Annotated in this window: 131 protein-coding genes, 5 tRNA genes and 1 riboswitch (1 of these 137 only partly in view); of the genes, 115 read left to right on the top strand and 21 right to left on the bottom strand. The window is 44.1% G+C overall.

Annotated elements, in window-relative coordinates; translation table 11 throughout:
* The first annotated feature begins 346 nt into the window (after positions 1-346).
* From rpsJ to CST_RS12165, 44 genes are all read left to right on the top strand, one after another.
* Positions 347-658 carry a 30S ribosomal protein S10 gene (rpsJ, locus tag CST_RS12380; protein ID WP_015360272.1) on the top strand — a complete coding sequence of 104 codons (312 nt, stop codon included), beginning with the start codon at positions 347-349 and terminating at the stop codon, positions 656-658.
* 58 nt (positions 659-716) lie between these two features.
* Positions 717-1,349, top strand: coding sequence for a 50S ribosomal protein L3 (gene rplC / locus CST_RS12375; RefSeq protein ID WP_015360271.1), 633 nt, complete (start codon positions 717-719; stop codon positions 1,347-1,349).
* A 30-nt stretch (positions 1,350-1,379) separates the two neighbouring features.
* Positions 1,380-2,006 carry a 50S ribosomal protein L4 gene (gene rplD / locus CST_RS12370; RefSeq protein ID WP_015360270.1) on the top strand — a complete coding sequence of 209 codons (627 nt, stop codon included), beginning with the start codon at positions 1,380-1,382 and terminating at the stop codon, positions 2,004-2,006.
* Positions 2,006-2,359 carry a 50S ribosomal protein L23 gene (rplW, locus tag CST_RS12365; protein WP_015360269.1) on the top strand — a complete coding sequence of 118 codons (354 nt, stop codon included), beginning with the start codon at positions 2,006-2,008 and terminating at the stop codon, positions 2,357-2,359. Before rplD ends, rplW begins: the two co-directional genes overlap by 1 nt.
* 121 nt (positions 2,360-2,480) lie before the next feature.
* Positions 2,481-3,314, top strand: a complete 834-nt coding sequence (gene rplB / locus CST_RS12360) for a 50S ribosomal protein L2 (RefSeq protein ID WP_015360268.1) — start codon at positions 2,481-2,483, stop codon at positions 3,312-3,314.
* 23 nt (positions 3,315-3,337) lie between these two features.
* Positions 3,338-3,619 (top strand): 30S ribosomal protein S19, encoded by a 282-nt coding sequence (gene rpsS / locus CST_RS12355; RefSeq protein ID WP_015360267.1) that lies wholly within the window; start codon positions 3,338-3,340, stop codon positions 3,617-3,619.
* A gap of 101 nt (positions 3,620-3,720) precedes the next feature.
* Complete coding sequence (gene rplV / locus CST_RS12350) at positions 3,721-4,197, top strand: 50S ribosomal protein L22 (RefSeq protein ID WP_015485168.1); 477 nt, start codon at positions 3,721-3,723, stop codon at positions 4,195-4,197.
* A gap of 16 nt (positions 4,198-4,213) precedes the next feature.
* Positions 4,214-4,876 (top strand): 30S ribosomal protein S3, encoded by a 663-nt coding sequence (gene rpsC / locus CST_RS12345; RefSeq protein WP_015360265.1) that lies wholly within the window; start codon positions 4,214-4,216, stop codon positions 4,874-4,876.
* Positions 4,876-5,310 (top strand): 50S ribosomal protein L16, encoded by a 435-nt coding sequence (rplP, locus tag CST_RS12340; RefSeq protein ID WP_015360264.1) that lies wholly within the window; start codon positions 4,876-4,878, stop codon positions 5,308-5,310. Before rpsC ends, rplP begins: the two co-directional genes overlap by 1 nt.
* Entirely contained in the window at positions 5,297-5,497 is a 201-nt protein-coding gene (gene rpmC, locus CST_RS12335; protein WP_015360263.1) for a 50S ribosomal protein L29, read from the top strand. Before rplP ends, rpmC begins: the two co-directional genes overlap by 14 nt.
* Positions 5,498-5,521: 24 nt before the next feature.
* A complete protein-coding gene (rpsQ, locus tag CST_RS12330; protein ID WP_015360262.1) occupies positions 5,522-5,779 on the top strand; it encodes a 30S ribosomal protein S17 in 258 nt (85 codons plus the stop codon).
* Positions 5,780-5,872: 93 nt separating this feature from the next.
* Positions 5,873-6,241 (top strand): 50S ribosomal protein L14, encoded by a 369-nt coding sequence (gene rplN, locus CST_RS12325; protein ID WP_015360261.1) that lies wholly within the window; start codon positions 5,873-5,875, stop codon positions 6,239-6,241.
* Positions 6,242-6,338: 97 nt separating this feature from the next.
* Positions 6,339-6,683 (top strand): 50S ribosomal protein L24, encoded by a 345-nt coding sequence (gene rplX, locus CST_RS12320; RefSeq protein ID WP_015485167.1) that lies wholly within the window; start codon positions 6,339-6,341, stop codon positions 6,681-6,683.
* A 22-nt stretch (positions 6,684-6,705) separates the two neighbouring features.
* On the top strand, positions 6,706-7,245 hold the full coding sequence (rplE, locus tag CST_RS12315) for a 50S ribosomal protein L5 (RefSeq protein WP_015360259.1): 540 nt from the start codon (positions 6,706-6,708) through the stop codon (positions 7,243-7,245).
* 14 nt (positions 7,246-7,259) lie between these two features.
* The gene (locus CST_RS12310; RefSeq protein ID WP_015360258.1) at positions 7,260-7,445 is read left to right on the top strand and encodes a type Z 30S ribosomal protein S14; all 186 of its coding nucleotides are present in this window, start codon (positions 7,260-7,262) and stop codon (positions 7,443-7,445) included.
* A 30-nt stretch (positions 7,446-7,475) separates the two neighbouring features.
* A complete protein-coding gene (gene rpsH, locus CST_RS12305; protein ID WP_015360257.1) occupies positions 7,476-7,874 on the top strand; it encodes a 30S ribosomal protein S8 in 399 nt (132 codons plus the stop codon).
* Positions 7,875-7,989: 115 nt separating this feature from the next.
* Entirely contained in the window at positions 7,990-8,532 is a 543-nt protein-coding gene (gene rplF / locus CST_RS12300) for a 50S ribosomal protein L6 (protein WP_015360256.1), read from the top strand.
* 20 nt (positions 8,533-8,552) lie between these two features.
* Positions 8,553-8,921 (top strand): 50S ribosomal protein L18, encoded by a 369-nt coding sequence (rplR, locus tag CST_RS12295; RefSeq protein ID WP_015360255.1) that lies wholly within the window; start codon positions 8,553-8,555, stop codon positions 8,919-8,921.
* 25 nt (positions 8,922-8,946) lie between these two features.
* Entirely contained in the window at positions 8,947-9,447 is a 501-nt protein-coding gene (gene rpsE / locus CST_RS12290) for a 30S ribosomal protein S5 (RefSeq protein ID WP_015360254.1), read from the top strand.
* A gap of 11 nt (positions 9,448-9,458) precedes the next feature.
* The gene (rpmD, locus tag CST_RS12285) at positions 9,459-9,638 is read left to right on the top strand and encodes a 50S ribosomal protein L30 (RefSeq protein WP_015360253.1); all 180 of its coding nucleotides are present in this window, start codon (positions 9,459-9,461) and stop codon (positions 9,636-9,638) included.
* Positions 9,639-9,652: 14 nt separating this feature from the next.
* Positions 9,653-10,090: a 50S ribosomal protein L15 gene (rplO, locus tag CST_RS12280; RefSeq protein ID WP_015360252.1), complete on the top strand. Its 438-nt coding sequence runs from the start codon at positions 9,653-9,655 to the stop codon at positions 10,088-10,090.
* 1 nt (position 10,091) lies between these two features.
* Positions 10,092-11,387, top strand: a complete 1,296-nt coding sequence (secY, locus tag CST_RS12275) for a preprotein translocase subunit SecY (protein WP_015360251.1) — start codon at positions 10,092-10,094, stop codon at positions 11,385-11,387.
* A gap of 70 nt (positions 11,388-11,457) precedes the next feature.
* The gene (locus CST_RS12270; protein WP_015360250.1) at positions 11,458-12,105 is read left to right on the top strand and encodes an adenylate kinase; all 648 of its coding nucleotides are present in this window, start codon (positions 11,458-11,460) and stop codon (positions 12,103-12,105) included.
* Positions 12,106-12,114: 9 nt separating this feature from the next.
* The gene (gene map, locus CST_RS12265) at positions 12,115-12,876 is read left to right on the top strand and encodes a type I methionyl aminopeptidase (RefSeq protein ID WP_015485166.1); all 762 of its coding nucleotides are present in this window, start codon (positions 12,115-12,117) and stop codon (positions 12,874-12,876) included.
* 77 nt (positions 12,877-12,953) lie between these two features.
* Positions 12,954-13,244: a KOW domain-containing RNA-binding protein gene (locus CST_RS12260; RefSeq protein WP_015360248.1), complete on the top strand. Its 291-nt coding sequence runs from the start codon at positions 12,954-12,956 to the stop codon at positions 13,242-13,244.
* 13 nt (positions 13,245-13,257) lie between these two features.
* A complete protein-coding gene (gene infA, locus CST_RS12255; RefSeq protein ID WP_015360247.1) occupies positions 13,258-13,476 on the top strand; it encodes a translation initiation factor IF-1 in 219 nt (72 codons plus the stop codon).
* A gap of 33 nt (positions 13,477-13,509) precedes the next feature.
* Positions 13,510-13,623: a 50S ribosomal protein L36 gene (gene rpmJ, locus CST_RS12250; protein ID WP_015360246.1), complete on the top strand. Its 114-nt coding sequence runs from the start codon at positions 13,510-13,512 to the stop codon at positions 13,621-13,623.
* Positions 13,624-13,881: 258 nt separating this feature from the next.
* Positions 13,882-14,250: a 30S ribosomal protein S13 gene (rpsM, locus tag CST_RS12245; RefSeq protein ID WP_015360244.1), complete on the top strand. Its 369-nt coding sequence runs from the start codon at positions 13,882-13,884 to the stop codon at positions 14,248-14,250.
* 18 nt (positions 14,251-14,268) lie between these two features.
* The gene (rpsK, locus tag CST_RS12240; protein WP_015360243.1) at positions 14,269-14,664 is read left to right on the top strand and encodes a 30S ribosomal protein S11; all 396 of its coding nucleotides are present in this window, start codon (positions 14,269-14,271) and stop codon (positions 14,662-14,664) included.
* Between the two features lie 144 nt (positions 14,665-14,808).
* Positions 14,809-15,435 (top strand): 30S ribosomal protein S4, encoded by a 627-nt coding sequence (gene rpsD, locus CST_RS12235; RefSeq protein ID WP_015360242.1) that lies wholly within the window; start codon positions 14,809-14,811, stop codon positions 15,433-15,435.
* 110 nt (positions 15,436-15,545) lie between these two features.
* A complete protein-coding gene (locus CST_RS12230; RefSeq protein ID WP_015360241.1) occupies positions 15,546-16,496 on the top strand; it encodes a DNA-directed RNA polymerase subunit alpha in 951 nt (316 codons plus the stop codon).
* 27 nt (positions 16,497-16,523) lie between these two features.
* On the top strand, positions 16,524-17,054 hold the full coding sequence (locus CST_RS12225; protein WP_015360240.1) for a bL17 family ribosomal protein: 531 nt from the start codon (positions 16,524-16,526) through the stop codon (positions 17,052-17,054).
* Positions 17,055-17,182: 128 nt separating this feature from the next.
* The gene (locus tag CST_RS12220) at positions 17,183-18,931 is read left to right on the top strand and encodes an energy-coupling factor transporter ATPase (RefSeq protein WP_015360239.1); all 1,749 of its coding nucleotides are present in this window, start codon (positions 17,183-17,185) and stop codon (positions 18,929-18,931) included.
* Between the two features lie 60 nt (positions 18,932-18,991).
* On the top strand, positions 18,992-19,795 hold the full coding sequence (locus CST_RS12215) for an energy-coupling factor transporter transmembrane component T family protein (RefSeq protein ID WP_015360238.1): 804 nt from the start codon (positions 18,992-18,994) through the stop codon (positions 19,793-19,795).
* A gap of 41 nt (positions 19,796-19,836) precedes the next feature.
* Positions 19,837-20,775, top strand: coding sequence for a tetratricopeptide repeat protein (locus CST_RS12210; RefSeq protein ID WP_242823561.1), 939 nt, complete (start codon positions 19,837-19,839; stop codon positions 20,773-20,775).
* Positions 20,768-21,364 carry a class I SAM-dependent methyltransferase gene (locus tag CST_RS12205; protein ID WP_015360236.1) on the top strand — a complete coding sequence of 199 codons (597 nt, stop codon included), beginning with the start codon at positions 20,768-20,770 and terminating at the stop codon, positions 21,362-21,364. Before CST_RS12210 ends, CST_RS12205 begins: the two co-directional genes overlap by 8 nt.
* 219 nt (positions 21,365-21,583) lie before the next feature.
* Positions 21,584-22,120, top strand: a complete 537-nt coding sequence (locus tag CST_RS12200) for an RNA polymerase sigma factor (protein ID WP_242823560.1) — start codon at positions 21,584-21,586, stop codon at positions 22,118-22,120.
* On the top strand, positions 22,101-22,835 hold the full coding sequence (locus CST_RS12195) for a DUF4367 domain-containing protein (protein WP_015360234.1): 735 nt from the start codon (positions 22,101-22,103) through the stop codon (positions 22,833-22,835). Before CST_RS12200 ends, CST_RS12195 begins: the two co-directional genes overlap by 20 nt.
* A 69-nt stretch (positions 22,836-22,904) precedes the next feature.
* On the top strand, positions 22,905-23,342 hold the full coding sequence (locus CST_RS12190; RefSeq protein ID WP_015360233.1) for a hypothetical protein: 438 nt from the start codon (positions 22,905-22,907) through the stop codon (positions 23,340-23,342).
* 342 nt (positions 23,343-23,684) lie between these two features.
* On the top strand, positions 23,685-24,704 hold the full coding sequence (locus CST_RS12185) for a metal ABC transporter substrate-binding protein (RefSeq protein WP_015360232.1): 1,020 nt from the start codon (positions 23,685-23,687) through the stop codon (positions 24,702-24,704).
* Positions 24,705-24,713: 9 nt separating this feature from the next.
* A complete protein-coding gene (locus CST_RS12180; RefSeq protein ID WP_015360231.1) occupies positions 24,714-25,490 on the top strand; it encodes a metal ABC transporter ATP-binding protein in 777 nt (258 codons plus the stop codon).
* Positions 25,490-26,323, top strand: a complete 834-nt coding sequence (locus tag CST_RS12175; RefSeq protein ID WP_015360230.1) for a metal ABC transporter permease — start codon at positions 25,490-25,492, stop codon at positions 26,321-26,323. Before CST_RS12180 ends, CST_RS12175 begins: the two co-directional genes overlap by 1 nt.
* Position 26,324: 1 nt before the next feature.
* Entirely contained in the window at positions 26,325-26,747 is a 423-nt protein-coding gene (locus CST_RS12170) for a Fur family transcriptional regulator (RefSeq protein ID WP_015360229.1), read from the top strand.
* Between the two features lie 90 nt (positions 26,748-26,837).
* Complete coding sequence (locus CST_RS12165; protein ID WP_015360228.1) at positions 26,838-27,326, top strand: VanZ family protein; 489 nt, start codon at positions 26,838-26,840, stop codon at positions 27,324-27,326.
* Between the two features lie 90 nt (positions 27,327-27,416).
* Here the strand turns inward: CST_RS12165 and CST_RS12160 are convergent, their stop codons facing one another.
* Complete coding sequence (locus CST_RS12160) at positions 27,417-29,198, bottom strand: FAD-dependent oxidoreductase (protein WP_015360227.1); 1,782 nt, start codon at positions 29,196-29,198, stop codon at positions 27,417-27,419.
* A gap of 285 nt (positions 29,199-29,483) precedes the next feature.
* Between CST_RS12160 and CST_RS12155 the strand changes: the two genes are divergently transcribed.
* Both CST_RS12155 and CST_RS12150 read left to right on the top strand, forming a co-directional pair.
* Entirely contained in the window at positions 29,484-29,879 is a 396-nt protein-coding gene (locus tag CST_RS12155) for an FMN-binding protein (protein WP_015360226.1), read from the top strand.
* A 170-nt stretch (positions 29,880-30,049) separates the two neighbouring features.
* Positions 30,050-30,943 (top strand): polyprenyl synthetase family protein, encoded by an 894-nt coding sequence (locus tag CST_RS12150; RefSeq protein ID WP_015360225.1) that lies wholly within the window; start codon positions 30,050-30,052, stop codon positions 30,941-30,943.
* A gap of 66 nt (positions 30,944-31,009) precedes the next feature.
* Here the strand turns inward: CST_RS12150 and CST_RS12145 are convergent, their stop codons facing one another.
* Both CST_RS12145 and CST_RS12140 read right to left on the bottom strand, forming a co-directional pair.
* A complete protein-coding gene (locus CST_RS12145) occupies positions 31,010-31,273 on the bottom strand; it encodes a hypothetical protein (RefSeq protein ID WP_015360224.1) in 264 nt (87 codons plus the stop codon).
* Positions 31,274-31,487: 214 nt separating this feature from the next.
* Positions 31,488-32,627 carry a SpoIIE family protein phosphatase gene (locus CST_RS12140; RefSeq protein ID WP_015360223.1) on the bottom strand — a complete coding sequence of 380 codons (1,140 nt, stop codon included), beginning with the start codon at positions 32,625-32,627 and terminating at the stop codon, positions 31,488-31,490.
* Between the two features lie 336 nt (positions 32,628-32,963).
* Here CST_RS12140 and yyaC point away from each other — a divergent pair, with 336 nt between their 5' ends.
* The 3 genes from yyaC to metK all read left to right on the top strand — a co-directional run bounded on the left by yyaC (position 32,964) and on the right by metK (position 35,366).
* Positions 32,964-33,536, top strand: coding sequence for a spore protease YyaC (gene yyaC, locus CST_RS12135; RefSeq protein ID WP_015360221.1), 573 nt, complete (start codon positions 32,964-32,966; stop codon positions 33,534-33,536).
* A gap of 94 nt (positions 33,537-33,630) precedes the next feature.
* Complete coding sequence (gene rd, locus CST_RS12130; RefSeq protein ID WP_034837621.1) at positions 33,631-33,789, top strand: rubredoxin; 159 nt, start codon at positions 33,631-33,633, stop codon at positions 33,787-33,789.
* 164 nt (positions 33,790-33,953) lie between these two features.
* A riboswitch (SAM riboswitch) is annotated at positions 33,954-34,053 on the top strand.
* A 125-nt stretch (positions 34,054-34,178) separates the two neighbouring features.
* On the top strand, positions 34,179-35,366 hold the full coding sequence (gene metK / locus CST_RS12125; protein ID WP_015360219.1) for a methionine adenosyltransferase: 1,188 nt from the start codon (positions 34,179-34,181) through the stop codon (positions 35,364-35,366).
* Here metK and CST_RS12120 read toward each other — a convergent pair.
* Positions 35,363-36,415 carry an HD-GYP domain-containing protein gene (locus CST_RS12120; protein ID WP_015360218.1) on the bottom strand — a complete coding sequence of 351 codons (1,053 nt, stop codon included), beginning with the start codon at positions 36,413-36,415 and terminating at the stop codon, positions 35,363-35,365. The two genes, metK and CST_RS12120, sit on opposite strands and share 4 nt — an antisense overlap.
* Before the next feature lie 139 nt (positions 36,416-36,554).
* On the opposite strand from CST_RS12120, the gene CST_RS12115 reads away from it, so the two are divergent.
* The 17 genes from CST_RS12115 to CST_RS12035 all read left to right on the top strand — a co-directional run bounded on the left by CST_RS12115 (position 36,555) and on the right by CST_RS12035 (position 52,909).
* Positions 36,555-36,917 carry a hypothetical protein gene (locus CST_RS12115; RefSeq protein WP_015360217.1) on the top strand — a complete coding sequence of 121 codons (363 nt, stop codon included), beginning with the start codon at positions 36,555-36,557 and terminating at the stop codon, positions 36,915-36,917.
* Positions 36,918-36,943: 26 nt separating this feature from the next.
* A complete protein-coding gene (recD2, locus tag CST_RS12110) occupies positions 36,944-39,157 on the top strand; it encodes an SF1B family DNA helicase RecD2 (RefSeq protein ID WP_015360216.1) in 2,214 nt (737 codons plus the stop codon).
* A gap of 11 nt (positions 39,158-39,168) precedes the next feature.
* Entirely contained in the window at positions 39,169-39,918 is a 750-nt protein-coding gene (locus CST_RS12105; RefSeq protein ID WP_242823559.1) for a ComF family protein, read from the top strand.
* 66 nt (positions 39,919-39,984) lie between these two features.
* Entirely contained in the window at positions 39,985-40,410 is a 426-nt protein-coding gene (locus tag CST_RS12100; RefSeq protein ID WP_015360214.1) for a flagellar operon protein YvyF, read from the top strand.
* A 125-nt stretch (positions 40,411-40,535) separates the two neighbouring features.
* Positions 40,536-40,823, top strand: a complete 288-nt coding sequence (flgM, locus tag CST_RS12095; protein WP_015360213.1) for a flagellar biosynthesis anti-sigma factor FlgM — start codon at positions 40,536-40,538, stop codon at positions 40,821-40,823.
* A gap of 180 nt (positions 40,824-41,003) precedes the next feature.
* Positions 41,004-41,507 carry a flagellar protein FlgN gene (locus tag CST_RS12090; RefSeq protein WP_015360212.1) on the top strand — a complete coding sequence of 168 codons (504 nt, stop codon included), beginning with the start codon at positions 41,004-41,006 and terminating at the stop codon, positions 41,505-41,507.
* 112 nt (positions 41,508-41,619) lie between these two features.
* Positions 41,620-43,623 carry a flagellar hook-associated protein FlgK gene (gene flgK / locus CST_RS12085; RefSeq protein WP_015360211.1) on the top strand — a complete coding sequence of 668 codons (2,004 nt, stop codon included), beginning with the start codon at positions 41,620-41,622 and terminating at the stop codon, positions 43,621-43,623.
* 31 nt (positions 43,624-43,654) lie between these two features.
* Positions 43,655-45,259, top strand: coding sequence for a flagellar hook-associated protein FlgK (gene flgK / locus CST_RS12080; protein WP_015360210.1), 1,605 nt, complete (start codon positions 43,655-43,657; stop codon positions 45,257-45,259).
* Between the two features lie 42 nt (positions 45,260-45,301).
* The gene (flgL, locus tag CST_RS12075) at positions 45,302-46,213 is read left to right on the top strand and encodes a flagellar hook-associated protein FlgL (RefSeq protein ID WP_015360209.1); all 912 of its coding nucleotides are present in this window, start codon (positions 45,302-45,304) and stop codon (positions 46,211-46,213) included.
* A 54-nt stretch (positions 46,214-46,267) separates the two neighbouring features.
* Positions 46,268-46,714: a flagellar assembly protein FliW gene (gene fliW, locus CST_RS12070; RefSeq protein WP_015360208.1), complete on the top strand. Its 447-nt coding sequence runs from the start codon at positions 46,268-46,270 to the stop codon at positions 46,712-46,714.
* Positions 46,715-46,726: 12 nt separating this feature from the next.
* On the top strand, positions 46,727-46,993 hold the full coding sequence (csrA, locus tag CST_RS12065) for a carbon storage regulator CsrA (protein ID WP_015360207.1): 267 nt from the start codon (positions 46,727-46,729) through the stop codon (positions 46,991-46,993).
* Positions 46,994-47,127: 134 nt separating this feature from the next.
* Positions 47,128-48,372 (top strand): flagellin N-terminal helical domain-containing protein, encoded by a 1,245-nt coding sequence (locus tag CST_RS12060; RefSeq protein WP_015360206.1) that lies wholly within the window; start codon positions 47,128-47,130, stop codon positions 48,370-48,372.
* 415 nt (positions 48,373-48,787) lie between these two features.
* On the top strand, positions 48,788-49,120 hold the full coding sequence (locus tag CST_RS12055) for a flagellar protein FlaG (RefSeq protein ID WP_015485164.1): 333 nt from the start codon (positions 48,788-48,790) through the stop codon (positions 49,118-49,120).
* A gap of 4 nt (positions 49,121-49,124) precedes the next feature.
* Complete coding sequence (gene fliD, locus CST_RS12050) at positions 49,125-51,092, top strand: flagellar filament capping protein FliD (RefSeq protein WP_015360204.1); 1,968 nt, start codon at positions 49,125-49,127, stop codon at positions 51,090-51,092.
* Between the two features lie 35 nt (positions 51,093-51,127).
* Entirely contained in the window at positions 51,128-51,532 is a 405-nt protein-coding gene (fliS, locus tag CST_RS12045; RefSeq protein ID WP_015360203.1) for a flagellar export chaperone FliS, read from the top strand.
* A 20-nt stretch (positions 51,533-51,552) separates the two neighbouring features.
* The gene (gene flgN / locus CST_RS12040; RefSeq protein ID WP_015485163.1) at positions 51,553-52,032 is read left to right on the top strand and encodes a flagellar export chaperone FlgN; all 480 of its coding nucleotides are present in this window, start codon (positions 51,553-51,555) and stop codon (positions 52,030-52,032) included.
* Positions 52,033-52,306: 274 nt separating this feature from the next.
* Positions 52,307-52,909 carry a ZIP family metal transporter gene (locus CST_RS12035; protein ID WP_242823558.1) on the top strand — a complete coding sequence of 201 codons (603 nt, stop codon included), beginning with the start codon at positions 52,307-52,309 and terminating at the stop codon, positions 52,907-52,909.
* Positions 52,910-52,964: 55 nt separating this feature from the next.
* Here the strand turns inward: CST_RS12035 and CST_RS12030 are convergent, their stop codons facing one another.
* From CST_RS12030 to chvE, 5 genes are all read right to left on the bottom strand, one after another.
* Complete coding sequence (locus CST_RS12030; protein WP_015360200.1) at positions 52,965-53,240, bottom strand: HU family DNA-binding protein; 276 nt, start codon at positions 53,238-53,240, stop codon at positions 52,965-52,967.
* 216 nt (positions 53,241-53,456) lie between these two features.
* The gene (gene proB, locus CST_RS12025; protein WP_015360199.1) at positions 53,457-54,314 is read right to left on the bottom strand and encodes a glutamate 5-kinase; all 858 of its coding nucleotides are present in this window, start codon (positions 54,312-54,314) and stop codon (positions 53,457-53,459) included.
* A 255-nt stretch (positions 54,315-54,569) separates the two neighbouring features.
* On the bottom strand, positions 54,570-55,742 hold the full coding sequence (mmsB, locus tag CST_RS12020) for a multiple monosaccharide ABC transporter permease (protein WP_015360198.1): 1,173 nt from the start codon (positions 55,740-55,742) through the stop codon (positions 54,570-54,572).
* Entirely contained in the window at positions 55,742-57,283 is a 1,542-nt protein-coding gene (gene mmsA / locus CST_RS12015) for a multiple monosaccharide ABC transporter ATP-binding protein (RefSeq protein ID WP_015360197.1), read from the bottom strand. Before mmsA ends, mmsB begins: the two co-directional genes overlap by 1 nt.
* Positions 57,284-57,392: 109 nt before the next feature.
* Entirely contained in the window at positions 57,393-58,484 is a 1,092-nt protein-coding gene (gene chvE / locus CST_RS12010) for a multiple monosaccharide ABC transporter substrate-binding protein (RefSeq protein ID WP_015360196.1), read from the bottom strand.
* Positions 58,485-58,752: 268 nt separating this feature from the next.
* Here chvE and CST_RS13140 point away from each other — a divergent pair, with 268 nt between their 5' ends.
* The 10 genes from CST_RS13140 to wecB all read left to right on the top strand — a co-directional run bounded on the left by CST_RS13140 (position 58,753) and on the right by wecB (position 67,069).
* A complete protein-coding gene (locus CST_RS13140; RefSeq protein WP_052327937.1) occupies positions 58,753-59,034 on the top strand; it encodes a DeoR family transcriptional regulator in 282 nt (93 codons plus the stop codon).
* Positions 59,013-59,522 (top strand): DeoR/GlpR family DNA-binding transcription regulator, encoded by a 510-nt coding sequence (locus CST_RS12005; RefSeq protein WP_052327936.1) that lies wholly within the window; start codon positions 59,013-59,015, stop codon positions 59,520-59,522. Before CST_RS13140 ends, CST_RS12005 begins: the two co-directional genes overlap by 22 nt.
* 30 nt (positions 59,523-59,552) lie before the next feature.
* Positions 59,553-61,043: a sugar ABC transporter ATP-binding protein gene (locus CST_RS12000; protein ID WP_015360195.1), complete on the top strand. Its 1,491-nt coding sequence runs from the start codon at positions 59,553-59,555 to the stop codon at positions 61,041-61,043.
* Between the two features lie 104 nt (positions 61,044-61,147).
* Positions 61,148-62,197: an L-threonylcarbamoyladenylate synthase gene (locus tag CST_RS11995; protein WP_015360194.1), complete on the top strand. Its 1,050-nt coding sequence runs from the start codon at positions 61,148-61,150 to the stop codon at positions 62,195-62,197.
* Positions 62,198-62,211: 14 nt separating this feature from the next.
* On the top strand, positions 62,212-62,706 hold the full coding sequence (locus CST_RS11990; RefSeq protein WP_015360193.1) for a low molecular weight protein arginine phosphatase: 495 nt from the start codon (positions 62,212-62,214) through the stop codon (positions 62,704-62,706).
* 137 nt (positions 62,707-62,843) lie between these two features.
* Positions 62,844-63,293, top strand: a complete 450-nt coding sequence (gene rpiB, locus CST_RS11985; protein WP_015360192.1) for a ribose 5-phosphate isomerase B — start codon at positions 62,844-62,846, stop codon at positions 63,291-63,293.
* A gap of 94 nt (positions 63,294-63,387) precedes the next feature.
* On the top strand, positions 63,388-64,017 hold the full coding sequence (gene upp, locus CST_RS11980) for a uracil phosphoribosyltransferase (RefSeq protein WP_034837616.1): 630 nt from the start codon (positions 63,388-63,390) through the stop codon (positions 64,015-64,017).
* 45 nt (positions 64,018-64,062) lie between these two features.
* A complete protein-coding gene (locus CST_RS11975; protein ID WP_015360190.1) occupies positions 64,063-64,533 on the top strand; it encodes a deoxycytidylate deaminase in 471 nt (156 codons plus the stop codon).
* Between the two features lie 187 nt (positions 64,534-64,720).
* Positions 64,721-65,905 (top strand): MraY family glycosyltransferase, encoded by a 1,185-nt coding sequence (locus CST_RS13770; RefSeq protein ID WP_015360189.1) that lies wholly within the window; start codon positions 64,721-64,723, stop codon positions 65,903-65,905.
* Positions 65,906-65,917: 12 nt separating this feature from the next.
* A complete protein-coding gene (wecB, locus tag CST_RS13765) occupies positions 65,918-67,069 on the top strand; it encodes a non-hydrolyzing UDP-N-acetylglucosamine 2-epimerase (RefSeq protein WP_015360188.1) in 1,152 nt (383 codons plus the stop codon).
* Here wecB and CST_RS11960 read toward each other — a convergent pair.
* Positions 67,062-67,490 (bottom strand): Hsp20/alpha crystallin family protein, encoded by a 429-nt coding sequence (locus CST_RS11960; RefSeq protein WP_015485158.1) that lies wholly within the window; start codon positions 67,488-67,490, stop codon positions 67,062-67,064. The genes wecB and CST_RS11960 overlap by 8 nt on opposite strands.
* A gap of 165 nt (positions 67,491-67,655) precedes the next feature.
* Here CST_RS11960 and CST_RS11955 point away from each other — a divergent pair, with 165 nt between their 5' ends.
* The 7 genes from CST_RS11955 to CST_RS11925 all read left to right on the top strand — a co-directional run bounded on the left by CST_RS11955 (position 67,656) and on the right by CST_RS11925 (position 70,905).
* A complete protein-coding gene (locus tag CST_RS11955; protein ID WP_041746610.1) occupies positions 67,656-68,894 on the top strand; it encodes a putative DNA modification/repair radical SAM protein in 1,239 nt (412 codons plus the stop codon).
* Positions 68,895-69,042: 148 nt separating this feature from the next.
* Entirely contained in the window at positions 69,043-70,113 is a 1,071-nt protein-coding gene (locus CST_RS11950) for an IS30-like element ISCth3 family transposase (protein WP_015357916.1), read from the top strand.
* Positions 70,114-70,419: 306 nt separating this feature from the next.
* Positions 70,420-70,495: transfer RNA gene (locus CST_RS11945), tRNA-Val, on the top strand.
* 23 nt (positions 70,496-70,518) lie between these two features.
* Positions 70,519-70,595: transfer RNA gene (locus tag CST_RS11940), tRNA-Asp, on the top strand.
* 3 nt (positions 70,596-70,598) lie between these two features.
* Positions 70,599-70,674 (top strand) — tRNA-Phe (locus CST_RS11935).
* A gap of 28 nt (positions 70,675-70,702) precedes the next feature.
* Positions 70,703-70,777: transfer RNA gene (locus CST_RS11930), tRNA-Gly, on the top strand.
* A gap of 53 nt (positions 70,778-70,830) precedes the next feature.
* Positions 70,831-70,905, top strand: a tRNA-Cys gene (locus tag CST_RS11925).
* 161 nt (positions 70,906-71,066) lie between these two features.
* Here CST_RS11925 and CST_RS11920 read toward each other — a convergent pair.
* The gene (locus tag CST_RS11920) at positions 71,067-72,599 is read right to left on the bottom strand and encodes a glycoside hydrolase family 43 protein (protein ID WP_015360186.1); all 1,533 of its coding nucleotides are present in this window, start codon (positions 72,597-72,599) and stop codon (positions 71,067-71,069) included.
* A 254-nt stretch (positions 72,600-72,853) separates the two neighbouring features.
* On the opposite strand from CST_RS11920, the gene CST_RS11915 reads away from it, so the two are divergent.
* Positions 72,854-73,126: a hypothetical protein gene (locus CST_RS11915; protein ID WP_015360185.1), complete on the top strand. Its 273-nt coding sequence runs from the start codon at positions 72,854-72,856 to the stop codon at positions 73,124-73,126.
* Positions 73,127-73,152: 26 nt separating this feature from the next.
* On the opposite strand, the gene splB is transcribed toward CST_RS11915, so the two are convergent.
* Positions 73,153-74,187, bottom strand: coding sequence for a spore photoproduct lyase (gene splB / locus CST_RS11910; protein ID WP_242823557.1), 1,035 nt, complete (start codon positions 74,185-74,187; stop codon positions 73,153-73,155).
* 249 nt (positions 74,188-74,436) lie between these two features.
* Here splB and mgrA point away from each other — a divergent pair, with 249 nt between their 5' ends.
* Positions 74,437-75,429, top strand: coding sequence for an L-glyceraldehyde 3-phosphate reductase (gene mgrA / locus CST_RS11905; RefSeq protein WP_015360183.1), 993 nt, complete (start codon positions 74,437-74,439; stop codon positions 75,427-75,429).
* 110 nt (positions 75,430-75,539) lie between these two features.
* Here mgrA and CST_RS11900 read toward each other — a convergent pair whose 3' ends face one another.
* Positions 75,540-76,409, bottom strand: coding sequence for an alpha/beta hydrolase (locus CST_RS11900; RefSeq protein WP_015360182.1), 870 nt, complete (start codon positions 76,407-76,409; stop codon positions 75,540-75,542).
* A gap of 228 nt (positions 76,410-76,637) precedes the next feature.
* Between CST_RS11900 and CST_RS11895 the strand changes: the two genes are divergently transcribed.
* Together CST_RS11895 and CST_RS11890 are read left to right on the top strand one after the other, a co-directional pair.
* Complete coding sequence (locus tag CST_RS11895; RefSeq protein WP_015360181.1) at positions 76,638-78,101, top strand: nicotinate phosphoribosyltransferase; 1,464 nt, start codon at positions 76,638-76,640, stop codon at positions 78,099-78,101.
* 154 nt (positions 78,102-78,255) lie between these two features.
* Positions 78,256-78,756, top strand: coding sequence for a ribonuclease H-like YkuK family protein (locus CST_RS11890; RefSeq protein WP_242823556.1), 501 nt, complete (start codon positions 78,256-78,258; stop codon positions 78,754-78,756).
* Positions 78,757-78,822: 66 nt separating this feature from the next.
* On the opposite strand, the gene CST_RS11885 is transcribed toward CST_RS11890, so the two are convergent.
* Positions 78,823-79,197, bottom strand: coding sequence for a hypothetical protein (locus CST_RS11885; protein WP_015485155.1), 375 nt, complete (start codon positions 79,195-79,197; stop codon positions 78,823-78,825).
* Positions 79,198-79,718: 521 nt separating this feature from the next.
* Between CST_RS11885 and CST_RS11880 the strand changes: the two genes are divergently transcribed.
* Together CST_RS11880 and cwlD are read left to right on the top strand one after the other, a co-directional pair.
* On the top strand, positions 79,719-80,297 hold the full coding sequence (locus tag CST_RS11880) for a hypothetical protein (RefSeq protein WP_015360176.1): 579 nt from the start codon (positions 79,719-79,721) through the stop codon (positions 80,295-80,297).
* A 77-nt stretch (positions 80,298-80,374) separates the two neighbouring features.
* The gene (gene cwlD, locus CST_RS11875; RefSeq protein WP_015360175.1) at positions 80,375-81,115 is read left to right on the top strand and encodes an N-acetylmuramoyl-L-alanine amidase CwlD; all 741 of its coding nucleotides are present in this window, start codon (positions 80,375-80,377) and stop codon (positions 81,113-81,115) included.
* Positions 81,116-81,198: 83 nt separating this feature from the next.
* Here the strand turns inward: cwlD and sleB are convergent, their stop codons facing one another.
* The 4 genes from sleB to CST_RS11855 form a co-directional block, all read right to left on the bottom strand.
* The gene (gene sleB, locus CST_RS11870) at positions 81,199-81,885 is read right to left on the bottom strand and encodes a spore cortex-lytic enzyme (protein WP_015360174.1); all 687 of its coding nucleotides are present in this window, start codon (positions 81,883-81,885) and stop codon (positions 81,199-81,201) included.
* A 196-nt stretch (positions 81,886-82,081) separates the two neighbouring features.
* The gene (locus tag CST_RS11865; RefSeq protein WP_015360173.1) at positions 82,082-82,345 is read right to left on the bottom strand and encodes a hypothetical protein; all 264 of its coding nucleotides are present in this window, start codon (positions 82,343-82,345) and stop codon (positions 82,082-82,084) included.
* On the bottom strand, positions 82,345-82,734 hold the full coding sequence (locus CST_RS11860) for a hypothetical protein (RefSeq protein WP_015485154.1): 390 nt from the start codon (positions 82,732-82,734) through the stop codon (positions 82,345-82,347). Before CST_RS11860 ends, CST_RS11865 begins: the two co-directional genes overlap by 1 nt.
* A 42-nt stretch (positions 82,735-82,776) precedes the next feature.
* Positions 82,777-83,073, bottom strand: a complete 297-nt coding sequence (locus CST_RS11855; RefSeq protein ID WP_015360171.1) for a hypothetical protein — start codon at positions 83,071-83,073, stop codon at positions 82,777-82,779.
* Between the two features lie 98 nt (positions 83,074-83,171).
* On the opposite strand from CST_RS11855, the gene CST_RS11850 reads away from it, so the two are divergent.
* The 18 genes from CST_RS11850 to CST_RS11765 all read left to right on the top strand — a co-directional run bounded on the left by CST_RS11850 (position 83,172) and on the right by CST_RS11765 (position 103,520).
* A complete protein-coding gene (locus tag CST_RS11850) occupies positions 83,172-84,050 on the top strand; it encodes an NAD(P)/FAD-dependent oxidoreductase (RefSeq protein ID WP_015360170.1) in 879 nt (292 codons plus the stop codon).
* Positions 84,051-84,178: 128 nt separating this feature from the next.
* Complete coding sequence (locus CST_RS11845) at positions 84,179-84,874, top strand: GerMN domain-containing protein (protein WP_015360169.1); 696 nt, start codon at positions 84,179-84,181, stop codon at positions 84,872-84,874.
* Positions 84,875-85,086: 212 nt separating this feature from the next.
* The gene (locus tag CST_RS11840) at positions 85,087-86,193 is read left to right on the top strand and encodes a D-alanine--D-alanine ligase family protein (protein WP_015360168.1); all 1,107 of its coding nucleotides are present in this window, start codon (positions 85,087-85,089) and stop codon (positions 86,191-86,193) included.
* Positions 86,193-86,996, top strand: coding sequence for a glutamate racemase (gene murI, locus CST_RS11835; RefSeq protein WP_015360167.1), 804 nt, complete (start codon positions 86,193-86,195; stop codon positions 86,994-86,996). The genes CST_RS11840 and murI overlap by 1 nt, the downstream gene beginning before the upstream one ends.
* Positions 86,997-87,071: 75 nt before the next feature.
* On the top strand, positions 87,072-87,488 hold the full coding sequence (locus tag CST_RS11830; RefSeq protein WP_015360166.1) for a YwiB family protein: 417 nt from the start codon (positions 87,072-87,074) through the stop codon (positions 87,486-87,488).
* Positions 87,489-87,509: 21 nt separating this feature from the next.
* Entirely contained in the window at positions 87,510-89,201 is a 1,692-nt protein-coding gene (gene argS, locus CST_RS11825; RefSeq protein ID WP_015360165.1) for an arginine--tRNA ligase, read from the top strand.
* A 59-nt stretch (positions 89,202-89,260) separates the two neighbouring features.
* Positions 89,261-89,767 carry an SEC-C metal-binding domain-containing protein gene (locus CST_RS11820; protein ID WP_015360164.1) on the top strand — a complete coding sequence of 169 codons (507 nt, stop codon included), beginning with the start codon at positions 89,261-89,263 and terminating at the stop codon, positions 89,765-89,767.
* 157 nt (positions 89,768-89,924) lie between these two features.
* The gene (locus CST_RS11815) at positions 89,925-90,635 is read left to right on the top strand and encodes an ABC transporter ATP-binding protein (RefSeq protein ID WP_015360163.1); all 711 of its coding nucleotides are present in this window, start codon (positions 89,925-89,927) and stop codon (positions 90,633-90,635) included.
* The gene (locus CST_RS11810) at positions 90,632-92,191 is read left to right on the top strand and encodes a putative ABC exporter domain-containing protein (RefSeq protein WP_015360162.1); all 1,560 of its coding nucleotides are present in this window, start codon (positions 90,632-90,634) and stop codon (positions 92,189-92,191) included. The genes CST_RS11815 and CST_RS11810 overlap by 4 nt, the downstream gene beginning before the upstream one ends.
* A gap of 131 nt (positions 92,192-92,322) precedes the next feature.
* Complete coding sequence (locus CST_RS11805) at positions 92,323-93,396, top strand: sugar kinase (RefSeq protein WP_015360161.1); 1,074 nt, start codon at positions 92,323-92,325, stop codon at positions 93,394-93,396.
* A gap of 27 nt (positions 93,397-93,423) precedes the next feature.
* Positions 93,424-94,875 carry a decarboxylating NADP(+)-dependent phosphogluconate dehydrogenase gene (gnd, locus tag CST_RS11800; protein ID WP_015360160.1) on the top strand — a complete coding sequence of 484 codons (1,452 nt, stop codon included), beginning with the start codon at positions 93,424-93,426 and terminating at the stop codon, positions 94,873-94,875.
* A gap of 41 nt (positions 94,876-94,916) precedes the next feature.
* Positions 94,917-96,245 (top strand): nickel-dependent putative hexonate epimerase, encoded by a 1,329-nt coding sequence (locus tag CST_RS11795; RefSeq protein ID WP_015360159.1) that lies wholly within the window; start codon positions 94,917-94,919, stop codon positions 96,243-96,245.
* A 116-nt stretch (positions 96,246-96,361) separates the two neighbouring features.
* Positions 96,362-97,174, top strand: coding sequence for a type 2 periplasmic-binding domain-containing protein (locus tag CST_RS11790; RefSeq protein ID WP_015360158.1), 813 nt, complete (start codon positions 96,362-96,364; stop codon positions 97,172-97,174).
* 381 nt (positions 97,175-97,555) lie between these two features.
* Positions 97,556-98,473, top strand: coding sequence for an ABC transporter permease (locus CST_RS11785; protein WP_015360156.1), 918 nt, complete (start codon positions 97,556-97,558; stop codon positions 98,471-98,473).
* A gap of 15 nt (positions 98,474-98,488) precedes the next feature.
* Positions 98,489-99,547, top strand: a complete 1,059-nt coding sequence (locus tag CST_RS11780; protein WP_015360155.1) for an ABC transporter permease — start codon at positions 98,489-98,491, stop codon at positions 99,545-99,547.
* 1 nt (position 99,548) lies between these two features.
* A complete protein-coding gene (locus CST_RS11775) occupies positions 99,549-100,577 on the top strand; it encodes an ABC transporter ATP-binding protein (protein WP_015360154.1) in 1,029 nt (342 codons plus the stop codon).
* Positions 100,549-101,544, top strand: coding sequence for an ABC transporter ATP-binding protein (locus CST_RS11770; protein WP_015360153.1), 996 nt, complete (start codon positions 100,549-100,551; stop codon positions 101,542-101,544). Before CST_RS11775 ends, CST_RS11770 begins: the two co-directional genes overlap by 29 nt.
* Positions 101,545-101,897: 353 nt before the next feature.
* On the top strand, positions 101,898-103,520 hold the full coding sequence (locus CST_RS11765; RefSeq protein WP_015360151.1) for a peptide ABC transporter substrate-binding protein: 1,623 nt from the start codon (positions 101,898-101,900) through the stop codon (positions 103,518-103,520).
* A gap of 144 nt (positions 103,521-103,664) precedes the next feature.
* Here CST_RS11765 and CST_RS11760 read toward each other — a convergent pair whose 3' ends face one another.
* Positions 103,665-104,000 (bottom strand): rubredoxin-like domain-containing protein, encoded by a 336-nt coding sequence (locus CST_RS11760; RefSeq protein ID WP_015360149.1) that lies wholly within the window; start codon positions 103,998-104,000, stop codon positions 103,665-103,667.
* A 204-nt stretch (positions 104,001-104,204) separates the two neighbouring features.
* Here CST_RS11760 and CST_RS11755 point away from each other — a divergent pair, with 204 nt between their 5' ends.
* The 5 genes from CST_RS11755 (at position 104,205) to CST_RS11735 (ending at position 110,177) form a co-directional block, all read left to right on the top strand.
* Entirely contained in the window at positions 104,205-105,794 is a 1,590-nt protein-coding gene (locus tag CST_RS11755) for an NAD(P)H-hydrate dehydratase (RefSeq protein WP_015360148.1), read from the top strand.
* The gene (gene alr / locus CST_RS11750; RefSeq protein ID WP_015360147.1) at positions 105,785-106,996 is read left to right on the top strand and encodes an alanine racemase; all 1,212 of its coding nucleotides are present in this window, start codon (positions 105,785-105,787) and stop codon (positions 106,994-106,996) included. The genes CST_RS11755 and alr overlap by 10 nt, the downstream gene beginning before the upstream one ends.
* Positions 106,997-107,200: 204 nt before the next feature.
* Positions 107,201-107,560 (top strand): type II toxin-antitoxin system PemK/MazF family toxin, encoded by a 360-nt coding sequence (locus CST_RS11745; RefSeq protein ID WP_015360146.1) that lies wholly within the window; start codon positions 107,201-107,203, stop codon positions 107,558-107,560.
* Positions 107,561-107,698: 138 nt separating this feature from the next.
* Positions 107,699-108,307: a hypothetical protein gene (locus CST_RS11740; protein WP_015360145.1), complete on the top strand. Its 609-nt coding sequence runs from the start codon at positions 107,699-107,701 to the stop codon at positions 108,305-108,307.
* A gap of 31 nt (positions 108,308-108,338) precedes the next feature.
* On the top strand, positions 108,339-110,177 hold the full coding sequence (locus tag CST_RS11735; RefSeq protein WP_015360144.1) for an FAD-dependent oxidoreductase: 1,839 nt from the start codon (positions 108,339-108,341) through the stop codon (positions 110,175-110,177).
* A gap of 17 nt (positions 110,178-110,194) precedes the next feature.
* On the opposite strand, the gene CST_RS11730 is transcribed toward CST_RS11735, so the two are convergent.
* Both CST_RS11730 and CST_RS11725 read right to left on the bottom strand, forming a co-directional pair.
* Entirely contained in the window at positions 110,195-111,295 is a 1,101-nt protein-coding gene (locus CST_RS11730) for a DUF3810 domain-containing protein (RefSeq protein WP_169316004.1), read from the bottom strand.
* Positions 111,296-111,326: 31 nt separating this feature from the next.
* Complete coding sequence (locus CST_RS11725; RefSeq protein WP_015360142.1) at positions 111,327-112,067, bottom strand: WecB/TagA/CpsF family glycosyltransferase; 741 nt, start codon at positions 112,065-112,067, stop codon at positions 111,327-111,329.
* A gap of 237 nt (positions 112,068-112,304) precedes the next feature.
* Here CST_RS11725 and pcrA point away from each other — a divergent pair, with 237 nt between their 5' ends.
* The 3 genes from pcrA to CST_RS11710 form a co-directional block, all read left to right on the top strand.
* Positions 112,305-114,503: a DNA helicase PcrA gene (gene pcrA, locus CST_RS11720; RefSeq protein WP_015360141.1), complete on the top strand. Its 2,199-nt coding sequence runs from the start codon at positions 112,305-112,307 to the stop codon at positions 114,501-114,503.
* Between the two features lie 83 nt (positions 114,504-114,586).
* Positions 114,587-114,805 carry a hypothetical protein gene (locus CST_RS11715; RefSeq protein ID WP_015485151.1) on the top strand — a complete coding sequence of 73 codons (219 nt, stop codon included), beginning with the start codon at positions 114,587-114,589 and terminating at the stop codon, positions 114,803-114,805.
* 108 nt (positions 114,806-114,913) lie between these two features.
* Positions 114,914-115,343: the start of a SpoIIE family protein phosphatase gene (locus tag CST_RS11710; RefSeq protein WP_015360139.1), read on the top strand. The gene runs 1,940 nt beyond the window's last position; 430 of the gene's 2,370 nt are visible here — the first part of the coding sequence; its start codon is at positions 114,914-114,916; the stop codon falls past the right edge of the window.

Below are 115,343 nucleotides of genomic sequence, written 5' to 3'. Positions count from 1 at the left end.
GCCCAAAAAACTATAGTATAATGTTGCCTGTTGTGACATGGCATACGATGAAGTTGGAGATTGCCGGAATTCCGGGGAACTTCAACGGAGAATGTCCGATTCGTAGAAACCGGGCGACAAGTCACTGTACATCTTGCGTTCATGCATGTATTCATGTACATGCGTGAAGTATGTTTGTTACTGAGCCTAGGTTTACAAGTTGGGGTCAACTTGTCATGTCCTGGGTTTTATATATTTAAGGATGCGACACACCCGGCAGAGTGTACAGCGAAAAACTTGTTGCGATACCACAAAAGGAGCTGTTTTACAAAACCTTTGTTTAAAGCAAGGATTAGGAGGCATATGTATGGCGAGCAATCAGAAAATTCGTATTAGGTTAAAGGCTTTTGATCATCAATTGCTTGATCAATCGGCTGAAAAAATAGTTGAAACAGCAAAGAGGACTGGTGCAAAAGTTTCGGGTCCTGTGCCGCTGCCAACTAAGAGAGAAGTTATTACAATTTTGCGCGCTCCTCACAAGTATAAGGATTCGCGTGAGCAGTTCGAAATAAGAACTCATAAGAGACTGATAGACATCCTTGTTCCCACACCGAAGACCGTTGATGCGTTAATGAGGTTGGATTTACCGGCAGGGGTGGATATTGAGATCAAGCTGTAAATCGACAGTAATGTTATGTTCGATTTATTCGAACCAATGACAGGAGGGAAATGTAAAAATGAAGAAATGTATGCTGGGTAAAAAGATTGGTATGACTCAAATCTTCGCCGAAGATGGGACATTGATTCCCGTAACGGTTATAAAGGCAGGACCCGTAACGGTGATTCAGAAGAAAACTGTGGAAACTGACGGGTATAATGCGCTGAAGGTAGGATTTGAGGATGTAAGCGAAAAGAAGGTAAATAAACCGACAAAGGGCCAGTTTGACAAGGCCGGAGTGAGCCCGAAAAAGTATTTGAGAGAGTTCCGCATTGAGAATGTTGATAACTATGAAGTCGGACAGGAAATAAAAGTACAGGATATGTTCAGTGAAGGCGACAGAGTGGATGTAACCGGTATTTCGAAAGGTAAAGGTTTCCAGGGTACGATTAAGCGCTTTGGAGCGAGCCGCGGACCCATGTCACACGGTTCGGGTTATCACAGAGGCGTTGGTTCGATGGGTGCTAATACCGATCCCGCACGTGTTTTCAAGGGCAAAAAGATGCCGGGGCATATGGGAAATGAAAAAGTTACTGTACAGAACCTGACTGTTGTCCGTGTTGATGCTGAAAGAGGCCTGCTGCTCGTTAAGGGAGCGGTACCCGGTGTTAAAGGCGGGCTCTTAATGATCAAGGATTCGGTCAAGGTGTAAAGCACTTACGAGATGGAAGGAGGACCTGAAATGCCAAAAGTGGATGTATACAATATCAAAGGCGAAGTCGTAGGGGATATATACCTCAGCGATGATATATTTGGTGTAGAAGTAAACACGGATGCCATGCATACCGCGGTAGTCAACCATCTGGCCAACACACGTCAGGGAACGCAATCAGCCAAGACCAGAAGTGAAGTACGGGGCGGTGGCAGAAAGCCGTGGAGGCAGAAAGGTACAGGTCGTGCCCGTCAGGGTAGTATCCGTGCCGTTCAGTGGAAAGGCGGCGGTGTGGCTTTTGCTCCGAAACCGAGAAGTTATCGTTACACAATTCCCAAGAAACTGAAGAGGCTTGCACTGAAAAGTGCACTGACCACAAAGGTACTGGACAACAACATTATAGTTCTTGATGAACTGGTAATGGATGAAATCAAGACAAAGGAATTTGTAAAAATTTTGAAGAATCTGAAAGTTGCCGATGAATCAGCATTGGTGGTGCTCCCTGAAGTTGATGAAAAGGTCATCAAATCAGCCAGGAACATACCCGATGTAAAGACAGCTCTTGTAAATACAATTAACACCTACGATATACTGAAATACAAGAAGTTCATTATCACCAAGGCAGCTGTTGCCAAGGTTGAGGAGGTGTACGCATAATGAAGCTTGCTGAGGATATTATTATCCGTCCGTATATAACCGAAAAGAGCTATGAAAACATGGCCCAGGGCAAATACACCTTTATTGTGGATCCGAAAGCAACAAAAACAGAAATCAAGCATGCTGTTGAAAAGCTTTTCAATGTCAAGGTTTTATCGGTGAATACCGTTAACTATAAAGGAAAAGAAAAAAGACTGGGTGTGCATGTGGGAAGAACATCCAAATGGAAAAAAGCCATTGTTAAAATCGATACCAATCCTCAACCTGTAACTTATCTTGACAAGGAAGGCAAACCTGTAACGGTGGCTAAGAAATATAAGACCGAAATTGAGGAATTCGGTGGAGCGCAATAATACTAAATTCATAACGGGCAATCGCGGTAAAGAAGGCAGATTGCTGCAGCTATTCGGTTGAATAGGTTATACAGTCGGCCTGCTAACGGATAGATGCAATTAACGTAAAGGAGTGAATGTAATGCCAATAAAAAAATACAGACCAACTTCTCCTGGAAGAAGAAATATGACTGTGTCTACCTTTGAGGAAATTACAAAGCATGAACCGGAAAAATCCTTGCTGGTTCCTGTTAAGAAAACCGGCGGACGAAATTCCTACGGAAAAATAACCGTAAGGTTCCGTGGCGGCGGAGCGAAAAGACATTACAGACTTATAGATTTCAAGAGGGATAAGGACAATATACCGGCAAAGGTTGCAGCCATTGAATACGATCCTAACCGTTCGGCGCATATAGCTCTTCTGCACTATGCAGACGGAGAAAAGCGGTACATTCTTGCCCCGCTTGGTCTTAAAGTCGGTGATACCGTTATGTCGGGAGAAAATGTCGACATACGCGTAGGAAACGCACTCCCGCTGAGAAATATTCCGATAGGTTCGATTATTCACAATATAGAACTGAAACCCGGAAAAGGCGGGCAGCTTGTTCGTGCGGCCGGCAATATGGCCCAGCTGATGGCAAAAGAGGGAAACTATGCTCAGGTAAGGCTTCCTTCCGGTGAAGTTCGCATGATTAGCTTGAATTGCAAGGCAACCATTGGACAGGTTGGAAATGTGGATCATGAAAACGTAAGCATAGGTAAAGCGGGAAGAAGCCGCTGGTTGGGCAGAAGACCGCATGTCCGCGGTTCTGCTATGAACCCGAATGACCATCCTCATGGCGGTGGAGAAGGAAAATCTCCCATTGGTATGCCAAGTCCTGTTACTCCTTGGGGTAAGCCTACATTGGGTTACAAGACAAGGAAGAAGAGAAAACTGAGTGACAAGTTCATTATTAAGAGACGTAATGCCATTTAAGGTATCGGGAGGAGGTTTGTTCTGTGGGTAGATCATTAAAAAAAGGACCTTTTGTTAGCGAAAGTCTGCTGAAGAAGATTGAGGAAATGAATGCGAAAGGTGAGAAGAAGGTTATAAAAACCTGGTCAAGAGCGTCTACCATATTCCCTCAGATGGTTGGGCACACCATTGCCGTTCATGATGGAAGGAAACATGTTCCCATATATATAACTGAAGATATGGTTGGCCATAAATTAGGCGAGTTTGCACCCACCCGTACCTTCAGGGGTCACGGTAAGGACGAAAAAAGCAGCAAACTGAAATAAATTTTGAAGTCAAACTGACAGCAACAAATGCAGAAGCCTAAGCGGGGTTCTGGTTTGAAGCCACGTAAAATATCGGTACAAAGCCAAAAGGAGGAATCGACGTGGGTAGAAAGGTTATGTCCAGGGACGAACTTCTGGAAAAAAAGGACGAAATATTGGCTCAATACCGGCAGGCACGCAGAAAATCTGAAAAGCTTCCAATACTCACGAAAAAAGAGAAGAAAATTCTGGGCATTGGAAAGGATGAAGGCAGAGCCGTATTGAGAAATGTCAGGGTGTCGTCCAGAAAAGCAAAATTGGTTATTGATTTGATACGTAACAAGAAACTTGATGAGGCTTATGCCATTTTAAGATATACACCGAAGAGAGCGGCAGGAATCCTGGAAAAACTGCTGAAATCTGCAGAAGCTAATGCCGTGAACAACAACGGTCTGAACCGCGACAATTTATATGTGGCCGAAATTTATGCAACCCAGGGACCGACTATGAAGAGAATCAGACCGAGGGCACACGGGCGTGCTTACAGGATAAACAAAAGAACCAGCCATATTACTGTGGTGTTGAGAGAAATGGCATAAATAAGGAGGTTTTCTAATGGGCCAGAAAGTTAATCCGCACGGACTTAGAATCGGAATTATTAAAGACTGGGACACGAAATGGTACGCGGAGAAAAAGGATTTTGCCAATTTTCTGATCGAAGACTACAACATCAGAAAGTATATAAAGAAGAAGCTGTATATTGCAGGTATTGCAAGGATTGAAATTGAGCGTGCCGCAAATAAAATAAAACTGAACATTCATACCGCAAAACCCGGTCTTGTGATTGGAAAAGGCGGTACGGGAATTGAGCAGCTCCGGAAGGAAATAGAAAAACTCACAGGAAAGAGTGTGTTGATTAACATTACAGAAATAAAGGTTCCGGAACTGAATGCCCAGTTAGTTGCGGAAACCATTGCCAGCCAGCTTGAACGCAGAATTTCATTCCGCCGTGCAATGAAACAGGCAATGTCGAGAGCCATGAAAGCCGGAGCGAAAGGAATAAAGACTGCGGTATCAGGGCGTATTGCAGGTGCGGAAATAGCAAGAACAGAACATTATCATGAAGGGACAATTCCTCTTCAGACACTGAGAGCCGATATAGATTACGGTTTTGCAGAAGCAGATACCACATATGGCAAGCTCGGTGTTAAGGTTTGGATATACAAAGGTGAAGTGCTTCCCGCTAAAAAGGACAAAAAGGAAGGGGGAGACAGATAATGTTAATGCCGAAAAGAGTTAAATACAGACGTGTACAGAGGGGAAGAATGAAGGGAAAGGCAACACGTGGTAACGTGATTGCATACGGTGAATATGGACTTCAGGCTTTGGAACCCGGCTGGGTTACCAGCAACCAGATTGAGGCAGCGCGTATCGCAATTTCCCGTTTTGTAAGAAGAGGCGGAAAGATTTGGATTAAAATTTTCCCTGATAAGCCTGTAACCAAAAAACCGGCTGAAACCCGTATGGGTAGCGGTAAAGGTGCACCGGAATACTGGGTGGCGGTTGTAAAGCCGGGACGCATTATGTTTGAAATAGCAGGAATTCCGGAAGAAGAAGCCAGAGAAGCATTGCGTCTTGCATCACATAAATTGCCGATCAAATGCAAGGTAGTAGCACGGGAAGAGGTAGGTGGAGCAAATGAAAGCAAGTGAACTGAGAGAAAAAAGTATTGCTGAATTACAGCAGGAATTACAGGAATTAAAGAATGAACTGTTTAAATTGCGCTTTCAGCATGCAACAAATCAATTGGATAACCCGATGAAACTGAAAAGCGTTAAAAGGGACATAGCCCGTGTGAAGACCGTTATACGGGAAAAGGAACTGGGAATTAAGCGTTAATGACCGGAAGGAGGTTTGTTCCGCATGGCTCAGAGAAATTTGAGAAAGACCCGCGTTGGCAGAGTGGTCAGCGATAAAATGGATAAAACCATTGTTGTTGCCGTAGAAAACATCGTAAGACACCCACTTTACAAAAAGACGATGAAGAGAACTCTTAAGCTGAAAGCTCATGATGAGAATAATATCTGCAGGGTTGGCGATATAGTGCGCGTTATGGAAACCAGACCGTTGTCAAAGGAAAAAAGATGGCGCCTGGTTGAAATAATTGAAAGAGCAAAATAAGTGTATTGTTGATGAGTATCGGAAATTTTGTTCGAATTCAGATTGACTGTGCAGCAAAAGGAAGCTGAATATCGGTTTAGGGAGGTGCCTGAAATGATTCAGATGCAGACAATACTTAGGGCAGCCGATAATACGGGAGCAAAAGAACTTATGTGTATAAAGGTACTCGGTGGCTCTAAGAGAAAATATGCAAATATAGGGGATGTAATTGTTTGTTCTGTTAAAGATGCAACGCCCGGCGGTGTTGTAAAGAAAGGTGAAGTTGTTAGGGCTGTTGTGGTCCGTTCTGTAAAGGGAGTAAGACGCAGCGACGGTTCATATATCAGATTTGACGAAAATGCCGCAGTTATTCTCAGGGATGACGGAAGTCCGAGAGGAACACGTATTTTCGGACCTGTTGCCAGAGAACTGAGGGAAAAGGATTTCATGAAAATTATTTCTTTAGCGCCCGAAGTTATATAAGCAAACAAAAAGAAAACGGTTTTTGTGATGTTTTACCGTAATGGGCAAACAGGAACAGGTTAAAGTGCAAAAACCGGAGAGAGGGGAGGCACGTGAATTGAAAAACAAAGTTCATGTAAAAAAAGGTGATACCGTTTATATACTTAACGGAAAAGACAGGGGCAAAAAGGGAAAGGTATTGAGAGTACTGCCATCCAAGCAGATGGTTATTGTGGAAGGAGTTAACATGGTGGCAAAACATGTTAAGCCGAGAAGCGAACTCCAGCAGGGTGGCATTATTCACAGAGAAGCACCGATATACGCGGCTAAGGTAATGCTGGTTTGCAGCAAATGCGGTGCTCCCACAAAGGTAGGAAAGAAGATTCTGGAAGACGGTTCGAAAGCCCGTGTTTGCAAGAAATGCGGTGAGATTATCGATATTCTGAAGAAAAGCGGGGACTAATTTGAAGGGAGGTTAACCGATAATGCCAAGATTACTGGACAAATACAGGGAAGAGGTTGCTCCGGCACTGAAAGAGAAGTTTAATTATAAAAATCCGATGCAGATACCAAAGCTTGTGAAAATAGTTATCAATATGGGTGTTGGCGATGGAAAAGACAATCCCAAGGCTCTGGAATCTGCTGTTAACGAACTTGCGTTAATATCAGGGCAAAAGCCTGTGGTGACCAAGGCAAAGAAGTCCATTTCAAACTTTAAAATCCGTCAGGGGATGAACATCGGCTGCAAAGTTACACTCAGAGGAAACAGAATGTATGAATTTGCTGACAAGCTGTTCAATATAGCCCTCCCGAGAGTTCGTGACTTCCGGGGAATAAATCCCAATTCATTTGATGGACGCGGCAATTTCTCGCTGGGCGTAAAGGAACAGCTGATTTTTCCTGAAATAGACATTGACAAAGTTGAAAAAATACGCGGAATGGATATTACTTTTGTTACTACAGCCAAAACTGACGAAGAGGCGAAAGAACTGCTGGCACTCTTAGGAATGCCATTCAGCCGTTAAGGGAGGTATATGGTTTGGCAAAGAAATCATTAATTCACAAACAAAAATTAAAGCCCAAATTTTCAACCCGTTATTATAACAGGTGCAAAATTTGCGGAAGACCTCATGCGTATATGAGGAAATTCGGGGTATGCCGTCTGTGTTTCAGGGACCTGGCTTATAAAGGTCAGATACCCGGCGTGAGAAAAGCCAGTTGGTAACAGTTCAGTACCGGAAGGAGGTCGTAACCAATGAATGCAACCGACGTAATTGCTGATATGCTGACAAGAATAAGGAATGCAGCGAATTCGAAGCATGAAACGGTAGATATTCCTGCGTCGAATTTGAAAAAGAGAATAGCGGAAATCCTTCTGGAGGAAGGATACATTAAGGGATTCACCGTAATAGACGACAAAAAACAGGGTATCATTCGCATAACGTTGAAATATACAGAAAACAAGAAAAGTGTCATTTCAGGAATTAAGAGAATTTCAAAACCCGGGCTCAGGGTTTATGCCGGAAAGGACGAGCTTCCAAAAGTGCTTGGAGGCCTGGGAATTGCTATTATATCCACATCAAAAGGCGTAATGACCGATAAAGCTGCGAGAAAAGCAGGTGTCGGAGGAGAAGTGCTTGCCTTTGTATGGTAAGCAGTAACCGATAACAGGTCGGTGAACATAAAAGAACATATGAACTGAAAAGTTCTGAAAAGGATGGAATTAATGGAGATTCCATCTTCAATGTAAGGACGGAGGTGTAAAATTAATGTCCCGTGTAGGAAAAATGCCGGTAGTTATACCAGCAGGCGTAGATGTAAAAGTTAACGGACATGAAGTTACTGTTAAAGGTCCGAAAGGAACACTCACTCAGGTTTTTCACCCTGACATGACAATAGAAAAGGAAGGTAACCAGGTAATTGTTAAAAGACCTTCTGACCTGAAAAAGCATAAAGCTTTGCATGGCCTTACCCGTACACTGATAAACAATATGATAATTGGCGTAACTCAGGGTTATGAAAAGCGGCTTGAAATCAACGGTGTTGGTTACAGGGCCCAGAAGCAGGGTAAAAAGCTCATTTTAAACTTAGGTTTTTCACACCCTGTTGAAATCGAAGAACCTGCAGGAATTACCATCGATGTACCGGATCAGAACCAGATAATTGTCAAGGGAATAGACAAACAGCTGGTGGGGCAGGTTGCCGCGGTAATTCGCAGCAAGAGACCGCCTGAACCATACAAGGGTAAGGGTATCAAGTACGTCGATGAAGTAATTATCAGAAAAGAAGGTAAAACAGGGGCTAAGAAATAGCAGAAAGGAGTGAGTGGCATATGATTAAGTTTCAGGATAAGAACGAAGTCCGGAAGAAGAAACATTTAAGGATACGCAAAAAAATAAAGGGAACGGCAGAAAAGCCGAGACTGTGTGTTTACAGGAGCTTAAAGCATATCTATGCGCAGATTATTGATGATGAATCCGGACGTACGCTTGTTGCCGCATCCACGCTGGATGAAGCTCTCAGAGGAAAGCTTGAGCATACCGGAAACAAGGCTGCGGCTCGTGAAGTTGGAAAATTAATTGGCCAGAGGGCCATTGAAAAGGGAATAAAGAAAGTTGTTTTTGACAGAGGCGGATACCTCTATCACGGAAGAGTACAGGAACTGGCGGACGGAGCAAGAGAAGCCGGCCTGGAATTTTAGTTCTTGAACAAAGGAGGGGAGTCACTTGCAGAGAATTGATCCTAGCACATTAGACTTAAAAGAAAAGGTTGTAAATATCAGACGTGTAGCCAAGGTTGTTAAGGGCGGCCGCAATTTCCGTTTCAGTGCCCTGGTTGTGATTGGTGATGAAAACGGACATGTAGGCGTGGGAACAGGAAAAGCTGCCGAAATACCCGATGCAATCCGTAAGGGTATTGAAGATGCGAAAAAACACCTGATAAGAGTTCCGTTGTCGGGAACAACAATTCCGCATGAGTCACTGGGCGAATACGGAGCAGGAAAAGTATTGCTGAAACCGGCCGAGGAAGGAACGGGTGTTATCGCCGGGGGACCTGTACGTGCAGTTCTTGAACTGGCAGGTATTCGCGACATTCGTACGAAGTCACTTGGGTCCAACAATCCCACCAATATGGTTCGTGCCACCATTGAAGCACTTTCCCAGTTGCGTACCGCAGAGGAGTATGCAAGGTTAAGAGGAAAAACGGTTGAGGAAATCTTGGGATAGGAGGCTTTTCCATGGGTGATTTGAAAATAACGCTTGTTAAGAGTACCATCGAATCTAAGAAAGATCAGAAGGCTACCGTTGAAGCTCTTGGCCTTCATAAAGTAGGAAGCTCCGTAATAAAAAAGGACAATCCGGCAATACGCGGAATGATAAAGAAAGTGGAACACCTGGTTGAAGTGGAAGAAATATAGGGAGGTGAAAACCTATGACATTGGCTGATTTAAGACCTGCTGTACCCAAAAAACGGGGGAAAAGGGTAGGAAGAGGCATAGGCTCAGGAAGAGGTAAAACTTCCGGAAGAGGTCATAAGGGACAAAACGCCCGTTCAGGCGGTGGCGTAAGGCTCGGTTTTGAAGGAGGACAGATGCCTCTTTACAGAAGGATTCCCAAGAGAGGATTCAATAACATATTTGGGAAAAAATACACCGAGGTTAAGCTCTCCGACCTGGAAAGATTTGAAGACGGAACTGTGGTTAATGCAGAGCTGTTGCTGAAAGAAAAAGTAATCAAGGAAAAAAACGACGGTATTGTAGTGTTGGGATCCGGAGAAATAACCAGGAAACTGACGGTACAGGCCGCAAGATTTACAAAATCTGCTCAGCAGAAGATTGAAGCTGCAGGAGGAAAGGTAGAGGTGGTATAATATGGCGAATAACATGGTGGCATCCATCAGGAATGCCTGGAAAGTCCCTGAACTTCGCAAGAGGATGCTGATGACAGTACTGATGCTGTTGATTTTCCGGCTTGGTACTCACATTCCGGTACCAGGCTTAAGTGCGGCAGCATTATCGCAGTTGGCTCAGACTGGAAGCTCTTTGTTTGGTTTTATTAATATAATATCGGGTGGCGCTTTCAGTAATGCCAGTATATTCTCCATGTCTATTTCACCATATATTACTGCCTCTATTATAATTCAGTTACTGACCATTGCCATTCCAAAACTTGAACAGCTCTCAAAGGAAGGAGAGCATGGAAGAAAGATCCTGGCCCAGTGGACACGTTACAGTACTGTGATACTTGGATTTATACAGGCATCGGCCATGTATGCAGGTATCAGAGATGCGGTCGTAAGAAGGAATTTCTGGTCCTATCTGACAATAACGCTGACCTTTACCGCAGGTACGGCGTTTCTGATGTGGCTGGGAGAACAGATTACCGAATACGGTATAGGGAACGGAATTTCACTGCTGATTTTCACCGGAATATTGAGCAGAGGTCCTTCTCTTGCAGCCATACTGTATGAATACCTCAGGGCTGAAATTCTCGGCCCGGGGGTTGTGGGATACATTGTGCTGGTTGTTATAATCCTTGTCATGATTGCAATGATCGCACTTGTTGTTTATGTGCAGGAGGCCGAAAGAAGAATCCCCGTTCAGTATGCAAAGCGAGTGGTAGGACGCAAAATGTACGGCGGGCAGAGTACGCATATACCCATCAAGGTAAACTCCGCCGGAGTAATGCCGATAATCTTTGCAATGTCGATAATGACATTCCCGCCCACGATAATAAACCTGATATGGGGTTCGAAGGAAACAGGGCCGGTATTGACTTACCTTAAAAATATCAACGACAAATGGTGGTTCACTATAGCATATGCTCTGCTGGTTATGTTCTTTACATTCTTCTATACAATGATTGCGTTTAACCCGATAGAGCTTGCAAATAACATCAAGAAAAACGGAGGATTTGTACCAGGTATAAGGCCGGGGAAACCTACAGCCGACTATATTACAAAAGTACTTAACCGCGTAACATGGTTCGGGGCGTTTTTCCTCGCGCTGGTTACAGTGTTGCCAAGCTTGCTTCAGGCATTTACTAAGATATCCAACGTATGGCTGGGCGGGACATCGCTGCTGATTTTGGTCAGTGTGGCCATAGAGACGGTAAGACAGATAGAATCGCAGCTTATGCTGAGACATTACAAAGGATTCCTGGATTAAAGAATAATCGGCAGGAGGGGGCTTTGTCCTTGCTCCTGCCAAAACCTGAATTCGTAGAAGGTGTTTGGCAATGAGACTGATTTTGTTAGGAGCTCCCGGTGCGGGGAAAGGTACACAGGCTGTTAATCTGTCGCAAAGGCTTAATATTCCCCATATTTCAACGGGAGACATTTTCAGGGCCAATATTAAAGAGGGAACCGAACTGGGAAAGAAAGCAAAGGAGTATATAGATCAGGGGCTTCTGGTACCCGACGATCTGACGGTCAGCATTGTGAAGGACAGGATACAGAAGCCTGACTGCAGCAACGGGTTTTTGCTTGACGGTTTTCCTCGTACAATACCACAGGCTGAGCAGCTTGACGAAGTTTTAAAAGGTATGGGACTGAAACTGGACGCTGTAATCAACCTTGAAGTCCCCGATGAAGTTATCGTGAAGAGAATGGCAGGCAGAAGGGTATGCAGAAGATGTGGCATGGCTTATCATGTTGTCACGAATCCTCCCAGGGTTGAAGGCAAGTGCGATTCATGCGGCGATGAACTGATAATTCGCGACGACGATAAGGAAGAAACCGTCATCGAAAGACTGAAAACCTATCATGAAAAAACTGAACCGCTGATAGGTTATTATAAGGAAAAAGGTTTGCTTCTTCAGTTTGATGGTACGAAAGCCATTCTGGAAACCACCAGCGAAATAATGGAAGCGTTGTTGAAAAAGTAGGCGATAGTGATGATAACAATAAAATCGCAGCGGGAAATAGACCTGATGCGAAAGGCCGGATATATAGTGGCGATGGCACATCGCAGGATAGAGGAACTGATAGCGCCGGGGATAACAACCAGGGAACTTGACAGAGCTGCGGAGGAAGTCATCCGGAAATTGGGTGGTATTCCTTCTTTTAAAGGTGTACCAAATCCGTACGGAGGGATTGACTTCCCGGCCAGTATCTGTGCCTCGGTAAACCACGAAGTCATTCATGGTATACCAAATGATATACCTCTGAAAGAAGGAGACATTGTCAGCATCGACATAGGTGCGATATATGAAGGTTACCATGGAGATGCGGCAAGGACTTACGAAGTGGGAAAAGTATCTCCGGAAGCAAAAAGGCTGATTGCAGTTACAAGGGAAAGTTTTTACAAGGGCATTGAAATGGCCAGGGAAGGCATGAGAATCCGGGACATATCGCGGGCGATTCAGCAGTACGTTGAACAGAACGGCTATTCGGTAGTCCGTGATTTTGTTGGGCATGGCATCGGAAGAGAGATGCATGAGGAACCACAGATACCGAATTTTGTCACACTGGAACGCGGCCCGCGGTTGCGTAAAGGCATGACTTTGGCAATCGAACCCATGGTTAACGAAGGACGCTGGGAAGTGGATATACTGAGCAATAAGTGGACGGTGGTTACGAAAGACGGAAAGCTGTCTGCCCATTATGAAAACACCATTGTTGTGACCGAAAACGAGCCCGAAATACTGACAGAATGAAAATTTTATTAATAGCTTGAAAAACCATTGAAATTACTTTAAAATATAGTAGTTAAGCCCTAAAAAGGATGATTTGAATGGACTGGTCAAATCCTGTGATTGGCAGGGTTGCGTACTCCAAGGCAGGCAGGGATAAAGGTAAACTGTTCATAGTTATCGGTATAGTGGATGAAGATTTTGTGCTGGTTTGCGACGGGGATTTAAGACCCGTTGAGAAACCTAAAAAGAAAAGGATTAAGCACTTAAAATATACGGATTTGGTGGCTGAAAATATTGCTGAGATTTTAAAAAGCGGCAGAATGCCGCTGAACGCTGACATTCGGAAGGCAATAAAGGAAATGAAAAAAATTCTGGAGGAGGAAAGTTAAGGAGGGTGTCGATTTGTCAAAGGAAGATGTAATCGAGGTTGAAGGTAGGGTTATTGAAGCAATGCCTAATGCAATGTTCAGGGTTGAGCTTGAAAATGGCCATAAAATCCTTGCTCATATTTCAGGTAAACTGAGAATGCATTATATCAGGATTTTACCCGGTGATAAGGTCACAGTGGAAATGTCGCCATACGACCTTACCCGAGGACGTATAACCTGGAGAGGAAAATAACAAAACGCACATTTATGACGGGAGGGTCGGATTATGAAAGTTAAACCTTCAGTAAAAAAAATATGCGAAAAATGCAAGATTATTCGCAGGAAAGGCAGAGTAATGGTAATCTGTGAAAACCCTAAGCATAAACAGCGCCAGGGATAACGGAAAGTTGCTTTTTGGGTGAAGGAAAATATAAAAAAGCTGAATATGGTTCCGGATTTTTCGGAACCCGAACGAAAATAAGGGTTCAAAAACCGCGGCTGCAACAAAATTTGTTTGTTGCTTTTGAACCTTTTATATAGATATGTTGAAGTTGGGTATAATTGCAGGAATAATATAATCACTGACGGCATTGCCAGGCAGAAGTATTATTCGGTAAAAGGTCATATAAAATGCGAATGCTTTCGGAGGTGTAAAAAATTGGCTCGTATTGCAGGTGTTGATCTGCCAAGAGATAAAAGGGTTGAAATAGGGTTGACCTATATATTTGGAATAGGAAGGACCCGGTCTAAGCAGATATTGGAGAAAACAGGCATTAATCCCGATACCCGGGTAAAAGACCTTACGGACGATGAAATCAACAGGCTCAGAGAGACCATCGAAAAGGAATATGTTGTTGAAGGTGATCTCAGAAGAGAAATTGCGATGAATATCAAAAGGCTGATAGATATCGGATGCTACCGGGGAAGAAGACACAGAATGGGATTGCCTGTGCGTGGTCAGAGGACAAGAACCAACGCAAGAACAAGAAAAGGCCCGAAGAAAACGGTGGCCAACAAGAAGAAATAACGGGAGGTTGGTTATTAAATGGCAGCTAAAGTTGCTCGTAGAACAAGAAAAAAAAGAGAGAAAAAGAATGTTGAGCGTGGATGTGCGCACATTCATTCCTCTTTCAATAATACAATCGTAACAATCACTGATGTCCAGGGAAATACAATTGCATGGGCAAGTGCAGGAGCGCTGGGCTTTAAGGGCTCGAAGAAGAGTACTCCTTTTGCGGCACAGCAGGCAGCGGAGGCAGCAGCAAAAGCAGCTATGGATCATGGAATGAAATCGGTGGCTGTATATGTTAAAGGTCCCGGTGCAGGACGTGAAGCGGCAATACGCGCGCTGCAGGCTGCAGGACTTGAGGTAACAATGATAAAGGATGTTACGCCCATTCCCCATAACGGTTGCAGGCCTCCAAAGAGAAGAAGAGTATAAACAAATTGATTGGAAATAACGTATGTTGTCGATAATTTATAAGAGTAGATGGTCCGTAAACATTATGCAAAATAACGGTTAAGGGTTGTTTGTTAATGCAGGACCTGATAAAACTTGTGAATTTAGTCGGAGGTGTAAATATAAATGGCAAGATATACAGGTGCATCTTGTAGATTGTGCCGCAGGGAAGGTCAAAAGCTTTTCCTGAAGGGTGAAAGATGCTATTCGAATAAATGTGCTATCGAGAGAAGGTCTTATGCACCGGGTATGCACGGCCAGCAGAGGAAGAAGCTGTCCGAATACGGCATACAGCTTCGTGAAAAGCAGAAGGCGAAACGCTTTTACGGAGTTCTTGAAAGCCAGTTCAGAAAATATTATGAAATGGCTATCCGCAGAAAGGGAATTACCGGTGAAATCCTGCTTCAAATTCTTGAAAGCCGCCTGGACAATGTAGTATACAGAATGGGTTTCGGTACATCAAGAGCAGAAGCACGTCAGCTGATTACCCACGGCCACTTCCTTGTAAACGGAAAAAGAGTGAATATTCCTTCCTACCTGGTTAGGGAAGGTGATGTGGTTGAAGTGGCTGAAAAGAGCAGGAAACTGGAGCGTTTCAAGGAAATCCTCGAAGTTACTGGAGGCAGGACTGTACCGAAATGGCTTGAAGTCGATCATGAGAATATGAAAGGCCGGGTTGTTACATTGCCTGCAAGAGAAGATATCGATCTGCCGATTGAAGAGCATCTTATTGTTGAGTTGTACTCGAAGTAACCGATATAGCCTCTGCAATAAGCAACTGCTTTTATGGTTGCCCTCGTTTAAGCGGATTGCGCCTGTTAAGCATTCCGCGTTGTAATTAAGTGTAACAGGGAGGGTCTTTGATGATAGAAATTGAAAAGCCGAAAATTGAATGTGTGGAAATGGCCGAGGACTTCACCTACGGGAAGTTTGTAGTTGAGCCGCTCGAAAGAGGATATGGGATTACTTTGGGAAATTCTCTGAGGCGTGTATTGCTTTCTTCACTTCCGGGGGCTGCGGTGACTTCAATAAAGATAGACGGCGTGCTGCATGAATTTTCAACCATTCCGGGCGTTGTGGAAGATGTAACCGAAATCATACTGAACATTAAGGAACTTTCGCTGAGACTTCATTCAGACGGTCCAAAGGTAATTTATATTGATTATGAAGGCGACGGTGAAATAAAAGCAGGCGATATTAAGACAGACGCGGACGTGGAGATTCTGAATCCCGATCTGCATATAGCAACTATCAGCGGAAATCATCGGCTGTATATGGAAATGATAGTGGACAGGGGCCGCGGATATGTACCTGCTGAGAAAAACAAAAAGCCTAACCAGCCTATTGGTATAATTCCCGTCGATTCAATTTATACACCGGTTAAAAAAGTAAACTACACAGTGGAAGATACCCGTGTAGGTCAGGTAACCGATTATGACAAGCTTACGATAGAAGTCTGGACGAACGGCAGCATCCATCCCGACGAGGCGATAAGTCTTGCTGCAAAAATACTGAGTGAGCACCTGAACCTGTTCATAAATCTGACCGAGCACGCAAAAGATGCGGAAATCATGGTGGAAAAGGAAGAGACGAAGAAGGAAAAGGTGCTCGAAATGACGATTGAGGAACTGGATCTTTCGGTACGTTCCTACAATTGTCTGAAACGAGCCGGCATAAACACCGTTGAGGAGCTTATCAGCAAGACGCCTGAAGAGATGATGAAAGTGAGGAACCTGGGGCGTAAGTCTCTTGAAGAAGTAATACAGAAACTGGAGGCCCTGGGGTTGTCTTTGGCCCCGTCTGAAGACAGCTGATAAAAAACTATAAGGAGGGAACTTACAATGCCTTGGCAAAGGAAACTGGGAAGACCGACAGATCAGAGAAAGGCTATGCTGAGAAGTCTGGTAACTTCACTTATTATGTATGGAAGAATTGAAACAACCGAAGCAAGGGCCAAAGAGGTTGCGCCTATTGCAGACAGGTTGATTGCTATGGCTGTTAAGGAGTGCGATAACTTTACAACCAAACAGGTTAAAATAAGTGCGCCCGTTCTTGACAGCAAGGGAAATAAAATGACCAAGTCCAAGAAATCAAAGAACGACAGAAGCTATGAAGTTGTTGAAAGGGAAGTAAAGACCGAAATGAAGCCTGTTGACAGCCCTTCAAGACTTCATGCAAGAAGAATGATGATTTCATGGCTTTACAGAGTCAAGGACAAGAACGGCAAGAACATAAACCTTGCAAACAAACTGCTGGATGAGATTGCCCCGCGTTATAAGGAACAAAACAGGACAAGCGGTTTTACAAGAATGTATAAGATAGGGCCGCGAAGAGGAGACGGGGCAAACATGGTAATACTTGAGCTTGTGTAATAAATAACGGCACTTCATGAGGGGAGAGCGGAAATTTTCGTTCTCCTTTGTTTTAATAATAAAATTTTGTTCGGATTGGTTGAAATTGCAGTGCAATTTCATCAATTTTTTTATATTGGAGTATCAGCATGGAAGCAATAGTTGCAAAAGATTTGGAACATGTTTATTTAAGCCGTGGAGGAAACGAGCCTGCCAGGGCTTTGAATAATATATCCTTTTCAATAAATGAAGGTGAGTTTGTCGCGATAGTCGGAAGAAACGGTTCGGGCAAATCAACCCTCGCAAAGCACCTGAATGCGCTTTTGCTTCCGACAGGGGGCACTGTATGCGTATTCGGCAAATACACCAATGCCGAAGACCTTATCTGGGAAATAAGAAGTCAGGTGGGAATGGTTTTCCAAAATCCGGACAACCAGATTGTTGCCACGACGGTTGAGGAAGATGTGGCTTTTGGTCCTGAAAATCTCGGCGTTGCCCCTGAAGAGATACGGAAGAGAGTTAATGAATCGCTGGAAAAGGTGAATATGCTTAAATACATACATCATTCACCCCATATGCTTTCAGGAGGTCAGAAGCAAAGAGTCGCGATTGCAGGTGTGCTTGCGATGAATCCGAAGTGCCTTGTGCTGGATGAAGCCACATCAATGCTTGATCCGACAGGCCGCAGGGATGTTATAAGGATACTTCAGAAACTGAACAAGGAGGACGGAATCACCGTCATACTGATAACCCATCATATGGATGAAGCCGCCCATGCCGACAGGGTTATGGTTATAAACAGGGGGAGTCTTGTGCTGGAAGGCACGCCGAGAGAGGTTTTCGCCAATTCTGAAATACTGAAAAAGGCGGGCCTGGACATACCGGAGGTGACTTCACTGTATATCAGGGCGGTTAACGAAGGTATTGTCAAAGGCGGGGAAATACCCGTTTTAATGGATGAGCTGGAGAAAGTGCTGCTGAAACTTGATTTTGTTGACAGCAGGAAGCAGGAAAGGACTCATGAAAGCCCGGACGGGATTACCGAATCCAGGGAAAAGATTATAGAAATAAAAAACCTTTCATATGTCTACATGCCCGGCACGCCATATGAAAGAAAAGCCCTTGACAATGTCTCGCTGGACGTATACAGGGGAGAAATCCTTGGAATAATAGGGCAGACAGGTTCGGGCAAGTCAACCCTCATTCAGCATTTAAACGGCCTTCTTACTCCCACCGAGGGAAGCATAAACGTAGCGGGTATAGTTCCAAAGGGGAAGGCTTTGAAAGAATTGCGCAGGAGAGTGGGGTTGATTTTTCAGAATCCTGAAGATCAGTTGTTTGAGGAAACGGTTGAAAAAGACATAGCATTTGGGCTTAAGAAAATGGGACTGCCCGATGAGGAAATTGAAAAACGGGTTATCGAGGCTGCCGAAATTACCGGTTTGCCAAAAGAGGTTCTGGGCAGATCGCCGTTTGAACTGTCGGGGGGTCAGAAACGAAGGGTTGCCATCGCAGGGGTTATTGCAATGAATCCGGAAATTCTTGTGCTGGATGAACCCACGGCAGGCCTTGATCCGGCCGGCAGTACCGAAATGTATCAATTTCTGCTGAAACTGAGGAAGGAAAAAAATACTACAATTATTGTGGTTTCACATACAATGGAGCATGTTGCGTATTATTGTGACAGAGTGGCGGTTATGAATCACGGAAAACTGGTTTTGGCGGGAAAAACCCGTGAAGTATTCTCAAAACGGGAATTCCTTGCTGAAATGGGGTTGGACGTGCCCCAGATAACCGAGATTTTTTATCGCCTTAATAAAAAATTTCCGTTTGTAAGAAAAGATATATTGACGGTGGAAGAAGGAATTGAGGAACTGAAAAGAGTATTAAAAAAATGAGGTAATGGATTTGGGGAATTGTTAAAGTTATAAAAGGTTATAGTCGTCAGAGGGATCATTATGATAAAAAACATAACGATGGGTCAGTATATTCCGGGAAATTCAATATTGCACAGGGCAGACCCGAGAACCAAAATAATATGGACCTTTCTGCTGCTGATTGCGCTTTTCACCGCGAATAACATATACGGTTATGTTATGATGCTTGCGCTTGTCGGCATAATCCTCGTAGTCAGTGAAATCCCGGTGAAATATACACTGAGGGGTATAAAACCGCTGTTAATAATCCTTATATTGACCGCCGTGATAAACATTTTTGCATACCAGGGAAACACCGTGCTTGTTTCGGTAGGATCGTTTAAAATCACTCTGGAAGGAATTCTTCAGGCAGTCATAGTAGCAGTAAGGCTTTCGTTAATGGTTATCATAGGTTCGATTTTGACGTTTACCACAACTCCGATTCAGCTGACCGACGGGCTGGAAAAACTTATGCGGCCTTTGAAAAAAATAAAGGTCCCGGTGCATGAAATGGCGATGATGATGTCAATTGCGCTGCGTTTTATTCCGACATTATTAGAAGAGACCGACAGAATAATAAAGGCCCAGTCATCGAGAGGCGCAGATTTTGATACCGGGAATTTTATTGAAAGGGCCAAAAGTTTCATACCTGTGCTTATACCGCTTTTCGTAAGTGCATTCAAAAGGGCTGAGGAACTTGCGACCGCGATGGAGGCAAGATGCTACCGGGGCGATATTGGCCGCACACGGATGAAAGAACTTGCCTATACCAGGGTTGACAGAAATATTCATATGTTTTTAATAGCCTTTTCGATTGTTTTTATTATATCCACGTTTGTTATTTAATACATTCGCATAAGGTCGGAGTATTGTATGAGATGAAGACTATGGCGAAACGGGGAGTTAAGAAAAAAACGCGGAAGCTGAAAGCGGCGATGAAAAGGGTCAGATTGTATATTGGACTGTGTATATACGGTCTTGTTAATTATATAACAGGATGGAAATTTCCGTGGATTTCCATAAACCTTGCGCTGGTATATGACCGGATGGGCAGAATCTACCGTGCTGCCAGGATATATCATAAAGTTATTAAACTGCATCCTCAGGATCCAAGAGCTTATTACGGAATTGCAATACTTTACGACAATAAGAAGAGGTACGAGGATGCAATTACCTGGTATAAAAAGTCCATAAATGTTAAAGCTGATTATATACCGGCGTGTTTTTTCATGGCCAATGCCCTGTATGAAAAAGGGGATAAAGCCAATGCCCTGGAGTGCTATAAAAAAGTTATTGCGCTGGATCCGGAAAACTTCTGGGCTCATAACAATGCCGGCTCAATATGCGAAGAACTGAATATGAACGTTGAAGCGCTGAATTATTTCCGTAAAGCCCTTGAAATAATCCCCGAACATCACAGGATATTGTTTAACCTGGGCGTTGTTTATGCCAAAATGGGCTATGACAAAAAAGCCCAGGAATGTTACTTGGAATCCATCAAAAGGTATAAAAAATACCCTTACAGTTTTTTAAACCTGTCCCTTTTGTACAAGGAGGAAAAAAAGCTGGACAGGGCTATTCTGGTAATAAGTGAGGGTATACGCTGCAATCCCGGAGTTCCGTCCCTTTATTATAACCGGGCGTGTTTTCTTGCAATGGCGGGCAATATAGAAGAAGCCTTTCTGGATGTGGTCCGCGCCGCAAGGCTGAATCCCGAGTTCCTGAGCTATGCGGAAAAGGATAAGGACCTGGAAAGTGTAAGAAAACATCCGGGATACCAGGCGTTAAAAAAATATTTACAGGACAGGGAGAAGAGAAATGAATGAGCATTATTACACCGAAAAGCCGACATCGGAAATAAAGGAAAAGGTTTTTACCGAAACTTACAGAAATAAAACGCTGGAATTTGTTTCGGTAAGCGGTGTGTTTGCATTTGACACCCGCATTGACAAGGCTTCCCGCCTTTTGATTGAAACTTTCAGGCCAACGGGCAGGACGGTTCTTGACATGGGCTGCGGTTACGGTGCAATCGGGCTTTTTATAAAAGCTCTTTATCCCCAACTGATTGTTACATTGACCGACATAAACGAACGGGCGGTAGCGTATGCCCAAAAAAACGCCGAGAGGAACAATCTTTGGGTTAAAGTAGTAAGGGGAAATTTGTACGAAAGCGTCGGTGACAGCCGTTTTGACGATATTGTTACGAACCCTCCGATAACCGCGGGGAAAAAGGTGGTTACGCAACTGATACAGGAAGCAGTGGAACATTTGGAGCCTGGCGGCGCGTTATGGCTGGTTGCATATCACAATAAAGGCGGTTCAACTTACAAAAGGATAATGGAAGAAAACTTCGGAAATGTGGAAGACGTGGAAAAACAGGGTGGCATCAGGGTTTACCGTTCATATCTCAAATAATAACCCTGTTTTTTTCTTTTCTCGACAGAATAATCCCCGAAACACGGATAAATATTATAATCATTTCAAATCTTTCATTATTGGTGCAATCCTGTGAGAAACATATCCTGATTGACATATAATGTAGATTAATGTTATTTTATACATGCAAAGGTATTCATACAAAAGTTTTGGCAAATTTTTCAGGAGACGCCGGATATGCTAATCACGGGCATTGTAATGGATAATGAACCGGTTCGTAACAAAATTGAGGAAATATACAGGGAATACAGAAAACTTCTGTTCTATACGGCATACAGCATACTGAAGGACTATCATGAGGCGGAAGACGTAGTTCACATGGCAATAATAAAAGTATGCGAGTATCTGGACAAAATTGATGACATTAAGTGTAACAAAACGAAAGCCTTTCTTGTTATTATAGTAAGAAACATCGCTATAAACGTTTATAATAAAAAAAGGAGACTGTTGGATTTTTCCATGGAGAGGCTTTTTGATTCAAGTGATACCAATATAAATCCTGAAGAGTATATGTTAAAAATTGAAAATGCCGAATGGGTGGCAAGAAAACTGGCATCCATAAATCCCGAATACGCCGATGTTCTGGTATTACGGTATACATACCAGTTTTCGATTGAGGAGATAGCCTATCTGCTGAATACCACGGAAGGCAATGTAAGGGTGAAACTGCACCGTGCCCGGAAGGCTCTGCACGAGATTATGAAAGGTGAATATTATGAAAATACAAAAGAGTAGAAAAGAGGAAAGGCTGAACAAGCTGATGACGGCGTTTTATGATTACATCGGGGAATGCCATATAGACAACATATGCGCGGAAACCGAGAATCTGAAGGAGGAAATAGATAAAATAGAAATTCCTGAAACGCTGGACGAACGGGTCTATCGGTATATTAACAGCGTGAAGGGAAGAAAAAGCCGGCAAAGGTTTATCGCCAAATTCAGAAACACATCGTCGAGAGTGGCGGTTATCCTTCTTGCGTTGCTGTTTTCGCTTATAACCCTCACCCTCAGCGTGGAGGCTTTCAGAGTGCATATATACAACCTGTTTTTCACCGACCATAAGGAGTTTTCAAATGCAAAAACCATGGAAATATCCGATGAAAACAATGCAATCAGCGGATGGAGCGATTACTATTTTCCGGCATATATACCCGAGGGTTTTTACATTAAAAGTGCAAGGGAGATAGAAGGAATCAGAGTAATTAAATTTGTCAATGATGACAATGAATATATTTATTTTATTCAGACTCCAAATGGAACAGAGATGAGTCTGGATACCGAGAGCGGGGAAAAGAGAGAGGTGAAGGTTAACGACAAAAAGGCTCTGCTTACTCAAAAAGGGGATAAAAATATTCTGATTTGGAATAATGAAGAGTTTAGTTTTCATATGACATCTAATTTGGACGAAAAAAAGTTGATATTTATCGCAGAAAGCCTGGAAAAAAAATAAAAAAATTTTATGAAAAAGTGTAACAAAAATTCACCTTCGCTTGTTTTATTAACAGAAGGAGGTGGAAAGATGAAAAAAGCATTAAAGGTTTTATTGATTCTGTGTCTTATCCTGTCAGTGTTCTCAGTTCCCACCTTAGCCGTCAGCAGGGATGTGACAGCCGATGGCACAATCGTAAGGCCGATGTTTAAATATATTAACACAATGACGCACTACTTTGACATTAACAGGTATGGAAAAGCTACATGCAGCGCTCTGTTAAACGCTTTTAACGCCGATGAGTTAAAGGTGGTAGTTGAACTTCAGCAGTATGACATCAAAAATTATGAGTGGAAAACTATAAAAACATGGTCTTCAACTGAAGCCGGAGATCTTTGCGGGGCAGGCGGAACGTGGTATGTAATGAGCGACAACATGTACCGTTCCGTTGCGACGGGATATGTATATGTTAACGGTAAAGTGGTTGAAGAGCACCGGATGGTAAGCTCTGTTAAAGTTTATGAATAATACATAACAGCCTGATCTGTAATTTTATATAGGTCTACCCCCCCCTAACAGTTCAAATATATAAACCCCAAAAGACGCTCACTGGCCAAAAGCCGTATGGTGGGCGTCTCTCTTTTTGCCTTGAAAATCATGACCTCATATCATAATATGCGTATACTCTCAAAATAGCTTCTGAAATTTTTCTCAGGTCCCTCACTTGCAAAGACAAATTAAGTTGTGAAAGGTTTTGTTCCGTTTCCGCAAAATTTTGAATAGGGTATTTATTTTTTGGAAAAAATACAGTATAATATGCAAATGCAAAGCATTTGCATTTATATAAAAAATAATACGGGAGAAAGAAATATGCGGAACAGGAATATCTGTGCGGAAATATTAAAAAACAAACATTCAAAGCAGGCAGATTTGTCCGGAAACCCGCATAAGAAGAAAAAATTTTCAGCGGCATTAATGGCGCTTGTTATTTCTTTGGTACTTTCTTCATGCAGTTCGGGCGGGGTGAAAAACGATGACGGCAAAATAACCGTCTACACAAGCTTTTTTGTAATGTACGATTTTGCGTCCAAAATAGGCGGCGAAAAAGTTAACGTTATAAATATGGTGCCGTCGGGAATGGAACCCCATGACTGGGAGCCGAGCCCGAAGGATATTGCAGGCCTGGCGGAGGCCGATTTGTTCATATACAGCGGTGCGGGAATGGAAGGCTGGGTTGAAAAAGTCCTGGACGCGGTTAGTAACAAAAACCTTATTGCGGTGGAGACGTCGAAAGGCATTGCGCTGCAGGAATCAGCCCATTCCCACGGACATGGTGAAGAGGAAACGGAGGACGGGCATCCGGAAGATGGATATGATCCGCATGTCTGGCTTAACCCAATGAATGCAAAAATTCAGATGAAGGCGATTAAGGACGCGCTGGTACTGGCCGACGCCGAAAACAGCGACTATTATGAAAAAAACTACAATTATTATGCCGAAAAACTGGATGAGCTGGACAGGAAATTCAAGGAAGCGGCTAAAGGCTTTTCGCGTAAGGAAATAGTGGTTTCCCATGCGGCCTATGGCTATTTATGCAATGCGTACGGCCTTGAGCAGTTTGCGCTGGAGAATGTTACGGGGGATTCGGAACCCACAGCGGCGAAAATGAAAGAAATTATTGACTTTATCAGGGCACACAATATAAAGGTTATTTTTTACGACAGCCTTTCCAGTTCCAAGGTTGTTGACGCAGTCGCGCGGGAAACGGGAATTCGCACCGCGGTCCTGAGCGCCATTGAAGGATTAACCGAAGAGGATTTGAAAGCCGGAAAGGACTATTTCTCAATAATGGAAGAAAACCTGAAAGCTTTGTCGGAAGCCTTACGGTAGGGGGAGCATATGCGTATACTGGAAGTTGAAAATTTAACATTTGCGTATCAGAAGAAATATATTTTTAAAAACGTGAGCTTTTCGGTGAACAAAGGCGATTTTGTCGGTATTATCGGCCCTAACGGCTCTGGGAAAAGTACGCTGATTAAGCTTATGCTGGGGATACTTACTCCCGAAGCGGGGCAGATAAGGATTTTTGGCGAGGATATAAGAAAATTCAGCGAATGGCCGAAAATAGGTTATGTTTCCCAGAAAGCCAACAGCTTCAACGGTGATTTTCCCGCAACGGTAAACGAAATTGTGGGCGCAGCCCTGCTTGCAAACAAGGGCCTTTTTCAAAGAAAGCTGCGGGATTATAACCGGAGAATCAACGAAGCGCTGAAAAAAGTGGGAATGCAGGACTATGGCGATAAAATGATCGGAAGGCTTTCGGGAGGACAGCAGCAGAGGGTTTTTATTGCCCGGGTACTTGTAACCGAGCCTGAAATAATGTTTTTGGACGAACCGACGGTGGGAATTGACGCCAAATCCGAGGAAGCGCTGTACTGCCTTCTGGCAAGGCTGAACAGCGAACTGGGGATTACAATAATAATGGTAACCCATGATATAGGGGCGATAACCGCCCACGCGAACAAACTGATAGTCCTTGAAGAAAAAGGGCTTTCGGTGCATGATATGAAGGACCCCGAAGCTGGTGACATTGTTTCGGATGTATATGGTTATCCTGTAAAAATCCAAAGCCGGCTGTGCCGGTTCTGCGGTCACGCAAGGCAGGTGAACAACTGATGCTGGAAATGTTTAAGTATGATTTTATGGTTAATGCCTTTATCGTCGGCATTTTAATCGCGGCTATAATTCCATGCATAGGGACTGTTGTTGTGTTAAGAAGGCTTTCCATAATGGGTGATGCGTTATCCCATATTTCGCTTGCCGGTGTAGCTGCAGGTCTGGTTTTCGGCATAAATCCCATTCTAAGCGCCGTGGTGTTTGCGGTGATTGCCTCACTGTGTATTGAAAAAATACGCAGCGCTATTCCAAAATACGGCGAAATATCAACAGCGGTAATCATGTCTTTCGGTATAGGGCTTGCGGCGATACTTTCGGGATTTGTCACAAGCGGGAATTTCAACAGTTTCCTTTTCGGAAGCCTGATGGCGATAAATCCCTTTGAGAAATACCTGATAATAGGGCTTTCGGTTGTAGTGCTTGCAATGTTCCTTTTGCTTTACAGGGCTTTGTTTTACGTAACTTTTGACGAGGAGTCGGCAAGGCTTGCAGGCATACCTGTGAAACTGGTGACCGTTATTTTTACCGTTCTGACCGCCGTTACAATCTCTATATCCTCGCGGGTAGTGGGAACGCTTGTGGTTTCGTCGATGATGGTGCTTCCCGTAGCAGTGTCGATGCAGATTGCGAAAAGCTATAAAAAAACCGTTGTTTTTTCGGTTCTGTTTTCGGTGTTTTTTGTCGTGACGGGGCTTTTCCTTTCGTACTACCTGGATTTGAAGCCCGGAGGAACCATTGTTATGACGGGGGTTCTGACGCTGGTAGCCACACTTTTGGTCAAAAGCTTTAAAGAAAGGATAAAAAGAGCGGTTAAAATTCGGGGAGAGGATTGAGTTGGCTGAAAATAACGTTTATCGCAAATTGCTTATGCAAAAAGGGCTCAGAATTACAAATGTAAGGGTTAAAGTCCTTGAAATACTGGATGGCGCTGAAACTCCGATGACCGTCGAAGAGGTTTTTAACCTTTTAAGAAACATGATTACGTCTGTTAATCTTTCAACGGTATACAGGACAATGGATGTCCTGCTGAAGAACGGCTTGGTTGAAAAAACCACGTTAATGGATTTCAATAAGTCAATGTACGAATACAAAAGGGTAGAGCACAAGCATCATCTTGTCTGCACCGTGTGCAACCGGATGATATCCATAGAGGATTGTCCGATTGACGAATATGCGCGGGAAATGTGCAATAAACAGGGTTTTGAACTTACGGGTCATAAGCTTGAAATATACGGCATATGTCCCAACTGCAAATAAAAATATATACAAATTGATGTTTGACTGGTATAATTTGCAGTATATATCCGGAAATTTGACTTTAAAGTAAATTAAAAGGATTACGGGCAGATGTATAAAAAAATATCCTGGGCAGCAGTTGTTTTATGGATGGTGGTTATTTTCTGTCTGTCAGCGCAGGTTGCGGAACAGTCCAATCAGCTGAGTGGCGGAGTAACCGATATTGTTGTTAAGACCGTGGAAAAAGTAAAACCTGAAGCCGAGATTAACGCCAAGGTTTTAAACCACATAATCAGGAAAAACGCCCACTTTTTTTGCTATCTGGTATTAGGGCTTCTGGCAATGAACGCGTTCCGGCGAAGCGGATTTCCTATGAATAAAAGCGCGCTTTTGTCGTTCTTTTTATGCGCGCTTTATGCGGTGTCGGATGAAATTCACCAGTTGTACGTTCCCGGGCGGGGAGCGAAGGCGTCCGATGTATTTATTGACTGCGCGGGTGCTGCCGCAGGGCTTGTTATTTACCGGATTCTTGCCTTTGTTTTCGGAAGCATAATAAGCCGGCGTAATGAGCTGCCAGACCATGCGGAAGCCAATGATTGAATAAAAAATAAAATATCAGTGCGGCCTTCTGTATTTATACACAGCGTGACAGCACTGATATTTATGTTTCATTTCGTATATTTCATTGCTTTATTCCCTGAACAGGTTAAGTTTGATTTTCCTGTTCCTTACAAAGTATCTCCACTGCCTTGTGAGATAAGGGATTAAGTAATAGTCCACGCCGAAGGATTTCCCGGCATCCTGGAACATGGCTATCTGCGCGGGTATCAGCCAGTAAGTTTCAGGGTACATTCCGGTGGACAACAGGAAGTTAATATTTAACCCAATGCCGACGATTGCGGCAAGAATGGTAAATGTACCTGTAATAAACGCAAGCCCCAAACCTATTTCGGTCAAAACAATCAGATACTGGAAAAGCATGGGGCGCGGAAGGATAACATGATCGACAATCCATTCGTACCACTGTGGAGTATGCTCGGAAACAATACGGAATACTTTCCGGCCTTCCTCGGTTAACGATGCGGTCGCTTCAGCGTCGGTTGCCCGGCCTGCCAGCATTTCAACCACAAACCATCCGTCCCATGCCTTTTTTAAACCTTCCATCAGCCAGTAATAGCCAATATACAGCCTTAGCGGAACAAGCCATACCAGCATGGTCTTTTTCGTGATAAATGCTTCCAGTGCCGGCTTGTGCTGGCGTTTATACAGGAATTCATGCTTAAGGTAGCGAAAAACAAGTTCAAATCCGCCAATTCCAAAATAATAATGCATGTTTACGAGATGTTTCATAATAACGGCAAAAAGCCTGTTAAGCGAAACACCCATGATTTCGGCAACGGCAAAATAATAACCCACCGAAACCATCATGCCGTGATATTTAGGTTCAAGCTTCTTTTTCTCTTCTCCGCGTATCGAACGCAGAATGTTCATTGCCGCTGCCTTACCGGTCTGGAGGGCTGTTTCAACCATGGCGGGCAATGCTTGGCCTTCGTGGATAAAAAGTGCTATATCACCTACCGCATATACATTATCAAAGCCTTTTACCTGTGTGTATTCGTCCACTTCAATGCGGCAGGCATGTCCTTTTGGGAGATTCATTTTATTGGTCATGTCGCAGGCTTTCACGCCGGCGGTCCAGATAACCGTGGATGTGAGGATACTGCTTCCGTCTCCGAAATACAGTTTGTCGTCCTCCAGCTTTGTAATGGTGGTATTGGTCAAAACCTCAACCTTCAGCCTGTTTTTCAGGTATTTTGTTGCCTTTATCCGGTTCTTTTCCTTCATTGTGCGAAGTATATCAGGCAATGCCTCGACAAGGTACAGCCTTACTTCGGATCTGTTTATGCCGTACTCGCGGCAAAGGGATTTAACCCATATGGCAATTTCTCCTACGGCTTCTACGCCTGTAAAACCGCCGCCACCCACAACAATGGTTAAAAGTTTCCTCCTCAGTTCGGGATCGGTTTCCTGTGATGCCTTTATAAAGCAGTCTTCTATATGCCCGCGGATTCTCAGCGCATCTTCGTAAGACCAGAGGGAGAACGCGTTTTCTTTCATACCGGGTATTCCATAGTAATTCGGATTGCTTCCCGCGGCGATTATAAGATAGTCATAGGGGTATTCACGTTTTTCTGAAAAGATTTTGTTATTTTCAAAGTCATAACTGACAATTTCATCCTGAATTACGCGTACATCGGTATAACGGAAGATTTTATTAAGCGGATAGGTAACGGCTTCGGCGTCCACCCGGTTACCTGCCACTTCGTGAAGCTCGGTCAGAAATGTATGATATGGATTTTTATCGATCAGGATAATTTCGATATTATCGGTTTTTTTCTTTTTCTTGTGCAGGGTCATGGCCGCCTCAATACCTGCATAACCCGCCCCAAGGACAACAACCCTGTATGACATTGGTACACCTCCAGTTTTTTAAAAGCGTTAATATTGTTTATTGTAAATCAATAATATGTTTACCACCTCATTTAAATATATTAAAAAAATTATCCTGATGATTGACTTATTTTCTCATGTAAGTATAATTTTATTATATTTCATAAAATAATATAGAACAATAAGGTTGTTAAATTTTTGTTTTATTACCGCTTTTTCTGGGTAAAGAAAAAGGGTGCATAGCTTTGATTGTTAAAATTAAATCATTACGGGGTGATAACAGTGAGGAAAATAGGAGCATTATTAATGTCAGTGTGTCTGCTTGTTGCACTGACCGCATGTGGAGGAACATCACAGTCAAAATTGCAGGACGGAACATATGAAGGACAGAGCACACCTGACAGCCGCGGCGGCTACGGGATTGTGAAGATTGAGGTCAAGGACGGAAAGATTGAATCGGCAGAATTCTTACAGTATAACGCTGACGGTTCGTTAAAGGATGAATCATACGGAAAAGATTCCGGGGAGGAAAATTACAAGAAGGCGCAGGCCGCTCTTGAGGCATCGAAACAGTATGCCGAGAAACTGGTAGAGACTCAGGATGTGGAAAAGGTTGATTCGATAACCGGTGCAACAAGCTCATGGAAAGCATTCCAGGAAGCAGCTAAGGATGCCCTGGCAAAGGCAAAGGGAGGTAAATAAATATTAGCTCCAAGCCCTTCCGGGGCTTTTCTTTTTAGAATAAAAATTCCTTTTTTGACTGTTTCTTTTAATAATGCTTAAGAATTTTTAACAGCCTGGCTAAAATAATAAATAATAGAATTTTTGCAAATCGGAATAAAAGCGGAATAACGGCAATAAGGAGAAACCCGATGCTGTGGGACAATTACCCGGAGATAAAACAAAAACTGGCAAAGGTTGAGGAAATAATTCAAAAAAGCCTCAGATGCAGAAGCAAACCCTTCGAGGAGTTTCTTCATACGCTTTCTTCAGGCGGGAAAAGGCTCAGACCCGCTTTTACGATACTTGCGGCGGGGTTTGGAAAACAGGAGAATGAAAAAATATACGACGCCGCTGCGGGTATTGAAATTCTCCATATGGCAACCCTTGTGCACGACGATGTCATTGACGACGCCGATACGAGGCGGGGAAAGGCTACTGCCAATAAACTTTACGGTGACAAAATAGCGGTTTACATGGGCGATTTTCTTTTGACCCGGGCTGTGCTTCTGCTTTCAAAAAGTCTGCCCGAAGACAGGCTTGAAAAAATCGCAGGAGGCTTAAAATCCATATGTGAAGCTGAAATTGAACAGTTTTTCAGCAGATTTGATTTGAGCATATCCCTTTTCACGTACCTGAAAAGAATTGCCAGGAAAACTTCGGCGCTGTTTGCTTTTTCCTGCGGCGAAGGTGCCTTTCTTTCGGGATGTGATGAAAAGGTTCAGAAGAATCTTGTGAAATTCGGCTTTTATTTCGGTATGGCATTTCAGATGTACGACGATGTTCTGAATCTTGTGGGGGATGAGGCAAAAACGGGAAAGCCGAGAGGAAATGATATAAAGGAGGGAATAATTACCATTCCCCTGATTATAGCATTAAGAAAAAACCCCGCCTTTGCCGAAACCGTTTCAGGGATAATGGCTGACAAAAAGGTAAGCGACGCGGAGGTTGGGCTTATAATAAATGAAATCCTGAATTCGGGCGGTATTGATGATACCCGTGCCTGGATTGATCGCTATCTTAAAAAAAGCCGATATGATGCTTGAGCCTTTGCCCGATGTACCCGAAAAACAAGTTTTCCGGGATATCATGATGACTCTTAAAAAGTGAGGTTAAATTTTGTAAAGAAACCATTTACACGTGCTGAGCTCGTATTTCATTTCATAGAGGCACTCGGTACCGTTAATCACGCTTTTCACGGTAAAAACCAGCATGCGGTTTCCGGCAAGCTTCTCCTCGCGGCGGGATACCACCCTGTCTATCCGAATGACCCTGTTTTCATCCCTGTCGTCGCTTATACGGAATTTAACCGGGTAAACAGCCCCGTCTTTTGTTGTATAGCTAATCATGTCCACAGGCCGCATAAGAATTTTCATTGAGAACCACCTTTGGTATTACTTCGGAGACAGATTTTTTACGTTCATGCTATTATTATAACCGAACATATGTTCTTTTGTAAAGAGTAAAAATTTGCACCGAAAGGATATTGCGCAATGCCGGAAACGGCCGCTGTGCAATGGTTTTATAATTTATTCTGCCCGGTTTTCGCGCGTGAAATGTATGCGACAGAAGAAGAGAAATGTAATGTTCTCAGCAGCCTTTTGACTGAACCGGCTGCATCAAAGCCATGGTTATATCGTCTTTTTGTCTTACGCCTATATTTTCAAGACGGGTATGTACATAATCGTATATTTTGTTCAGGATTGCCTGCAAATCACTGTTTTTCTCGCTCAGCGTTTCCATAATAAAGCCGTCGGATGTAATTTTTCCCGGCTCTTCAAGCCATTGATCCGCTACACCGTCGGTGTACAGGAACAATCTGTCACCCGTATCCAGTTGTATGGTTGCGTCGTAATATTTGGGATCGTCAACCCAATTGCTTATGGGTATGGCGGGCATATACAGCTTTTTAACGCCGTTCCGGCCTATTATCACAGGAGCGCAGTTATGCCCGGCATTGGAATAGGTTAATACACGGGTACGGGTATTATATATCCCGTAGAATATGGTAATATAGGAATCCTTGTCAAAGTCACCCAGATTGTACTGCCTGAACAGCCTGTACAGAGCCCTTGAGGGTGAACGGGTCTTTTGGTTCAGTGTGGATATTATAAATATGGTAAGCATTGAAGCAGACACCCCATGCCCCGACACGTCGGCTATATAAATGCCGACACGATCCCTGTCAACCTGGAAGATGTTTACCATATCGCCGCTTAAATCGTCGCATGGCTGATAAAGGTAAGCAAAATCCAGGCCCGGGATTTTTACATTTTTCCGAGGCAAAAGCTGCATCTGAAGCTTCCTGGCCATTTCCAGGTCATGCTGCAGCTTCTGGTTCTGCCTTATCAGTTCCCTTTCCATTTCCTTTTCCTTCGTAATATCCCGCAGAACCTCAACGGCATAATACACGTTCCCGTCGTCGGCTATGATGGGCGAGCTCATTACCGAAAAAATCCTGTTGTTGAATACCTCTATCTTTTTGCAGGATTTGCCTTCAAAAACCGCCTTATCGGTTATGCAGTTATCGCAGGGATCGCCGCAGCCCATAATTTCATAGCATTTTTTCCCTGCAAGATCCCGTATCCCCAGATCCCTTTCCATGGATCGGTTTATGAAAATAACCGAATTGGAGCGGTCCACAACACGCACCCAGTCGTCCATGCCGTCGAGTATGTCCAATATAAACTTGAAGCTTGAATTCCCTGAGGAAAAATAAGGTGAAAACATACGTTATCCTGCCTGTCCTTAAATTATATAACGAGGCTTGAAAAGAACACCCGTGTTTCACGGAACACACTGAATTTTCAGCCCCGTAAAAGCAATGTGTTATATTAAAGAATTTTTTCGGTTATTAAACATATATTAACATAAAATACAAACAGCCGCAATGGAAATTGCCGTTTCGACATTATTTAATTATGGAACAATCCGCCCCGCCGCCACTGCAAAGCAGAATAGCATTAATTTCCGGGATTGTTCGGTTGCAATGCATAAGAATGCCTCACAGGGGAATAATCATTAAATAGCTGGAAACAGGATGGGTATGGAAAAGGAGAAGGAATATTGAAGGATTGGATTGATGTTTACAAGAGCAATGCGGTTCTGGAGGTAGGGCGGGCGGTACTTAAACATCTGTCAGGCCTGAGTTCCAATGAAAAAATTGTTATTTTATGCATAGGCACAGACAGATCCACGGGGGATTCCCTGGGGCCACTGGTAGGATACAGGCTGAGCCGGTATCGCACTTTAAGCGCTTTGGTTGTCGGGACACTGGATCATCCGGTTCATGCGGTGAATCTAAAAGAAACGCTGGAAAGAATAAACAGAGATATCCCAAATAATTTTATAATAGCCGTGGATGCATGTCTTGGAACGCATGGGAACATAGGTTATATAAAAGTGGCAAAAGGGCCTCTGAAACCGGGCTCGGGTTTGAAAAAGGATTTGCCTGAAACCGGCGATATCCATATCACAGGTATTGTAAACCATGGCGGATTTATGGATTTCATGGTTCTTCAGAATACCAGGCTTAGCCTTGTTATGAAAATGAGCGAAACCATTGCCGACGGGCTGCAGTATGCCTTATGGAAATATCACAGGACCGGCGGAAAGCTTTTAAATCCCCATATGCAATAATTTGTTAGAAACGGAAAATTATCTGAAAAATATGGGTTGTCCTGTAAAGAGGATAGTGGTATATTTAAAGAAGGTAGTGGAAAGGGGTGTTTTTATGGAAAAGTGGGTTTGCACTGTATGCGGTTATGTTTATGATCCGGAGGTAGGAGATCCTGAGCATGGTATAGCGCCGGGAACGCCTTTTGAAGATTTGCCGGACGATTGGGTCTGTCCGGACTGCGGTGTCGGCAAGGACATGTTTGAGAAGGAATAACGGAATGGGGTTTGTGAAAACACAAACCCCGTTATTAATGCGGTTTTACCGGTACGAAAACGTCCGGAAGTCCGGTTTGCATCCCCACGCATCCAAGCCTTGATTTCCAGTCTGTGGTATGCTATTATAAACAGCGGACAAGTTGTATAACTTAATACGGTATATCCTTATCAAGAGAGGTGGAGGGACTGCGCCCTATGAAACCCGGCAACCGGCATTTGCACGGTGCCAAATCCTGCAGGATTAATTCCTGAGAGATGAGGAGCAAGGCAAATCTCTTCATGGAAGAGATTTTTTTTTAATTACTGTGACGAAGGCATTACTTATTCAATATCGAATGATCTCATGTCTCACGGAAGATATTAAATATAGGTAAGGGAGTTGTTGGTATGGCAAGAATGCTGTTTACATCGGAATCGGTTACTGAAGGTCATCCTGACAAGATATGTGATAATATCTCAGACGCAATACTTGACGCAATTATTTCAGAGGACCCGATGGCAAGGGTTGCATGTGAAACCGCGGTAACCACGGGTTTAGTAATTGTCATGGGCGAAATTTCAACGAAGTGCTATGTGGACATCCCGAAAATAGTCAGGGATACGATACGCGATATTGGCTACGACAGGGCCAAATATGGCTTCGACTGTGACACGTGTGCCGTTATAACCTCTATAGATGAGCAGTCGCCGGATATTGCATTAGGGGTTAATAAGGCGCTGGAATACAGGGATGCGGATAATCACGGCGAAGTGGGCGTTACAGGTGCCGGGGATCAGGGAATGGTGTTCGGGTTTGCGTGTGATGAAACACCTGAGCTTATGCCGATGCCCATTTCACTGGCTCACAAGCTGGCGAAAAGGCTCACCGATGTGCGTAAGCAGGGGATTCTGGACTATTTAAGACCCGACGGAAAAACGCAGGTAACGGTCGAATATGCGGACGGAAGGCCTGTAAGGGTGGATACCGTGGTTGTTTCGGCGCAGCACAGCCCCGATGTGGATTATTTAAAAATCAGAAATGACATCATGGAATATGTTATAAGACCTGTAATCCCGGCAAATTTGCTGGATGACGGAACGAAGTATTTCATAAACCCCACGGGAAGGTTTGTTGTAGGCGGGCCTCAGGGAGATTCAGGGCTTACGGGAAGGAAGATAATTGTGGATACCTATGGCGGAATGGGCCGCCACGGCGGCGGGGCTTTCTCGGGCAAGGATCCCACGAAGGTGGACCGTTCGGGCGCATACGCCGCGAGATATGTGGCAAAAAACATAGTAGCAGCCGGTCTGGCATCCAGGTGCGAAGTACAGATTGCCTATGCTATTGGTGTGGCCCATCCTGTTTCAATTATGGTCGACACTTTCGGGACAGGAAAGATAGATGATGAGAGAATACTTGAAATAGTAAAGGAACACTTCGATCTGCGGCCCGACGCAATAATCCGCGACCTGAAGCTGAGACGGCCGATATACCGTAAAACCGCCGCATATGGGCATTTTGGCCGTGAAGATGAGGATTTCACATGGGAGAAAACCGACAAGGCCGAAGCAATGAGACGCGCGGCGGGTATTTAACTTATTATGTCTACTATATTATACTCAGGGTTTTTTGACAGATCCACTTCGTAAGGTTCAAATACAGGAGGCCCTTCTTTCCGGGTAATAACCATTACTTTCGGCCTGATGGAAGGAGGGCCTTTTGTTTCCAGAACCCTCGCAATTTCGCCCGTGTTCAGCATAACTATAATATCGGGCGGGTATACCGAAATGCTTTGGATAAACACGTTTACAATCTGCGGATCAAACTGGGTTCCGGAATTGGCGATTATATATTCCGCCGCTTCGTGAGGCATGAATCTCTTCCTGTAAACGCGGTTTGCAGTAAGGGCGTCATAAACATCGGCAATGGCGACAATACGGGACAATAAATCAATTTCTTCGCCTTTAAGACCTCTGGGGTATCCGTTGCCGTTCCAGTGTTCATGATGGTTCAGTGCTATTTTTGCAATTTCCTCATTCAGGCCTGAAGTTTTGGTCAGTATTTCATAGCCGTATTCGGAATGTTTTTTGACAATCTCGTATTCGCTGTCGGTAAGTCTTGCGGGTTTATTCAGAATTTCCAGGGGTACTTTGCATTTTCCTATGTCGTGGAGTATTGCCCCGAGGGCGAGATTGTTGAGCAATTCCATCGGCAGGTTCATGTTTTTGCCGGCAATTATCGAATAGATGCAAACATCCACCGAATGCAGGTAAGTGTAATTGTCGATGTCACGTATACCCGTCAGGTTCATAAAAACGCTGTCGTTATTTATTATTCTGCATATAATCTGGCATATGGTCTTTTTTACCGAATCCACGTCAATGTCGCTGCCCTCACGGACGGCCTGCATGATGTTCTTGATGGTGTGGAATGTTTCCGAGTATATCTTTTCTTCGCTTACATATTCAGTTTCTTCGCTGTCATCCTCAACATAAACATATGGAATGTTGTAAAGACGAATTTTTTCAAGAAACCGTTTTTTTAGCGTAAACCCCTTAAGAAGCAGGAACCGGCCGTCGTCCAGGATAATATCCTTTGCCAGTTTCATTCCCGGCTTAAGATCATCTACAGCTACTTTTTTCATACTTTCCCTCATTGTTCCATTAGATATTTGTAGCAGATTAGCAAAAACATGTAATCCGCCCAATATATTATGCATGATTGTTGGCAAAAAATCAAATCATGCATAGAATAGAATGAAAAGAATATGGGCAGGGAAAAATATGGCTGTCTATATAGTATTATCGGTACTTGCGATTTATGGTTTAATAAGCCTGGTAAACGATATAATAACACGGATTAAAGTCGGATGTAACAGCCTGGGCGGAAAACTGTGCCTTTACCCCTATCCGGGAGATGAAGGCCTTGAAGGGAAAATCCGTTCGTTTTTTCTTAATGAAGTTACCGAGAAACTTGGTACCGACGGATTTCTGTATATAAAACTTAAAGAAAACGATCCGAACAGAGCCATTGTGGAAAAGCTTTGCATGGAGTATCCGCGCCTGGTATTGATAGATGATAATAATTGGGATAGAATGAGATATAATAAGGAAGAAACGGCAGAAGAAAAAGGGATTTTACAATAAACCAGAATCCTGGCCGGGAGGTTCCCTTGGAGAGAATAGAAGGAATTGTGGAAGATATTATATTTTGCAATAGGGACAACTGGTATACCGTATGTGATATACGCTCGGGGAGAAGGCTTATAACCGTGGTGGGTTATATGCCCGACATTGCCATTGGCGAAACGGTTGTTGTAAGCGGGACGTGGACGGTACATCAGGACTATGGGAAACAGCTGAAGGTTGAGACCTGTGAAAGAGTGCTTCCGACGACGACCGATGCCATATATAAGTACCTCGCGTCGGGTATAATTAAGGGAATTGGCGAAACAACGGCGAAAAAAATTGTTGACAGGTTCGGCGAGGACACGTTAAGGATTTTGCAGTTCGAACCGCAGCGCCTGTCCGAGATAAAGGGAATCAGTGAAGAGAAGGCTTTACAGATTGGACAGGCTTTTATTGAAAGGGAACAGATGCGGCAAATCGTGATGTTCCTTCAGAAATACGGAATTTCAGCCACTTATGCCGTAAAAGTATGGAAAAAGTTCGGAAATGAAGCCGTTAATGAAATAAAACGCAATCCATACCGACTGACCGATGAGGATATAAATATCGGATTTAAAATTGCGGACCGTGTTGCAATATCGATGGGAATTGATATCGAATCCGAATTCAGAATTGCCAGCGGAATCCAGTACGCGTTGTCGAAAGCGGTGCAGGACGGGCATGTGTATCTGCCGTCCGATGTACTGATACCATATGCCTCAAGGCTTCTGGATGTGTCAGCCGAAGCGGTGGAAAGAGTCCTGTCAGGCCTTATCTTTGAAGAAAGCGTCTGTATTGAAAAAACGCCCGAGGAAGACAGGGTATATCTGTCCCCATTTTTCAAAGCCGAGCAGTGCGTGGCAAGGAAACTTGCAGTTTTAAGCAGCATAGGGCCGAAAAAGAATATATTGAATCTGGAAAAGCTGCTTGAGGAAGTCCAGGAAGAACAGCGTATTGAATACACCGCAGAACAGCTTGAGGCAATACGCTGTTCGGCCACGGAAAGCATACTGGTTGTTACCGGCGGCCCCGGAACGGGTAAAACCACGCTTATAAGGGGTATTATATCGATATTTGAAAAAAGCGGCCTGGAAATTGTTTTAGCGGCACCTACCGGGAGGGCGGCAAAAAGGATGACCGAGGCCACGGGCAAAGAGGCAAAAACCATTCACCGCCTTCTTGAGATGGAGTTCTCAGTGGATGAAAGCTACAGGGAATTCAGGAAGAATGAGCGGGATCCGATAAAGGCCGATGCCATAATTATAGACGAAATGTCAATGGTTGACATTCTGCTTATGCATTCGTTGCTTAAGGCGGTTGAACCCGGTACAAGGCTTATTCTGGTCGGAGACGTGGACCAGCTTCCGTCGGTGGGACCGGGAAAGGTACTGGGCGACATAATTGAAAGCGAATGCCTTAAAGTCATACGGTTAAACACGGTTTTCAGGCAGGCCGGTGAAAGTTCCATCGTCATTAACGCCCACAGGATAAACAAAGGTATCTTTCCGGAATTTAGTATGTCCGAAGGAGATTTTTTCTTTATCCCGAGAAGCACGCCGAAAGCAACGGCACAGGCCGTACTGGAGCTATGCACGGCTCGGATTCCTGAGAAATTCGGCCTGGACCCGATGAAAGACATCCAGGTGCTGTCGCCGTCGAAAAAAGGTGATGCGGGGATTTACAACCTGAACGCTCTGTTGCAGCAGTGCCTGAACCCGCCGGAATCAGGAGTGAGGGAAAAAAACTTCAGGGGCGTGGTTTTCAGGGAAAATGACAGGGTAATGCAGATAAAGAATAACTACAATTTGCCATGGACGATGGAGGACAAAAACCGAAAGGTTGTAAGCGGTGAAGGCGTATTCAACGGAGATATGGGCATAATCCGGGAAATTGACCCGGAAAATGATTATTTGACTGTCCTGTTTGATGACGGGAAAATTGTGGAATACAGTTTCGACATGCTGGATGAACTGGAGCATTCATATGCGATTACCGTTCACAAAAGCCAGGGAAGTGAGTTCCCCGCGGTGGTTGTAGCGCTGTCGGGCGTCCCGCCGATGCTGCGGTTAAGAAACCTTTTATACACCGCAATAACCAGAGCGCGGCAGCTTGTAGTAATCGTAGGCGATATTGAAATACTGAGGCAGATGGTTAATAACGCTACCGAAAGGGAGAGGTATACAGGGCTGAAAGAAAGGCTGATACGGTATTTTGAATGAACAAGGCCGCAATGAAAAGGAACAAAGAGGACAGTACAAATGTTTCCGCGGAGGTGCTCATGCAGACCCGGAGAATTTCCAAAGCCGAGTATTTTTTAAGGCTTCTTTTTCCGGCGAGATGCATATGCTGCGACCGAATACTGCCGTTTGACATACCCCTCGAAATATGCGATGAATGCAAAAAGGATATAAGATTTCTGAGAAATTTCGAGCATATATTCCCTGCGGGCAGCAATATCCGCAAAGTATACTCTGCGTTTGAATACGAAGGTAATGTAAGAGAAGCTATTCACCGCCTTAAATTCGGCGAAACCCCGCACAATGCATCGGTTCTGGTTGATTTATCCTTTCCTTTCCTTGAAAGTTTTCTCAAAAATGAAACCTTTAAGTCTGTTATGAAATATGATATAATAATACCGACCCCGTTACACCCAAGAAGAAAACGGCAAAGAGGGTATAACCAGTCGGAACTCATTGCCTCGCGGCTTTCTTATCATATGAATGTGCCCGCGCTAAAAGGTGTTCTTGTTAAAAAAATCAACACTCCTCCTCAAAGCAGGCTGGGACGTGGAGAGCGTTTAATAAATCTTGTCGGGGTTTTTTCCGTAAAGAAGCCTGGTTTGGTTAAAGGCCGGAGAATACTTCTTGTTGACGATATAATGACAACAGGAAGCACGCTTGAACATTGTGCGAAGGCATTAAAAAATGCCGGAGCTGCGTATATTGACGCGTATGTAGTCGCAATACGGCACAGGTCATAACGGGGTAGGTCAGCAGGATTTTAGCAACGTGCCTGATTTGCCGATATATTAATGGGGGTGTTAGATATGCCTGAAATAAGATATTGCAAAGAATGCCATAGAATATTCCAGTATATGGGTGGCCCCGTCTTATGCAGTTACTGCAGGAAGAAGGATGATGAGGAATTTGAAAAGGTCAGGGCGTTTTTAAAGGAATATCCCGGCGCAACCATGCAGGAGGTATCGAACGCTACCGGTGTAAAGCCCAGTAAAATTAACCGCTGGCTTAAGGAAGAGCGTCTTGAGGTCAGTGAAGGCAGTCCTGTTGCGCTGAACTGTGAAAGATGCGGTGTGAGGATACGCAGCGGAAGGTTTTGCATAGAGTGTTCCAAGATGCTGGCAAGGGAAATGATGCAGGCAAGCGGTGACCTTCGTCAGCGTCTGGGGAGAGAGAGAGTACCGTTTGAGAAGGACGAGTTTGGACTGTATTATAAACATAAAAACGAGACATAAAAAGGGAAATATTACTTTAACCATAAAATTATAATATCAAATTGACGATACAATCAGTGAAAAACAAAAGAGGGATTTTATATAAACCGATATCTATGGCAGACAACAAGGAGAGAGGGATATGAATGAAAATTTGGGGAGATAATCCCAAAATTTACGGTGTCTACAACAAGCCGGGCCCGACAGGAAAGTTCACGCAAAAAGACGTTGTTGCTTCAAAAAAGGACGAGTTCAGCATTTCAGGGCTTGCGAAAGAGTACCAGGTTGCAATGAGGGCTCTGCGGAACATCCCCGATATCAGAGAGGACAAAGTGAAGGAAATTTCCCGGAAAATCGAAAGAGGGGAATACTACGTAAGTGCCGAGGATATTGCCGAAAAACTGATCCAAACTCTGTTGAAGGAAAAAATTTAGCCAAACAAAAGATAAACAACGGGATAACAGAAAATTGTTATCCCGTTTTTGCTTTTATCCGATAAATATATAAAAGATTGATCCCCAAAATCCTGTTGATTTGTCGGTAAACGTATTTATTACAGGCGGTGAATTTTGCGGCAATAAAACCTTTACCCTGAAACGTACGGAGGAAATGAAATGATAGACGCGGTTTGGACCGATAACCTGATAAGGGTTCTGGAACTGGAAAATAAATTTTACGCTCAGATTCTGGAAGAAGCTGAGAAAAAAACCGATATTATTGTAAAAGGCGATGTGCAGGCTCTTGAGGAGACCACAATAAGGGAACAGAAGATTGTTAAGGAACTGGAAAAGCTCAACAGCGCAAGGGAACAGATTGTGGTGCAGATTGCAAGAAAACTTGGGAAAAAGCCCGCGGAAGTCACTGCATCCTGCTTGGCTGAAATATTGCCCGAGGATAAGGCAAAGAAGCTTTTGAGCGTAAGGGACAGTCTGAGGGAAACAATTGAAAAATTAAAGGCGCGGAATGATACTAACCAGAAACTGCTGGAGAATGCGATAGAGTACATAAATTTTTCATTGAACCTTTACATGCAGCCAGCTCCGCAAACCACGCAGTATGGCAGAAAGGGCGCTGAAAAGCAGATAAACGGCGGAAGCGTGCTGGATATTAAGTACTGACGGGCAGCGCATTTAAATTCCGCAGAAGTTTTGCCCGATATTAGTTATTGGATTTAAAGCACCGGTTTAACGGGTTTTTGACAAGAATAGAAAAGATTAAGAGGTGAATTAAGTGTCAACCGGTTTCTCAGGATTAACTACTGCCGTAACGGGAATGCACAATAACCAGAAAGCTCTTGAGGTAACAGGTCATAATATATCCAACCTGAACACAAAGGGATACACAAGGCAGCAGGCCATTCTTGCGACGGCCAACAGCCGGTACATTGTAAACAACTGGGTTGAACTGGGCTCGAAGGTTCAGGAGATACGCCAGATACGCAATTCCTTCCTTGACGGGATTTACCGCAGGGAGGCAAATGCCCTCGGATACTGGGAAGCGCGGTACAACGGCATAAGTGAACTTGAATCCATTCTGGGCGAGCCGATGACCGATGGCCTGCAAAGCATCCTGAATGAATTCTGGAATGCATGGCAGGAACTGGCAAAGTCTCCCGAAAGTTTAACGGTAAGAGCACTGGTAAGGCAGAGGGCCGAAGCGCTGGTTTATCATCTTAACCACATTGGTTATCAGATAGACAAGCTTCAGGAAGACATAAACAACGAAATTATAAAGGGCATTGAGAAGGTGAACAGCATAACAAAGCAGATTGCCGAACTCAATGTTTTAATTGCCAAGGCAATTGCGGCCAACAATAACCCCAATGACTACTATGACCAGCGCAATTTACTGGTTGATCAGCTTTCAGATCTTATTAAGGTTGAAGTTTACGAACATCCCGACGGATATATGGATATTCTGGTGGGAGGCTATTACCTTGTAAGCAAGACAAGCCACACCAATTTGGTTGCCGTGCAGAATGCGCCGTTGTCGCATTTTGTTGTGCCTGTGATTGAAGATCTTGGGGTTGAAATAGATCCGGGCATGGGCAGAATAAAAGGCCTGATGGAGGCGCGGGGAATGGTCAGCGGCGCCAAGGGGAGCTATGACAACGGCACTCCGAACACCACCTGCGATGTAACCTTTGCTGTGGATTTGTCCAGTGCCTCGTCCGGATACCTGGCTGATCTGCAAAACAGCATAGAAAAATATGTCAGTGAACTTAAGAGTAACGGGCTGGAATATAACCTCAGGCTTGTTACGTTTAACGCCGGAACTGTCAGCAATATTGATTTTGGGAATAATACAGATGATTTTATTAGCGCTGTTAAAAGCTTAAATATTTCCGGCGGTGGAGCGCTGGATTTTGGGACTGTGGTTTCAAACGTGGCCGGAACAGGGCCGTTTGCCGAAGGAGCCAACAGATATCTGGTTGTATTCTCAGCCGAAGCCCTGAGCACCACCGGTAATCTGGACGATTATATAAGCACGCTGACGAAGAATAATATTCAGGTTTCGGTAATAGGTACGGATGCGGGCTGGAACAGCGTTGTCAAAGCCACCGGCGGATCGGTTTATAATATAACTGCTGACGATTATTCCTCGCTTATGTCCAAAGTGGGAACCGATACCGCCGCCGACGTGAACAAGCGCATCGCCACCGTGGAAGAGTCGATGAATATAATCTCGAATGTGAAGAAAATGCTGAATGCGATGGTGAATATCGTACTACGGGAAGTAAACCGCCTCCATATGTCAGGTTATACGCTGGACGGAAAACCGGGCGGAGCGTTGTTTGAAACAATAGATCCGTCCAGGCCGCTTGAAATGGGAAATATTAAGTTGTCCGATTCCCTGCTGGATTTGAACAGCATTGTTGCGTCTTCCACCGACGCTAACGGCGACAACGTTATAGCGATGAAAATAGCAAAACTTCGCAATGAAAGCATTATGGCAAGCTACAACCAGACTTTGAGCGTCGATTCCTACTACCAGCAGATAATTCTCACTGTGGGGAATATCGGAAACGAATCAAGACAGTATGTGGAAAGCCAGCAGGTGCTTGTAAATGCCGCCGAAAACGAACGGCAGTCCCTGATGGGCGTTTCGCTGGACGAAGAAATGGGCAACCTGATCAAATATAAATATGCATACAACTCCGCGACGAAAATAGTGAACGTTATAAACGAAATGCTCGAAACGATAATTTACAGGACCGGAATTGTGGGAAGGTAATTAAAAACTTGAGGCAAAAGGGGTAAAGAAAATGAGCGGTTCAAGCTTTTTCGGAATAGACATAGCCACAAGAGGCCTTTACAGCGCGCAGCGCGGGCTTGCAACGGTAAACCACAACATAGGCAATATAACCACTCCCGGATTTTCACGTCAGGTACTGGAACAGAGGGCGGCAAGGCCAATCCTTATGGCCAACGGTACCGGAATGCTTGGAACGGGTTCTGAAGTTATCGGAGTTAAACGGGTGCGGGACGAGTATCTGGATGTCAAATACCGCACAGAAGCCCAGTACCTCGGCGAATGGGATGTAAAGCAGGCCCTACTTGAGGAACTGCAGGTAATATACAATGAACCGTCTGAAAGTGGTTTCAATACCGTCCTTAATGAATTTTACGACAGTCTGCAGCGGCTTTCCACCGACCCGTCAAACCCGTCAACCCGTGCGGCGCTGAAGGAAAAAGCCGTTATGCTTACAAAATATTTCAACAGCGTAGCGGCGCATTTTGAGTACATGCAGAATGACATAAACGAAATCATTTACGCGAAGGTACAGGAAATAAACTCTCTGGCCGATCAGATTGCGAAACTGAATCAGCAGATTTACAGTTATGAAGTGTCCGGAAATGTCGCAAATGACCTGAGGGATCAGAGAGGGTATCTTGTGGACAAGCTGGCCAGACTGATAAACATTGAGGCCTATGAAGTAAGCTACGGGAAACTCCCGAACGGGCAGGATGACATGCGGTTTGTGATAACAATAAGCGGAAAGGCCCTTGTTGACCACAACAAAGTTTCGTACCTTACCACAATACAGCGGGAAAACAAACTCAACGAAGAAGATATACCCGACCTGTATGAGGTGGCCTGGGCTGACGGGAACAGGCTGGTGGTAAAATCGGGAGAACTTAAGGGATATCTGGATGTTCGGGACGGTAACGAAGGCCTGAACGGAAGCAGTGGTTTCAGAGGAATTCCTTATTATATGAGAAAGTTGAATGAATTTGTACGGACATTTGCGCTTACATTCAATGAAGGGCTTATAGATATTAACGGCGACGGCGTTGTCGAAGACGTAATGGGCCATGTTGACGGATACAAACTGAATTCAAAGGAAGGGGATTCTGCCGCCGGTATCAGATTTTTCACGATGTTTGACGAGAACGGCAAGCCGATGAGCAGCGAGGATTTCGCCAAACTGGGCGGCGGGGACATTGAAGAGATGTACAGGCATATCACCGCAAAGAATTTTTCGATCAGCAGTGAAATATATGAGGACCCGACAAACAACATATGCATATCGTCAGCGCCCGGTGAGGTTGGCAACTTCGAGGTTCTGAGATCGCTGATAGACATGCGGCATAATCCGTACATGTTCAGGGAAGGAAGCCCGGAGGATTACATAAAAACCGTAATATCATGTGTTGGCGTTGACGGTCAGCTGGCAATGCATTATTTAAACAACCAGACTGCCATAACCCAGCAGATAGACAACAGAAGGGAGTCGGTATCGGGCGTTTCGGTTAATGAAGAAATGAGCAATCTGGTTCGGTACCAGCACGCTTATAAGGCAGCGGCGAAAATGATTCAGACATATGACGAAATACTGGATGTTCTTGTAAACAGGCTTGGAGTTTAACGGTAACGCTGAAATTCCGCATTAGGTGAAGGGAGTGGTATTATGCGTATTACAAATAACATGCTCATTAATAACATGCTGTCGAATTTAAGCAATAGTCTGAACAGAGTCAGTAAATATCAGAATCAGGTGGCATCGAAGAAGAAAATAAGCCTTCCTTCCGATGATCCCATTGTGGCGTCCAGGGCGTTGAAACTCCGCACCGACGTTGCTGAGATTGAGCAGTACAAAAGAAATGTCGATGACGCGGAATCATGGATGGAGATTACCGAGACGACGATTATGCAAATAGAAAACGTAATGCAGCGGGCCAGGGAACTGACCGTTGACGCTGCCAACGGAACCAAAACGCCGGAGGACATGGCCAAGATCAAGGCCGAGATTGAACAGCTGAAAGCGCAAATGATCCAGCTGGCAAACACCACATATTCAGGAAGATATATTTTCTCGGGATTTAAAACCGATAAAGCCCTGCTGGATGAACAGGGCAATTTCCTGATTGAGGTTTCGGATGATGAGAAGATGTTTTATGAGATAGGCATAGGGGATGACATAGACGTCAATGTTGTAGGATGCGATCTGTTCCATGGCGGAAGCAAGGGAGTTGCGGAAGGAACAAAAAGCCGTCTGATCGGCACTTTTGACAATCTTATTGCCGCGCTTGAGTCAGGCAATGAAAAAGCGGTAGGGGATGTAATTGCCGATATCGACACTGAAATAGAAAACATTTTAAGGGTTCTTTCCGCCGTGGGCGCAAGGACGAACAGGCTTGAGCTTACATCCAACAGGCTGGACGACGATTATATCAACTTCACGAAACTGATGAGCAAAAACGAAGACGTGGATTTGGCCGAGGCAATTATGCATTGGACAAACGAAATGAATGTATACAACGCTGCGCTGGCAGTAGGCGCAAAGGTAATTCAGCCCACCCTGGTGGATTTCCTGCTCTGATTTGCATGGTGAAGGAGTTATGTGTCCCCGGTTCTTTTAAATGGAGGAGTAGCTATGCAGCTTAACACAAAGCATTTTGGCGTTATTGAAGTGGATGAGAAAGAAATCCTGTATTTTCCGTCTGGAATACCAGGGTTTGAGAATGTCAGGAAGTTTGTTCTGCTGGGAAGGCAGGAGGCCGACAGCCCTTTTTTCTGGCTCCAGTGTGTTGATAAACCCGATCTGGCGTTTGTTGTAACCGATCCGTTTTATATTAAGGAAGATTATTATGTGGACGTGGACGATGAGGAAATAGCCGAAATTGAGATAAACGATCCCGAAAATGTGCTGACGCTGGCCATTGTAACAATTCCTGAAGACATACGGTTTATGACGGTGAACCTTAAAGCGCCGGTTCTGATCAATATGAAAAACAACATGGGAAAACAGGTAATAATGAAAAATGACACCTTTCCTGTGAGATATTATATATTGACCGGGGGAAGTGAACCGCCGCGATAAAGGAGTGAAACCATGCTTGTACTGTCAAGAAAGAAAGGCCAGTCGATAATTATAGGGAATGACATAGAAATTTCGGTCATAGACATCCAGGGTGAGCAGGTACGTATAGGGATAAACGCGCCGAGAACGGTGGCAGTTTACAGGAAGGAAGTCTATGAAGAAATTATAAACGAAAACAGGGAAGCCGCCACAATTCCTGTTAATCCTGAAATAATTAAGGGTATAAAGATTAACAGGAACGAAAACCAAAAATATGGCGAAGAAGAAAATAAAAGCTAAAGTTATATAAACTTTTATTCGATATATAAGGTGAGACTTTAAAAATCGGTCGGCCGGTTTTAGAGTCTTAAAAACTAAAACCAGCGTTATTCCGGCAGGGAGGCCGGAAACAAAAAAACAAGGAGGTTGTTATAATGATTATCAATCATAACATTTCAGCATTGAATACCTATCGTCAGTTATCACTGAACAATTCCAATGCTGCAAAATCAATTGAAAAACTTTCATCCGGTTACAGAATCAACCGTGCAGGGGACGACGCAGCAGGGCTTGCCATTAGTGAAAAGATGAGAGCTCAGATCAGAGGCCTGAACATGGCATCAAAGAACGCTCAGGACGGTATTTCATTAATTCAGACCGCAGAAAGCGCGCTGAATGAAACCCATGAAATTCTGCAGCGTATGCGTGAGCTTGCAGTGCAGGCAGCAAACGACACCAACACCGATTACGACAGAGAAGCACTGCAGAAGGAAGTAGACCAGCTTGCACAGGAACTGTCCAGAATAGGAGCAACCACCGAATTCAACACAAAGAAGATTCTGGACGGAACCTTCACAGGACGTTTGCATATAGGAGCTAATGCAGACCAGAACCTCGACATAAGCATCGGTGATATGAGAGCTTTTAGTCTTGGGGTAGGTGTGTTAAAAGAGACCGTGTCTGTTGATAGCGATGCAACGATAAAAGACGGTACTTATAGGATAGAAAGTGATTCAGACGACAGCTATTTACTTTTAAATTCCGAAGGGGAGACTGTAGCTACAGGCACTGCTAACGCAGATGGTAAAATAGAATTTAAGGATGCAGACGACCAGAGCCTCTTCTCTCTCAGCGCACCAGTAGTAAATAGTAATGTTGTCATAGAAAAAGGCAAAGCAACAGCGCAGATTAATGTTACCAATATTGGCCTCCAAGCAGGAAAATATACAGTAGATGATGCTCTAAATCTGATAGATAGTAATGGTAATAAAGTGGCAACTTATGATGATACTGATAAGATTTATAAAGACAAAGATGGAAACATAGTTTTAGCGATTGATGGAGGTTTAACGGCAAATACAGAGATTAATATCGGCGGTATTGATATTTCCTCTCAGACAGCAGCAAATGACGCAATTACGGCAATTAACAATGCAATCAACAAGGTATCGACCGAACGTGCAAAACTCGGAGCTTACCAGAACCGCCTCGAACACACCATCAACAACCTGGGTGCATCAGCAGAGAACCTGACTGCAGCAGAAAGCAGAATCCGCGACGTAGACATGGCAAAGGAAATGATGGAATACACGAAGAACAGCATACTGCAGCAGGCTGCACAGGCTATGCTGGCTCATGCAAATCAGATGCCTCAGGGAGTTCTCCAGTTGTTAAGATAATGAACAAAAGACCGCTAACCAACCGGAAAAAGCAACTCTCCGGTATTATGAAAATAAGGAACAGTGCAAGCTGTTCCTTATTTTTTTATGGAAAACCCCGGCCGGTCGATGCCATTCCCTCAGGTTTCGGGCCTTTAAACAGCAAAATGATTAGTATGGCATTGCATTTATAAATGCAATTATCAGAGTAACAGTATTTAAGCGGCGAAGTTATGCCCTGTAAAGTTGCAATATTGAATAATGCATTGAAAATAACCGGTATATTCTGAGGTAATATTGTAAATTACAGTAAGGATGTTACCGATATATATTGTAAGAAAGAGAGCATAAAGGTGTATGTTTTATTAAACCGGCAAGTGCAGAATGCATTTGATATTTTGAAGATTTCGTATTTGTCCGATTGGAGGGAATCATCGTGAGAATTGATGGGATGAATACCCTGGTCAAAACCGGTGATATTAACGTAGATAAAGTACATACCGCACAAAAGACGACTCCGGCTGGCGAAAATAACATTGATATATCTGAAAAAATGCTGATAAAAACCATTGAAAAAGCAAATGAGAAACTGGTTATTGCAAACCGTGCGCTGGAGTTTTCAATACATGAAAAAACAAAAGAAATTATTGTGAAAGTGATAGACGTTGAAACAAAGGAAGTAATACGAGAAATCCCGTCGGAAAAAATACTGGATTTGATAGCAAATATTCTCGAACTTGCAGGGATTTTAGTGGATGAAAGAAGGTGAATGAATGAGTGGTATTAATAATATTAACAAATACAGTACAATGCGTTTGGTCGGTATTGCGACGGGACTTGATACCGATACAATTGTTAAGCAGCTGATGTTTGTTGAAAAGCAGTCGCTGTACAAGCTCCAGAGGCAGAAACAGCTGGCCGAATGGAAACAGGAAGCGTACAGGGAATTTATAAACGCTTTGAGAGGCTTTAAGGAAAAGTTTTTTGATATAACAAAAAGAACTTCTTACATGTTGTCCGAAAATTCCTTTAACGTTTTCAAGGTTATCTCCTCGTCGGACGAATATGTTACTGCGAAAGGAACAGCATCCGCGCAGGCCGGTTCCCACAAGGTTGTGGTGAAACAGCTTGCCACGGCGGCTGTCGTCGAAGGCGGAAAAGGAGTATCAGGGAATATAACAACAGGCGTAACGGTTTCCGATTTGAAGTCATTAGATTCAGAGGCGCTGGAAGGAAAGACAATTAAAGTAACCCTTGACGGAGTAACGAAGGAAATCGAACTGCCGGGTGGCTCAAATTTTGTTGAGGAACTTCAAGATCGGCTTGATGAGGCTTTCGGTTTAACTACAGACGGCCAAAATAATGTGGTAAGAAAAATAGTTGTCGGAACTAATGAAGACGGTAAAATTTATTTTTCAACGACGAATGGCGCATCCAAGCTTACGCTTTCATCAGGAAGCAACGATGGGTTATCAATTCTCGGAATTGCTTCGGGGGCGTCAAACCGTCTGTCGACCGGCATTACTTTAAGAGATCTGGAAAATAAACTCAGAAGTTCGCAGAATAATGAGACTCTTAAGTTTATTGATGAAAACGGGAATGTTTCATTCACGATTAACGGTAAAACTTTTACATTTTCTGCAAATGATACACTCCAAAAAGTGATGAGCACGGTTAATAATGACTCTGATGCAAAGGTGACATTAAGTTACGATGAAATAGAAGATAGGTTCATTATAACGGCAAAACAGACCGGCGCCGGTAAAAATATTGATTTGGGGAATAATGGTAACGTTGATCCGTTTTTAAAGGCTATTCTTTCAGGATATACGGAAAAATCCGGTCAGGATGCCAAGGTGGAAATAGACGGAGTTGAGATTGTCAGAAGCTCCAACACATTTACCGTAAACGGCATTGAATACACCCTCAAGAAAGTGCATGAAGGGCAAGGCTCCGCGACAATTACCGTCGAACGGGACATTGACACCGTTTATAATTTAATAAAAAGCTTTGTTGACGAATACAACAAGCTGGTGGACATGTTCAATACCAAACTGACTGAAAAATATGACAGGAATTACTTCCCGCTGACCGACGATGAAAAGGAAGAACTGACAGAAGATGAAATAAAGAAGTGGGAAGAAAAGGCTAAGACAGGTTTGCTCAGAAACGACTCAATACTCCAACAGATTCAGCGGAGCATGCGCGTTGCCCTGATAGACGCCGTTGAAGGAGTGGGAATCAGCCTTTCGTCGATAGGCATTTCATCAAATTCCTATCTGGATAAAGGCAAGCTTTCAATAGATGAAGACAAGCTGAAGGCAGCCCTCAGGGACAGGCCCGATGAAGTAAGGGAACTGTTTATAAAGACTTCAGACAGCGTTCCCCTTTATGATCGCGATCTTACTCAGGAGCAGCGCAATGTAAGATACAAGGAACAGGGATTGCTGCACAGAATATCGGATATTCTTAACGATTATATATCAACACTGCGAAACAAAGAAGGGTATAAAGGAATTCTTCTTGAAAAGGCCGGAATGGAAGGCGATTTGAGCCAGTATGAAAGCAGCCTTTCAAAAGAAATTAGGGCTTTCGAAGAAAGAATAAATGAAATGTATACGAGGCTGGCTGAAAAAGAGGAAAGCTATTACAGGAAATTTACCGAGCTGGAAAAATATATGAGTCAGATGAATTCCCAGTTAAGCTGGCTTTTCGCCCAGTTGGGGGTGTACCGGCAATAATCGGGTTCATCTGATTTTAACGGAGGAATTGATTTATGAACATGGCAGCTTATAACCAGTACAGAGAGAACAGCGTATATACCGCAAGTCCGGAAGAGCTTACGCTGATGCTGTATAACGGGCTTATAAAATTCATAATGAAGGCCCAGAATGCGATTTCAAAAAAAGATATTGAAGGAGCCAATGAAAACATTTTAAGGGCGCAGGACATAGTTTCCGAACTGATGTCCACCCTTGATAAAAAATACGAAATAGCAAACAACCTGGAAATGCTGTATGATTTTATGCTCAGAAGGCTTATTGAGGCCAACGTGAAGAAAAGCTGCGAAATCCTCGACGAAGTGCTGGAATTTGCAAAAGAGCTCAGGGATACATGGGAGCAGGCGATGAGAATTGCCAGAAAGCAGACAAGAAGCAGTGCCGCTGCAGCCGGTGAATAAAATTAACCGTGGTGGGTAAAATGCAGGAACAAACCATTCTGGAACAGATGATTAAACTCTCGGCTAAAAAGCTGGAGCTGCTGAAGCAGCTGAAAGCATTGTCCGAAAAGCAGGACGAGGCATTCAGGGAGCAGCGCCTTGACGAAGTCGAAAGGGTGCTTAACAAAAAGGATGAGATAATAGACTATATAGGAAAACTGGATGATGCCTTTTTGAAGGCTTCTGACGCCTTAAAAAAGCTTTTGGGCATAGAGAGTCTGACCCAGCTTGAGGACACCGGCATTGAAGGCTGCAGCGAATTAAAAAGCCTTATTGAGCAAATTACGGCCCTTGTTGAAGAGATAATAAAAATAGAAAAACAGGGATATGAAAACGCGGTAGCGCTCCAGAACCAATTCGGACAGGAGATAAAAAACATAAATAACGCGAAAAAAATTGCGAGCGCGTACACGCCTAAGCCTTTGAATGTTCCTTCATATTTCATTGACAAAAAGAAGTGAAGACAAAAATTTATATAAAGACGAAGAATTCACCGTGGGTGAATTCTTTTTTTATGCCTTGTTTCATATATATGATAGGAACGGGTGACGGGGAGGGATTAATATTACGGTTACCGTCAACAGCCTTCTGTCAATAACCCTTAAGGGCCTGATTACGGGTTTAATAGGGACAGGAATAGGCGGATTAACGGCTTTTATCCCCGTTTCGCTTTCGGACAGGGTTCAGAGCACACTGCTTGAGTTTACAAGCGGAATTATGATTAGCACGGTTTGCATGGAACTCTTGCCCGAGGGCTATAAGACGTCGGGATTTTTTCACACGTCCGTAGGACTTTTAGCAGGAGTAATAATGATTATCTTCGTAGACGAATATTTGAGGTCTTTTTACAGGAAAAGCGGCAAAAATAAACCGGCTGACGCGTACCGTGACACAAACCCGATTATGCTGTCAGGCTGGATGATGGTGCTTGCCGTGGCGCTTCACAACCTCCCGGAGGGATTTGCCGTGGGGGCGGGTTTTCAGTCGGGGACAAGCGTTGGAATAACGCTGTCGGTGGCGATACTTCTTCATGATATTCCTGAAGGGATGGCGATGGCAATTCCACTGAGAATGGGCAGAATAAAACCGCTGAAAGTGTTTCTGATTACAATTCTTTCAGGTATTCCGATGGGGATAGGGGCATTTTTCGGAGCGGCCTTCGGAAGCATATCCGACATGTTTTCTGCGATATGCCTCGGGACTGCGGGTGGCGCGATGCTTTATGTAAGCCTCGGAGAACTGATTAATGAATCCCGCACCGCTTACAGGGGAAGGTTTCCCCTTCTCGGAAACCTGGCCGGAATTCTTACGGGAGCGCTTATATCCGTTCTCGGATAAAAATAAAATGCTCTGCTTTATGCAGAGCATTTTATTTTCACTTTTTTCAGTTTTTTTATCCGTTAACCTTGTCTTTCAGCCCTTTACCAGGCTTGAATACGGGTGCTTTGGAAGCAGGAATTACGATCTCTTCCTTGGTCTGAGGATTTCTTCCTTTTCTTTCGGCTCTTTGCTTAACTTCGAACGTACCGAAACCCACAAGCACAACTTTTTCGCCGGCAACCAAAGCTTCTTCTATAGCAGAGAGAGTTGCATTCAGTGCAGCTTCGCTATTCTTCTTGCTTAAGCCTGATTTAGCGGCTATAACATTGACTAATTCTGCTTTGTTCATACAAGATAACCTCCCGCACTTAATTTCGACATCATTTTATAATGAAAATCCACCAAAGTCAAGTATTTGAGGTTATTTTTTCTAAAACAAGTTTAAATTTTTTCCATTAAAAATTTTTTGTTTGCCTATATATCAGGTCAGACAAAAAATTACCATTATATTCCTGGAAAAACATTCATAAATATTTTATCGATATTTGATGAATTTCATAAATTTTTATCTTTTTGCGACGAAAAAAGTTCCGATTTTTTCGCCGCGCAGGATATCAAAAATGATAAACGGATCGCAGCCGTTTGCCAGCACCATATGTATTCCCGCGTTTATGACTATTTTCGCGGCGTTCAGCTTTGTTACCATGCCCCCGGTGCCCAATTTAGTGCCTTCGCCGCCCGCGCACCGCATTACGCGGTCATCTATTTCGGTTACGGTGTCTATCAGCTTTGAGTTTTTGTTTTCCCTCGGATCCGAGTCATAAAACCCGTTTATATCCGAAAGAATAATCAGCAGGTCGGCGTTTACCAGTTTCGCCACGACGGCGGACAACGTATCGTTGTCCCCGAAGTGATCCATTGAGCTTATTTCGTCGGTCGAAACGGTATCGTTCTCATTGACAATCGGAAGCACGTGTTTTTCCAGCAGGTGTTCAAAAGTATTTTCAATGTTCCTTTTTTTTATATCGTCATCCACATCGTTTTTTGTAAGCAAAATCTGCGCAACTATCTGGTTGTATGAAGCAAACATTTTGCTGTAAATATTCATCAGTTCGCACTGGCCTATGGCTGCAAGGGCCTGTTTCATACCCATTACCTGAGGCCGTTCCTTCAGGCTCAGTTTGCCCATGCCCACTCCGATCGCGCCCGAGGATACAAGGATTACCTCATATCCCTCGTTTATCAGCTCTGAAATTGTCATCGCGAGCCTGTCCATTCTTAAGAGGTTAATCCGCCCCGTTTCATGCGTTAGGGTGGAGGTACCGACCTTAATTACAATACGTTTTACGTTTTTCAGGTATTCCCGCCTGAGCTCCTCCATAAGCTGCACTTCCTCAACAAATTCTGATAATGTTTGCATCATTATATCACACCGCTTTTATTCCCTTCAATAAAAAACCTTCAATGAAATTGCGCTGGTTTTCTCAAAATAATTGTGCAATACCGGAAACTTTAGGTGAGGTGCGGAAAATGGAGCGTTTTTTCCGGTATTGCACAATATTTATGCTCTGGCCGCCCATGCATCAGGCCGGAGGAGTATGTCGGCGCGCCGTAAGTTTTCCGTGAAGTGCGGAACTTACCGACAAATTCCGTAGGTGTTAATTTCCTGCGGATATGTTTAAACAGACCTTGATCTCGATTTTGAATACACGTCGAAGGAAACGGCGGCAAGGAGAACCACGCCTTTAATTGCTTGTTGCCAGTCTATGCTGACGCCCAGTATGGACATGCCGTTATTAAGAACCCCCATTAAGAGGCCCCCGACTATCGCCCCGACGACGGTACCGATACCGCCGGTTGTGGAGGCCCCGCCGATAAAACACGAGGCAATGGCGTCCAGTTCAAAGCCGTTTCCGGCCTTAGGTGTGGCAGAATTAAGCCTCCCGGTAAAAATAATTCCTGCGAGAGCAGCAAGGAAGCCCATGTTTACATATACCCAAAACAAAACCTTTTTGGTCTTCACGCCTGAAAGTTTGGCTGCTTTGGGATTGCCGCCATAGGCATAAATATGCCTTCCCGGTATTGTTTTATTTGTGATGAATGAATATATTAAGACCAGTGAAACCACGATAATAAGCACCGCCGGGATTCCCTTGTACCTTGCAAGCGAATAGGTGAAGGCGTTTATGACTGCGACAATGGCCGCGATTTTTGCCAGGAATGCGCCTGTGGATGAAACCTCAAAATTGTATTTTTTCTTGTTTTTCCTGTCATTTACCTGGCTCAGTATGTACAGCGCCGAAGCCACAATGCCGGTTATTATTGCCAGAAGATTTATGCCTTCTATGTTGGCAATATCGGGGATAAAACCCGCCGATATGAACGTGTACGATTTGGGGAACGGCGCAAGGCTCATTCCCTGGAGGATAACCATCGTGAGCCCCCTGAAAATTAGCATTCCGGCCAGTGTTGTGATAAACGCGGGAACACCTACATAAGCGATCCAGAAACCGTGCCAGGCGCCTATTAAGACCCCAATCAGCAGTGATATTAAAATGGCGGGAAAAACCGGCATATTAATTTTCAAAATAAACACCGCCGACACTGCGCCGATAAATCCCGCGACTGAGCCGACCGAAAGGTCAATGTTTCCGCATGTCAGGATGCACAGCAGCATTCCTGTTGTAAGTATCAGTATATATGCGTTCTGCTGGATGATGTTTGTAATGTTCAGCGGGCTTAACAGAATTCCGCCTGTTATGATTTGAAAAAATATAATCACCACTACAAGGGCAATTATCATTACATACTGACGAAGGTTGCCACCAAGCAGTAAGTTGAGTTTTTTCATTAAAATACCTCCTTGTTGCTTCTCATAATGCATTGCATGATTTTTTCCTGGGAAGCCTCTTCTGCCGTTAATTCGCCGACTATTCTGCCTTCGTTCATTACGTATATTCTGTCGCACATTCCAAGTATTTCAGGCAGTTCAGAGGATATCATTATTATTGTTTTTCCGTTTTCGGCCAGTTCGTTTATTATGCAGTAAATTTCATATTTTGCGCCCACGTCAATTCCTCTTGTGGGTTCATCCAGTATCAGTATGTCTGGTTCTGCGAATATCCATTTGCTGAAAACCACTTTTTGCTGGTTTCCGCCCGAAAGCTGCCCGGTTTTCTGCAGAACGCTGGAAGATTTAATCCTGAGTTTCCTTCTGTACTCTTCCCCGACCCTGATTTCCTCGTTTTCGTTAATGACAATTCCTTTGCTTATTTTTGAAAGGCTGGGGAGTACGATATTTCGTTTTATGTCGTCAATCAGTATGAGGCCTGCGGATTTCCTGTCCTCCGTGGTATAGGCTATACCGTTTGCTATTGCCTCGCTTTCGTCGCGCAAAACAATTTCTTTCCCGTCTTTCTTTATGGTGCCCGATATGTTTGTGCCATAGGCCCTGCCGAACACGCTCATTGCGAATTCGGTCCTTCCGGACCCCATCAGCCCGGCAATGCCTACTACCTCACCTCTCCGGGCATAGATTGAAACGTTTTTGATTACGTGCTTCGACGGGTCTTTGGGATCATATACATTCCAGTTCAGGACCTCGAACCGCACCTCTCCGATTTTGCTGCTGCGTTTGGGGAATCTGTTGGTCAGTTCACGGCCTACCATGCCCTTTATGATCCTGTCCTCGGAAAAGTCATCAACGCCTCTGCGGAGGGTTTCAATCGTCGTTCCGTCCCTGAGGATTGTTATCTCATCGGCCACTTCGACAATTTCGTTTATTTTATGGGATATTATAATGCAGGTAATTCCCTGATTTTTCAATTCGACAAGAAGCCTTAAGAGATTTTTTGAATCTTCGTCGTTCAATGCAGCGGTGGGCTCGTCAAGAATTAGAATCTTAACGTCCTTTGCAAGGGCTTTGATAATCTCCACAAGCTGCTGTTTCCCCATACCCAGGTCCGCCACCTTTGTATTTATGTTTTCGTTAAGGCCTACTTTTTTCATCATTTCCATGGCCTTTCTGTGCGTCTTGTGCCAGTCTATAATCCAGCGTCTCTGGGTTTGCTCATTGCCCAGGAATATGTTTTCGGCAATGGACAGGGTGGGGATCAGCGCCAGTTCCTGGTGAATTATCGTAATGCCTTTTGCCTCGCTTTCCTTTATGTCTCTGAATCTGCATACTTCTCCTTCGACAATTATCTCGCCCTCATAAGTTCCGTACGGATATACGCCGCTTAAAATATTCATCAAAGTTGACTTTCCCGCGCCGTTTTCGCCAACCAGGGCGTGAATCTGGCCACGCCTGACTTTAAGGTTGACATTGTCCAGGGCTTTGACTCCCGGAAATTCCTTTGTTATATTTCTCATTTCCAGAATATACTGTTCCATGACCGACTCCTTTTCGCCATATGAATTTGTTTGGGATTACTTAATGATATTTCAGCCGGTTAGCGGCAAATCGCCGCTAACCGACCGAAACATTCGAAATGGGAATTGACTATTTTATATCGTCCTCTGTCAGGTAACCCGAATCAATGACCAGTTCTTTGTAGTTCTCCTTGGTTACAATGTAAGGCTCAAGCAAATAGGCGGGAACTACCTTGACATTGTTATGGTAGGTTTCGGTATCGTTGATTTCAGGTTCGGTTCCGTTAAGCAGCGCCTCAACCATGTTCGCGGCCACTTCTGCCAGTTTTCTGGTGTCCTTCAGAATGGTGGAATACTGTTCGCCGGATATAATAAGTTTTATTGAAGCCGCTTCGGCGTCCTGACCCGTAACGACGGGGAAATTATCGCCGGGTGTGTAGCCGAAGGATATCAGAGCCGATATAATCCCCCTTGACAGGCCGTCATAGGGTGAAAGAACCCCGTGGAGGACGGTGCCGTCGGTGTAATGTGCTGCAAGCAGCGCATCCATTCGGGCCTGGGCAACTGCGCCGTCCCAGCGCAAAATACCGATTTCCTCCTGTTTTGTCTGCCCCGACGGAATGCGGATTGTTCCGTTGTCGATTAACGGTTTCAGAACATCCATTGCTCCCTGATAGAAGTAGTATGAATTCGTGTCATCGGGAGAACCGGCAAAGAGTTCGATATTGTAGGGACCATCGCCTTTTAGCTTTTTCAGGCCTTCCAGAAGGGATTGTGCCTGAAGCTGTCCCACTTTTCTGTTATCAAACGTAGCGTAATAGGAAACTGCGTCGGTGTTTACCAAAAGGCGGTCGTAAGCGATGATTTTGACGCCGTCTTTACCAGCCTGATCCAGGGTTTCCGACAGGGTGGAGCCGTCAATCGGAGCTATCACAAGAACTTTTGCGCCCTTCATAATCATGTTTTCAATCTGCGCTTTCTGAGTGGGAATATCGTCTTCCGCAAACTGAAGGTCGACGGTGTATCCTCTTTTCTCAAGGATTTCCTTCATTGTTCCGCCGTCCTTGATCCAGCGTTCCGAAGACTGCGTGGGCATTGAGATACCTATGTACGCCTTTTTCGTCGTCTGGGTTTTGCCGGCTGGAGAAGTGTTGCAGGCTGAGAGCGAAAGGATTAGTAACAGCGAAAGGAGACATGCGAATAATTTTTTGAGACTTTTCATACCCCAAGTCCTCCCCAATATTTTTTTATTTTTATATAGGGCGCCCTATAGATTGAAAACAAAAATTCTATTTTTTCATTTTTTTCTGTTAATTTATATTTATGTTCGATTCCTCTGCGATATTAACAAAAATTAGTTATAGTGTCAATAGATTTTTGTTTGAATTGTTGCGTTTATTTATTTATTTTTTCGTTTTAAGACATTGAAATATTCAAAAAAGTAATATAAAATAATCATATCAAGCGGAAAGGAACCGGACAGTGAAGATATGTTTGCAGCGGAACGGATAAGGATAATTAAAAATTATCTGTTAAAAGAGCATAAGGTGTCGGTTGCGAAACTGAGCGAACTTCTGAATGTTACCGAAGTAACAATCAGAAGGGATCTGGAAAAGCTTGAGAAAGAGGGCTTTTTGGAGCGTACCCACGGCGGCGCGATATTGAAGGAATATACGGAAGAGGAGCACGCAGAGGAATTTGTTGATATATATAAAACCCAACGGCAGGAAATGCCGAAACGGTTTTTCATTTGGTTTCGGACAACGACATGATTATGATTACCGAAGGGCTTACCAACGTTTATATCGCGCGGAAACTGACGCAGAAGAGCAACCTGACCGTTCTTACGAATGATATGAGGGTGGCGATGGAGTTTGCCAATTCCCCTGTAAACAATGTGATATTATTGGGCGGGGATGTGAAGGAATACGCCGTCTACGGCCAGCTGGCCGAAAACAATATGCAGTATTTTTCGGTGAAACATCTGTTTGTTGAGGTTGACGCCATTAATAAGCAGGCGGGAATTATGGTCTCGAGCATAAGCAAGGCGTCGTTTATCCAAAAGGCCATACGTTCTGCTGAGATAGTGTCGGTTGTCTGCCTGGCTAACTGCTTTGGTGAGAAATCCCTTTACCGTGTGGGCAGCGTCGATCTTGCCGACAAAATCATAACAAATTCTGCATTGGACGATTCCTACAAGGATTATTTGTTTGGCCTGAACATTCAGGTATATACGTCCGTTGACATATATGAAGAATAAGTATTTGTGGCTTAAGGCCAGGGAGAAAACATGGAAATACCGGTTTTAAAACTGGAGAATGTGAATTTGAGAATTGAGAATTTCTCGTTGTCCGGCATTAACCTTGATTTATACCCGAACGAGATTCATGTAATTATGGGTGAGAACCGCTCAGGCAAAAGCCTGCTTATGCATGTGGTCAGCGGACAGTTGCCGCCCGATTCCGGCCGGTTTTTCCTGAAAGGCAGGGAACTGAAATACAGTGAGTACTCTTCCGCCGTGAAAAAGGATATAACCTATGTAAGACAGGAATCTGAGATGCTGACAAATCTCACGATAGCCGAAAATCTGTTCTTTAATAATTTGCCGTACAAAAACAGGTTTCTGAAGATCATTGACTACAACAAACTCAATTATATGTGCCGGAAACTGCTTGATGAGTTTAATCTGCCCATATCGATAAATGACAGGGTTTCCTCACTGGGACTTGCACAGCGGCAAATATGCGAAGTTCTGAGGGCTTATGTATCAGAGGCGGATATTGTTATTCTGGATGAACCTTTTGCCGCTCTTACTCAGAACGAAAAAGAACTCATGTGTAATGTGGTAAAAAGCATACGGGAAAGAGGCGCCGGTATTTTTTACATTACTCACAGCCTGGATGATGTATTTCTCCTCGGGGACAGAATTACGATAATCAGGGACGGCAGAATCGTTGACACAAGAAAGGTCGCGGACTGTACGAGGGATGAGATAATACGGCTGATAAGCGGGCGGCAGATAAAAAACAGGTATCCGAAAATCAGGGTAAAAACGGGAGACGTTATATTGTCGGTAAGGGACTTATGTTTTGAAGACAAACTTCAGAATATTAGTTTTGATTTGCGAAAGGGAGAAATATTGGGAGTAACGGGGCTTGCAGGTTCGGGAAGGACTCTTCTGGCGAAATGCCTGTTTGGTGCGGTGGATAATGTCAAAGGCAAAATATTCATAAACGGTTCAGAAGTTAAAATTTCAGATCCGTACATAGCCATATCAAACGGGATTGCTTTAATCCCCGAGGACCGGATAAACTACTCCATTTTCAGTTACCTTTCCGTAAGCGACAATATTTCGGTGTCATCGTTAAAAAGATTTGCCCATGCGCTGAAAATTAACACTTCAATATTGACCCAGTCGGTTATGGAATACATCAAAAAACTGAATATAACTCAGGATCCGAGGGAAAATATTCTTGAATATTCAAGCGGTAATCAACAAAAGGCAGTTTTTGCAAAATGGATTATGAACCGGGCAAAAATATTCATACTTGATGAGCCCACCCGTGGTCTGGATATTGCAAGTAAAATTGACATTTACAATTTTATAAACGATCTGGTAAAGAAAGAAGTGGGCGTAATTTTCATTTCTTCGGACATAGAGGAAATCCTGGGGATTTGTGATCGCGTTGCGGTTCTTTCCAGCCGGACTCTGGCATGCAATGTTTCAACAAAGGACATAACGGTGGAGAAGATAATAGAACTTGCGACAAAAGATGTATGATTTTGCCGAAACCGTTCTTTCGGCTTGCAGCATTGTTTAATTATGCTATAATCTATTTGATTACCGAAGATGAATTTACCGAAAGGACTTGAACGGAGTAGGAAATGCAGACGAAATATATCGAATTTACGTCCGGGGATGCGCCCGAATTTATAGAAGCGGCTATGGCGCTTAGGGAAGGAAAGCTGGTGGCTTTCCCGACCGAGACGGTTTACGGTCTCGGAGCAAATGCTTTGGACAGCGAAGCCGTTAGGTCAATCTATATCGCAAAGGGCCGCCCGTCCGATAACCCCCTGATTGTGCATATCGCCGATCGTGATATGCTGGAACCTCTCGTAACCGAAATCAGTCCCAACGCGTTGAAGCTCATGTCGGCTTACTGGCCCGGACCCCTTACAATTATTCTTAAAAAAACCGATATTGTTCCCGACGTTACGACAGGCGGTCTTAATACTGTGGCAATAAGAATGCCTGACAATGATATTGCGCTGGAGCTGATACGCAAAGCCGGTGTTCCTGTCGCTGCGCCCAGCGCGAACCGTTCGGGAAGGCCAAGCCCGACAATGGCGAAACACGTGCTGGAGGATCTCGACGGCAGAATCTCTTATATCATCGACGGCGGCCCGTGCCGGGTTGGCGTTGAATCCACCGTTGTTGACATGACGTCTGAACCGGCTGTGATTTTAAGGCCCGGAGGTATAACACCACGGATGATAGAACAGGTAATAGGACGGGTGGAGCTGGACAGAAGCATTTTGGAGAGAAAGCCGGTTGACAGGCCAAGGGCGCCGGGAATGAAATACAAACACTATGCGCCGAAAGCCGATGTGTTTGTCGTTTCGGGAGAATACGGAAATATTGCTGAGTGGCTGAAAAAGGCGGTTACGGACGACGAAAATGCGGGTATAAAATCGGTAATACTGGCGGCAAAAGAACATATACGGGAATACGGCCTGAAAAACGCAATTTCCTATGGCAGCATTGAAAATGCGGCTGAAATAGCTTCGAGCATATTCAGGCTTTTCAGGGAATGTGACAGAATGGGAGCCGACAGGATATATGTCGAGGCAATCCCGAAGGAGGGCATGGGCCTCGCGGTGATGAACCGTATTGAAAAAGCGGCCGGAGGGAAAATAATACAGGCCGGAGAATAATATTCGGGAATAATATGAATGAGAGTATAAAAATGAACGGGGTAGTCAGCGATATGAAAAATGTACTGTTTGTATGTACCGGCAATACATGCAGAAGCCCGATGGCTGAAGCGCTTTTTAAAAGCATTGTTGAAGCCAAGGGCCTGGACAATAAATATACATGCTCGTCGGCGGGAGTTTATGCCTTCGAAGGCGATGGTGCAAGCTTTGAGGCCATAGAGGCGATGAGAAAATACGGGCTTGACATTTCAGGGCATTACGCCCGCGTTCTGGATATTGACATGATCAGGGATGCCTATGTTGTCTTGACGATGACAAGGGACCACAAGCGAATGATCCTTGACGTGTACCCTGAAGCGGCCGACAAGGTCTTCACGCTGAAGGAATATGCCGGTTATTCCAAAAATGACTGGGATATATCCGATCCTTTCGGATACGGCGTGGAGGTATATGAGGACTGTGCCGAGGAGATTGAAACGGCGCTTCTTAGAATACTGGACAAACTTTGATGCAAATTCATGCGTACTGTGTCTGCAATTGTTGCACAATTTATCTTATTGTTATAAAATGAACTATGGAACGTGGCAAGCCGAAGTTCCGTACGAAAAAACAGGGCTTTGTGTGAAAAAGGGGAGACTTATTTTTTATGATCGCGATTGGAAGCGACCATGGCGGATACGAACTGAAAGAAGCCATAAAAGGTTATCTGGACAGTGAAAAAATACCTTACAGGGATTATGGCACCTACAGTACCGAAGCGGTGGACTATTCTGATATAGGTGTTGTGGTCGCAAAGGCTGTAGCGTCGGGTGAATGTGATTTGGGCATCGTGATATGCGGAACAGGCATCGGCATATCCATTGCGGCAAACAAGGTGCCCGGAATCAGAGCGGCTTTGTGTACCGACACATATATGGCGCGAATGGCCAGAGAACACAACAATGCCAATGTATTGGCCCTTGGGGGCCGTGTTCTTGGCATCGGTCTTGCACTTGACATAGTTAAAACCTTTATGGAAACTCCTTTCTCCCATGAGGCTCGGCATCAGAGAAGAATTGATAAAATTAACGCTATTGAAGAAGAATATAAGGAGTAAGTGGAATGTCTGTTACAGGCATTCCATTTTTTAAGGTCTCTGAATATGAAAAAAAACTAAAGAAAGTAGGAAAGGCAGGTTTATTATGCAGAATATGGACAATGTTTTTATATTTGATCATCCCCTTATCCAGCACAAAGTCTCATTACTGAGGGACAAGAATACAAGTTCGAAGGAATTCAGGGAATTGGTTTCGGAAGTTGCGGTTTTAATGGGTTACGAAGTTACAAGGGACCTTCCGCTGATGGACATTGAAGTGGAAACTCCTTTGGCCGTCGCAAAAACCAAGGTTATAGCGGGAAAGAAGCTGGCCGTGGTACCCATTCTCAGGGCCGGGCTCGGAATGGCAGACGGCTTTTTGAAACTTGTTCCGATGGCACGTGTGGGTCATATAGGGATTTACAGGGACCATGAGACGCTGGAACCGATAGAATACTACTGCAAACTCCCGTCGGATATTGACGAACGGGACGTGGTGCTTGTGGATCCGATGCTTGCCACCGGAGGCTCGGCCAGCGGAGCAGTGAATTTCCTGAAAAAGAGGAACGTAAAAAACATAAAATTCATGTGCCTGATTGCGTCCCAGGAAGGAATACGAAGACTTCACAATGATCACCCGGATGTAGCCATTTACTGTGCTGCCGTGGACGAAAAGTTAAACGAACACGGTTATATCGTTCCCGGTTTGGGTGACGCCGGAGACAGGCTTTTCGGAACAAAGTAAGGAAAAACAGGCAAAAGGCAGCGGAAAGGCTCAGGGGTGAAATGTGTGAGACCGTCGTGGGATGAGTATTTCATGGACATTGTCGAGCTGGTGAAAAAACGTTCCACCTGCTTGCGCCGTCAGGTGGGAGCACTGATTGTCAAAGACAAGAGGATTCTTGCAACGGGATATAACGGCGCGCCGGTAGGATGCAAACACTGCGCGGAAGTGGGCTGTCTCAGGGACAAGCTCGGCATTCCGTCGGGGCAGCGGCATGAAATATGCCGGGCTGCCCACGCGGAACAAAACGCGATTGTCCAGGCGGCATATTCGGGAACCAGTGTCAACGGCGGTACGATGTATGTAACAACTCAGCCATGTGTTCTGTGTGCCAAGCTTATAATCAATGCCGGTATAAAGAAAATAGTATTCAAGGGCGATTATCCCGACAGCCTTGCAATGGAGTTATTACAGGAGGCCGGGGTCAGAGTGGTGCGGTACGAAGGCCCGGGTGACAGCCGTGTAATTAAGGCTTAACATATATTTAAATAAAATGAAAAAATCCTGCGGTTTATAATGATATAATATGAATGATTTCAAAAATGTTCAGTATAAAAAATGATTTTTTGACACTCACGGAACATTCGGCGGGGTTATACTGTCTTATATGATGGGAAAAATATTTTTGGCAATTGTTTTATACAAAAGAGGTGTCGAAATATAAATGGTGGAGTATGAATACATTATACCTTTTGCGATAGCTCTGATTGTTTCGTTTTTTACCTGCCCCATAGCAAAAAAGATAGCAGTGCGCCTTAATGCGATTGATGTTCCGAAGGACGACAGAAGAATGCATAAAAAGCCCACTGCCCTTATGGGCGGCCTTGCCGTGATCGCTGGCTTTCTGGTTTCGGTTTTCTATGAGTTCCTGGTGTATCAGCCCGATGAACTCATTAAATGGCTCAGTGATATTTCGCCGATGAAATTGATAGGCTTTTTTGTCGCGCTGATAATTATCGTAGCCATGGGCATCATAGACGACATACATCCGCTGTCGGCTAAGGTTAAATTCCCGGTACAGCTTGTCGCTGCCGCGATTGTGGTTTTTACCGGAACAAAGATTAAGTATTTTACGATTTCGGTCAAGGATATAAAATACGTGAGCATTGATGAGACGATATCTGTGATTTTGTCAATTTTCTGGATTGTCGGAATCACAAATGCAATAAATTTAATTGACGGGCTGGACGGGCTTGCGGCGGGTGTTACCGGAATTGCTTCACTGTCGCTTTTCGTTGTTGCGGTCATGATGGCCCCCGATATTCACGCCGTTTTTGCGGTGTTGTATGTAGCGCTGGCAGGCGCCGTTATGGGTTTTCTGCCGTATAATTTCAATCCGGCAAAGATATTCATAGGTTCCACCGGCGCTTATTTCCTGGGTTTTATTATGTCGGTCATATCCATTGAAGGTGCGACGAAGGCATATACCGCACTGACGATGGTTGTTTCGCTTATTGCTTTGGGACTTCCGATATTTGACACGGCTTTTGCGATTATAAGAAGAGTTATTAACAGAAAGCCAATCGGACAGGCCGACAGGGGGCATATACATCACCGGCTGGTGGATATGGGAATTTCCCCGAAATACTCGGTTACGATACTGTATGTCGTAAGCGGCGCTTTGGGTCTTGTGTCCATACTTTTGGCCAATAAGGGCCTTCTTCCTGCAATTATCCTTGTGGTCATAATATCCGTTTTTGTGGTGGCCGGAGCAAGGTATTTGTCGGAGATTATCGGAGACAAGCAGAATGAGGAAATAACCGAAAGGATCCATGACGACGGTGAAGAAAAAAATAAGGCTCATGACCAGACACGAAAATATACCCACGAACAGGCAGAAAAACCTTAACGGAGTGTAAGTATGAGCAAACCTGTTATACTCACAATATTCGGAACAAGACCTGAGGCCATAAAGATGGCACCTCTTGTAAAGGCTATTGAGAATACGCAGGACCTCGTGTCAAAGGTGTGTGTAACCGCACAGCACAGGCAAATGCTGGATCAGGTGCTTGAAATCTTTAACATAAACCCCGATTACGATTTAAACATAATGAAAGAGGGACAGACACTGTCGGGTATTACAAACCTTGTGCTTGACGGTGTGGAAAAGGTGCTTAAGGAATTAAAGCCCGACATGGTCCTGGTTCATGGTGATACAACCACTACATTCGCTGCCGCGCTGGCATCCTTTTACTGCAAAATACCCGTCGGACACGTTGAAGCGGGGCTGAGAACCTTTGACAAATATTTTCCCTTCCCTGAAGAAATGAACAGGAAACTGACAGGATGCATTGCGGACATCCATTTTTCACCCACAAGAAATAATTTCAACAACCTGGTAAGGGAGGGAGTAAACCCTGAAAACATATACATTACCGGGAATACCGCAATAGATGCGTTAAAATCCACTGTTTCGGACAATTACGAGTTTGAAAATGAATTTTTAAGAAAAGTGGATTTCCGGAACAAAAGGGTGATAACCGTAACGGCGCACAGGAGGGAAAACCTCGGACAGCCGCTTAAAAACATATGCCATGCGTTAAAGGAAATAGTTCGGAAATACGAAGGCGATGTTGAAATAGTCTATCCCGTGCACTTGAATCCCCAGGTGCAGGGCCCTGTAAGGGAAATTCTCGGTGAAGTGCCCGGTGTTCATTTAATAGATCCAGTCCAGGTTCTTGACATGCACAACCTTTTGTCGAGGTCATATCTTGTGCTGACAGACTCCGGCGGGCTTCAGGAGGAAGCGCCGTCATTGGGTAAGCCGGTACTTGTATTGCGGAATGAAACAGAACGTCCCGAGGCGGTGGAAGCCGGGACGGTTAAAGTGGTGGGTACCGAAAAGGAAAATATAATAGAAGAAGCTTCAAGGCTGCTTGAAGACGAAAACGAATACCGCAGAATGGCCCACAGTGTTAATCCCTACGGCGACGGACATGCTTCCGAAAGGATTGTGGGTGCCGTCCGGTACTGGTTTGGGCTTACCGATAAAAAACCCGAACCGTTCATTTAATTTCAATTCTTCTTCCGTGGGAAGTTTTGCTGTCGGATTTCGGGATTATAATGGTCAGTATTCCGTCCCTGTATTCGGCAACCGCCTTGTCGGGCTGAACTTCGCACGGAAGAGGAAGGATTCTTGAAAACCTGCCGTAAAACTGTTCTGAACGGTAAATTTCTTCGTTGTTCGCAGTTTTAACCCTCCTTTTATGCCCGGAAAGCTTAACATATGTGTTTTCAACTATTATTTCCATATCGTCTTTTGAAATTCCGGGAACTTCGGATTTGATTATGATTGTTTTGTCTGTCTGATAAATGTCGGTTCTTGGGGTCACATACCGGTTCAGAATATAACCCGGGAAATTGCCGGCAAAATCATTGAATTCACATACCGGTTCATCTGTTTTGCGAAACGCCTCCAAATCCATAAAACTCATTTGAAAACCCCCAATAAATTAAATTTTGGCTGCAAATACTATCAGCTATATACAGCGTTTAAATAATAAATATGCGTTAATTTATTTTTTTAGAAACAGAATAACATTTGATTCTTATCACTAATTTTGATAAAATATAAGCAAACATATGTTCGGGTGATTCTGTTGAATTTGATGGAAAAACTTAGAATACTGGCTGATTCTGCGAAATACGACGTATCGTGTGCGTCAAGCGGAAGCGGAAGAAAGAATACGCCCGGTGGCATAGGAAATGCGTATATGGCTGGTATATGCCATTCATGGGCCGATGACGGCAGGTGCATTTCCCTTTTGAAGGTTTTGTTTTCAAATGCATGCGTTTACGACTGTGCATACTGCATTAACCGTGTTACAAACAATATTCCGCGGGCCACGTTTACCCCTGAGGAATTGGCCGAGCTGACAATACAGTTTTACCGCAGAAATTACATAGAGGGCCTGTTTTTAAGTTCTGCGGTTCTGAAATCGCCCGATTATACAATGGAATTGCTGATTAAAACCCTTAAGCTTTTAAGGGTTAATTACAGGTTTAACGGATACATACATGTAAAGGTCATTCCGGGTGCCGATCCCGTGCTCATTGACCAGGCCGGGCTGTATGCAGACCGCGTGAGCGTCAATATTGAGCTCCCTACAAGAAAAAGCCTGCAAATGCTTGCGCCCCATAAACAGCATGAACATATAATAACGCCGATGTCTTACATTCATCAGAGGATTCTTGAGTTCAATGAGGATAAAAGAAAAATCCGCCATACTCCCGTATTTGCCCCCGCAGGGCAGTCGACGCAGATGATTATAGGCGCAACGCCTGAATCCGACGCCCAGATTTTGCGCCTGGCCGAATATCTTTACCGGAATTTCGGGCTGAAACGCGTTTATTATTCGGCGTATGTGCCTGTAAACCAGCATCCCAACCTGCCGGCGATATATACCGAGCCTCCGCTGCTGCGCGAGCACAGAATTTATCAAGCCGACTGGCTTTTGAGATATTACGGTTTTCAGGCCAGTGAGCTTGTTGACGAATTTCATCAGAATCTTGATCTGGATGTGGATCCAAAGTGCGGCTGGGCACTGAGAAACCTTCACCTTTTCCCGGTGGAAATAAATAAGGCGCCATATGAAATGCTGCTGAGAGTGCCGGGGATAGGTGTGAAATCGGCGTTGAAAATCGTAAAGGCAAGGCGGCTTGGAAGTATATCCTATGACGACCTGAAAAGGTTCAGAGTGGTTTTAAAGCGTGCCAAGTATTTTATTACATGCAAGGGGAAATATTACGGCAACGTGCCGTTTAAAAGCGAAAGCATAAGAAATTCCCTTGTCGAAACCGAGGACACAGTGCTATATGAACAGTTGAGGATGTTTTGACCGGGTTTTGCAAAAAATTTCTGATATTTATTAATGGTTCGTTGTAAAATTAAATGCAACAGTAAAATGAAATAAAAAATTGACAACCATAGTGAGAAATCATGTATGATTTAGGTGTCCAATCCAAACATACAGGAGGTTCTCAACTATGGCTGTACAATATAAGTCTACCACAACTGAGCATAAGTTTAAACACTTAAGTGTTTATGAAAGAGGGCAGATTGCAGCTCTTTTAAAAGAAGGAAAGAGTCAACGTTATATTGCTAATAAACTAGGTCGCTCGCCAAGTACAATTAGCCGTGAAATTAAAAGAGGGACAACAATGCAGATGAGAACTGATTTATCGACATACAAAGTATATTTTCCTGAAACAGGGCAGGCAGTTTATGAGAAAAATCGTATGAATTGCGGAGCAAAGCGTAAATTGGCTCAAGTTGAAGATTTTCTTAAGTTTGCAGAAGATAAGATACTACGCGAAAAATGGTCTCCAGATGCAGTTGTTGGTTTATGTAGGAGAGACCCCAAGTGGCAAAATTCTACTATTGTATGTACCAAAACACTGTATAATTATATAGACCTGGGACTCATAAAAGTACGAAATATAGATTTAAATCTTAAACTACGTTTAAAATCTAAAATAAAAAGGATACGTCAAAACAAACGGGTTGTAGGGAAAAGCATTGATCAAAGGCCGGAAGAAGTACAATCACGTCAAACCTTTGGGCATTGGGAAATTGATACGGTAACAGGCAAAAAGTCTAACGATTCAGTAATTTTAACCTTAACTGAACGAAAAACCCGCTACGAGTTATTGTTTCTTTTGGACGCAAAAGACAGTAATACTGTTAACGAGGCACTTTCAGAACTTAAGAATTGTTATGGTAAGGATGTTTCAAATGTATTTCGCACTATAACGGCAGACAATGGTTCTGAATTTAGTAGACTATCCGAAATGTTACAAGGGCTAGGAATTGAAGCTTATTTCACTCATCCTTATTCCTCATGGGAGAGAGGAACTAATGAACGTCATAATGGACTTATTAGGCGTTTTATTCCTAAAGGAAAGGCTATAAAAGATTTTTCTGAAGAAACGATAAAACGGATACAACAATGGTTAAACAGCCTTCCACGAAGGATATTAGGTTACAAAACACCTGAAGAATGTTTTAATGAAGAGATACATAACCTGGTAAACAAAAATATATCAGCAATAGTCTGAGCCCTTCATCCAAGATATTTTAAAGCTCATTTGAGGGTAGTCAAGGGTAAAGACTTTGTCTTATCTATCGATAACCCTTGACTACCCTCTGCACTCGCTCAAGATAGTAGTTAAGAAGGGCTAAAAGATGATGTTGTACTTTAACACCTAAAATTATGGATGATTTCCACTATAGGTGTTGCATTTAATATTGCAATTTACAGATATTTATTAATAAAAAAACTTTTAATAACGACTTGACAAGAAGCAAATAATTTTGTATACTGAAAAAGCCGCGAGACGATAGCGGATAGCGAAAGACGAAACGGGCGCATAGCTCAGCTGGGAGAGCACCTGCCTTACAAGCAGGGGGTCATAGGTTCGAGCCCTATTGTGCCCACCACATTGAAAATAAAGAGATTACATGGCCCGATAGTTCAGCCGGTTAGAACGCTAGCCTGTCACGCTAGAGGTCGAGGGTTCGAGTCCCTTTCGGGTCGCCATACGCCCAGATAGCTCAGTCGGTAGAGCAGGGGACTGAAAATCCCCGTGTCGGTGGTTCGATTCCGCCTCTGGGCACCAGAATAGAGGCGAACAACCTCTATACTGTGCGGGATTAACTCAGTGGTAGAGTGTCACCTTGCCAAGGTGAAAGTCGCGAGTTCGAATCTCGTATCCCGCTCCAGTAAAACAACAAAGAATATAGAGGGAATATATATTCTTTGTTGTATCTTATTTGGCGCCATAGCCAAGTGGTAAGGCAGAGGTCTGCAAAACCTTTATTCCCCAGTTCGAATCTGGGTGGCGCCTCCAGTACCCACAGAAGAAAAACTTCTGTGGGTTTTTTATTTGTGCTTGGCTGAATTATGTTAAGTATTAAGTCAGTAAGCCTTTCGGATTACGTAGTCAGGTAAAGGGTTTACGGACATGGAAATTCAGACAAAACGGCATCCAAAGCCGGTTTGTCTGGACTGTTACAGACTTATATCTTCTCTGTCGAAGCCCTTGTATGAGAACCGGGTGAACAGGGCTTCGGTTTCACAGTTTCTGCCGTTTCCTGTTGCGTATAAGGCGTAGAAAACGCCGGTAAAACCTAATTCATGGGCCTCTGTGGAAACATGGCGGGTCAGGCCTTTGCCAAGGTATATTTCGGCGCCGTTTACTACTGCATACACTCTGTATTCAAGTTTATCCGCAATGACCCGGATAGTTATTCTGTCAATATCGAGAGGCACACGTGCCGCCTCATGATTAATCTCACCTACAACCTTGCGGAAGAACAGATAATTTTCGTTGTTCACCCTGCTTATATAAACATCCATATGGGCGTCGCATTTGTAATAGATAGTGAATCCCGCTTCCTCATAATTGAGCTTGGGCGAAAATATCATGTCCACCTCAACCCGGTTGGAAAGATCCCGCTGCCTGATGCCAAGAAAAGCCGGATTTCCGATGTCTGACAAAGTGTAGGAATTTCCCCTCAGAATAAGGCCGTTGGGACCGGCTTCGCAGGCTCCTTCCTGCGGATTACGCAAATGAACCCAGTTGAAGTCAATTCCTGAAGTGAAGTCTGTTTCATAGTCGGTACTCAGCGTTTGGACGGCAGAGCCGGGGCCTTCCATGACAAGTTTAATGGCTTCGCCGTTATTTATAACAGGCCAGCCGTCACGCCATGACACGGGTGCCAGGAAAGTTTCGCGGCCCAGGTGGTGGAAATACTGATGTGTCTGGCGGTAACCCAAAAACACCGCCCACCAGTTTCCGTCATTGTCTTCGATTAAATCTGCGTGTCCGGTAGCCTGGATTATATCCCCTTTGCGATGTCGATGGGTCAGTATGGGATTAAAAGGGCACGGTTCGTATTTTCCGTAAAGCTCGCGGCTTCTTGCGATTGTAACCATATGGCCTAGTTCGGTTCCGCCTTCGGCAATCATCTGGTAGTACCAGCCGCCGATTTTATAGATATGAGGGCCTTCGGGGGCGCTTTCTCCCGTTCCGCCCCAAAGCGGGGTCGCAGGTCTTAAAAATTTGCCCGTTTTCAAATCAATGGGCGCACACAGAAAGCCTGCTCCGCTTACGCTTCTGTCTCTGGCGTTTGAAATAAAATGGGCGCTTCCGTCATCGTCAAAAAACAGCGACGGGTCGATGCCTCCCTGTTCAACCCAAATCGGATCCGACCATTCACCCGCGGGGTCTTTGGCAGTTACATAGAAATTGCCGCCTTTTGTAACATTTGTCGTAACCATATAAAACATATCATCATTGGGATTATAACGGATTGTGGGTGCATAAATGCCTTTTGAGCATGGGACGCCTTCCAGGTCCAGCTGACTTTTTCTGGTCAGGCAGTGACCGATCTGTTTCCAGTTAACCAAATCCTTTGAGTGGAAAATGGGTACACCGGGAAAAAATTCAAAGGAACTGGTTACCAGATAATAATCATCACCTTTTTTGCAGATACTGGGATCAGGATAAAAACCCGGTATGATAGGATTATGGTAACGCATATAATGCCCTCCGGTGTTATTTCATTTATATTGGCTGTTAATAAAATGATAGCAGAAGCAAATCAAAAGGATCAATAAAACCGATTTATTTCGTAAATTCTAAAAAGCCTTTGTCGGCGTTAATTTTTTAACGGAAAAAGACATATATGACCGTACCGGCACTGTTATTGCTGTTTTAATTTGTACTTAGGATTTATGTGCGGTAAAACAGTAAAATAATACAGACAAAGAAAGGCACAGGTTTTAAGCGGTTTATGGGATACAGAAACAGAAAGGTAAAAATTATTGTATTAACGGTGATAATTCTTTCGGTCTTTGCGAACTGGATTATTTGGGAAAATACGTCCATTGATGTTTCCAGAATAACCATATTCAGCGAAAGACTTCCTGAATCGTTTTTCCAATACAAAATTGCTCATGTGTCGGATCTTCACAATACCGAGTTCGGGAAAAACAATTCCAAATTACTGCGAAAAATTCGGGCAGAAAATCAGCCTTCTGCCCGTCAGGATAAACTGCAGGCCTGAACTTGTTATAGTGACATTGGAGAGAGCTAAGTAAAGTATTCGATTACCGCGTCCGGAAAGAGTGAATGAATTATCTCGCTTAATGTTTCATTCAGCATTCCGGCGTCTTCTTTCGGGTAAACATATTTGAATTTCCCGAATTTTCCCCACTTAAGCTCTCTTCTGGTATCGTCCATATCCAGCCTTGTATACGGAAACCGCTCAAGGCTCCTTTTCTTTGCGGGCTCGGTATAGCGATGCTGGATTAGTTCGAAAGTAAGATCATTCACTTTATGGTTTTTCAGTTTTTCCTGCAGCTTTTGAAGCATTGAGCGGTATTCCCGTTCCCAGTTCTCGTAAATCATTATGGGGGCGATAACAAACCCCAGCGGATAACCCGCGTCGGCGAGTTTTACGGCGGCCTCAAGCCTTTCTTCGAAAGTACTGGTTCTGTGTTCGAACTGCCTGATTATATATTCGGTGTTTATACTTACCCTGAAACGGGTATGGCCGCCATGATTTTTGCCGGTGATTAAATCCATGTTATTAAATTTCGTTACAACACGGAGTCTTCCGTTTTGAAGCTTGCTGAAAAATTCTATCGTTTCGCCAAGGCTCCCGGTGATATGTTCCACGGCAAGCGGATCGCCGTTGCTTGCGGCCTCAAAGGTCACAATTTGTCCGGGAGTTTCCGGAATATAGCCGGCTACCGTGTCCCATATCTCGTCAAGGTTAACAAATACTTTCAGGTAAGGTTTATATGAATAATTTGTTTGCAGGTAACAGTATTCGCAGCTTCCCGGGCAATTGCTTACCAGCTTGAAGGAGTAATCGGCAGAAGGCTTGCAGACGTCAAGTTTTTTTTCACGGTTTACCGACACCGCGAGTATGGTCTTTGAACGGGCATACCGCTGTTTTTCGGTCAGACCTGAAAGATTGCGGGTAAAGGCTGAAAGAGAAGCCTTGACAATTTCCACGGGTTTTGTCATAAAAAATTTATAAATTTTTTCACCAAGCGGGTACTGCAGTGAACCGGGTTCAAATACAACCGTTTCAGGCATGAACAAATGCACTTCGATCACCTGCTGATTTTGTGTTATTTAGTTTTTTCCTGAAGGGCAGGTTCTATTCATTGCTCTGATGTCGGAATGAAATAAGGCGAGATCATTGAAGAAGGTTTTTAAGGAAAGCTGATGTCAGAAAGCAGAAACCATTTTCGCAATTAACAGGACACTATATTTAGGATTATAATCGCGTGGCATTTGAGTGTTATTCCAAGACCGGGAACGGATAAATATATAATTAAACAAAAAAGAAATGGGGTTAAAACTATGAACGAATACGTTGCGGATAAAACCCGGTATGAAAAAATGAAATACAACCGCTGCGGAAAAAGCGGATTGCTTCTGCCCGCCTTATCTCTGGGACTGTGGCATAATTTCGGAGACTCATCCCCGTTTGAAAATCAGAGGGAAATGGTGAGATACGCCTTTGATCTGGGAATAACCCATTTTGATTTGGCAAACAATTATGGTCCGCCGCCTGGAAGCGCGGAAGAAAATTTCGGCAGAATTCTTAAGAAAGATTTCAGGCCTTACCGGGACGAACTTATTATATCCACAAAAGCAGGATATTACATGTGGGAGGGCCCGTACGGAGACTGGGGCTCAAAGAAATACCTCATTGCAAGCCTTGATCAGAGCCTGAAAAGAATGGGGCTGGAATACGTGGACATTTTCTATCATCACAGGTATGATCCGAATACTCCGCTGGAAGAGACTATGGAGGCGCTGGCACAGGCCGTAAGGCAAGGAAAGGCGCTGTATGTGGGTGTGTCCAATTATGGGCCTGAAGAAACAAGAAAAGCTTCCCGGATTATAAAACAGATGGGAGTCAAGTTGCTTGTAAACCAGCCGCGGTATTCCATGCTGGAGAGACGGATAGAAGACGGCCTGCAACAGGTGCTGGAAGAAGAGGGTATTGGGACTGTGGTTTATTCGCCGCTTGCCCAGGGGCTTCTGACATCCAGATACCTGGACGGCATTCCCGAAGATTCCCGTGCAATGAAATCAATATTTTTGAAGAAGGAAAATATTACAGAGGAACTGCTGAGCAAAATCAGAAAACTGAATGAGATTGCAAAACGCCGTGGTCAGTCTATGGCACAGATGGCATTAAGCTGGGTGCTGAGAAATGGAAAAGTAACTTCGGCAATTATAGGCGCAAGCCGCAAGGAGCAGATAGCCGACAATGTCAGGGCACTGGACAATCTGAATTTTACAGCCGAAGAGCTGCAGGAAATAGATGACATTCTGAATTTATGAGCGTTAAATGCCCGCTTCCTTTGTACGAAAAAGAAAGCGGGCAATTTAATACTCTTCATGCACAAGATTTGGAACATTTCAGTTAAACATGTCAAAATGGCTTATACCGACTATAGTTTTCTCTTTATAAAGTCCATTATTTCATCAATAAGCTCGCAGCTCCAGAAAGAACCCTCGTGAGATGCGTTCTCGACACGTATAAGTTCTGCGTCATAGCCGTTTTCAATAAGAGCGTTGTACATGTTTTCGCTTTCCGAATACGGAACAACGGCGTCGGCATCACCGTGAACCAGAAGAATGGGGGGATAGTTCCTGTTATTTTCAAGAATGAGCAGCGGACTTATTTCTTTAAGCAAATCCATGTGCTTTGTAACATTGCCTCCTACAAGGCCGTTAATAAGAGCGGGATCCAATGTGTCCTTCACCTTTTCAAAAAGCCCTACCAGGTTGGTCGGGCCGAAGCAGTCGACCGCAACCGAAACACTGTCAGAGAATTCACGGTATTCATCGGTTTTGTATTTTGGATCGTCCCCCGTCAGTGCGACAAGCAGCGCGGTATTGCCTCCCGAAGACGTGCCCCAGAAACAAACGCGTTCGGGATCGATATGGTATTCTTCTGCGTTTTTTCTCAAAAATCTAATTGCGGTTTTGGCATCCTGCAGAAATGCCGGCGCGGGATGGCCTTCCATGAAATTGCGGTGGGTTATTGTGGCTACGACATAACCTTTTCTTGCAATAGTCGCAAGCTGAGGCAACTGGTAATAAACATCGGGGAAAGTCCAGGCACTGCCTTGCAGGAATACAATGAGCGGCCATTTTTTAGTGTTTGTCTCGTAAGTTTGTTCATTTACCCAGGGAACTATTATCTGCATTTTCAGTTCAACACCCGAAACTTTTGAAAAGACGACATCGGGAACAAGCTTTGCCATTCCGCTGAGACTTGGATTGCTTTTAAATGTTTTTACATTAATTTCTGGCATAAATCTTCCTCCCCCGGAAAGGATTCAAAAAATCTAAAATGCGTAATTTTTGAAGGTTTCAAGTTTATTATATTACATAAAAAATTTATAAACAACATACATGTTTACCATAAGACTCCAGACAAAATTATTATTTTTTCATTTAAAAACCGACAATGCTTTAAATTTAACAAATAATGATCTATATTGTTAAATAAGCCGGGTAATAGTATTGAGGGAGTGAATTTTATGGATAGATTGAATTTAACGATGTTAACCGATTTTTATGAGCTTACAATGGCAAACGGCTACTTTAAAAACGGTTTGGCCGATAAAATAGTGTATTTCGACATGTTTTTCCGCAAAGTGCCCGATAACGGCGGATATGCAATAATGGCCGGAGTGGAGCAGCTTATTGAGTATATCAATAATTTGAAATTCACCGACGAGGACATAAATTACCTCAGAAGCAAAAAAATATTCAGCGAGGAGTTTCTGGACTATCTGAAAAATTTTAAGTTTACATGCGATATATGGGCCATACCCGAAGGAACGCCCATATTCCCGAATGAGCCGGTTGTTACCGTAAGGGGACCGGTTATCCAGGCACAGTTTATTGAAACAATGGTTCTGCTGACCATAAACCATCAGAGCCTTATAGCCACGAAGGCAAACAGGATAGTCAGGGCGGCTCAGGGACGCAGCGTGATGGAGTTTGGCTCAAGGCGGGCTCAAGGGTATGACGGGGCGATATACGGCGCACGGGCGGCATATATCGGCGGGTGTGTGGGAACGGCATGTACCATTGCCGAAAGGGAATTTGGAATACCCGCGATGGGAACAATGGCTCACAGCTGGGTTCAGATGTTCCCGAACGAACTGGAAGCTTTCCGCGCCTACGCGAATATGTACCCCGACAACTGCATTTTGCTGGTGGATACCTATGACGTTTTAAGGTCGGGAGTGCCAAACGCGATAAAAGTATTTAACGAGGTTCTGCTTCCAAAAGGATATAGACCGAAGGGAATAAGAATAGACAGCGGTGATATCACGTATCTGTCGAAACAGGCACGCAGGATGCTTGATGAGGCGGGTTTCCCCGACTGCAAGATAGTTGCGTCGAACTCGCTGGATGAATACAGAATACGGGATATACTTGTCCAGGGTGCTAAAGTGGACATTTTCGGCGTAGGGGAAAGGCTTATCACGTCAAGCTCGGAGCCTGTCTTCGGCGGGGTATACAAGCTTGTTGCCATTGAGGAGAACGGCAGGATTATACCTAAGATAAAAATAAGCGAGAATGTTGAAAAGATAACCAATCCGGGGTTTAAAAAAGTATGGAGGTTTTACGACAAAGAATCCGGAAAAGCAGTTGCCGACCTGTTAACCCTTCCCGATGAGGTAATAAATGAAAATGAACCGTATGAACTGTTCGACCCTGAGTTTACATGGAAAAGGAAGATCGTTACCAATTTCAGCGTCAGGGACCTTCAGGTTAAGATTTTCGACAAAGGAAAATGCGTGTATAAAAGCCCGACGCTCAAGGAGATTCGGGACTATTGCCTTGCTCAGACCGAAACGCTGTGGGACGAGGTAACGAGGTTCGACAACCCTCACAGATACTATGTTGACCTCTCGAAACCGCTGTGGGATATAAAAGACAAAATGTTAAAGGAATATTCGTATATCAGAAACAAAAATATTGCAAAATAACCCTTGTATGGCGAGTTAATGAGTGTTAACATATATTTTATATTATACAGAAAAAACGGCAATTTTGGTTTAGCGGATGATGCGTATGGTTTCCTCTAAATCCTTGCCTATAGTTGGTGAAAAAATGAAATTTTTCAACTCAACTCAAAAGAACATGGATATTGAGACGGTGGCCAAAATGATCAGGAATTTCATTGCCCAAAACCCGAATCAGCGCTATCGTCTTGCCGTCGGAACCGATTCGCAGGTTAGAGGAAATTATACATGTTTTGCTACCGGTATTCATATTCACAGAATTGGGCAGGGTGCCTGGTGCTGTGTTGCGAAAAAGGTGGAAAACAGGAGATATACCAATCTCAGGGAGAAAATTTCAAGGGAAACGGTAATAACCTATGAAATTTTATCCATACTGCATGATTTGTTATTCGATACCCTGTGTGAATTTACTGAGAATTACAAGAACTTTGACTGTAAAATGGAGGCGCATATAGACATTGGTACAAAGGGTGAAACCAGGAAACTTATAAGGGAAATGATAGGGTATTTCGAAGGTATGGGTGTTGACACAAAAATCAAGCCTGATGCCTTTGTTGCCAGCAGCTATGCCAACAGATGCAGCAAAAACTTTAAAGTGGAGCACAGGGAAGCGGTCTGAAACAGTCATGAATACCACAGCGGGGATTTTATAAATCCCCGCTTTTTCAGCGCCCAAAAGCACAGCTTAATCATTTTGTGGTACTTTTCCGGTTACAATTACATTGTATAAAACATCATCCCTAAGTGGTTCTGAAAGGCCTGTAAGACCTTCCAGAAGACGGGAAGGGGTAATATCTTCCTTCCTGCATTTTTTAAAGTACACTTCACTGTAACCGTCAACTATCTTGGTATAGTCCTCAAAAAACTGTATGTATTGAAAATTGCCGGTTTTACTGAATTCCTCAATAATCCACTTGTAAAATTCATTCAGCGGTAATTTTCTGCAGTCGTATGGATTTTTAGCGTTCAGTATAAAGTCCGGGGATGAAATATAAATTGCCGCTGGATTAAATGAGTAAAATTTTAAACCGTTCCCTGCATCATTCACAAATTTTGTCACATCGGACAAACTGTAATGTTCATCATGTGCTTTTCTGATTACTTCGTCAGGTAAAGATTTTTTGGATATAAAATAAGAAAAAAACCCATTAAAAATCCTCCTATTTTCTTGTATATAATATAAAATATTCCATACATGTATAATATTATATTTAAATCCAAACTGACCAGCAAGAGGATGACTTGTTTGGGCTAATAATTAGAGCCTGAAGAAACCATGTAATTCCATTTTATTCCCGTTGATATCCACACATGATGATAATGCGGCTTATTTCAAATCTGTCCGTCGGAAATATAAGCCGTATGAAAAATCGGTAAAGGCTTTGATTAAAAGATTTTCTTTTTGTATAATTGAATAAAGAAATCAAAATTAGTTCCAATCGGAATAATCCGCAGCAAACTCGGAATTGATTGCGGTTCGTGTCAGCCGGAAAGAATGTGTAGAAGATGCCGCGGAGGCCGGGAAAATATGTTAAAGCCTTTGAAAACCATAATTTTCTGAAAGACAGGAGAGGAGATTAATTGGATAATAAAGTCTGGTCACAGATAAAACGGGCTTTGAGGATTACGGTGGACTATTTTGTCGCCCTAATCATTTTCGGAGTTTTTTCATCAATAGTGTTTTCATTGTTTAAAGAAAATTTTGAGACGGGAATTACAATCTTTTCGGTTATTGTCTTTCTTCTGATGACGGCGATGATGTACAGCGATATGCGGGATACCGCTTTCAGGGAAAAACGCCCGCAGTACAACATTAATCCACCGCCGTATAAGGGATTTAAATATGGTTTTATAGCGGTATTGCCTATACTTCTTATACAGCTTGTTTATTATCTGGTTAATGTACCTGCCGAATTAACCACGTTTAAAAGGCGGATGCTGCAGGCGTTTACGGCTCCGTTGTACTGGCTTGCAAAGCTTATATCCCATGACGAATGGTCTTATCATGTGGTGCTTTTGATTATTCCCGTTATTGCGGGACTTGGATATTTGGCCGGATTTCACAACTTCTATATTACTAAAAAACTGAAAATATTTGAAAAATTAAAGAAACAGCCGCAGAATGCCAAAAAGGATGTAAAAGCCCGGTACAGAAAATAATATCTGAAATATTAAGTATATGGCCAACCCCTCCTTGAATATGTTATTACAGATGAAACAAAGGACGGGGTGTATTTATGATCGTACTCGTTAAAAAAAGCAATGTAACGCTCGTTATACTTATTTTCCTTTTGTCAATTGCCCTTTATTGCCTTAACCTCGGCGGTGATGTGGAAGCGACCCCGGCATCATCAATTTCGAGCCTTGGCACTGTTATAGTTGATGCGGGACACGGCGGTGAAGATCCAGGAAAGGTAAGCAGTTATTCAGGCGCAAAGGAGAAAGACATTAATCTGGCAATTGCAAAATTCCTCGCGGAGGAATTAAAATCGGCGGGATACCAGGTAATAATGACCAGGGAAGAAGATAAACTGGTTTACAGTGAGGGTACTACCGATATCACCGAAAAAAGAAGGCAGGATTTGACCCGAAGAAAGGAGATAATGGACAACGGCGGTGCGGATATAGTTGTAAGTATTCATTTAAACGATTTCAGCGACAGTAAATATTACGGCGCCCAGGTTTTCTATCCGCCCAATTCGGCCGAAAGTGAAAAGCTTGCGGTGTGTATTCAGAAGGTATTAAGGGAAGACGTCGATCCTACCAACAAACGGGAGGCACTGGTAAAAACCACTCCAATCATGATACTGCGCAATCTTAAAACCCCTACGGTAATTGTGGAATGCGGATTTCTGTCCAATGAGCAGGAAGAACAGAAATTAAGGACCGAAAGTTATCAGAAAAAGCTGGCGAAAGCCATTAAAAAAGGAATTGACAATTATTTTGCACAGCGCAATAAGGTAAATGACGCCCAGTAAATCCACTAAATACTCCGGATATTGCCATCGAAATTCTGATATCATAAAAAATACAGGGATGCGGATGACGCATCCCTGTACCGTTATTTCGCAAAATTGTGTTTTCCGATTGACAGCATTACAGGCCTTGACCATATCCATTTACTGGTTGCGGTACTGGGATTGTAATAATATAAACATCCGTATGTGGGATCCCAGCCGTTCATTGCGTCACGGGCGGCTCTGTATGACTGGGCGTTGGGTTCAAGGTTTATTTGCCCGTCTCTAACCGCATCAAAAGCACCCGGCTGGTATATGACCCCCGCTATTGTATTCGGAAACCTGCTGTCTTTTACACGGTTCAGAACCACTGCCGCAACCGCTACCTGACCTATATACGGTTCACCTCTTGCTTCGCCGTGCACAAGATGGGCGAGAAGATCCAGGTCCCTGTCGGTTACCGAATGTTTCGTGCCTGTGGGGAGCCCTAACGCCGACAGAGTTTCGGGACCTACCACTCCGTCGACTTTAAGTCCGTTTTTATACTGAAAATATCTCACCGCTTTATAGGTTTGATATCCGAAAATACCGTCAATTTCACCGTTATAGTATCCCCATTGTTTTAACTTTTTCTGTATGTTGACAACCTCGGTCCCCCGTGAGCCGTAATATGAAAGAACGGCATGGCTGTATCCGAAAAAGTCCCTTGCCACGTCGGACAGGACGGGGTATAAAAGGGCCGCGGCAATGACAAGCGCAAAAACAATCCTTAATATTTTTCCCTTTCGCATATTCTCCCTCATTTCAGGTTTTTTTCCGCTGGCATGAATTTAACCGAATTCTCTTTTCAGTAAAATTGTGCGCACTAAAAGGGAAAACTATTCTTTACGTATGTATGCAATGAATGGAAATATAAAGGCAAATCCGCTTCTTATGGCTCAGTAAAGCAAGAAGCGGGCAAAATTTTTCAACCGCTAAACAGGCACCTTAAAAGGGAAAAAGTTTGTCAAGACCTGCAAGGAAGATAAAAATCAAAAGGGCGAGAAGAAAATTGTCGCAGTCATCATCTGACGCAATCAGGATGATAAGTCCCAGCAGCAGAACATCGTCCAGCTGTATTTTTTTCAGCAGGCCTTTTATATCGGGAAGATTGCCGTGGTAGTCATCGGACACCGAAGGTACCTGCGGGTATTTTATATTATCCTTTTCGGTAGGTAACGGAATGTTTAACAGTTCACTGCTTCCGGACATTACAACAACCTCCCGCCATTGTTTGTAAAATTCCTTATTATGCCTGCAATTTTAAGGATATTCAGGCATGTGGCACAGCGTTCCCTCCTTACGGGATTTAGAAACGGCTGTATTGAATTAAGAAGGTTAATCCTGGAATCCTCTATACTGTTAACCTGATTTAATAAGTTCTGTATTCTTCTGATCCAGTCGGTATCGCGAAGCATCAGTTGCCCTGCATTCCCCGTATTTTCCGCCGCGTTGCCGGCATAATCCCCGTCATATGACGCCGGGGCATAGTCCTGAGACCGGTTAAGGGAGCTGAACAGCTGGCGTATACCTTCCTGAGCGTCCGGATTGTTAAGCATATCGGTTATTTGCCTTATTTTGTCGTCCATGCTCTGCCCCATGAACATTTACCCCCTTTACAGAACAATCGGTAAAAAATTGGTTTAACGCAGAAGTTCCCGTAGTTTCCTGATTACCTTTTCGCCATCACGGCCCAGAACCTGATATATCTTTTGAATGTCTGCCTCCGTAATCCTGTTTCTGTATTCACTTATATTAATCCCAAGTTCCCTTAAACGGTTTTTATCGTATTCGTCAAGCTTTTTCAGGGCCTCGTCGATATTTACGCTCTGTAGCTTTTTTCTAAGTTCAGCGGCGCTCTCGTTGCGCAGCATTTCAATCCCTTTCTCTATTTTTTTTCTGGTTATCTGGCCGTGTAGGTAGTTTGAGAAATCATTCATTATATCACCTCGGTTGAATGTTACAGTGTCATTTTATGCCTTGGGGCTTGTTCTTGTGACTTATAAACTGTAAAATACCAGAAAGGAGGTGAGACGTAATGATATATGATGCAATTATTATAGGCGACGGCCCTGCGGGTATTTCGGCCGCACTGTATACGGTACGCGCAAATATTAAAACACTGGTTCTTGGTTTGGGAGACAGTGTTCTGAGAAAAGCCTCAAAAATCGAGAATTATTACGGTTTTTCCGAGCCTGTTTCGGGAGAGTGGATTATCAGCGAAGGTGAAAAGCAGTTAAAACGCCTTGGGGGAGAAATTCTTAAAGAAGAAGTTATAGGTATTGAAAAGGAAGACAATTTCCATGTAAAAACCGTCAACAATACTTACACGGCACGCACCGTGCTGATTGCAACCGGCCAGAAACAGGCTAATATAAAAATACGCAACCTGAAAAAGTTTGAAGGCAGGGGGATAAGCTACTGCACCACCTGTGACGGCTTCTTTTACCGCGGAAAAAAGGTCGGGGTTCTTGGGTTCAAAGATTTTGCGCTGCATGAAGCAAACGAGCTGCTTAATTTCACGAAAAACGTAACGGTTTTTACAAACGGTGAAAAAACCGAGTTCACCGAAACCTCCATGCTGGACAAATTTGAAATAAACGAAAAGCCGATTGCAGCCTTTGAAGGCGGCGAAGTGCTTGAAAAAATAGTATTTGAGGATGGATCGGAATTTCCCCTTGACGGGATGTTTATAGCCTATGGCACGGCATCCAGCGTGAATTTTGCGCTGAAAATGGGGATATTGACCAGGGAACAGTCAATAATTGTAAATGAGAGGCAGGAAACAAACATCCCGGGGCTTTTTGCGGCCGGAGACTGCACAGGAGTTTTTAAACAGATAGCCGTGGCTGTAGGCCAGGGAGCCATTGCGGGAAGAAGCATGATTGAATATGTGCGTTCTCAGAGGGAAAGCTGATTAATCCCGTGCGGTACAATTATTCATGCTCCATAAACTAATAAAAATTTGCTTTTCTCCGGAAGTATATTTGTCCGGTCAAAGGCATAGGTATATTTTAGACAAATCCGAAAAGGAGTTTATGGAGCATGAAAAAATTTCTCGCTATAACTTTGCCGCTGATTTTTCTTGTACTGTTCACCAGTTGCCTTAAATCCGACGACAAAGCGTTAAAACAGCTTGAAGAGGACGAATTACGCCCGGTAAGCAGTATTGTTTTAAGCGAGGAAGATGCACGAAGGCTGAATGAAAAGTTACCTGTAACACTTTATTTTTCGAATCAGGACGGAACCCGTCTTGTAAACGAAATACGCTATATAAATATGGAAGATGCAAAGCAGGGAACCGAACAGCTGGCTTCGGTACTGGTTAAGGAACTTGTTAAGGGGCCGTCGAGCAGTGAGTTGAAACCCACAATACCTGAAGGAGCTTCCCTCAGATCACCGGTTAAAATTGAGGGACGCACCGCCATTGTTGACATGACGAAGGAATTTGTGGACAATCATCCCGGCGGCAAGGAGGCTGAGGAAATCACGATATTTTCTATTGTTAATACACTTACCGAGCTTAAAGACATTGAAACGGTGAAGTTTTTGATAAACGGAAAGGAGCAGAAGGAATTCAAGGGTAATTTCCGGTTTGATAACGCATTTCCGAGAAATGAATCGTTAATTGACAGGAAACAAAGCTTTACGGTGCTTCCTGAGGATGACGGCCTTTTCCAGGACGAAGCTCAGGAAACGGGTGCAACCGAAACATATGACGAGGACATCCTTGAAGACTGATTTCAGGCAGCTTAACATGTTTCAGGCAGCTTAACATGCAGATTTTATTCAGTCGACCAAAAGTCTGCCCGTCTTGTAAAAGACGGGTAGTTTCATGTATAATCAAAGGAGCTTCTGTATCGCAGCATATTGCACAATGCGGTGCTTGATAGGTTTCATATAAGTGTCAAAGCCGATGGTACTATATATTTCCGGATTAGAAGGTGATTATTGTGAAAGAAAAAGTCAGGGTTATTGTCCTTTTCGGTGGCCAGTCATCCGAGCACGAAGTGTCGCGGGTTTCCGCCCAGTCAGTTCTTGAAAATCTCGATAAGGAAAAATTCGATATATTACCTGTGGGAATTACAAAAAACGGAGAATGGCTTCCTTATCATGGCGAATATAAATACATAGGGACAGGCGAATGGGAAGAACAGGCACGGCGGGAGTTCGGAAAAAACAAGGCCGGTTCTGAGACAACTTTCCCGTCTGTAAGGAAATTTATTGAGGAAATATGCGGCCGCCCGGTAGACATTGTTTTTCCCGTATTGCATGGTGTAAACGGTGAAGACGGAACAATTCAGGGGCTGCTTGAACTGGCCGGAATTCCTTATGTCGGCTGCAACGTTCTTTCGTCGGCGGTCGGAATGGACAAAGCGGTAAGCAAGGTCCTTTTTGAAAAGGCGGGTCTTAACCAGGCAAAGTATATTGTGGTGAAAAGGCCGGAGATTCACAGCAATATATCCGAAGTCCAGAAAAAGGTTGAAACTCTGATAGGATACCCGTGTTTTGTAAAGCCTTCAAACGCGGGTTCGTCGGTTGGCGTTTCAAAGGTAAAACATCCGGATGAGCTTCCCAAAGCCCTTGAGTATGCTGCGAATTATGACCGTAAAATCCTTGTAGAGGAATATATAGACGGCAGGGAAGTGGAATGTGCGGTCCTTGGGTTTGACGAGCCTGTTGCGTCGACCGTCGGAGAAATTATTCCTTGTAATGAGTTTTATGATTATGAAGCCAAATATATAAAATCCGATTCAAGGATTTGCATACCCGCCGACCTGGACAGGGAAATTGTGGAAAAAATCCGCGCCGATGCCGTGACGGCGTTTAAAGCGCTGGACTGCGCGATTCTTGCCCGGGTTGATTTCTTCGTGGAAAAACGCACACAGAAGGTAATTATTAACGAAATAAATACGATGCCCGGTTTTACAAGCATAAGCATGTATCCGAAGCTGTGGGAGGCGGTCGGTATAAGCTACAAAGAATTGCTGGAGAAACTGATCGAGCTTTCGTTACTGCGCTGTAAGGAGTATTATAGATCGTTTGAGAGGAGATTATAATGGATAACAGACCTATAGGAGTTTTTGATTCAGGGCTGGGCGGACTGACGGTGGTAAAGGAAATCATGAAGCAGCTTCCCAGTGAAAGCATTATTTATTTTGGTGATGACGGCAGGGCGCCATACGGTACAAAATCACGGGAAACTGTTATTCAGTACACGAAGCAGGATATGGCTTTTTTGCTGTCGATGGATGTTAAGCTTTTGGTTGCGGCGTGTAATACGATAAGCGCGGTGGCTCTTCCCGAACTAAGTACGACGGTTGGCGTGCCCGTTCTCGGGGTTATCGAATCGGGAGCAAAAAGCGCGCTAAAAAAAACTAAACACGGAAGAATAGGGGTAATAGCCACGCCGGCAACCATACAAAGCGGCGTTTATTACGAAGCCATCAAGAAAGTGAATCCCGGCGTGCAGATCTTTTCAAAGGCGTGCCCGCTGTTTGTAAATCTCGCGGAAGAAGGCTGGTGGGATAATGAAATTGCCCGGATGGTTGCCGAAGAATATCTGAAGGAACTGAAACAGGCACAGATAGACACTCTTGTATTGGGATGCACTCATTATCCGCTGCTTGCCGATACAATACGAAAAGTCATGGGTGATGATGTGGTTCTTGTAAGTTCGGCTGAAGAACTGGCGGTTGCTCTGAAGGAAACTTTACGTAAAGAGAATCTTGAAAGCCGGAATGAAACTGCCACATACCGGTATTATACAAGTGACAGCGTGGAAAAGTTCAAAAAACTTGGTAAAATGATACTCGGACAGGAGATTGCCAATATTGAACGGGTGGATTTGGAAAATTATTAAATAAAACTTGTAAAATTTATGGTAAATATGATATAGAAATATTAAGTTATTAAGTATGTGAAAGAGGGAAAAACGTTGAAGAAAGACGTAATGATTACAGTTAACAGCGTGCAGGAGCATCCGGACAAGGAAGCAGATGTTTTCAATTTTGTTACCGAAGGCGTTTATTACAAGGAAGGAGATAATTACTATATCACGTATAATGAAAGCGATTTAACGGGTATGGAGGGAACAACCACCACCCTGAAAATAGAACCCGATTCGGTTACGCTTATCCGTTCCGGGAATGTAAGCAGTTTAATGGTTTTTCAGAAAGGACGGAAGCATACCTCCGAATACAGTACCGAATACGGTACCTTCGAGGTTGGGGTAACGGCCCAGAAAGTATCCGTAAATATGGACGATTCAGGTGGCAGCATTGATGTGGAATACTTTATCGAAGTGAATAATCAGCTTACAAGCTTTACCACTCTCAATGTAAAAGTTCAGTAAATAAAGAGGGATGATAACTTTATGTACAGTATTTATGAGGAAATTACCGAACAGCTTGAAACTGCGGTAAAAAATGCAATTTCTCGGGCAATATCCGAAGGAGAGCTTCCCGAGGCCGAAATTCCAAAAATTATGTTTGAAAGGCCAAGGGAAGAAGCCTTTGGCGATTTATCCACAAACCTGGCTATGCAAATGGCAAAACAGATGAAAATGGCGCCGCGGAATTTGGCTCAGGTTATTGTGAAGCACATTAAAACCGAAGGAACGTATATCGATAAGGTTGAAGTGGCGGGGCCGGGGTTTATTAACTTTTATTTCAACAACGAATGGCTGTACAGGACTTTAAGGCTTATAGACGAAAAACGGGAACACTACGGCGAAATAAATATCGGAAACGGCGAAAAGGTAATGGTGGAGTTTGTCAGTGCCAATCCCACCGGTCCTTTGCATATGGGCAATGCCCGCGGCGGTGCGCTGGGTGATTGCATAGCCAGTGTGCTTGAAAAGGCGGGCTACAATGTAACAAGGGAATATTACATTAATGACGCTGGAAACCAGATTGAGAAGTTTGGGATATCCCTTGAAGCAAGATACCTTCAGCAGTTCATGGGGGAAGACAGCGTGCCGTTCCCCGAGGACGGATACCATGGCGAGGATATTATAGATCATGTAAAAGACTATATAAAGGAACATGGCGACAATCTTCTCGATAAGAGCCCTGAGGAGAGAAGAAAGGCCCTTGTTGAATATGCGCTGCCGAGGAACCTTAAAAGGATCCGCGACGGTCTTACCAGATACAGGATAAATTACGATGTCTGGTTCAGCGAAAGCTCGCTTTATGAAGGCGAAATAGAAGAGACAATGAACATTTTAAGGGAACGGGGATATGTTGTTGAAAAGGACGGTGCGGTGTGGTTAAGTGCCGAAAAAACAGGGCTTGAAAAGGATGAGGTCCTGATACGGCAAAACGGTTATCCGACATATATGGCATCGGATATAGCATATCACCGCAATAAGTTTGTAAAGAGAGGTTTTGACAGGGTTATAAACCTTTGGGGCGCCGATCATCACGGACATGTGGCAAGAATGAAGGCCGCGATGGAAGCGCTGGGAATCTCGAAGGACAGGCTGCAGATTGTGCTGTTCCAGCTTGTTCATCTTTACAAAGACGGCGAGATTGTAAGAATGTCCAAGAGAACAGGCCGCGCCATAACCCTGGACGACCTGCTTGACGAAGTGGGCGTGGATGCGGCAAGGTTCTTTTTCAACATGAAGACTTCGGGCAGTCATCTGGATTTTGATATGGACCTGGCGGTTGAGCAGTCCAATAACAACCCAGTTTTCTATGTCCAGTATGCCCATGCAAGGATTTGCAGCATTTTGAGAAAGCTTAATGAAGAAAATATAGAAATGCTTCCTGCCGACAGGATTAACCTGGCTCTGCTGACGCAGCCCGAAGAACTGGCACTGATTAAAAAGCTTGCCGAATATCCCGAAGAAATCAGAATGGCCGCGCAAACGCTGGAGCCAAGCCGGCTGACTCACTATGTAATTGATGTGGCTTCCCATTTCCATAGATTTTATAATGCATGCAGGGTTAAGGGGGAACGGGAGGATTTAATGCAGGCGAGACTGTTCCTTATCCACTGCACCAGAATTGTGATAAAAAACGTACTGGATTTGCTCAAAATAGAAGCCCCCGAAAAAATGTAGTAAATTGCGCTCTCTTTGGATAAATATACCGGTGAAAAAATAAGGAAAGGAGAAAACATATGGGTTTATACCAGGAATGGAGAGAGAAGCTGGAAAACAGCCAGAATACCGCTACATACAGGCAGTTTATAGAATCATACCTGGACCTGGAAAAGAAGGCATATGAAGAAATTCTTGAGAAACGGCAAAATACTTTAAAAGGTACCGTAAAAGAACTTGCCGGCGGTTTTTCAATGGAGCCGGTGGTCTTCATGGGCTTTCTTGACGGGATTAACACAAGCCTTACCGAAAAGCTGAACCTTGAGGACCTGAACGAGGATTCAGAGATTACTTTAAATATTGATTTTGAAAAGCTTTACTATAATATGCTTAAAGTGAAGGCCGAGTGGCTGTATACCCTGCCGCAGTGGAATGACATCCTGGCGGAGGAAAAAAGGCGGCAAATCCGCATGCAGGTCCATCAGGACAGCCGTGTTACCGTTCAGAAAATCGGCAGAAACGATCCCTGCCCGTGCGGCAGCGGCAAAAAATATAAAAAGTGCTGTGGAAAAACAAAGAGTGAGTAAATTAACCTCACTCTTTTTTATTTGGAATTTATTCCTTGCAGAAAACTTCATACATGTCTGCTGCGTTTATAGCATTGGCGTAAGGCTTGCAAAATTCATGGTTATAATACCGTTATACGGCATAAGAAGGCATGTGACTTAAGGAAGGTGAGAATTTATGCTTCAGGTTAAGGGGTTGACTAAGAAATATAATAATATCGTTGCCGCTGACAATATAAGTTTTGAGGTGGAAAACGGTGAAATTGTCGTATTACTGGGGCCGAACGGCGCGGGAAAGAGTACGACGATAAAGTCCATAGCCGGACTTTTAAGGTTTGACGGTGATATTCTGATTGACGGACATCCGTGCAAGTCGGTGGAAGCAAAAAAAATTTTCGGCTATGTGCCCGAAACTGCGGCTGTGTACGAATATTTAACGGTATATGAGCATATTGAATTCATTGCTCGTGCCTACAGGCTGGACGCCGGCTGGAAAGAAAGGGCGGAAAAACTGATTTGTCGCTTTGATTTGCAGGATAAGGTGAACAAACTTGGCAAGGAGCTGTCGAAAGGTATGCAGCAGAAACTCAGCATATGCTGCGCACTAATAATTAATCCCAGAATGGTTATGTTTGACGAGCCAATGGTGGGGCTTGATCCAAAAGCCATTAAAGAGCTGAAAAATATATTTATCGAACTCAAAAACGCCGGATGCGCAGTGTTAATCAGTACGCATATAATAGACAGCATTGAGGAGGTCTGGGATAAGGTCCTTATCATGAACAGGGGTAAGGTTGTGCTGGCCAGGACACGACAGGAACTGGAAGAAAAAGGCGAAAAGCTTGAAGAAGTGTTTTTCAGGTGCACAGAAGGGAGCCAGGCTCTATGAACTCAATGTTCTTTATAATACGAAAACAGCTGAAAAACATCATACGGGGGCTGGCCTATAAACCCCTTGCGCTCATTGGATATATAATAATCGGAATGATGCTGGCGTGTTTTATCGTAATTGCGCTGATTATGCCTTCTGGAACGGTAAGAAACATTAACGGCGATTTATTCAGCGCAGCGGTTACCGGTTTCAACTTAATGGCGTTATATACCGGGCTGAGGCGGGGAATTGAAAAGGGCAGCACATATTTCCGTTTTGCCGACGTGAACATGGTTTTCACTGCGCCGCTAAAGCCAAGCCATGTGCTCTTATACGGTTTTATAAAACGTATGGGCACTTCCTTGCTTGTTGTTTTAATTGCGTTTTTTCAAATACCCAATATAAAAAACAATTTTATACTCGCAAAAAACGGCGTTGTCGCATTCCTTATTGCAGTCCTGTTTTATTCTGTTTCTTCTCCCGTACTGGGAATGGTTGTTTACAGTTTTGCGTCGAAAAGCGGAGAAAGGCGAATATTGGTAAAACGAATTCTTGATATTTCCGCAGTACTGTTTATACTGGGATTTGTTTTAACACTGGCGGAAAAACGCTCATTGGGCGATGCTTTGATCGCATATCTGAATTCCGTTGTTTTTTCGTACATTCCCGTTTCCGGACAGATTTCGGCAATAGCGTCAGCCGCCGTGTACGGCATTGACCTGAATTTCTTCGTCAATATCTTTGTTCTTGTTGTCATAATCGGGTTTTGCATGGCTGCGATGTCCGGAATGAATCTGGATTTCTATGAGGATGTTTTGAACGCCACCGAAGAATTTGAATCAAGAATAAGGGCAAAGCGTGAAGGCCGGGACGCAAGTCTCGAAACCAAAAAAATAAGACGGGTGAAAGGCGGGTTTTCTTCCTGCGGCGCAAAAACCATTTTTGAAAAGCATATGCTGGAATACAGGAAGATAAGCTATTTCCTTTTTTTCGACAAGTCAACGTTAATAGTTATTCTCGGCGGCATAGGTTCTAAGTTTATAATGCCCGAAGAAGCCTCAAGCGTATTTATTACATTGTTTTTCAGCGCATATATGCTTTTTTTTCTTGTGGTTCAGGGGAAATGGCCAATGGAGTTGGGCAAACATTATATATTCCTAATTCCGGAATCCAATGTCAAAAAGCTTTTTTATGCCACCCTTATGGAGAACATTAAAAACCTGCTTGACGGCGCCATTCTGTTTACCATCGCCTGTTTCATGTTTGATGCCGGCATTCCTGTTATACTGCTTTGTATTGTGAGCTATACGCTTTACGGCGCGGTATATATTTACGTCGATATAGTGTGCCGCCGGCTTTTCGGCAAAACTCACAGTAAGGCCATGCTGATTTTTGTAAAGCTTTTCGTTTCGTTTTTTGTCGTACTCCCCGGGATTATTTTTTTGATGCTGATTTATCATAGCGCCGGAAATGAATTTTATGCCCTTTTGTCGGTTACTGCATGGAATTTGTTCGTGGTTGTATGTTTATTCTTTGCATCTGTGGGAATATTCAAAGATATACAGGCAATTTAATGCTGATTTTCGTTTTGAGGGGTTGATAGCGTTCGGAGTTGAAATGGAATATTTAACCTGTCCAAAATTGACAAAATGATTTAAAATATAATTAATAAATTTTAATATTTTGAACAAAGGAGGGGCAATTAATGCAACTGAAGGAAAATGCTGTTTATGCTCTCGTGGTTCCGACAAGCATGGGCGTAAGGATTACTCCAGTCAATTTTCAGCCGGTACACTGCAGTAATATGTATTACATGCAGGCTACCAGCGCCGAAACCAATGTGGCCAGCGTAATTTCCTATCTGGGACTCAGGGTCAAGGTATTAACCGCGTTTGTTAAGGACAGTCCCATTGCAAGGTTTATCAAGGATGATCTGGCAAGCCGGCATATTGAATATGAAGGCAAGGAAGTTCCGCAAGGCGGGCCGTGGGGATATCGTCACCAGTTCAATATCGCCGATATGGGTTTTGGCGTAAGAGGGCCGAGGGTCTGGAATGACCGTGCCGGTGAAGTGGGAAGAACTTTAAGCGCAAAGGATTTTGACCTGGAAAAATTGTTCGGGCATGACGGTGTTAAAATTCTTCATATGTCGGGCCTGATTGCCGCTCTTTCCCCTGAAACGGGCGAATTCTGCCTTGAACTGGCCAGAACCGCAAAAAAATACGGAACAAAAATATCCTTTGACCTGAATTACCGGGCTTCTTTCTGGAAAAACCGCGAAAAGGAACTGAGGGATATTTTCACCGAAATAGTACGTGTTGCGGACATTCTTATTGGTAACGAGGAGGATTACCAGCTGTGCCTTGGCGTTGAAGGGCCTGAAGCCGGCGGAAAGGATATCCTGGGTCAGATGGACAATTTCAAGGAAATGATTGCCCGGGTTAAATCGGTATATCCGAACATTTCGGTATTTGCAACCACCCTTCGGGAGGTATTGAGCGCAAACAAGCATTTATGGGGTGCAATTATGCTTGAAGGCGATAACTGGCATGTGGCAGAGCCCCGTGAAATTCACGTACTTGACAGAATAGGAGGCGGAGATGCCTTTGTCGGCGGGCTTCTCTATGGCATTCTGAAAGGCTGGGAGCCCGACAAATGGGTGAAATTCGGATGGGCCACCGGTGCAATGGCAACCACATTCCTGACGGACTACGCCCAGCCTGCTGATGAGGAACAGGTATGGAGCATCTGGGAAGGCAATGCCCGCGTAAAAAGATAAGAAACAGTTAGTACGGGAGGGATTTTTATGAGCAAAGCGGATATTGGTTTAATCGGACTTGCGGTTATGGGAGAAAACCTTGCAATGAATATGGAGAGCAAGGGCTTTACCGTTGCCGTGTTTAATCGTACTACCGAAAAAGTAAGCGCTTTCATAAACGGCAGGGCGAAAGGAAAGAACATTATCGGCACTTATTCCATAGAGGAACTGGTGAATTCGCTGAAGAAGCCCAGAAAGATAATGCTTATGGTCAAAGCCGGCAAACCCGTTGACGATTTTATCGAAATGCTGATTCCGCATCTTGAAAAAGGGGATATTATTATAGACGGCGGAAATTCCCATTTCCCGGATACAATACGCCGCACGAAATACCTTGAAGAAAAGGGTCTGTTGTATATCGGTACCGGAGTATCGGGCGGCGAGGAAGGCGCTTTGAAGGGACCGAGTCTGATGCCCGGCGGCTCCCCTGAAGCCTGGCCCCATGTTAAGGAAATATTCCAGGCAATAGCGGCAAAGGTTGATGACGGAACTCCTTGCTGCGACTGGGTGGGGGAAAACGGCGCCGGCCATTTTGTAAAAATGGTGCATAACGGCATTGAATACGGCGACATGCAGCTGATTTGCGAAGCATACCACCTGATGAAGGATTTGCTTGGCATGACCGCCGATGAAATGCATGAAGTGTTTAAGGAATGGAACGAAGGCGATTTAAACAGCTATCTTATTGAAATCACCCGGGACATTCTTGCGTACAAAGACGAAGACGGACAGCCTCTGGTGGATAAGATCCTTGACACCGCGGGCCAGAAAGGTACGGGCAAATGGACCGCCATTGCGGCCCTTGACGAAGGTATACCTTTGACACTGATTGGGGAAGCTGTTTTCGCCCGCTGCCTGTCGGCGATGAAGGACGAAAGGGTTGCGGCGTCAAAGGTGCTTTCAGGACCGGTCCCGAAATTTGAAGGGGACAGGAAAGCGTTTATCGAAGACATCCGCAACGCTCTGTATGCGTCGAAGATTGTTTCATACGCTCAGGGCTTTACGTTAATGCGTTCAGCGGCAAAAACCTACGGCTGGAACCTTAATTACGGCGGTATTGCGATGATGTGGCGCGGAGGATGCATTATCCGTTCAAAATTCCTTGGAAAGATAAAGGAAGCCTTTGACAGGAATCCTGACCTTACAAATCTGCTGTTGGATCCGTTCTTCAAGGAAAAAGTGGAAAAGGCTCAGGACAGCTGGAGAAGAGTTGTTTCAGTTGCATTAATGAACGGTATTCCTGTTCCTGCATTTACGTCGGCTTTATGTTATTACGACGCTTACAGGTGCGAAAGATTGCCCGCAAACCTGTTGCAGGCTCAGCGCGATTACTTCGGCGCCCATACCTATGAAAGGGTTGACAGGCCAAGAGGCGAATTCTTCCATACCAACTGGACAGGTGAAGGCGGAACCACGTCAGCCACGACATATAATGTTTAAAAGTTTCGCCGTTGCGGCGAAAAGGGATATAATCAAAAAATATGGCTAATTCGCAGAAATTTGTCTGCGAATTAGCCGGTATGAGGATGGTTGAGATGAGGGATATAATCAGAATTGCTGGTGCGAATAACGGCATAACCGATGATGAACTCCGCGAGATTGTGGATGAAGTGCTGGGCGAAGCAGGAAAACAGCCCCTGAAAAAAATATTGCTTCTTCCTCCCGATTTCACCCGCATGCATTCCGGAGCGGGGAAAATAACCGCGATGATTTATTCAAAACTTAAGGATTCGGTGCAGGTGGACATCATGCCTGCGCTGGGCACCCACGATCCCATGACCAGAGAGCAGGTAAAGGTCTTTTTCGAGGGGATGGTGCCTTATGAGGAGGTGCTTGTCCACAACTGGAGGGAGGACGTGGTAAAGATAGGCGAGGTTCCTGCAAGCTATGTCGCCGAAGTATCCGAAGGGCTTATAAACGATCCTCTCCCGGTGGAAATAAACAAACGCCTTTTGGATCCTTCGTATGATCTTATCCTGTCCATCGGCCAGGTTGTACCTCATGAGGTTGTGGGAATGGCAAACTATACCAAAAATATACTTGTGGGGTGCGGCGGCAAGGATACCATTAACCGCAGTCATATACTCGGCGCTGTTTTCGGAATGGAGCGCATTATGGGTAAGGACCATTCCCCCGTCAGAAAAGTTTTTGACTATGCCCAGGAACATTTTCTGAACAGTCTGCCGCTGGTATATATACTGACGGTAACCACCGCCTCGCATGACAACGTAAGGATTGAAGGGGTGTTTGCCGGCAACAGCAGGAAAGTGTTTGAAGCGGCGGTTGAACTGAGCCGAGAGAAAAATCTGATCTGGCTTGACGAGCCGATTAAGAAAGCGGTTGTGTATCTTGACCCGAGGGAGTTTAAAAGTACGTGGCTGGGGAACAAGGCCATCTACCGCACGCGTATGGCAATAGCCGACGGCGGGGAGCTGATAATCCTGGCACCGGGTGTAAGGAAATTCGGAGAGGACGACGGCATAGACAGGCTAATCAGAAAATACGGCTATAAGGGAAGGGAAAACACGCTGAAAAAATACAACGAGAATGCCGATCTCAGGGAAAATCCTTCGGCGGCGGCCCATTTAATTCACGGTTCCAGCGACGGCAGGTTCACCATTACTTACGCGGTTAAACATTTGACCCGTGAAGAGGTGGAAGGTGTAGGCTTTAGATACATGCCATACGAGGAAGCCGAAAGGAAATATATGCCCGAAGGAATTACCGACGGTTATGTCGAATACAGCGGCGAGAGATATTTCTATATCTCAAATCCCGCACTGGGTCTTTGGGCGGTTAAGGGAAAATAAAAACGCGTTAAAACATGTTTAGAAAAATTAAATAAGCATTTAAGTCTGCATGGCCTTAATGCAGACTCTTTTTTTTACCGTTTCCGCCGTTAACGAATAATGCAGTCTTATTGGCCATGCAGACGCGTATATTCGGTGGGAGACACAAGCATAATCCGTTTGAAAGCCCTGCGGAATTTGCCACAGGCACAACAGATCAGGTGAATGCTGAAATTTCGAAGGGCAATCATATGGTTGCATGGGGTTATCCTTCAAAGATTGACAGTGAAATGAACAGACTGTCAAGAAACGAAAACCCTGAAGCAAGCTGGACCTGGGCAAAAGTCATGCCGTCAAGCAATCCCGAAAGGGCAACCTATTTCAAGAGAAACCCGTTATACAATGCGGACGGTATAGGTTTTTCGGAAGATGCTTCCGACGAAGTCACTGAAAGGTTTATGGACTATATGGACTGGCTGCATACCGAAGAAGGTATGGTATTCAGAACCTACGGTATTGAAAGTGTAACGTACACAAAGGAAGGCGGCAATTACGTATTTACCGAGCAGATGTCTTCTCCTTTAAAATCCGAAGGCAAGACTCTGACGAATTACGGATTTGTAGTATTCGGCAGACAGCATCCGAATATGAACGAGTATTATTATCCTTACCTTGCCGAACTGGAGAAAACATTCCTTAACCGGGAAGGTTACTATTACTTCAATTCTCCCGTTATGACATACACCGATGAAGAAAGCAGTGAACTGGCTGACATTACGACCAGCCTTAACCAGACCGCTCAGCAATATTACGCACAATTTATAATGGGTTATCTTGATCCTGAAAACGACAAAGACTGGGACAGCTACATACAGACGATGAAGAAGCTGGGACTTGACAGATTCTGTGAAATCAGAACCCAGGTTTATGAAAGATGCAACAAAAAGTAAACGGAACTTAAGATGAGGTGGTAAATTGCGGTTTACCACCTCATTATTTTAATTGTTTGAGGAAGTCCTGCACTGGTCTGAGTGCAGGCTTTTTTTATTTCAAAAAACTCCTCTTTATTATAAAAACAAACACAAATTACCATGGATTATATTACCTGGTTAAATTGACAGATAACGTTATGTAAAGTATAATGAAAAACATGCAAATCAGGTATAAGGCATTTTTATATTCTGATTTCAATACCGTTTGAGTTTTTATTTTATTCCTGAAAACAACGGGCGGCAACATGTAAAAAATATAAATATTTATTATGTCCGCACGGGGCTGTTTTTATTTTTGTTGAAGAAACGGTTTTTTGCTTTATTGAGGGGTGTTCATTCATGAGTGCATATATAATTAAAAGAATTGTATCTGCCGTGGTTACCTTGTTTTTGGTTGCCACGCTGACCTTTTTCCTGATGTATCTGGTTCCGGGAGGCCCGTTTCTTTCCGAAAAGGCGCCTTCACCGCAGACATTGAAGGCACTTGAGGAAAAATACGGACTGGATCAGCCAATAGGGGTCCAGTACGTGAATTACATGAAAAGGCTGCTTCACGGGGATTTGGGTACTTCACTGAAAATGCGAGGTCAGGAAGTTAACGATATTATAAAAACAAGATTTCCCGTTTCTGCAAGGCTGGGATTAATGGCCGTTGCGCTGGCAATTCTCGTGGGTATACCCATGGGAGCTGTTGCCGCACTGAACAGAGGCAAATGGTTTGACAGGCTTATAATGTTTGTTTCCACGCTGGGTATAGCCGTTCCCGGGTTTGTTGTGGCAACGGTGCTGATGTACCTTTTTGGCGTGGAACTGCATGTTTTGCCTACATTTGGCCTTACTTCGCCGTTGCATTATATACTCCCTGTGGTTTCCCTTGCCTTTTATCCCACTGCATATATTTCAAGGCTAATGCGCTCGAGCATGCTGGACGTTCTGGGACAGGACTATATGCGGACTGCAAGGGCCAAAGGCTTAAGCCGTTTTAAATCATTGTTCAAGCACGCCCTCCGCAATGCCGTGCTTCCTGTTGTGACATATCTCGGGCCCATGCTGGCTGGTATTCTTACGGGAAGCTTTGTTGTGGAGAAAATATTTACAATACCTGGTCTGGGGAGCCAGTTTGTCGGCTCCATTACCGACAGGGATTATCCGCTTATAATGGGAACGACGATTTTCTTCGCATTTTTGCTTATTACTCTGAATGTGATTGTGGATATAGCCTATAAAATCATAGATCCGCGAATCAAACTGAAGTAGGAGGGAGTGACTGAGATGGAGAAAATGAAAAATCCTTTCAGTTTTCAACTTGATGTTTCTGATTTTCTGCCTGCGGACGATGCGGAAAAACAGAGCCTTGTTGTTATGCGGGAAAGTGTGAGCTTCTGGAAAGACGGTTTCAGAAGGCTTAGAAAAAACAAACTGGCGATGGTATCGCTTGTTGTTATTATACTGATAATGATTTTTGCGTTTATTGTTCCGTACTTTTACCCGTATTCCTACGAACAGCAGATACGGGGAAGTGAAAACCTGGGCATTATGGAATATTCCGATGCTGAAATGGAGCGGATTGAAGCGGGGGAAAAAGTATTTCCGCATATTCTTGGCACCGACAGCCTTGGCCGTGACCTGATGATTAGAATTATGGTCGGGAGCAGAATATCGCTGCTGGTCGGAATTGTGGCAAGCGCGATAATTCTGGTAATAGGTTCGGTTTACGGCGCCATAGCCGGTTATTTCGGCGGCAAAATCGACATGATTATGATGAGAACGGTGGACATTATTTATACCGTCCCTGATATTCTCGTTATAATACTGCTTTCTGTAACGCTGAAATACCCCCTGAAGGAACTTTCGGACAATGTTAAGGGTTTTGGGTGGATAAATACCGTCGGAATTGGACTTATAAGCATATTTGTCGTGTTTTCGCTGCTGTACTGGGTTGGAATGGCAAGGATTGTAAGAAGCCAGGTACTTATGCTGAAAGAACAGGAATTTGTGGTGGCTGCAAAGGCGTTGGGGGCTTCGGGCAGCAGAATTATAAGAAAGCATCTTTTGACAAACAGCATTGGGACGCTTATTGTGACAACCACATTACAGATACCGTCTTCGATATTTACGGAGAGTTTCTTAAGCTTTCTGGGGCTGGGAGTATTTGCGCCGATGCCGAGCCTTGGCTCTCTTGCGTCCCAGGCAATAGGCGGTATTACCTCATATCCCCACCGGTTACTGGCGCCCGCAATAATGATAAGCCTTATTATCCTGTCCTTCAATCTTTTGGGAGACGGACTCAGGGACGCTTTTGATCCTAAACTCAAGAATCAGGAGGGGTAATGTGAGTAAAACGTTATTGGATATAAAAAATTTAAGACTTTCTTTTTTCACCCCCGCAGGAGAGGTAAAAGCCCTGAACGACGTTTCCATCAGCATGCAGGAGGGAGACGTGCTGGGTATTGTGGGCGAGAGCGGAAGCGGGAAATCGGTTACCGCCTCGGCCATAATGGGGATTACCGCCTATCCGGGGAAAATCATCGGCGGGACAATAGATTTCAACGGACACCGTATAAATGAAATGTCGGAGAAAGAACTGAGAAAGATCCGCGGCAAGGAAGTAAGCATGATATTCCAGGATCCCATGACGTCGTTAAATCCCGTTTATACAATAGGTAATCAGATACGTGAGGTTTTAAGGCTGCATACCGATTTGAGCAGAAAGGAAATATACGAGCGTTCCGTGGAGTTGTTGAAACTGGTGGGAATAAACGAGCCTGAAAAGAGGCTGAAACAGTATCCCCATGAGCTTTCGGGGGGGATGCGCCAGAGGGTGATGATAGCCATGGCCCTGGCATGTGAGCCAAAGCTTTTGATCGCCGACGAGCCCACAACCGCTCTGGACGTTACGATACAGGCACAGATTATAGATTTGATGACAGAGCTTAAAAACAAGATAAACATGTCAATCATTATGATAACTCATGATCTTGGCATTGTCGCAAGCATGTGCAACCGGATAGCGGTGATGTATGCGGGAAAGGTCGTTGAGGAAGGCACCACCGACGAAATTTTTTATAACCCGAAACATGAATATACGAAGGGTCTTTTACGCAGTATACCGAAAATTGATTCAGAAAAGCACGAAAAACTTATACCCATTGACGGGACACCGGTGGACATGCTTAACCCTCCGGCGGGATGCCCGTTCGCTCCAAGGTGCGAAAAATGCATGAGGATTTGTCTGAAAAGGATGCCCGAGTTTACACAGATTACCCAGACCCATAAAAGCGCATGCTGGATGCTGCAGAAGGAATCTTTCGAACGGGAAAGGAGGCGCGAAAATGGACAGGACAACCGAAAAGCAAATTAGAATTCCGGCGCACCCTTTAGTGGAAGTCCGGAATTTAAAGCAGTATTTTCCTGTAAAAAACGGTCTTTTCGGCAAAAAATACATTAAAGCCGTTGATGACGTATCCTTTTATATAAACAAGGGTGAAACCCTTGGACTTGTAGGTGAGTCGGGATGCGGGAAAACAACCACCGGAAGGACGCTGCTGCGCCTCTATGAGCCCACCGGTGGCAGAATTATTTATGACGGCGTGGATATAACAAAGGCTGACATGAAGCCTTACCGCCGGAAAATGCAGATTGTGTTCCAGGATCCGTACGCTTCTCTTGATCCGAGAATGACCGTAGGCGATATAATAGGTGAACCCATTGATATTAATAAACTGGCGGGTTCAAAAAAGGAAAGAAACGACATGATTATGGAAATGCTGAATAAGGTGGGCTTAAGCAGTGAACATGCCAGTCGCTATCCTCACGAATTTTCGGGAGGGCAAAGGCAGAGGATTGGCATTGCCCGGGCTTTGGCGGTCAATCCCGAGTTTATTGTCTGCGACGAGCCCATATCGGCCCTTGACGTGTCGATACAGGCCCAGATAGTAAACATGTTCGAGGAACTGCAGGAAAAAATGGGTCTGACATATCTTTTTATTGCTCATGATATTTCAATTGTGAAGCATATCAGCAACAGGATAGGCGTAATGTACCTCGGAAAACTTGTGGAGCTTGCCGAAAGCCATGAACTTGTGTTCCATAACGTGCATCCGTATACCAAAACGCTTATATCCGCCGTCCCGATACCCGATCCGGTATCCGGCAGAAATAAGAAAAGAATTATTCTTGACGGGGATGTACCAAGCCCGTTAAATCCGCCCGGAGGATGCCCTTTCCGCACCCGCTGTCCTTACGCTGATGAACGCTGCAGCGCGGAGGAACCTAAGCTGACCGAAATAAGCAAAGGCCATTACGCCGCCTGCCATTATATAAAATAAAAAACAAAGGAGACGGTTTTAGTAGACAGAAACCGTCTCTTTATTTTTTATGTGTTCAGGTAGGGTACAGTCAAAAACAAGATAGTAAAAGTTTCTTATGGTAATAGTAATGAAAAGCACTTGTGTTCCCTTTTCCGTGATGCCCGGGTTAACGGTTTCAGCACGTTTTTTGTGTTTTGGTTGCCGGTTTCATAGGTATAAACGTTTAATTACGGTTTTAATATGTACAAGTCTATGTATGAACCTTATAAAAACTGGAAATATTTATACTGTAGCGAAAACTGGTTCTGCTGCAATCTGGTTTTAATACAATACAAGGTTCGCATTAAACGGTTAAAAGGAGTGAAAAGGTTTTGAGAAAAAATCTGTTTCTTGTGTCCATTGTCCTTATAACAAGCATTCTGCTAAGTTCCTGCAGAACCGACAACCGGCAGGGGCAGGGAGGTGCCACACCCACTCCGAAACCTGTCGAGCTCGCAGTGCATGTCGGCTCGGAACCGGATACCATTGACCCTACACTGAATTCCGCTTCCGATGTGGCCACAATGCTGATCCACATGTTTGAAGGATTAACCACTCTTGACAAAAACGGCACTCCTGTTTATGCTCAGGCAGAATCCCATACTGTCAGCGACGACGGACTGACATACACTTTTAAACTACGTGAGGGACTTAAATGGAGCGACGGAAAACCTTTAACAGCCCATGATTTTGTATATTCATGGAACAGAGCGATTAGCCCCGAAACCGGCGCCGACTATGCCTATATGTTTGAATGTATCGAGGGCTATAACGAAGGAAAACTGAACGTTACCGCACCTGATGACAGGACGCTGGTTGTGAAACTGGTGGCGGTAACCCCGTATTTCCTTGAATTGTGCGCCTTCCCGGCATTTTTCCCCGTAAGGCAGGACATAGTCGAGGCAAACCCTGATACATGGACGCTTAAACCTGAAACGTATATTGGGAATGGACCGTACATGCTCGAGGAATGGGTGCATGATTCATACATTCTTTTAAAAAAGAACCCGAATTACTGGAATGCTTCTTCAATAACCGGACCCGACAAAATCCGGTTTATGCTGATGTCGGATGACAATGCCATTATGGCGGCATTTAAAAACGGCGAGATATTGTTTGCCGACTCTATACCAACTGACGAAATTGATGCATGGAAGGGAAGACCTGAATTTAATCTGCAGGCACAGTTGGGTACGTACTATATCAGTTTTAACGTAACCAAACCGCCGCTGAACAATCCCATGGTCAGAAAAGCCCTTGTACTCGCAGTAGACAGGGAATATATAGTGAAGAACATAGGAAAAGCCGGTCAGCAGCCTGCAGGCGCCTTTGTTCCCACCGGGCTTTTCGATGTGGATCCCACAAAGGAATTCCGTGAAGTTGGAGGTAACTATTACGATCCTTCAGGAGAAGCTTATGAAGCAAACCTGAGGGAGGCAAAAAAACTGCTTGCCGATGCCGGATACCCGAACGGGGAGGGCATTCCGACCATTGAATATATCTACAACGAGGGAACGGGACACCAGCTGATAGCCGAAGCTCTTCAGTCGATGTGGAAGGAAATAGGGATAAATGTAACGCTGACTTCACAGGAGTGGAACACTTTTTTGAATACGCGCAAAAACGGTGAATACTATATGGCGCGAAACGGCTGGACCGCCGATTACAATGATCCCATCTGTTTTCTTGACATGTGGATAACCGGCGGCGGAAATAATGACGCCCAATGGTCAAATGCGGAGTACGACGAGCTGATAAGGCGTATCAAGTCTTCTTCGGACAGGAAGGAACGAATTGAACTTATGCATAAAGCAGAAGACATACTTTTTGACGAATGGGTTGTGTGTCCTATTTACTATTACGTTGACATATATCTCAAGAGCGAAAAACTGGACGGTTTTTATTCCTCCCCCCTTGGATACAAGTACTTTATGTATACTACAATCAAAGAATGACCGGATTTACCCGGCAACGAAATTTTCCACCTTGTTATATCGGTTCAAACATGGAAAAGCAGGTTCTGCCGAACGGCAAACCTGCTTTTGTTCCTTTTTCCATTTTATAATACATTAACGGCAGACCCACAAGGAATTTCGTTATCAGAATTTGCCTTTATTCATATGGCTTGCAAGTTCTGCCTTAGAACGCTGCTTGATTATCCATGCTTCCTTCTTTGCCTTGTTAAACAGGGATACGCATGGCGGGTCGAGATTGATCTGAATGCCTTCTTCACATAACTTGATTATTCTCATGCAGAGCTCAACTATTTCCATATGGATGTCGTTTGTGCGGTCGGAAGCGTAAATTTTATCGGCATCCTCCTTGCTCAGCTCCACAAACTTATCCTTCGGCTGTTCGCATTTCGGACAATAATCCGGAGCTTCTTCTCCTTCATATACAAAACCGCATACCGTACATTTAAACAGTTTTTTCATATTCAGAACACTCCCCTTTTTTAATTTAGAAATTCGTACATATTATCACTTACCACATGAAACGGCAGGCTAAACATGAATTTAGGAAATACCGGCGATAAGCTGCCCGGCTAAATTGATTTGGCATATTTACATTAGTATAATTAAAATTGGTGCGGAAAAAACGGCAAAGCTGCAATATTTTCAGTACGGAGGCGTTCCGATATGAAACTGGCGACACCCGCTCAGATGAAAGAAATCGATGAAATTGCGATAAAAAAATTCGGAATTCCGGGTATAATCCTGATGGAAAATGCGGCGCTGAACGTGGTAAAAGCCGCAGCCGGGATGCTTCGGGAATGCGGTTCTGCAAAAATAACCCTTATAGCAGGAAAGGGAAATAACGGCGGGGACGCTTTCGCCGCCGCAAGACATTTGATGAAAAAGTTTGACGTGACGGTAATATCTCTCGCAGAACGGGATAAAGTATCCGGCGATGCCGGAGTGTTCCTGAATATTCTGGAGAAGCTGAATGCCGACATTAGGTATTGTACAAATTCCCATTCGGCTGGAGAATTAAAGGAGATTATAAACGGTTCGGATCTTATCATAGACGGTATTTTCGGAACAGGAATTCGCGGGGAAATAAAAGGATTTTATGCCGATGTTATCTCGATAATAAACGAAAGCGGAAAAAGAGTGCTTTCAATAGACATTCCTTCAGGGATTGACGGGGAAACCGGGCAGATTTGCAGTATAGCTGTTAAGGCCGAAAAAACCGTTACTTTTTCGTTGCCAAAGCCCGGGCTTTATCAGTATCCCGGCAGGGAGTATTCGGGTGATATTGTCATCGCCGATATCGGTATACCCCCACAGGCGATAGAACAGGCTGCCATTGCGGGCGAACTTCTCGATGAAGATTTTCTGCTTCGGTATATTCCGGAAAGACCCGCAGACGGGCATAAAGGTACATTTGGAAAGGTAATGATCATAACCGGCTCTAAAGGAATGACGGGAGCTGGTACGCTTGCCGCGTTATCGGCTTTCAAAACAGGCACCGGCCTTGTATATCTGGCCGTGCCGCAGTCTCTTTCGCCAATTTACGGAACCACTGTTCCGGAAGCGGTTTTAATCCCGCTGAAAGACAACGACGGGATTATATCGGATACCGAAACTGATTTTCTTCTAAACAGAGCGGCAGGCATGGACACTGTGGTTATAGGACCGGGTTTGTCCGCTGCGCCGGAAATACAGCGGCTTGTAAACGGTTTTGTTGCCGACTGCCCGGTACCTGTTGTGATAGACGCCGACGCGCTTAACGTGCTGGACATTGAAGTGCTGAAAAAACGAAAAGCCCCTGCAATACTTACACCCCATCCCGGGGAATTTTCACGGCTCTGCGGGTTAAGTACCGAAAGCGTGCAGAAGGACAGATGCAGGAAAGCCATAGAACTGAGCAAGAACACCGGTGCCGTGGTGGTGTTGAAAGGCGCGGGAACGGTTATAGCATGTCCCGACGGGAAATATTATATTAACACGAGCGGCCATAATTGCCTTGCGGTTGCAGGCTCGGGGGATGTCCTTGCGGGCATGATAGGCTCGTTTGCGGGTATGCGTGTGACCCCGGAAATGGCCGCGTGCCTTGGCGTATTCATTCATGGCAGATGCGGGGAAGTGCTTGCCGGAAAAAGCTACGGCCAGGCGGGTTACAGGGCGGGTGAAATTCCGCCCGTCATACCTTATGTGATTGGGAATATGCTTTGGAAAAGGCATGCAGAGGAAAGGCTTCATAAAATCTTTCAATCATGCGAATAAAAATAGGGAAGGAAGGACGTGTTTTGAGCTTTAACTATTACAGGGCATGGGCTGAAATCAATTTGGACAATATAGCGCATAATGTAAGGGAAGTGGCAAAACGAGTAGGTAAAATGACTGAAATAATGGCGGTGGTTAAAGCCGATGCTTATGGCCATGGCGTGTTTGAAACGGTTCCCACTCTTTTGGAAAACGGAGCAAGCAGGCTTGCGGTTTCAATGCTGGACGAGGCAATCCAGTTAAGGGAGTTTGGTATAAAGGTTCCAATTCTGGTGTTAGGCTATACCGAACCGTCGAGAGCCGAAGATATTATTAAATATAACATTACACAGACGGTTTTTAGCCATGAGCTTGCAAAAGCTTTGTCCGATGCCGCGGTTAAGCTGGGCAGGCAGGCGAAAATACATATAAAAATAGACACCGGAATGGGCAGAGTAGGTTTTAAGCCCGGATACGGTGCGGTAAAAGACGTAGTTAGAATAAGCGAACTTCCGGGTATAATTATAGAGGGACTGTTCAGCCATTTTGCTTCGGCCGATGAAGCCGACCCGGAATATACGAGGCTCCAGTTCGAACGCTTTGAAAGCATTGTCCAGGAGCTTAACCGGATAGGAATATTAATTCCCGTGAAACATATTGCCAACAGTGCCGCTGTAATCCAATACCCAAACCTGCATCTGAACATGGTGCGGCCCGGCATAATTCTTTACGGACTGTATCCGTCCGACGAGGTGGACAGGAAACTTATTGACATCAGGCCGGCGATGGAGCTGAAGGCAAAGGTTGTGCATGTCAAGGAAGTGGAGGAAGGAACGCCGATAAGCTATGGCCGGACATTCGTGACAAAGCGGAAAAGCCGCATAGCGACATTGCCGATAGGGTATGCTGACGGTTTCTCAAGGCTTCTTTCAAACAAAGGCCGGGTGTTGATACATGGGCAGTATGCCCCTATCGTGGGGACGATCTGTATGGATCAGTGCATGGTTGATGTCACGGATATAGACGGGGAAGTGAAGACAGGAGATGAAGCGGTGATATTCGGTGTTCAGGGAAATAACAGGATAACCGTTGAAGAGATAGCGGAGCTTTGCAATACTATAAATTACGAGGTTGTATGTCTGATAGGAAAAAGGATCCCACGGGTTTATTTAAGAGGCGGAAAGGTTGTCAATGTGGTGAATTACCTCAGGCAAACTTTTTAATAACCTTTGTACAATTTCTGTCATATGGTAATGTATGAAACTTTTAAAAAATTGTAATACTTAATTATAGATAGAAATAACAGTGATGACAAAAATTTATGTAATGCACATTTAATTTGACGGGGTCTACGAAAAAAAATATAATGAAATTAAATTGGAAATCGGATACCAGTGGGGTCAAATCCAGCACGGAGGAGTGGTTGTATGGAGATTAAAAGAGGGGATATCTTCTATGCGGATTTGAGTCCAGTAGTAGGTTCGGAACAAGGTGGTGTAAGGCCTGTGCTCGTTATCCAGAATGACGTGGGAAACAAATACAGTCCTACCATAATTGTTTCGGCAATAACATCGAGACTCAACAAAACCAAGCTTCCGACCCACATAGAGATACCTGGAGAAATGTATGGACTGAGCAAGGATTCGGTTATTTTACTGGAACAGATCAGGACGATTGACAAAAGAAGGCTGCGTGAAAAAACAGGCCATTTGGACGAAAACATCATGAAGAAAGTAAATGAAGCGCTAAGCACCAGTTTTGGCCTCGGAACCAATTATATGCAGTAGAAATACATACAGCGGAAGCTCATAACGAGGCCCGAACTGAAGAATCCATCAGTTAATCTGCCAAAGGTCTGAAAAAGGCCTTTGGCAATAATATATCAATAAGCGGGAGTTATATTTTGATGCAGGGGGTAACAAAAGATGAAGAGGAAGAGGAAGTTTTATATTTTAATGGCACTGGCGGCAATTCTCTCAACAGTAATCATTGCACACGCGGCGACGTCGGCGCAGCCCGGTAGTGAATTTGATCCTCTCGTGACAAAAAGTTATGTTGACGAACAAATCCAGAAACTGGCGGAAAAAATCGGAAGCGGTAAATCCACAGGAAGTTCTAAGCAAACCGGAAGCGTTGATGAGCAAGTCATCGATAATCTCAGAACCGATATAAGAGATCTCACCAATCTTATAATCGACGCATATACGAAAATCCAGAGCCTGGAGAAGCAAAATCTGGAGCTTATACAGAGAATACAGGCCCTTGAAAGCGGGTTTGTGGTTGTTGAAGCAACAAAAGGGCAGGTGGTTGTGCTTGGCGCAGGCTCGGAAATAATAGTCAGAAGCGGAGAAACCACGGCTATTTCGGGTATGAGCGGAGGCCTTGCCGATGTAACCGGAGCTAAGGATCTGGTTACAGGTGATAAGGTTCCCAACCAGCATCTGTTGATATCTTCCCGTGATGACGGAAGAGGTGTCAAGGTGGTTTCGGATAAGGCTTACATGCTAATCCGTGGCAGTTATTCTGTTCAGTAAGGCGTGAATTTTTGGTGTCGGTGTAATTGCTATGGACAGGAAACGTATAATACGGAACTTAATAGTTTGTGTGCTGTTTTTTCTGACTTTCAGGTTTGGAATCCTCCCTATTATAACAGGTCAGGAGCTTGAAAAACGGATACGGAAAACCAGTTTTTCAAGGAATGATAACGAATACGGGCTGGTTGTATTCGGAACCGAGCCCGAAGGAATTGCGGCAGCACTGTCTGCGGCAAGGATCGGAATAGAAACACTGGTGGTGACCGAGGACCCGGATCCCGGAAGTTATATAAAGTCTGCAATGATTACATACACTTCTCCTGACTATGCGGTTATAAACAAAAAGAAAACAAACCTAAATACCGGTATATATACCGAGCTGTTCGGAGACACGGGCGGGAATTTTTCATACGAGGATTATATCGTTACCGTGAGGCAGATGCTTGCGGAAGAGCCTAATATCACGGTTTTGTATAATGCCGAATTTTTGTCTGCCGAAACAGAGGCAAACGTGGTAAAGTCGGTTTCGTTCCGGCATGACGGAATGACTGAAACAATAAAAGCCCCTTATTTCATAGACGCTACGGAGAACGGGGATTTGCTGATTCTGTGCGGGGTTCCGTATTTTGTCGGCTCCGAGGACATAAATGTACCGAATGCGTTTATGCCTGTGGAGTTTAATTTTGTATTATCAAACGTTTCGTGGGACGATGTTCAGAGTATCAGCAAGCACAGTCAGAATTTGCAGGATTTTAAGGAGGTTTTAAGCCAGTATCAGAAACACAGCAGCAGAATAAGGATTTCAAATATCAGCATTATAGGCCAGCCCAATGATGAAGTGGTCATAAGCGGAATACGCGTGCATCAGGTAAATGTCGCCAACAAAGAACTGTTAAACGAAGCCTTTAATGACGCATTAACCGAGGCTAAAATGCTTACCGCATTTCTTAAGACCGCTTTTGTACCGTTTGAAAACTGTTCGTTCAAGACAGGACCTGCCGGTTTCTATATTCCTGAATACAGGCATTTTGAAGGCAGGTACACGCTGACTGTCGAAGACATTCTCGAGAACAGGAATTTTCCCACAAAAATAGTAATGGCGACGGGGCCGATAGATGCCGACAAATTTATAAGTGCCGAATTGTCGGAAGAATACACGTATATACTTGGAAATCCAGTGGTTTACAGCATTCCCCTCGAATGTTTCATTTCGAAAAATTATGACAACCTGCTTATGGCGGGACGAAAGGCTTCCTTTTCCTCGCTTGCTGCAACGAGCGCGGGCAGAATGCCGGTAAGTATTACCGCCGGACATGCCCTTGGAGTAACTGCGGCATACTGTTATATTAACGATGTAACTCCTGTCGAACTGTGCAATGCGGATGAAAATGTGCTTGAGGATTATCAGAAGTTGCTGAAAAGATCGGGAATAACCCTTATGGATTTTGACGAGAAGAACCCAAATGAAGGGCACTGGGCATGGCCGTCGGTGAAGGAGCTTGTTAAATACGGCCTTGTGGCAGGCGGGCCGGATAATGACTACCTCTTTGATGTGGAAGCATATCAGGAAAACCTTGTAACATTAATTATAAATCTGATTGTAAAGGCGGCACCGGAAAAGTATTCGCTGAAGCTTGACAGCCGTATAAGGCCTTATGCCACCGAGAACTTGCTTACCGGAGAGAAAGCCTGTGAAATAGTGCTGAAAGCGCTGGATATTCCGTTTGAGCCCGGAAATGCATGTGTTACGGCGAAGGAAAATAACATCATCCCCGATGAAATTGCAGGGAAAATAACCCCTGAATCCCCGGTTACGATGGATTGTGTATATGTACTTACAACGCGCGTGGTTGACCTCCTGAAACAGTAATCACCCGAAAGATGAATCTAAATGGAATTGTTTTTAAGGTAATGGGCTATAAGGAGATCAACGAATTTTCCGTAACTTTGAATCCCTGCGGGCTGATTATTGCTTTTAAGGTAGGTCTCATTTATTCTGTCGGCGATTTTCGTTGCGGTTTCTTTCTGATACCTGTGCCAGAAGTTTCGTATTTCCCGCAGGTCGTTTTTTATGCTTTCACTTAGAAGCCCGGAAATTTCGCCGTACAGTTCGGGCGAATTTCTGTATAGAGCATTTCCGGTATAGGTTAATGCCGAAAGATACCCCGAGTACTGAAACAGTACGTCGGGGTGATTTTTACATGCCAGAAATGCCACGTAATTGGCTTCGTCTTCAAAGGTAATTCCCATCTGATGCGCAATTTCATGACATGCCGTGTGGGGAAGGGTAACAAGCGGCGGTTCTGTGTTTATGTTCGGCTCGCCGGTAATGAAACTGTAAACACCCGTGTATCCGGATATTGTCTGTATGCGGGAGAAAATGAGGCCTTTCACTTTCACTTTTTGTGAATGAAAAAGGTCATACTGCTCCGCCAGCGTAATATATCCTTCCCATGCAGTTTCGAGAATGTTTTTCACTTTCTTCCCGGTCCTGACGGTATCCCCGGTGTCCGAGAGTGTCCGGCGTATGTCGTTTGCCCTCAGAACCAGGGCTTCATAGGTGTCAGCCAGGGCTTCCACTGAGTTACCGGTTACGTCAAGCCCCAGCTGATCTTTAAGCGGCAGACGGTAATTGTTAAGATTCCATAAGAACTGAAAAAGAAAAATGCCAATGGAAAAAAGCAAAATCACAAGGGTAAAAAAACCGGTTAACTCCCTGATAAATTCCCGCCTGAAAGCAGAGCGGACAAGCCTGACGATCCTGTATAACCCGTAAATGACCAGAATTACTATGACTAATTCGTAAAGAGAAAAGGGAAAGAGATTTGCAACAGATGTCTGGATTTTGGAACTTACAGGATAAATTCCCCTTGAAAAATATTTTTCAACAAGCTGCGGATTTTGTGAGGCCCACCTTTTTACAGCCTGCGCGGTCAGCAGGAGCGCTGCCGAAAGCGTCAGCATTACTGTTTTCCGTTTTTTGTTCATAACGTGTTTTTCGGAAAATCCGGCCATTTTATCACACTTTCCTGAAAAAACGTTTTTTTAACGTTAAAATCAAAAAGCGCGGCAAATCCATCATGCGCTTAATCCTTCGCGGTTCCTTTATAAGCCTGTACAGCCATTCAAATCCCGCTTTTCTTATAAATTCAGGGGCTAATGACGCCTTGCCGGCAAATACGTCAATACTTCCGCCTATGCCTATAAGGACCTTGCAGTTAAGGCGGTACATATTCCTGTTTATCCAGTATTCCTGTTTAGGTGCGCCCATTCCGACAAGAACTATGTCGGGCTTGGCACTGTTTATCCGCTGAATTACGTCATCTTCCTCCTCGGGTTTGAAATACCCGTGGTCGTACCCTGCTATTTTTATCTTTTTATACTCGGCAATCAAATTCACTGCCGCCATTTCGGCCACGCCGGGCTGGGCGCCGAGTATGTAGAAACTTATGTTTTTCCCGGCAAACTCCCTGAAAAGATTTTTGGTCAGGTCTATTCCTGAAACCTTTTCCTTGAGAGGTGTTTTCAGTATTTTTGAAGCCAGTATCACTCCTGCCCCGTCAGGCACCAACAGATCGGCCGAATTAAGAAGTTCTTTGAATTCCGGGTCCCGCTGCGCCTGCATTATTATTTCCGAATTAGGAGTGAAAACCGCCCGTGGAACCCGGCTTTCCTCCTCGACCCATGTCTGTATCAGACGAACGGCTTCGCGCATTGTGACGTTATGGATTTTAACACCGTGGATGTCTGTCCTTGTCATGTGTTTTATCCTCCGTTGTGCTTTTGGCTTATATATTATATCCCATTTTATCCGTGTAGAAAAGAGAGTGAGGTAATGCCATTCTAAGGCTTCATACAGGATACGCAGGAATTAAGTTACCTTAACTTGCCGGTGAAGGAAATCAGACAAAAGAACGGTTGTTTGAAATAATGAACATAAACCTGTATAATAAATTTACAATTTGAATAAAATTAAAAAAGTAATCGGAGGAATACGATGAATCTTATTCAGGGATTGAACCCACAGCAGAAAGAAGCGGTATTGCATACCGAAGGCCCGTTGCTGGTTCTGGCGGGAGCCGGTTCGGGGAAAACCAGAGTACTGACCCACCGTATTGCTTATTTGATAGAAGAAAAAGGAGTTTCGCCGTATAACATTCTGGCGATCACCTTTACGAATAAAGCCGCAGGGGAAATGAAAGAACGGCTTGAAAAACTGATTGGTACAAAAGCCCTTGATGTATGGGCGGGTACTTTTCATTCCTGCTGTGTAAGAATATTAAGGCGGGAAATAGAACGCATCGGGTTTGGCCGGAATTTTGTCATATACGACACTTCTGATCAGGAGACACTGATGAAGGACTGTATCAGCCAGCTTCAGTACAATGAAAAACTTTTTCCGCCGAAAATGGTGCTGGCGGAGATTGGTAGGGCAAAGGATGAACTGATTGATCCTGAAAAATACGCCATAATGGCAGGTTCGGATTTCAGGCTCAGCAAAATAGCAAGGCTTTATGAGTTGTACCAGAAAAAACTGAAGGCCAACAATGCCCTGGATTTTGACGATATTATAATGTATACTCTGAAAATATTTGATGATTTTCCGGAAGTACTGGAATATTATCAGAATAAGTTTAAATACATCCTTGTGGACGAATATCAGGATACAAACACCGCCCAGTATGTACTGGTGAGCATGCTGGCGCAGAAGCACAGGAATGTCTGCGTGGTCGGCGACGATGACCAGTCAATATACGGCTGGCGCGGAGCGAATATACGCAACATTCTGGAGTTTGAAAAGGACTTTAAAGGATGCCGGGTAATAAAGCTTGAGCAAAATTACAGATCAACGGCCAATATATTGAATGCGGCGAATAACGTTATTAAGAACAACTTTGGCCGCAAGCCCAAGACACTGTGGACCGAAAACGGGGAAGGGGATAAGGTACGGGTATATGAAGCGCTGGACGAAAAGGAAGAGGCTTACTTTGTGGCTAATCAAATTAAAAGCGAAGTAAGGAAAGGCAGACGAAGTTACCGGGATTTTGCCGTCCTTTATAGAATAAACGCCCAGTCCCGCGTTTTTGAAGATGCGTTTATGAAAAACGGTGTACCGTATAAAATAATCGGCGGCCATAAATTCTATGATCGCAAGGAAATAAAGGATATTATTGCATATCTCAAGGTTATACAGAATCCGCACGACGACATAAGCTTAAAGAGGATAATTAACGTGCCGAAAAGAGGTATCGGCAAAGCCACCATCGACAAGGCCGAACAACTGGCGATAACCCACGGCGTAAGCATTTATTCGGTGATAGTGCAGCCTGAAAATTTCCCGGAACTTGCGCGGGCGGCGGAAAAACTTAAATCATTTACCGATACGCTGGCAAGGTTCAGGACGATGCTTTCATATATGGATTTGGTGGAATGGATTAGAATGCTTGTTGAAGAAAGCGGTATTATTCGCGAACTGGAGGCCGAAGGAACGGAAGAGGCAAAAAGCAGGATTGAAAACATCCGGGAGTTCCAGTCGGTGGCGGTGGAGTTTGTAAATAACAGTGAAGAGACAAATCCCACCGTCGAGGATTTTCTTGCACAAATCTCCCTTGTTTCGGATGTGGATGATTTGAACGAAGAGGATGACCGGGTTGTGCTGATGACAATGCACAGCGCCAAGGGACTTGAATTTCCGGTGGTGTTTCTTACGGGTATGGAGGAAGGTCTTTTCCCCGGTATGCGATCCTTCGGTTCGGAAAGCGAGATGGAGGAGGAACGCAGGCTCTGCTACGTTGGGATTACAAGAGCAAAGGAAAATCTTTACCTTACCTATGCGAAAACAAGAATGCTGTTTGGAAATACAACATATACAAGACCTTCCAGATTTATTGACGAAATTCCGCCGGAATTGCTGGATTATGCTGAAAACAGGCCTTTCAACGACGGCATTTCCGTACTGAATAACCGGTTAATCGGCGCCGAGACGTGGAAACAGCGTACTGCGTCGTTTTCGCAGGCACAGGAAACAGATCCCTGTGATATTGAAGTCGGGGCCCGTGTTATACATAAAAAGTTCGGTGAGGGCACGGTAATAAAAAAAGAACGGGAAGGATCGGATTATAAACTGGAAATAATCTTTGACGAATATGGTCTGAAAAGGATGATGGCTTCTTTTGCGAAACTGAAGCTGTTATGATGATTTTCTTATGGACTGCGACATAATTTTTCCCTGCAGTGGGCATACTTCATGAAGAATGCTCATATTGTCGGGAGGGGATTGTGTTGAGCGGTTCAATGTTCTATGACGAACTCAGGCTCATAGGAGAAAACTGCAGCCATTACAGGCAGCGGAGGTATGGTTCGGGCGCTGTAATGAGGATATATGAGGAAGAAGGCATATCATGCAGTACGTGCAAGAACTGGTCGGGCTCCCGGTGCATAATTGACGCTTTTGACAAGGTAGCGGCGGATATTGGAATAGTCCCTGAAAAAAACTGAGCCGGAAATTTTCCGGGAAAAACTGTAAAACGACACCGAAAGACATTAGTGATCTGTATAATCAATTTATACAGTTTTACTAATGATAAAACCGGGAGGTCGTTTTACATGAAAGGGACTTCTGTATACAGCCGTGGCATTGCGGTTACCGGCAAAAAGATGACGGAAGTATGGAACAGGCTTAACCTTACTTCCAGAAAACTGTTTGTGTCGGCTTTTTGCGGAATAATATCTCACGGTACCGTTTTGGGTGTACTGAGACCTTTTGGCATTTCCTTTTACGCAGCTTTATCAGAAGGCACCGCTGTTAAAGTGTTAATGGCAGTTTTTATTTTCCTCTGGAATGTTGTCAGGGGAGATCTTTATGAATCATTAAGGCAAATCGCAATAATTCTGCTTTATGAATGGATTGGAAAGATTTTTTTTCGGGATGAGAAAAATCCGGGGTATTTCAGGAATTCATTATTAATTTCCGCCGCCACAGTAATTACTGGGATATTTCTTTTCATTATCACCGGGCAAATACTTGAATCACTGA

The sequence above is a fragment of the Thermoclostridium stercorarium subsp. stercorarium DSM 8532 genome (genome assembly GCF_000331995.1).
Classification (GTDB): Bacteria; Bacillota; Clostridia; order DSM-8532; family DSM-8532; genus Thermoclostridium; species Thermoclostridium stercorarium.
This window is presented reverse-complemented; position numbering and strand designations above follow the sequence as displayed.

Coding starts and splice junctions, on each gene's coding strand:
- CST_RS12260 (WP_015360248.1), top strand. CDS start 12,954: ATGGACTGGTCAAATCCTGTGATTGGCAGGGTTGCGTACTCCAAGGCA.
- rpsQ (WP_015360262.1), top strand. CDS start 5,522: ATGGCTCAGAGAAATTTGAGAAAGACCCGCGTTGGCAGAGTGGTCAGC.
- rpsH (WP_015360257.1), top strand. CDS start 7,476: ATGAATGCAACCGACGTAATTGCTGATATGCTGACAAGAATAAGGAAT.
- upp (WP_034837616.1), top strand. CDS start 63,388: ATGGACAATGTTTTTATATTTGATCATCCCCTTATCCAGCACAAAGTC.
- mmsB (WP_015360198.1), bottom strand. CDS start 55,742: ATGAAAAAACTCAACTTACTGCTTGGTGGCAACCTTCGTCAGTATGTA.
- map (WP_015485166.1), top strand. CDS start 12,115: ATGATAACAATAAAATCGCAGCGGGAAATAGACCTGATGCGAAAGGCC.
- rplO (WP_015360252.1), top strand. CDS start 9,653: ATGACATTGGCTGATTTAAGACCTGCTGTACCCAAAAAACGGGGGAAA.
- rplB (WP_015360268.1), top strand. CDS start 2,481: ATGCCAATAAAAAAATACAGACCAACTTCTCCTGGAAGAAGAAATATG.
- CST_RS12270 (WP_015360250.1), top strand. CDS start 11,458: ATGAGACTGATTTTGTTAGGAGCTCCCGGTGCGGGGAAAGGTACACAG.
- metK (WP_015360219.1), top strand. CDS start 34,179: ATGGCAAGAATGCTGTTTACATCGGAATCGGTTACTGAAGGTCATCCT.
- cwlD (WP_015360175.1), top strand. CDS start 80,375: ATGATCGTACTCGTTAAAAAAAGCAATGTAACGCTCGTTATACTTATT.
- rpmJ (WP_015360246.1), top strand. CDS start 13,510: ATGAAAGTTAAACCTTCAGTAAAAAAAATATGCGAAAAATGCAAGATT.
- argS (WP_015360165.1), top strand. CDS start 87,510: ATGTACAGTATTTATGAGGAAATTACCGAACAGCTTGAAACTGCGGTA.
- rpsJ (WP_015360272.1), top strand. CDS start 347: ATGGCGAGCAATCAGAAAATTCGTATTAGGTTAAAGGCTTTTGATCAT.
- rplF (WP_015360256.1), top strand. CDS start 7,990: ATGTCCCGTGTAGGAAAAATGCCGGTAGTTATACCAGCAGGCGTAGAT.
- rplN (WP_015360261.1), top strand. CDS start 5,873: ATGATTCAGATGCAGACAATACTTAGGGCAGCCGATAATACGGGAGCA.
- rplW (WP_015360269.1), top strand. CDS start 2,006: ATGAAGCTTGCTGAGGATATTATTATCCGTCCGTATATAACCGAAAAG.
- CST_RS11865 (WP_015360173.1), bottom strand. CDS start 82,345: ATGTCCGGAAGCAGTGAACTGTTAAACATTCCGTTACCTACCGAAAAG.
- rpmC (WP_015360263.1), top strand. CDS start 5,297: ATGAAAGCAAGTGAACTGAGAGAAAAAAGTATTGCTGAATTACAGCAG.
- rplR (WP_015360255.1), top strand. CDS start 8,553: ATGATTAAGTTTCAGGATAAGAACGAAGTCCGGAAGAAGAAACATTTA.
- CST_RS12205 (WP_015360236.1), top strand. CDS start 20,768: ATGAATGAGCATTATTACACCGAAAAGCCGACATCGGAAATAAAGGAA.
- CST_RS12035 (WP_242823558.1), top strand. CDS start 52,307: ATGGAACTCTTGCCCGAGGGCTATAAGACGTCGGGATTTTTTCACACG.
- CST_RS12225 (WP_015360240.1), top strand. CDS start 16,524: ATGCCTTGGCAAAGGAAACTGGGAAGACCGACAGATCAGAGAAAGGCT.
- flgL (WP_015360209.1), top strand. CDS start 45,302: ATGCGTATTACAAATAACATGCTCATTAATAACATGCTGTCGAATTTA.
- CST_RS11845 (WP_015360169.1), top strand. CDS start 84,179: ATGAAAAAATTTCTCGCTATAACTTTGCCGCTGATTTTTCTTGTACTG.
- CST_RS11740 (WP_015360145.1), top strand. CDS start 107,699: ATGAAGAGGAAGAGGAAGTTTTATATTTTAATGGCACTGGCGGCAATT.
- flgM (WP_015360213.1), top strand. CDS start 40,536: ATGAAAATTTGGGGAGATAATCCCAAAATTTACGGTGTCTACAACAAG.
- CST_RS11730 (WP_169316004.1), bottom strand. CDS start 111,295: ATGAACAAAAAACGGAAAACAGTAATGCTGACGCTTTCGGCAGCGCTC.
- rpsC (WP_015360265.1), top strand. CDS start 4,214: ATGGGCCAGAAAGTTAATCCGCACGGACTTAGAATCGGAATTATTAAA.
- mmsA (WP_015360197.1), bottom strand. CDS start 57,283: ATGGAACAGTATATTCTGGAAATGAGAAATATAACAAAGGAATTTCCG.
- CST_RS11990 (WP_015360193.1), top strand. CDS start 62,212: ATGAATGAGAGTATAAAAATGAACGGGGTAGTCAGCGATATGAAAAAT.
- fliD (WP_015360204.1), top strand. CDS start 49,125: ATGAGTGGTATTAATAATATTAACAAATACAGTACAATGCGTTTGGTC.
- CST_RS11850 (WP_015360170.1), top strand. CDS start 83,172: ATGATATATGATGCAATTATTATAGGCGACGGCCCTGCGGGTATTTCG.
- CST_RS11890 (WP_242823556.1), top strand. CDS start 78,256: ATGGATATTGAGACGGTGGCCAAAATGATCAGGAATTTCATTGCCCAA.
- CST_RS12195 (WP_015360234.1), top strand. CDS start 22,101: ATGAAAATACAAAAGAGTAGAAAAGAGGAAAGGCTGAACAAGCTGATG.
- csrA (WP_015360207.1), top strand. CDS start 46,727: ATGCTTGTACTGTCAAGAAAGAAAGGCCAGTCGATAATTATAGGGAAT.
- CST_RS12190 (WP_015360233.1), top strand. CDS start 22,905: ATGAAAAAAGCATTAAAGGTTTTATTGATTCTGTGTCTTATCCTGTCA.
- rplC (WP_015360271.1), top strand. CDS start 717: ATGAAGAAATGTATGCTGGGTAAAAAGATTGGTATGACTCAAATCTTC.
- CST_RS11815 (WP_015360163.1), top strand. CDS start 89,925: ATGCTTCAGGTTAAGGGGTTGACTAAGAAATATAATAATATCGTTGCC.
- CST_RS12000 (WP_015360195.1), top strand. CDS start 59,553: ATGGAAATACCGGTTTTAAAACTGGAGAATGTGAATTTGAGAATTGAG.
- CST_RS11950 (WP_015357916.1), top strand. CDS start 69,043: ATGGCTGTACAATATAAGTCTACCACAACTGAGCATAAGTTTAAACAC.
- CST_RS12210 (WP_242823561.1), top strand. CDS start 19,837: ATGGCGAAACGGGGAGTTAAGAAAAAAACGCGGAAGCTGAAAGCGGCG.
- CST_RS11915 (WP_015360185.1), top strand. CDS start 72,854: ATGGGATACAGAAACAGAAAGGTAAAAATTATTGTATTAACGGTGATA.
- rpmD (WP_015360253.1), top strand. CDS start 9,459: ATGGGTGATTTGAAAATAACGCTTGTTAAGAGTACCATCGAATCTAAG.
- CST_RS13770 (WP_015360189.1), top strand. CDS start 64,721: ATGGTGGAGTATGAATACATTATACCTTTTGCGATAGCTCTGATTGTT.
- CST_RS11895 (WP_015360181.1), top strand. CDS start 76,638: ATGGATAGATTGAATTTAACGATGTTAACCGATTTTTATGAGCTTACA.
- CST_RS12215 (WP_015360238.1), top strand. CDS start 18,992: ATGATAAAAAACATAACGATGGGTCAGTATATTCCGGGAAATTCAATA.
- CST_RS12165 (WP_015360228.1), top strand. CDS start 26,838: ATGTATAAAAAAATATCCTGGGCAGCAGTTGTTTTATGGATGGTGGTT.
- CST_RS11745 (WP_015360146.1), top strand. CDS start 107,201: ATGGAGATTAAAAGAGGGGATATCTTCTATGCGGATTTGAGTCCAGTA.
- CST_RS11770 (WP_015360153.1), top strand. CDS start 100,549: ATGGACAGGACAACCGAAAAGCAAATTAGAATTCCGGCGCACCCTTTA.
- CST_RS11810 (WP_015360162.1), top strand. CDS start 90,632: ATGAACTCAATGTTCTTTATAATACGAAAACAGCTGAAAAACATCATA.
- CST_RS11725 (WP_015360142.1), bottom strand. CDS start 112,067: ATGACAAGGACAGACATCCACGGTGTTAAAATCCATAACGTCACAATG.
- CST_RS11760 (WP_015360149.1), bottom strand. CDS start 104,000: ATGAAAAAACTGTTTAAATGTACGGTATGCGGTTTTGTATATGAAGGA.
- CST_RS12160 (WP_015360227.1), bottom strand. CDS start 29,198: ATGTCATACAGGGTTGTTGTCCTTGGGGCGGGTTATGCAGGTATTGAG.
- CST_RS12100 (WP_015360214.1), top strand. CDS start 39,985: ATGCCTGAAATAAGATATTGCAAAGAATGCCATAGAATATTCCAGTAT.
- CST_RS11755 (WP_015360148.1), top strand. CDS start 104,205: ATGAAACTGGCGACACCCGCTCAGATGAAAGAAATCGATGAAATTGCG.
- rd (WP_034837621.1), top strand. CDS start 33,631: ATGGAAAAGTGGGTTTGCACTGTATGCGGTTATGTTTATGATCCGGAG.
- alr (WP_015360147.1), top strand. CDS start 105,785: ATGCGAATAAAAATAGGGAAGGAAGGACGTGTTTTGAGCTTTAACTAT.
- rplP (WP_015360264.1), top strand. CDS start 4,876: ATGTTAATGCCGAAAAGAGTTAAATACAGACGTGTACAGAGGGGAAGA.
- rplE (WP_015360259.1), top strand. CDS start 6,706: ATGCCAAGATTACTGGACAAATACAGGGAAGAGGTTGCTCCGGCACTG.
- CST_RS11860 (WP_015485154.1), bottom strand. CDS start 82,734: ATGGGGCAGAGCATGGACGACAAAATAAGGCAAATAACCGATATGCTT.
- rpsD (WP_015360242.1), top strand. CDS start 14,809: ATGGCAAGATATACAGGTGCATCTTGTAGATTGTGCCGCAGGGAAGGT.
- murI (WP_015360167.1), top strand. CDS start 86,193: ATGGATAACAGACCTATAGGAGTTTTTGATTCAGGGCTGGGCGGACTG.
- CST_RS12180 (WP_015360231.1), top strand. CDS start 24,714: ATGCGTATACTGGAAGTTGAAAATTTAACATTTGCGTATCAGAAGAAA.
- CST_RS12060 (WP_015360206.1), top strand. CDS start 47,128: ATGATTATCAATCATAACATTTCAGCATTGAATACCTATCGTCAGTTA.
- CST_RS11995 (WP_015360194.1), top strand. CDS start 61,148: ATGCAGACGAAATATATCGAATTTACGTCCGGGGATGCGCCCGAATTT.
- CST_RS12120 (WP_015360218.1), bottom strand. CDS start 36,415: ATGAAAAAAGTAGCTGTAGATGATCTTAAGCCGGGAATGAAACTGGCA.
- rpsK (WP_015360243.1), top strand. CDS start 14,269: ATGGCAGCTAAAGTTGCTCGTAGAACAAGAAAAAAAAGAGAGAAAAAG.
- flgK (WP_015360210.1), top strand. CDS start 43,655: ATGAGCGGTTCAAGCTTTTTCGGAATAGACATAGCCACAAGAGGCCTT.
- gnd (WP_015360160.1), top strand. CDS start 93,424: ATGAGCAAAGCGGATATTGGTTTAATCGGACTTGCGGTTATGGGAGAA.
- CST_RS12230 (WP_015360241.1), top strand. CDS start 15,546: ATGATAGAAATTGAAAAGCCGAAAATTGAATGTGTGGAAATGGCCGAG.
- CST_RS13140 (WP_052327937.1), top strand. CDS start 58,753: ATGTTTGCAGCGGAACGGATAAGGATAATTAAAAATTATCTGTTAAAA.
- CST_RS12185 (WP_015360232.1), top strand. CDS start 23,685: ATGCGGAACAGGAATATCTGTGCGGAAATATTAAAAAACAAACATTCA.
- CST_RS12115 (WP_015360217.1), top strand. CDS start 36,555: ATGGCTGTCTATATAGTATTATCGGTACTTGCGATTTATGGTTTAATA.
- CST_RS11960 (WP_015485158.1), bottom strand. CDS start 67,490: ATGAGTTTTATGGATTTGGAGGCGTTTCGCAAAACAGATGAACCGGTA.
- wecB (WP_015360188.1), top strand. CDS start 65,918: ATGAGCAAACCTGTTATACTCACAATATTCGGAACAAGACCTGAGGCC.
- CST_RS11780 (WP_015360155.1), top strand. CDS start 98,489: ATGGAGAAAATGAAAAATCCTTTCAGTTTTCAACTTGATGTTTCTGAT.
- proB (WP_015360199.1), bottom strand. CDS start 54,314: ATGATGCAAACATTATCAGAATTTGTTGAGGAAGTGCAGCTTATGGAG.
- CST_RS12200 (WP_242823560.1), top strand. CDS start 21,584: ATGGATAATGAACCGGTTCGTAACAAAATTGAGGAAATATACAGGGAA.
- CST_RS12105 (WP_242823559.1), top strand. CDS start 39,169: ATGAAAAGGAACAAAGAGGACAGTACAAATGTTTCCGCGGAGGTGCTC.
- CST_RS12155 (WP_015360226.1), top strand. CDS start 29,484: ATGTCAGTGTGTCTGCTTGTTGCACTGACCGCATGTGGAGGAACATCA.
- CST_RS12090 (WP_015360212.1), top strand. CDS start 41,004: ATGATAGACGCGGTTTGGACCGATAACCTGATAAGGGTTCTGGAACTG.
- sleB (WP_015360174.1), bottom strand. CDS start 81,885: ATGCGAAAGGGAAAAATATTAAGGATTGTTTTTGCGCTTGTCATTGCC.
- CST_RS12145 (WP_015360224.1), bottom strand. CDS start 31,273: ATGAAAATTCTTATGCGGCCTGTGGACATGATTAGCTATACAACAAAA.
- CST_RS11805 (WP_015360161.1), top strand. CDS start 92,323: ATGCAACTGAAGGAAAATGCTGTTTATGCTCTCGTGGTTCCGACAAGC.
- pcrA (WP_015360141.1), top strand. CDS start 112,305: ATGAATCTTATTCAGGGATTGAACCCACAGCAGAAAGAAGCGGTATTG.
- fliS (WP_015360203.1), top strand. CDS start 51,128: ATGAACATGGCAGCTTATAACCAGTACAGAGAGAACAGCGTATATACC.
- CST_RS12030 (WP_015360200.1), bottom strand. CDS start 53,240: ATGAACAAAGCAGAATTAGTCAATGTTATAGCCGCTAAATCAGGCTTA.
- CST_RS12220 (WP_015360239.1), top strand. CDS start 17,183: ATGGAAGCAATAGTTGCAAAAGATTTGGAACATGTTTATTTAAGCCGT.
- CST_RS11900 (WP_015360182.1), bottom strand. CDS start 76,409: ATGCCAGAAATTAATGTAAAAACATTTAAAAGCAATCCAAGTCTCAGC.
- secY (WP_015360251.1), top strand. CDS start 10,092: ATGGCGAATAACATGGTGGCATCCATCAGGAATGCCTGGAAAGTCCCT.
- CST_RS11855 (WP_015360171.1), bottom strand. CDS start 83,073: ATGAATGATTTCTCAAACTACCTACACGGCCAGATAACCAGAAAAAAA.
- rplD (WP_015360270.1), top strand. CDS start 1,380: ATGCCAAAAGTGGATGTATACAATATCAAAGGCGAAGTCGTAGGGGAT.
- chvE (WP_015360196.1), bottom strand. CDS start 58,484: ATGAAAAGTCTCAAAAAATTATTCGCATGTCTCCTTTCGCTGTTACTA.
- rpiB (WP_015360192.1), top strand. CDS start 62,844: ATGATCGCGATTGGAAGCGACCATGGCGGATACGAACTGAAAGAAGCC.
- flgN (WP_015485163.1), top strand. CDS start 51,553: ATGCAGGAACAAACCATTCTGGAACAGATGATTAAACTCTCGGCTAAA.
- CST_RS12175 (WP_015360230.1), top strand. CDS start 25,490: ATGCTGGAAATGTTTAAGTATGATTTTATGGTTAATGCCTTTATCGTC.
- CST_RS11795 (WP_015360159.1), top strand. CDS start 94,917: ATGGCTAATTCGCAGAAATTTGTCTGCGAATTAGCCGGTATGAGGATG.
- CST_RS11820 (WP_015360164.1), top strand. CDS start 89,261: ATGGGTTTATACCAGGAATGGAGAGAGAAGCTGGAAAACAGCCAGAAT.
- CST_RS11920 (WP_015360186.1), bottom strand. CDS start 72,599: ATGCGTTACCATAATCCTATCATACCGGGTTTTTATCCTGATCCCAGT.
- fliW (WP_015360208.1), top strand. CDS start 46,268: ATGCAGCTTAACACAAAGCATTTTGGCGTTATTGAAGTGGATGAGAAA.
- CST_RS12140 (WP_015360223.1), bottom strand. CDS start 32,627: ATGTTTTCACCTTATTTTTCCTCAGGGAATTCAAGCTTCAAGTTTATA.
- CST_RS12150 (WP_015360225.1), top strand. CDS start 30,050: ATGCTGTGGGACAATTACCCGGAGATAAAACAAAAACTGGCAAAGGTT.
- CST_RS11790 (WP_015360158.1), top strand. CDS start 96,362: ATGCAGACGCGTATATTCGGTGGGAGACACAAGCATAATCCGTTTGAA.
- CST_RS11785 (WP_015360156.1), top strand. CDS start 97,556: ATGAGTGCATATATAATTAAAAGAATTGTATCTGCCGTGGTTACCTTG.
- mgrA (WP_015360183.1), top strand. CDS start 74,437: ATGAACGAATACGTTGCGGATAAAACCCGGTATGAAAAAATGAAATAC.
- CST_RS11735 (WP_015360144.1), top strand. CDS start 108,339: ATGGACAGGAAACGTATAATACGGAACTTAATAGTTTGTGTGCTGTTT.